We start from the raw sequence: 114,077 nt of genomic DNA, 5'->3' as shown, positions 1-114,077 counted from the left end.
CCTGATGACCGCCTACTCCGGCCATCTGCAGCAGTGGCTCGACGCCGGCGACCTCGACCTGACCCTGCTCTACAACCTCGACAGCACCCCCTCCCTCAACGCCCACCCACTGGTGCGGGAGCACCTGTGTGCCGTCGCTCCGGCCTCCGCCGGCCTCCGCCCCGACCACCCCGTGCCGTTCACGGAAGCGGCCCGGCACCCTCTCGTCATGCCCGCCTCGGGCCACGCCCTGCGCCGCCTGATCGACGCGGCGGCGGTGCGCGCCGGAGCCGCCATGGACGTCGTCGTCCAGACCAACTCCATGCGCGTACAGAAACAGCTCGTCCAGGCAGGGCACGGATGGACTGTCCTACCCGGCGTGGGCATCGCCGAGGACGTGGCGCGGGGCGCGCTGAGCGCCGCCCCGCTGAGCGAACCCGACGTGTGGCGCTCGATCGTCCTCGGCACACCGAGGCACGGGCGCACGCCGCCTGCCGTGGAGGTCGTCGCGCGCGAGCTGGTCCGACAGGTCAACTCAGCCGTTCGGCAGGGCAGATGGCCTTCCGCCCAGGTCCACGGGTCCGACACCGAGAACACGTGACTCACGCGCCGGCTCAGCTCGTTTTCCCGGGCGCCCGGCATGCGTACTTCGAGGACTGCCGCTCCGAGGCCGGCGCCCTCGTCTCGGCGTTCCTCACCCAAGGGCCGTAGCGGCGCGCAGTCGCACGGCCACAGCCGCTCGCTATGCGAGCGGCTCATACAGGCATCACGGCTTTCTATTGTTCAGACATACCCATCAGGTCCCACGATGAGCGGCATGAACGAGACACCCGCTCCCGCACCACCCTCCTGGCAGGAGGACGTCTTCGCCACGCTGAAGAAGCGCGGCATTCAGCAGATCGCCTACGTCCCCGACGCCGGCCACTCCCACACCATCGTCGAGGCGCAACGCGACCCCGCGATCCACGACGTGGTGCTGACCACCGAGGAGGAGGGCGTCGGTGTGGTCGCCGGTGCCTGGCTGGGTGGTCAGCGCGCGGCTCTGCTGATGCAGAGCAGCGGGGTCGGCAACTGCGTCAACATGTTCTCCCTGCTCGAGATGTGCCGGTTCCCCTTCCTGACGCTGGTGACGATGCGGGGCGAGTACGCCGAGTTCAACCCCTGGCAGAGCCCCATGGGCCGCACCACCCGGCAGGCCCTGGAACTCATGGGCATCACCGTGCTCCGGGCCGATGAGCCCGAGGACGTCGAGGAGACCGTCGAGGCCGCCCTGGACTCGGTGTTCGAGGCCGGCGAGCGCGTCGCCGTGCTTCTCGGACAGAAGCTGATCGGCCGCAAGAAGTGGGAGCGCAACTGATGACCGCCGTCGACACCCCGGCCCGCCTCGACCGCCGCCGTTTCGTCGCCGACCTGGTCTCCCGGCTCCCGGAGGACGCGCTCGTCGTCACCGGCCTCGGCTCTCCCAGCTACGACGTGTTCGCCGCCGGCGACCGCCCTGGCAACTTCTACCTCTGGGGCGCGATGGGCGCCGCCGCACCCCTCGCCCTGGGCCTCGCCCTCGCCCAGCCGGACCATCCGGTCGTCGCGATCACCGGCGACGGCGAACACCTCATGGGCATCGGCACCTTGGCCACCGTCGGAGCCCAACTCCCGCCCAACCTCACGATCGTCGTCCTCGACAACGCCCACTTCGGCGAGACCGGTATGCAGCCCAGCCACACCGGTCTGGGCACCGATCTCATCGCGGTCGCCCAGGGTTTCGGCATCCGCGACGCCGAACGGATCACCGACCTCGCCCAGGTCGAAGGCCTCGCCACGCGCATCACGGCGCGCACAGCGACCACGTACGCCCAGGTACTCATCGACACCACCGAGCCCCCGCGCGCCCTGCCGTCCCGCGACGGCGTCGCCAACAAGAACACCTTCCGCGCCTCCCTCGGCCTCGGCACCTTCTAGCGGGCGGGATTTCCGAATGCAGCGCTACGAGATGTTCATCGACGGGGAGAGCCGCAAGGCAACCGGCGGTGAGTGGTTCCCCACCGACATCCCCTACCTGGGCGCGCCCTGGGCCGAGATCGCCCAGGGCACTGAGCAGGACGTGGACGACGCGGTGCGAGCCGCCCACCGCGCCCTGCACACCGGGCCCCTGGGCCGAGCTGACCGCCAGTGCGCGGGGCGCTCTGCTGCGGTGGCTCGGCGACACCATCGCCGCGAACGCCCGCCGGCTCGCCGAGACCGAAGCGGCGGCCACGAGACCGTCTTCTTCTGGTACGTCACCGCGTGCATCGGCCTGACCTTCCTGGCCACGCTCGTCGTACGCGAATCGTCCCGCACATCCCTGCTGGAAAACCCGACGCCCGCCCCACAGGCCACCGCCACGCAGGCCACCACCCCGCTGACCTGACTCCGTCTACGAGGAACAAGCCCATGCCCACCTCCCTCGCCTCCCACGTGGAGTCATGGCGTCCCGAACCGGTCACCGACGAGGACGCCCTGCCGCCCGCTCCGGCGGCGGCGCTGTCGGCACTGCTGGACCTCCCTGCCCCCGCGGCCGAGTCCGGCGACCGGCTGCCGCCGCTGTGGCAGTGGCTCTACTTCTTGCACTGGGCACCCCAGCAGGCCCTCGGCCCCGACGGCCACCTGCGCGACGCCCGCTTCCTGCCGCCCATCCCCGACCGCAGGCGCATGTTCGCCGGCGGACGCTGCGAGATCACCGAACCCCTGCGCCTCAATCAACCGGCCGAACGCACCGTCAGCCTGGCCGCCATCACCCCCAAGCAGGGCCGCAGCGGCGAGCTGCTGTTCGTCACCGAACGCCAGGAGTTCCGGCAGGACGGCCGCCTGTGTCTGGTGGAAGAGCAGGACATCGTCTACCGATCGGGCGACGGCGCCACTCCAAGCCACCCGGCCGCACTCGACGCATCCACCGAACCGGAGCCCGAGGGACCGTGGCAGCTGCGCCTGCACCCGACCGAGACCCTGCTCTTCCGGTTCAGCGCGCTCACCGCGAACGCCCACCGCATCCACTACGACAGCCCGTACTGCCGCGATACGGAGGGCTACCCCGGCCTCGTCGTCCACGGCCCGCTGCTGGCCCTGCTCATGCTGGAACTGGTCCGCGGGAACGCCCCGGAGCGGCAGGTGCGCTCGCTGTCCTACCGGCTGCACCGCCCGGCGTTCGTGGGCGAGCACCTCCTCGCCCACGGCACACCCACCGACGACCACGCCCAGCTGCACATCGCCACCCACCGCGAGGCACGGCACGCCACCGCCGAGGTGACCTTCGCATGACCTCTAGCCACCCGGACACCGACCGCATCGCCGCCGCACGAACCCTGCTCTTCGTCCCCGGCCACCGGCCCGACCGCTTCGACAAGGCCGCCGCCTCGGGCAGCGACTTCGTCATCATCGACCTCGAAGACGCCGTCGCCGCCGACGACAAGGACCGCGCCCGCGACAACGCCGACAACTGGCTCGGCCTCGGCAACACAGCCGTCGTACGCGTCAATCCGCCCGGCACCCCGTGGTTCGAGGCGGACCTGGCACCAGCAGCCGACCACGGCTGCCCGATCATCATCCCCAAGGCCGAGGACCCGTACGTCCTCGCGGAGATCTCAGCCCGCACAGCCGGACGCTGTCCGCTGATCCCGCTGGTCGAGACCGCCCTCGGCATCGAACGGGCCCACGACGTGTGCGCCGTGGGCGGCGTCGTGCGCGCCGCCTTCGGCAACGTCGACCTGGCCGCCGAGCTCGGCGTCGCCCACGACGACCACCTCGCCCTCACCCACGCCCGCTCCCGACTGGTCCTCGCCTCTGCCGCGGCAGGCGCCCACCCGCCCCTCGACGGCGTCACCACCGCCGTACGGGATCCCGACGCGCTCGACGCCGACGTCGCGCACGCCCGGCGCCTGGGGTTCACCGGTAAGTTCTGCGTCCATCCGGCGCAGGTCCGGCCCGCCGCCGACGGGTTCGCTCCCACCGCCGGCGAACTGCGCTGGGCGCGCGGCGTTCTCAACGCCGGTGACCCGGTCACGACGGTCGACGGGCAGATGGTCGACCGGCCGGTGCTCGAACGCGCACGGGGTGTCCTGGCCCGGGCCGGTGAGTCACGGGGACGTGCCTAGTCAGTCTCCTGCCGGTCCGTCGCCGCGTGCCGCAGGAACTCCTCCACCAGCGGCTCGTGCGTGCCGTCCCGGGAGACGAGGGACAGTTCCACGATTTCCGCGGAGCCAGTGTCGGGCTCACTGTCTCCCTCACCGGCGAGGGAGAACCACGGCCTCTTCCCGCCGGGACGGACCTCACGGCCTACCGGATCGTGCAGGAGGCACTCGCGGATCGTGCAGGAGGCACTCACCGACGTCACCAAGCACGCCACGACCGGCACGGCCGAGGTACGGCTCACCCACGGCCACGATCTGCTGTCCATCACCGCACCAACAGTGCAAGCACTGCGCCGGCCGACCGGGCCTTCCCCCACAGTGGCCACGGGCTCATCGGCATGCACGAACGCGCCCACGCGGCCGGGGGCCGTCTGCGCGCGGGCCATCGGCCCCGGGGCGGATTCGAAGTCGTCGCGGAACTGCCGTTGTGCCCGCTCCCCCTCGAAGAGCCCTCGGTGAAGGAGTACACGGCGCCATGAACCCGGTACGTCAGAGGCCCGCACGCCCACGAACGATCACATCCGTTCCCCCAGGCCGTAGCCTTGCCGCCATGGGCAGAACGATCCGGCAGGCAGCGCGGGCCACGCTCCATCTGCTCGTGGCCGCAGCGCTGGCCTTCGGCCTGTACCTGTTCATCACCGTGCTGCTGATCACGGCCGTCGGCACGGTTGTCGTGGTCGGGGCGTGGATGCTGCCCGAGACGGTGCTGCTGATCCGCCGGATCGCCGGCGCGAAACGCGCTCTGACGGCCGCCTGGACGGGCCGGCACATCCCGGAGGCTTACCGGCCGATCACCGGCACCCTGCGCGAGCGCCTGCGCATCGCCGTCCATGACCCGGGCACCTTCCTCGACCTGCGCTGGATGGCTGCCTCATACGTCTATGGCGCCCTGCTGTGCGTGGCGCTGCCGCTGTGGCCGCTGGGCCTGGTCGTGGACGGGGTGTGGTGCGGGCTCGGGCGTCGCGGGGCGGTCGTCCTGCCTTTGATCACCCGCCTCGCCGACCTGGAGGCCCGCTGGTCGCAGGCCCTGCTCAAGCCCTCGCCCCGGGCGCTGCTGGCCGCGCGGGTCGAGGAGCTGGCCGCCACCCGGGCGGACGCGATCGCCGCACACGGCGCCGAGCTGCGCCGCATCGAGCGGGACCTGCACGACGGGGCACAGGCCCGCTTGGTCGCCCTGTCCATGCGGATCGGGCTCGCGAAACGCGCCTATGGCCACGATCCCGAGGCGGCCCGCAAACTCCTCGACGACGCCCAGGAGCAGGCCGAGGAGGCGCTGACCGAGCTGCGGCAGGTAGTACGCGGCATTCACCCGCCGATCCTCACCGACCGCGGTCTCGTCGGCGCCGTACGGGCGCTGGCGGCCGGCAGTGGGCTGGAGGTGACCGTGCGGGTGGACGGCGGGCTGGAGGAGGGGCCGCGGGCTCCGGCGGCGGTGGAGGCGGCGGCGTATTTTGCGGTGGCCGAGGCGCTGACGAACGCCGCCAAGCACAGCGGTTCGCGGCGCGCGACCGTTCAGCTGGAGCGCGTCCCCCGCGGATTGCGGGCCGTCATCCGGGACGAGGGCCTGGGCGGAGCCGACGAGAACAGCGGCACCGGACTGCTCGGCGTCCGGCGGCGCGTCGCCGCTATGGACGGTGAGGTGACCGTGACCAGTCCCAAGGGGGGACCGACGATGATTGCCGTGGAGCTGCCGTGCGTGTGGTGACCGAGCCGGCGGGGACGAGACCGACGTGGAAAAGGACGGGCCTGCCGTGCGTGTGGTGATCGCCGAGGACAACGCCTTGCTCAGGGAAGGGCTCGTGCTGCTGCTGACCTCGGCCGGGCACGAGGTCGTGGCCGTGGCCGGCAGCGGGCCGGAGATCATGCCCGCGCTGCTGCATCACCGCCCGGACGCGGCCGTGCTGGACGTACGGATGCCGCCCTGCTTCCGCGACGAAGGCCTGCGGGCGGCTCTGGACGCCCGGCAGCAGATCCCGGGGCTGCCGGTGCTGGTCCTGTCCCAGTACGTCGAGGAGTCGTACGCCGCCGAGTTGCTGGCCGACGGGGCAAGCGGCGTCGGTTACCTGCTCAAGGACCGGGTGGGCCGGGTCGACGAGTTCCTGGAGGCCCTGGAGCGGGTCGCCTCCGGCGGTACGGCGCTGGATCCGGAGGTGGTGACCGAGTTGCTGACGCGCCGCCGGGACTCACCGCTGGACTCCCTCACCCCGCGCGAGCGCGAGGTGCTGAAGCTGATGGCCGAAGGGCACGCAAACGCCACCATCGCCAGCACGCTGGTCATTACCGAGCGGTCGGTCAGCAAGCACATCGGCAACGTCTTCCTCAAGCTGCACCTGCCGCCCAGCGACAGCGGGCACCGCCGGGTCCTCGCCGTGCTGGCCTACCTCAACGACCCTTACAGGAAAGGAACCTGACCGCTCATCCGAGGACATCTCACCTGAGTGCGTCCAGCACGGCGTCCGCCATACCGCGTTCGCCTCGCTCGTTGGGGTGGACGGCCGCGGCCGGGCTGCTGGGGACAAGGGGTTCGATCCAGCGGGTGGCCGCGTCCGAGCAGGCGTCGCGCCCCTCGGACGGACGGTACGTGTCGACGTACACCGCTCCGGATGCCCGAGCCCGCTCCCGCAGCTCGCTGTTGAGCTGCTGCTCCTTTTCCCGCAGGTAGCTCATGTCGCCGGGCGCGAGGGGCAGTTCGCCGCCGCAGTCGGCGCCGTCTGCGGGCAGGATCGCCGGATAGCCGACGACGTAGACCCGGGCCTGGGGCGCGCGGCGGTTGATCTCCGTCAGCGCGCCGGCCAGCCGTTCGCCTGCGGCGTCGATCATCCGCTCCAGCTCGTCGGTGCGACGGTGGACGTAGTGCCCCCTGCAAAGGGTGTCCTCGGGGATGTACTTGCCGCTGCCGAGGGCCTGGTACGCCAGCCCCATCGTGCCGCACCGCTTGATCATCGAGCCGAAACCGATGTCGTTGCCGCCGATGCCGAGGGTGACCAGCCGGGTCTTCGGTGAAAGCGCCGAGAGTTGGGGCGCGTTGGTGCCCTGATCTGTGGTCTGTGGCTGGGTGAGGTCGGCGATGGGGGCGCCGCTGCAGCTGACATCACGGAAGTCGGTGTCTGCCACGCCGAGCCGGGAGGCCACCTGTGACGGGTAGTTGCGGTCGGAGCGGTCGCAGCCGGCCGGGGCGCCGGTCTGGCCGGGGATCTTCGGGCCGGCTGTGTAGGAGTCGCCGAGGGCGACGTACGGGCCTTTGGCAGCGGGGGCGGCCTGGGCCTGGTCGTGCTCGCTGTGGGCGACGCCGACCACGGTGGCCAGTGTGCCGCAGGTGACGAGGACGCCTACCAGTACGGTCCGGAGATGGGTCGTCTTCAAAGGGTCCTGCTTTCCGGTTGGGTCGCTCCCGCGAGGCCCGGGTATGTAAGGCGGCCGCTTGCCGGGGACCGCGGGGCCGGAGCGGTGTGGGCGGGGCCATGAGTGACGTGGGCTCGGGCGCCGTCCGCCGCGGCTGACGCGGCGTCCGGCGCCGCGGGCGGCGAGCGGGACGGCGGCTGTGATGGTCAGCGCGCCGAGGCACTGGACAAGGGTGAGCGGGCCGTACTTGAGGGCGGCGACGTGCAGCGCCGCGCCCGTGGCATTGGCGGCGTTCGACGCCCACCAGGCGGGGCCGGCCAACAGGCGTCGCAGCCCCATGCCCGTCGGTGGAGGCGACGCGGTGCTGCGTCGCGGCCGCGGCGGCGTAGGCGGCGATGGAGGCGAGCGCCAATACCACGGCGACCGTGATGTTCATCGCGGGGGCTCCAGTCGGGGGGTGTAGCGGCCCGTGAAGTCCGGCCTGCTCAGCGGGGCTTGCGGAGCGTCTTGCTGTGTCGTCCACGATTCCTTGGGCCAGCGGCCGGGACGAGGGAGCGCCCTCCCGAGGTGGGGGTGTAGCGGGCTACACCCCGTGCCCCCGGCCAAGTCCGCGGTCCCGGCGGCCGGAGCTGGGGTAAAGCTCCGGCCGCCGGGCCCTGGATCGCGCCGCCCCTGTCCCCACGGGCGCGGCGCGTCGGGGCTGCCGCCGCTTCGGCGGCCCCGGTCGAGGGCGACCGCCCTCAGAGGCGGCCGCGCGGTTGCGGCTAGCGGATGGGGACGGGCTCTGCCAGCGGCCGCTCGTCGGGGTCGGCGGCGGAACCCGTCGGTGCGGGAACCTTGCGGCTGAGCTTCTCGCCCTCGACGTCGACGTCGGGCAGCAGCCGGTCCAGCCAGCGGGGCAGGTACCAGGCTTTGTCACCGAGGAGGGACAGGACGGCGGGGACGATCGCCATGCGGACGACGAAGGCGTCGAACAGGACCGCGATGGCCAGCCCGAACCCGATCATCTTGATCATCGACTCGCCGGCCCCGACGAAGCCGGAGAAGACCGCCATCATGATCAGCGCGGCGGCCCCGACCACCCGGGCGCTGTGCTTGAACCCGGAGACGATCGCCGTCCTGGCCGCGTCCCCGTGAACGTGGGACTCGCGCACCCGCGAGACCAGGAACACCTCGTAGTCCATGGCGAGACCGAAGACGATGCCCACCAGGAAGATCGGCATCATGCTCATGATCGGCCCGGTGGACTCCACGCCCAGCAGGTCGGCGCCGTGACCCTGCTGGAATACCAGCACCACCGAACCCAGCGCCGCGAGGACGGACAGCAGGAACCCGAACGCGGCCTTCACCGGCACCAGCAGGGACCTGAACACGACCAGCAGCAGGACGATGGCGAGTCCCACCACGACCGCCAGATAGGGCATCAGGGAGGCCTGCACCTTTTCGGCGACGTCGATGTCCAGCGCGGTCTTTCCGGTGACCTCGAAGGAGGCGCCGGCGTTGGACTCGATGCCGGGGCGTTCGTCACGGATGGCGGTGACGAGATCCTTGGTCTTCTCGTCCGTGGGAGCGGTGGACGGGACGGCGGAGAACACCGCGGTATCACCCGCGGAGTTGAAGCGGGCCGGCGAGACGGAGACGACCCCGTCCGTGGCCTGAACATCCTTCGCGATCGTTGCCACAGCCGCCTTCGGGTCCGCGGAGCCCTGGGCGTCCACAACGATCGTCAAGGGCCCGTTGAAGCCGGGACCGAAGCCCTCGGCCAGAGCGTCGTACGCGCGGCGCTCGGTGGTGGAGGTGGGCTTGGCCTCGTCGCCGGGCATGCCGAGCTGGAGGTCAAGGACGGGTGCGGCAACGGCACCCAGCCCCACGACGCCGAGCAGCAGGACGGGCAGCGGGTGGCGTACGACGATGCGCGCCCAGCGAGATCCGCCGTTGTCCTCCTTGCGCTGCTTCCTGCGGTAGCGCCGGGAGTTGCGGCGGGCGCCGCGCGCGAGAACGGCGTTCGGCCAGAAGCCGAGGACGGCCGGGACCAGCGTCAGACACACCAGCACCGCCACCAGGACCGCGGCAGCGGCGGCGAGTCCCATCCTGGTGAGCAGCGGAATGCCTACGACGGACAGCCCGGCCAGTGCGATGACGACCGTGAGACCGGCGAAGACGACCGCTGCACCGGCCGTAGCGACGGCGAGACCTGCTGCCTCCCTCGGCGTGCGCCCCTTCGCGCGCTCCTCCCGATACCGGGAGACGACGAACAGGGCGTAGTCGATGCCGCAGGCCAGACCGAGCATGGTGGCCAGCGTGCCGGTGCTCTCGGACAGGCCGAACGCCTCCGACACGGCCGTGATCCCGGCCATGCTGAGGCCGACACCGAGGATCGCGGTCAGCAGCGGCAGCCCGGCGGCGGCCATCGACCCGAAAGTGATCAGCAGGACGAGGGCGGCCACCGCGATGCCGATCACCTCGGCCGCGCCGCCCGCAGAGGGCTGGGCGGCCAGCGCGTCGCCGCCGACCTCGACGGTCAGGCCCGCGTCCCGGGCCCCGTCGATGACGCGCTCCAGGTGCTCCTTGCTCCCGTCGGTCAGATCGGCGGCGCCGGTTTTGAAGCTGACGGTCGCGTACGCCGTCGTACCGTCCCTGCTCACCGCCTTCGCCTGGAAGGGGTCGACGGCGCCGGCGACCTGGGAGCCTTCGGCGGCCTCGTCGACGAGGTGTTGGACGGCCCTTCTGTTCTCGGTGGCGGTGACCTTCTCACCGCTCGGTGCCACGAACACGATCCGGGCGCTCGCCGCGTCGGCTGCCGAGCCGGGGAAGCGCTGCTCCAGCAGGTCGAACGCTTTCTGCGACTCGATGCCGGGCATGGTGAAGCCCTCGTCCGCGGCGGCGGGCGCCTTCGACGCGGCGAAACCGACGGCGCCCAGCACCGCCACCCACAACAAGGTCACGAACCAGCGCCACCGAAAGGCCGCGCGACCCAGGTGATAGAGAACAGTTGCCATGGCGGGATACGCCTCCACATCAGCGGTTCAGGAACGGCGAAAAGTCGAAGAACCGCCTCTGTGGGATGTACGCCCCTGTTCAAAGGGGAGCTGGGAGGGGTCCTTCTGCCGCCCTCCACGATTCCGTCGGCAGCGTGACGCCACGAGGGAGCGCCCTCCCGAACCGGGGGTGTAGCCCACTACACCTGCCGAGGTGGACCTGGTTCACAACCGAGCCCGGGCACCTCACAGCCAGGCGGTGGAGCGCCGCACCCGGGACAGGGCGCGGACAACGCGGCGCGCCACCGCGTCGCCGATCCGGTTCTGCCAGGAGCGGGCCGGCGCGGCGGCGAGGCGGCGCTTCCCGGCGTCCTGGAGTCGCCGCCGCTGCTTACGCGGCTCCTGCTTCATCGCCGCCTTCGACTTCGACTTCCGGGGGCGCGTCCAGCGCCTTTGCCAGGAGCTCCAAGAGGGGCCTTGACCCAAGGCCCCGGCACCGGCTGGGCAGATAAGCGCTACTGCCCTGTCGGCTTCCGGTTGATCTCAATGACCGGCAGCAGGGTGGCCTGAGCGGGGATGCCGATCTGTCGGGGATCGGCCCGGCCGGAGTGGGGACGTCGGTGAGTCGCTCCAGTAGCTGCGCGCGGACGTTGTGCCACTACCGGCTTCAGACGGCGAGGGGTTCGAGATGGTGGGCGATGTGTGGTGGTCAGAGCGCGAGTTGAGTGCGGGGCCCTCCGCACTCAACTGTAGTAGGCGATCTTGTCGTCCAGGACTTTCATGGCCCGGGACAGCGCCACCACTCGCTGCTCCAGGGTGGCACGATGCTCGCGGAGGAAGGCGACCCGGTCCTGCGCGGAATGCTCGGCGCGCAGGATGGCGACGAATTCCCGCAGGTCCGCGATGCCGAGGCCGGCGTCACGAAAGCACGTGACCATGCCGATCCAGAAGACGTCGTCCTCGGTGTACTCCCTGCGCCCGCCGGGGGAACGCCGGATCGGTCCGATCAGCCCTTCGCGCTCGTAGTAGCGCAGTGTGTCGAGGGAGACACCGGTACGATCGGCCGCCGCTGCCGGAGTGAGGAGGGTGACCACGGGGCTCCTTGTCTGATCGCTGCTACCGCGCTTCGGCGAAGCGGGCCAGGTGCTCGTCGCCGAGCCGCACACGGCGTGCCGCGAGTGCCTCTTCGATCTGCTCCACCCCGCTCACGCCGACGATGGGGTCGATCCCCCGGCGCATCAGCCATGCGAGGACGACTTGGTTCCTCGTGGCCGCCAGCTCGCCGGCCACGTCGTCCAGGACCGAGAGCACCCGGGTGGTACCGGGATGATCATAAGTCTGCGGAAGCGGCTTGTCTGCGCGCACGTAGGAACCCCACATCAGCGAGCTGTACGACCACATGGTGAGCCCCTCCGACTGCGCGAAGTCCAGATCCTCGTCGGCGAGCAGGCGATGGCCGTCCTCCGCGAGGGGGGTGAGTGGGCGCGGCTGAACGAGTGAGTGGCGCAGTTGCAGGGCCGTCCACGGTTCCACGCCCTGCTGCCGGGCGAGCGACCGGGCGCGCTCGACGCGCCAGGCAGCGTGATTCGCCGCCCCGACCCGCAGAGCCGTTCCCTTCGTGACCAGTTCGCCGAACGCACCGACGGTCTCCTCCAGCGGCACGGTGCGGTCCTCGGCGTGAGCCCAGAGGAGATCGACGTGATCGACTCCGAGACGCCCCAGGCTCTCCTCGACACCCATTCGTACGGCGGGGGCGGAAAGTCCTTCGGCGCTCTGTGGCCAGGAGTGCGGGACGAGCGGATTCTGCCGGACCTTCGTCGCGATCCGCACCGCGTCGCGCGCGCCGGGGCGGGCTCGGAGCCACGCGCCGATGACGCGCTCGCTGGCACCGCCGACGCCACTCGAATCGACCCAGAAGGAGTAGCAGTTCGCGGTGTCGAGCCAGACACCGCCTTCGCCGACGAAGGAATCGAGGATCGCGAAAGCTTCGTCCGGGCCGACGCGGGTGCCGAAGTCCATCGTCCCGAGGACGATCTGGCGGTCAGTGATGTCGATATCCATGCCCCCCATCCTCGGATCTGGAGCGCGCTCCAGGTCAAGTGTGCTTGGGGAGACGATTCGAGACCCGGCCTCCGGCGGCCGGCACCGCGTGCGGCGGGCGCGTGCACGAAGCCTGCTGGACGGCGATCCTTGGCGAGCGGCCAGCCGGACAGGTCAACACTGGGGTGCCGGCCGCCGTGCAACTCAGATAGCCGATGGTGGCAACAGCAACGCCCCACGCGTTGCTGGTGACATGGCGTACGGATCTGGTGTCATGCGGACTCAGCTTGATCTTTAACCTCGCCGCTGTTTCAGGCGGATATGTTCGGTGAGGGTTTCGGCTCGTTTCACGGTCTTCGCGGGCTCGTGGCGTCCGGGCTGGCCTGCGGTTTCTGCGGCCGAAAGCCAGGCGCCTGGCGGAGCGCGGGTGGCTCCTTCTGGAGGCGTCGGGGGCATTCAGCGCCGGCCGGCGGCCCGTGGCCGTGCCAGACGCCGGCTCATCCGCGTGACCATCGACCACTGGATCATCGCCTCGCCGGCGGCGGGCAGGGTCTCGTAATCACGGGCCGGACGGCGGGAGTTCATCGGCCATGCAAACGTGCGCTCTGCCACCCACCGCCTCGGCAGCACCACGAACCCTGTCATGTCGTCGGTGCGCTTGATGATCTCCAAGGTCGGATCCGACCACCGACAAGATCACTCCGATGTACGGCCTCATCGCGGTCGCCCTGTCCCACCGGTCGCTGGTTCAGCGTGGCTTTCCCGTCTCGGGGGCGATGGCGCTCTGGCTGGCGCGGCGCATGGCCTCGTACAGCGCAGCGTCTTCCGGCGGGTCCGGCAGCGGGCCGCGGGTCGGAGCCTGGAAGGACTGGATCATCCAGGCGACCGGGCGGCGCCAGGCGTCCGGGGCGGCATCGGCAGTGGCGCTGAGGACTCCGGCGTTGGCCATCAGCAGCAGCACGAGATCGCGGCTGGTGAAGTCCTCGCGCAGTTGCCCGCTGTTTTTGGCGCGGCCGATGAGTTCGAGGAAGCCCTCGTACGCCTGAGCGTGGTATCTCTCCAGCTCCGGAACGCCCGGGAAGTTCATGGTCAGGATGTCGGCAAAGCCGCGGTCGGCGGCCTGCATCGCGCAGACGGTCTCGATGTAGCCGGTGAAGCCGTGCCACGGGTTCGGATCGGCCAGGGCTGCGTCGGTGGCCTGCGCGTATGCCTTCATACGGTCGGCGAAGACCGCGGCGAGCAGGTCCTCCTTGCGGGGGAAGTGGCGGAAGAGGGTGGCGATCCCGACCCCGGTCTCCCGTGCGACTGAGGCCATCGACGCGTTCAGCCCGTCGCGCCCGAAGACCGTGCGCGCGGCGGCGATGATCCGCCCCCGGTTGCGCTCCGCGTCGCTGCGCCTGGGCTGACCTGCGAAATCAGTCGCGCCGACGCTGGCTTCGGTGTGCGGGTCTCGGGGGCTCATGACGTCAGACTAACAAACCGGAGTGCCTTATCCGATTCCCGTGTTACGGTGGCAGCGAACCGGATAGGGCTTTCCGGAAATGAAACGGATAGCCCTATCCGACGCCCCTTCAGTGAAAGGTTCTCTCATGCCCACCATCGCCATCGTCGGTGCCGGCCCTCAGCTCGGTCTCGCCATCGCCCGCACCTACGGCAGTTACGGCTACGACGTCGCACTGATCGCCCGCAACCGGGCCAAGCTTGAAGTCCTTGTCGGCGAGCTGGCCGCCGAGGGGATCACCGCTGCCGCCTTCCCCGCCGACGTCCTCGACCGCCCCGCCCTCACCCAGGCACTCAAGGACGCAGCTACGCACTTCGGCGGCATCGACGTCCTGGAGTACTCCCCGGTCGGCGGCCTGCAGACCGTCATGACCACCCCCGGCGCCACCGAGCCCGCCGACGTGCAGCACGAGATGGAGTTCCAGCTCTACGGAGCGATCGACGCCACCCGTGCGGTGCTGCCCGCCATGCGGGAGGCCGGTGCGGGCACCCTGCTGTTCACCACCGGCGCCGGCTCCGTCGACCCCGTGCCGCAGGTCGCCAACGTCAACGCCGCCGCCGCGGCGCTGCGCAACTGGGTGATCAACCTGCACAAGGAGCTGGACGGCACCGGTGTCCAGGCGGCGCACGTCGCCGTCAACGTGTCGATCGGCACGCCGGCGATCCCCGGATTCCCGACCGCCCAGCCCGAGGAGATCTCCCCGGTCTACTGGGAGCTGCACACCACCAAGCGCGACCAGGCAGAACTCGTCTTCAGTCTCTGACACCCATCAGCCACCCGTCCTCCTGGCCCCCCGGTATCTACGCGCACTTCGTCATCAACACCTGGCCCGGCGGGCGGCCCCGAAAGCATTCCCTCGGGGCCGCCCCCGAGCAGGTCGCGCACCTTTCCCCCGACCCGCCTGAGGTGCGCGAGCCGATGTCGCAGCTGTCGGCATTCAAGCGCCTGGGCGAGCCGGAGGAGGTCGCCGACGTGGTGGTTTTCCTGGCCTACCAACCGGGCGCGGTGGATCACCGGAGCCTCCCTCGACGCCACCGGCGGCACGCTTGCTCAGCGTGTGTGGACTTGACACAGACGTCCCCGTCGTACGCCCGCGTACAGGGGAAAGACGCGCCGGTCCGTTTTTGATCGAGCCCGCCCCGCCCCGCGAGGGGCCCGCGGTGAGAGGATCACCGCCGGTCGCGACGGGGGAGTTGGTCCGCACCGACTTCCCCCGGACTCCCACCGCTGAGCTGATGCTCCTGCCGACACGGGTACCCGTGGAAGGAAGCCCGACGGCGCCCGGCGCAGGAGCCGGAGGCTGTGAGCTATGAAGTATGACCGCTGGTCAGAGGACGTGCGGCCGGGCGTCGAAGGCGGTGATGTCTTCCAGCCTCGGTAGATGATCACGATGTTTAGAGTGCGCCGTTGACGGCAGGGAGGCCGATCATCGGCAGCGGGTCGGTCTCGGATGCCCTGGGGATCCGGTGCTCCCGGTGCAGCTCGCCCAGGAGCTTCCGTTCCTCATCCGTCGGGCCGGGAGCCCCCTCGCCGGCCCATGCGGAAGCCAGAACCTGCCGATAGCGACGGATGTCAGCCGGACGTCGACCACGCCCACGGCCGTGTGCCTCGCCGCATACCGGCCACAGCTCGTCCGTCGGCCACAGCATAGGACCGCCCACGGAACTGGCTGAAAGGTCTGGTCTGCCCGTCCGGTTCCACATGCTGACGTTGGCTCAGGCCGTGGATGGAGCCGAGTTGTCGTGCCCCGAAAGGCGGCCAGTTTTGGGAGGAGTGCCTCGACATCGAGAGGGCGCGCGGGCGTGGTCCTCGTCATGGACGCGACCTTAGACGCCTGAAAGCTCCGGTCACCGAGCACCCCCGGCAGCCTCACCCCAGCACGGGCGCTGTCAGAGCCCGTCCTCGTGAAGCAGAGCCAATCAGGCGGCTGCGTCACCGCTCATAGGCGGGTGGTGAACTGGCCGTCGGGTATTTTCCGCAGCCAGTCGCGGTCAGTCAGTCTGACCAGCTTCCCCCGCAGCGGTTGATCCTCCCGTTCCAACGGTCCCGAGGATCGCCGCAACCACCGGACCGCCCGACCTCAGCACGTCCACCACGAAACGTCCTCGCCCGACCCCGAGCCTGCGCAGTGCCCGCCCGTGGTCGGCGGCTACGACCACAACCGCGCCGAGGAGCATCACCCGCCAGCCCGCCAGCAGGGGTCGCCGGGCTGCGCGCGGCAGCTCCACGACGGACACGCGCAGCCGCGCGCAGTGGAACGGGACATGCCTCTCCTCGTCTGCCAGGATGCGGCCCGCGACCTCCGACGTCAGCGGATCGTCAGTCCCGTCACGCAGCGCCCGGTAGTAGCGCAAGGCCACCACCTCCGCGACCATCAGGAGCAGCAGCTCCGTCTGCAACCCCGGCACGCGACGCAGTCGCGCGAAGGCCGTGTCGCTCCAGTGTCCGGCCTGCGTCGTCGCCCCGCCCGCCCGGAGCAGCAGAGCGAGGAGCCTCGCGTGGTTCTGCTCCTCGGCGACGAACAGCCTCAGCGCTGCCGCGTACTCCGGATCGCCCGCCGCGTCCGCCTTGGCGAACAGGGCCGAGCTGTCGCCGTCCTCGCCGGCTTGGAATCGCTGGACGCTCGCCCGCACCGCCGGGGGCAGTGAGGCACCCGCCTCCCACGATCCTCGTCATTCTCTACATCGGCGTGGTGGTCAACGTCTTCGCCCGCATCCGAGCGGTAGCAGCTTCTGGCGAGCCGGCGGGGCGGTTCCCGTCGTTGAAGCACGCGCCGAGGACTGGGTGCAACCAGGTCACCGTGCTGCTGCGTGCTTGGTCCGTGGCGGGTCGGGAGCCAACTTCCGCCCGCCACGCACTCGTCGGTCAGTCAGGACTGCTCGCGCCCGCGCCGCGCGGTGCCGTACAGGCCAGGTCAGGTCAGGTCAGGCCCATGAACTGCAGGGCCAGCGGTTGCATGCCGCTCTGCGGCAGGTTGTGGCCGACTCCCTGGACGCTGATCGCTTCGACGGGGGCGGTGGTGCCGGTGACGCCGTACCGGGTACGGGTCCAGGCCGGCTTGGGGTGATCGGTGAGGACGGGCGTCTGGTTCACGCCGAGAACGTTGGTCCACTGTTTGATCTCTTCACCGAAGTCGACGTAACTCAGTGTGGTGTCCTGTGTGCCGTGCCACACCTGCATGCGCGGGCGGGTTCCGGCGTAACCGGGATAGGCGGTGCGTACGAGGTTGCCCCACTGCTGGGGCGTCTTGGTGATCCTCCCGCCGGAGCAGTCGCTGTTCCACTCCGAGCCGTTCGTGGTGGCGAAGCAGCCGAACGGCACGCCGGAGAATGCCGCGCCGGCCTTGAACACGTCGGGGTAGTCCCCGAGCAGGACGTTCGTCATCATCGCTCCGGAGGAGAAGCCGGTGGCGTAGACGCGGTTCGGGTCCGCGCCCCGGTGCTGCTGCTCCCACCGCACCATCGACACGATGCCCGCCGGGTCACTGCTGCCGTTGTGGGTCAGCGCGCGCGGTGACGACACGTCGAAGCACTTGCTGCTGCGGGTGACCGACGGGTAGACGACGATGAACCCGTGCTGGTTGGCCAGCGAGGCGAACTCGCTGCCCGAGTACATGGCCGGTCCGGATCCGCCGCAGTAGTGGTTGGCGACCAGGATCGCCGGGTGGGCACCGGCGTTCTGCGGCACGTACTCGTACATCCTCAGGTTGGACGGGTTGTAGCCGAAGCCGGTGACTTCGGTCAGTGTGGCCGCTGCCGGCGTCGCCGCGGCGGCCGCTGCCGGTGCGGTGCCGGTGAGCACGCCGACGCTGAGCGCGGCGGCCGCACCGGTCGCCAGCAGCGCGCGCTGAACGTGGCGTAACCGTGACTGGAGGGACATGAACGAGCTCCTTGGATGGTGGGGTCTGTCTCACCCGGTACGAGGGGATGAGGTGCCTCAGAACTGTGTGAAGAACTTCCAGACTTCGGCCGGCGCCCAGGTCCTGGAGCCGCTGTCGCCGCCGGCGCCGTCCTGTGGTGCGGCGATGTGGCCCTCGTCGAACGCGGCCCACTCCACGGGATGTCCGGCGGAGCATCCGGCGTAGGTGGTGATGCCGTGGGTCCGGCTGCCCTGTGCGGGATCGGGCGGGTTCTGGGCGGCGCAGCCGTTGTTGCGGACGAACCGGTCGCGCAGGCCGCGTCCGCCGGAGACGCCCAGAACCTTGTCGCGGATACCGTGGATGCCGAGGTAGGCGAGGGGCTGGGAGCCGCCGCCGCAGCCGCTCAGCTGTCCCCCGGACTGGAGTGGTTGCCGTGACTGGTCGTACACCCAGGTGATGACGCAGCTCGTGCCCGCGCGGAAGGGGGTGCGCGGCACGAACGGGCGTCTGCGTGCGGAGACTGGAGACATGCCGAACTCCAAGGCTGGTCAACGGCCTTGCCAGCACGTCAGGAGACACCGGTCGTGCTCGCCGGCGGGGAAGCAAGGGCCTTACCGGTACGGACCGTACGGGTGCGGTGGGGGAGCCGTCGCTTGCGTTGCCGCGCGAGAGCCGGAGCGGTGGGTGCCCCGGACTCTTACCGCACGTTCGATATTCCGAGCCCAGGTCGTCAATTCGACTCTCTGGATGATAGACATCCCATCGCAGTCGTCAATGCCTGCCGCGCTATTCCCGTGCGATCACGGCCACCGACACCCGCAAGGCGGCGATGCCATCGCCTCCCACCAGTGCATGCGCCACAAGCGCAGAGGCTCCAACTCGGGCCTGGAGAGCCGATCCGGCCCTTCGCACACCACACCTGTGCGCCCGGCGACATCCGGGTCCGCCTCAAGAGGTGTGATGACTTACCGCCACGCAACTGCATCAACCCGCCATACGCGCCCGGGTGCCGGTAGCCGCAGCGGCGCTCCGTCGGTGACTGCAGCTCCTCCCCCGTATAGGTGCGTGTCTCGTACCGAACGACGAACAACTCCGCGCTCGTCGAACCGCTGGCGACGGCGGCCCCGCGGGCGTGACATCCCACGGGGCTGCGTCCATGAACTGCCCGCTACGAGGCGAGCTCCTTGGTGATGCGGTCGAGCATGAACGCCGAGGACTCCTTGGCGCGTTCCTCCCAGGCGAAGACGCAGGCCGTGGCGACACCGTCGAAGTCCAGCTCGCGCAGGGTGCCGAAGAAGGCGTCCCAGTCGACTTCGCCCTGGCCGATGTCCAGGTGCTGGTGGATGCGGGCGGTCGTGCCGGGCGGGTTGAGGATGTAGCGGAGCCCGCTGGAGCCCTTGTGGTTGAAGGAGTCGGCGATGTGGACGTGCTGGAGCTTGTCGCCCGCGTACCGCATCATCGCCGCGATGTCCGCCGTCGGATCCGCCCCGGAGAGGTGGAAGGCGTGCGGGGCGCAGTACAGGTAGTTGACCCAGGGCTTGTCGATCGCGCGGACCAGGTCGACGGCGGGGGCGTTCTCCTCGCAGAAGTCGTCCGGGTGCGCCTCCAGGTTCAGAGCGATGCCCTGCCGCTCGAAGACGGGGAGCAACTCCTCCAGGGAGCGCCAGAACGCCGCCTCGCTCTCGGCGGCACGCTCGGGGCGGCCGTTGAACTCCGAGTTCATCAGCGGGCATTCGAGGTCGGCGGTGATCTCGATCATCCGCTTCCAGTAGCGGACCGCGGCCTGCCGTTCCGTCTCGTCCGGCGAGGACCACTTGTACAGGGGCAGCACGGAAGCCAGCTGGACGCCGTGCCTACGCAGGGCGGCCTTCAGCTCGGCGATGCGCCCGTGGTCCGCCCGCGGATGCAGGAAGAACGGCATGAAGTCGTCGCGCGGCGACAACTCGATGTACTCGTAGCCGAGTTCGGCGACCGTTCGCACCATCTCGTCGATCGGCAGCGCGCGGAACATGTACGGGTCGAGGGCGATCTTCATGCGGTGCCTCCGTAGAGGGTCGGGCGGGGCTTGAGGTCGGTGGCGACGACGCGGCCCGTCTCCAGGGCCTCGACGGTCGAGGCGGTGATGACGGTGGCGGCGTAGCCGTCCCACGCTGACGGGCCGGTGGGCTCCGCGCCGGCGGCGACGCCCGCGATCCACTCGCGGAACTCGGTGTCGAAGGCGTCCGCGAAACGGCCCACCCAGTCCGTCAGCACCTCCGTGCTGTGCCGGGCCGCCGTGCGCACCCCCACCGCGGCCGGGTCGGGCAGCCTAACCAGGCCCTCCTCACCGACGGCCTCGCACTGGATGTCGTAGCCGTACCGGCAGTTGACGAAGACCTCAAGATCGATGCGGACGCCCTTGGACGTCTCGAAGAGCATGATCTGCGGGTCCTTGAGGTGCGCGAACCGCTTGCTGGTGGGACGCGGGGTCACCACCTGCGTGGAGACGATCTCGTCGTCCAGCAGCCAGCGCAGCACGTCCACCTCGTGCACCGCCGTGTCCAGGGCGGCCATCGCGGAGGTGTACGACTCCGGAACCGTCGGATTGCGGTGCGCGCAGTGCACGATCAGCGGTTCGCCGATGCGGCCGGAGTCGATGACCTGCTTCATCTGGCGGTAGCCGGCGTCGTAGCGGCGCATGAAGCCGACCTGGACCAGGCGGCGCCCGTGCGCCGTCTCCGCCTCGATGATCTTCAGGCAGTCCTCGGAGGTGGTGGCAAGCGGCTTCTCGCAGAAGACCGGCTTGCCGGCGGCGATCGCGTTCAGGACGTGCTCGGCGTGCGTGGGCCCCCACGACGTCACGAGAACGGCGTCCACGTCGTCCGCCGCGATCACCGCGGCGCCGTCGGGCAGGACCCGCGCGCCGACCGGCGTGGCCGCCTCCTCGGCGCGGGCGACGTCGATGTCGGTGACGGCGGTGACGCGGGCGCCGGTGACGGTGTGGGTGAGGCGGCGGATGTGCTCGTGGCCGATCCAGCCGGCGCCGATGACCCCTATGCGTACAGTCATTGGTCATTCCTTCAGGGGAGAACTAGGAGAGGCACGCCCGGAGTTCGGCTTCGGGGTTTCCAGGGAGCGGCCCTTCGTCCCGGGGACGTAGAGCCTGACGAAGGTGAGCCGTGGGCGCGGGGGTGCCGTCCCTGACATCCATGGCTGCCTCCTACCGGCGGGCGCCGGGGCGCCGGGTCCCGGCCAGACCACAGCCGGCCAGGTGCTCACGGGTGTTCACCGCGATGGGCAGCGGCACCTCGGGCGCGCACGGGTACAGGTCCTGCTCGACGATGACGAACAACTCGGCGTCCAGCTTGGCCAGTTCGGTCACCACATCGGCGGGCCTGGGCACCCCGGCGGGCGGCGACACGCACACCCCGCGCTTGACGGCCTCCCCGAACGACAGCTTCTCCTGCGCCACTTGGGCGAGGATCTCGGGGTCCATCTGCTTGATGTGGACGTAGCCGACGCGCTCGCCGAAGCGGCGGATCAGGTCGAGGTTGTCGCCGCCGCCGTAGGCCACGTGCCCGGTGTCCAGGCACAGGTTGGTCCAGCGGGAGTCGGACTCGTTGAGCAGCCGCTCGATCTCCGGCTGGGTCTGGATGTGGCTGTCCGCGTGCGGGTGGACGACCAGACGGATGTCGTACTCGTCGAGCAGCAGCCGGCCGAGCCGGTCCGCGGCCCTGCCGAAGCCCTCCCACTGCGCCGCGGTCAGCTCGGGCGACTCGGTGAAGTCACCGGTCTTCTCGTCCCGGTACATGGGCGGGATGAGGACCAGGTGGTGCGCGCCGGCCGCCGCGGTCAGCTCGGCGACCTGCCGGACGTGGGCGAGCATCTCGTCCCACGCCTCCGGCCGGTGCAGCGCGCCGAACGCGGTGCCGCCGGAGACCTTCAGGCCGCGCGCGTCGAGTTCCTCCTTCAGGCGCTGCGGGTCGGTCGGGAGGTAGCCGTACGGGCCCAGCTCCAGCCACTGGTAGCCGGCCTGCGCGAGTTCGTCGAGGAACCGGGTGTACGGCACCTGGTGCTCGTCCTCGGGGAACCAGACGCCCCAGGAGTCGGGGGCGGAGCCCAGGCAGAGGTTGCCCGCGACGGTGCGGAGGGGGGATGGCGCCGTTGCCATGGCGTGTCCTTAGGGGAGACGGGACGAGGGTGTCAGTCGGAAGTGGGGAAGGTGAATCCGGCGGCGACGTGGTGGTTCTGCCGGGGCCAGCGAGAGGTGACGACCTTGGGGCGGGTGTAGAAGCGGATGCCCTCGGGGCCGTGGATCGGCGAGTCGCCGATGAGGGAGTCCTTCCAGCCGCCGAAGGAGTAGTACGACATCGGCACCGGCACGGGGACGTTGACGCCGATCATCCCGACCTTGACGGATCGCTGGAACCGGCGCGCGGCCTCACCGGAGGCGGTGAAGACGGCGGTGCCGTTGCCGTAGGGGTTGGCGTTGATGACGTCGATGGCCTGGTCGAGGGTGTCGACGCGGACGACCGCCAGTACCGGGCCGAACAGCTCCTGCCGGTACGCCTCCATCTCGGTGGTGACGTGGTCGAGCAGGGACGGGCCGGTGAAGAAGCCGTCCTCGTGGCCGGCGACCTTCAGACCGCGGCCGTCGACGACGACGGCGGCGCCCTGCGCGGCGGCGGCGCCGACGGCGTTCTCCACCCGCTCCTGGGCGACCCTGGTGACCAGCGGGCCCATCTCCGTGCCGGGGACGTCGCCGGGACCGACCTTGACCTCGCGGGCCTTGCGTTCCAGCACCTCCACCAGAGCGTCGGCCGCCTCGCCGACCGCGACGGCGACGGAGAGGGCCATGCAGCGTTCGCCCGCGGACCCGTAGGCGCCGGCGGTGATGTGGTTGGCGGCGAACTCCAGGTCGGCGTCGGGCAGGACGACGGCGTGGTTCTTCGCGCCGCCCAGCGCCTGGACCCGCTTGCCGGTGGCGGTGGCCCGCTCGTGGACGTACCGGGCGACGGGGGTGGAGCCGACGAAGGAGACGGCCTCGACGTCGGGGTGGGCGAGGAGGGCGTCGACCGCGTCCTTGCCGCCGTGGACGACGTTGAAGACGCCGTCGGGCAGGCCCGCCTTCCTGTACAGCTCGGCGACGAAGTTGGCGGCGGACGGGTCGCGCTCGGACGGCTTGAGGACGAAGGTGTTGCCGGTGGCGATCGCGATGGGGTGCATCCAGAGCGGAACCATCGCGGGGAAGTTGAACGGCGTGATGCCGGCGACGACGCCCAGCGGCTGGCGGAAGCTGTGCACGTCCACGCCGCGGGAGACCTGGTCGGAGAAGTCGCCCTTGAGGACGTCGCCGAGCCCGCAGGCGAACTCGACGACCTCACGGCCGCGGGTGATCTCGCCGCGGGCGTCGTCGACGGTCTTGCCGTGCTCGGCGGAGATGATCCGGCCCAGTTCCTCCTCGTGCTCCACGAGCAGCTGGCGGAAGGCGAACATCACCTGTGTGCGCGTGGTGAGGGAGGACTCCGACCAGGTCTCGAAGGCAGCGGAGGCGGCCTGCACTGCGGCGTCCACGTCCGCGCCGCCGCCCAGGACGACACGCGCCCGCTCGGCGCCGGTGGCCGGGTTGTACACCGGCTGGGTGACGGTGGCGGAGCCCTCGGTCGGGGAGCCGTTGATCCAGTGGGGAATGGTGTTCACGACAGCGGTGTCCTTAGAGGTAGTGGCGCTGGTGGTGCTTGTGGGCGGCGTACGTGGCATAGGCGGCCCGGGTGGACTCCAGGGCGGAGACCTCGCTCACGGGCACGTCCCACCAGCCGTGGCCGGGCGGGTTGGGGCCGTACAGGTCGGTCTCGACGTGGACGACGGTGGTGCGGGTGGCGGACTTCGCCTTCTCCATCGCCGAGCGGAACTCGTCGACGGTGGTGGCGTGCAGCACCTCCGCGCCGAGGCTGGCGGCGTTGGCGGCGAGGTCGACCGGCAGGACGTCGCCGTCCAGGAGGCCCGAATCGCCGTCTCGATAGCGGTACTTGGTGCCGAAGCGCTGCGAACCCAGTGACTCCGACAGGGCGCCGATGGAGGCGAAGCCATGGTTCTGGACGAGGACGACGACGACCTTCAGTCCCTCGGAGACCATGGTGGCGATCTCCTGGGCCATCATCAGGTACGAGCCGTCGCCCACGAGCACGACGACCTCGCGGGACGGGTCGGCCATCTTCACGCCGACGCCGGCGGCGACCTCGTAGCCCATGCAGGAGTAGGCGTACTCCACGTGGTAGGCCTTCGGGTCCCGGGCCCGCCACAGCTGCTGCAGGTCGCCCGGCATCGAACCGGCCGCGTTGATGACCACCGCGCGGTCGTCCAGGACGTCGTTGAGGGCGCCGAGGATCTCGGTCTGGGCCGGCAGCGGACCGTGGCCGGCGGTGAAGCACCGCTCCTCGATCTCCCTTGTGCGGGCGATGAGTTCGCGGGTCCTCACCCGGTACGACGGGTCCGCCTCCCAGCCGTCCAGGGCCTCGGCGAGGGCCTGGACGCCCAGGCGGGCGTCGGCCACCAGCGGCTCGGCGGAGTGCTTGACGGCGTCCAGGCGGGCGACGTTGAGGTTGACGAAGGCGACGTCCGGGTTGCCGAAGACGGTGTGGCTGGCGGTGGTGAAGTCGGAGTAGCGGGTGCCGATGCCCAGCACCACGTCCGCCTCCCTCGCCAGTTCGTCGGCCGCGTAGGAGCCGGTCGAGCCGATGCCGCCGACCGCGCAGGGGTGGTCCCACGGCACCGCGCCCTTGCCGGCGTGGGTGTCGGCGACGGGGATGCCGGTGGACTCGGCGAACGCCCGCAGCGCGGTCTCCGCACCGGAATAGACGGCGCCGCCGCCCGCCACGATCAGCGGCTTCCGCGCGCCCCGCAGCAGCCGGGCCGCGCGTGCGACGGCGGCCGGCTCCGGCACCGGGCGGCCCACGTGCCACACCCGCCGCCGGAAGAAGTCCACCGGCCAGTCGTGGGCCTCGGCCTGCACGTCCTGCGGCAGCGCGAGGGTGACGGCGCCGGTCTCGACCGGGTCGGTCAGCACCCGCATCGCGGCCAGCGCGGCCGGGATCAGCTGCTCGGGACGGGAGACGCGGTCGAAGTACTTCGACACGGCGCGGAAGGCGTCGTTGACGGTGACGTCCCCTCCGCGGGTGTCCTCCAGCTGCTGGAGGACCGGGTCGGCGGCGCGGGTGGCGAACATGTCCGAGGGGAGGAGGAGCACCGGCAGCCGGTTGGTCGTCGCCAGCGCGGCGCCAGTGATCATGTTGGTGGAGCCGGGGCCGGTCGAGGCGGTGCAGGCGAACGCGGCGAGCCGGTCGCGCATCTTGGCGTAGGCGACGGAGGCGTGCACCATGCCCTGCTCGTTGCGGGCCAGGTAGTACGGCAGGTCGGCCTCGCCGGTGGTGGCGGCCTGGAGCAGTGCCTGCCCGAGGCCGGCCACGTTGCCGTGTCCGAAGATGCCCCACACGCCGGGGATCAGACGGTGTTCCTGGCCGTCGCGCTCGCTGTACTGGTTGGCCAGGAAGCGCACCAGGGCCTGCGCGGTGGTGAGGCGGACGGTGTTCATCGGTTCTCTCCGAAGGGCAGCCGGTCGTCGATGTCCTGGGCGTCCCACGTCGAACGCACCCAGCCGTGCGCGGGGTCGTCACAGATCAGCCAGGCGCGGTCCTGCCCGGGACCGGCCATGACGTTGAGGTAGTAGAGGTCGTAGCCGGGAGCCGCGACGGACGGGCCGTGCCACCCGTGCGGGACCAGCACGGTGTCGCCGGAGCGGATCTCCGCCAGCACGTCGATGGGGCGCTCGGGGGTGCCGTAGACGCGCTGGTAGCCGAAGCCGTTCTCGCCGCCGGAGACCTCTAAGTAGTAGATCTCCTCCAGCTCCGACTCCTCGCCCGGCCGGGCCTCGTCGTGCTTGTGCGGAGGATAGGACGACCAGTTGCCGCCCGGGGTCAGCACCTCGCACACGAGCAATTGCTCGGCGTCGAAGGCACCCGGCAGGCAGTAGTTGTTGACCTGCCGGGAGCAGGCTCCCGCACCCCGCAGTTCGACGGGGACGTCCTCCTTGCGCCCGTACCGGGCAGGGAGGCCCCCGCGCTCGGTACGGGCGCTGGGCAGCGCGTACGTCCCGCCGAACGCACTGCTGAGGGTGGCCTCCGACGCACGGGGGAGGTACGCGAAGTCGGTGACCGAGGCGAACACGCCTGTGCGGCCTTCGAGTGCGAAGACACCGCCGTCCGTGGTGACGGTGCACGAGCCCGTCAGCGGCAGCACCAGGAACTCGGACTCTCCGGTGGACAGGGTGTGCGCCTCGCCCGGCCCCAGGGTCAGGATGCTGAGGCCGGAGTGTGCCCAGCCCGCCGATTCCGGCGTGACCTGCACGTCGTAGGGGCCGTGGGCGGCACTGCCCCTCGGCAGGTGGTACTGGTTCGTGGAGATCACAGCAGGCTCACCGCCTTGTCGACGGCACCGGCCACGTCCCCGCTCGACGGGTACAGCAGGGACCGTCCGACGACCAGCCCTTGAGCGGTGGGCTGCTTCAGGGCCCTCCCCCAGGAGGCGAACGCGGCGTCGGCGTCCTTGACCTCGCCGCCCAGCAGCAGCGCGGGGAGCGTGGAGGAAACCAGGACCCGCTCCATGTTCTCGACCACCGGCAGCTTCAGCCAGGTGTAGGCGGTGCGGCGGCCCAGACCCGAGGCGATCGTGATGGACTTGACGACCGCGTCCGTGGACAGGTCGTTGCGGATCCTCCCGTCCCGCCACTCGGACAGGAACGGCTCGACCATCGCGATCAGGCCGCGGTCGTTGAGCTCGTCGACCGCCCGGGCGGTGTTCTCCAGGGCCGAGGGTGTCGCCGCGTCGCCGAGGGCGACCCGGGTGAGCATCTTGCCGCCGTCGAAGCCCATCGCCGCGATGGTGGCGGCGTCGTAGCCGGTGAACCGGTCGTCGATCTCGAACACCGACCCGGCCAGGCCCGCCCGGTTCATGGACCCGAAGACGCTCTTGCCGTCCAGCACGCCGAGCAGGAGGAGGTCTTCGAGGATGTCGGCGGTGCCCAGCACCCCGGTCACGCCGGGGCGCTCCAGCGCGGTGCACAGCCGGTCGAGCAGTTCGGAGCGGTCGGCCATGGCGTTGGGGTCGCCGCCGACGCCGTTGGCGCCGCGCGCGGGGTGGTCGGCGGCGATGATCATCGCCTTGCCGTGCTCGCCCAGCGGCGAGGCGGCCCGGACGCGGCGGGCGGCGGCGGCCGCGATGGCGCCGGGGTCGCTCACCCGGGCGGACACGATCCGACTCAGCTTCTCAGACACTGGTCACCTCATCGAGCTTGGTGTGGACTTCGTCCTCGGTCGGCATGGCGTCCGAACAGGACAGGCGGCCGGCGACGAGGGCGCCGGCGGCGTTGGCGAAGGACACGGTGCGGCGCAGGTCCCAGCCCGACAGCAGTCCGTGGCAGAGGGCTCCCCCGAAGGCGTCGCCCGCCCCGAGCCCGTTGACCACGTCCACCGGCACAGGCGCGATCTCGGCGACCTCACCGCCGCGGTGCACGGCCAGCACACCCTTGGGGCCCTGTTTGACCACTGCCAGTTCCACACCTGCCTCGAGCAGTGCGTCGGCCGCGGCGTGGGGGTCGCGCTCGCCGGTGGCGACCTCGCACTCGTCGAGGTTGCCGACCGCGACCGTGGTGTGCCGCAGCGCCTCGGCGTAGGAGACGCGGGCCCGGGCGGGGTCGGCCCAGAACATCGGCCGCCAGTCCAGGTCGAACACCGTGACGCCCGCCCTGGCCCGGTGCCGCAGCGCGGCCAAGGTGGCCGAACGGCTGGGCTCCTCGCTCAGTCCCGTGCCCGTCATCCAGAACACGGCCGCCTCGCGGACCGCGTCCAGGTCCAGTTCGGCGGCGGCGATGTCCAGGTCGGGCGCCTTGGGCAGGCGGTAGAACCAGAGCGGGAAGTCGTCCGGCGGGAAGATCTCGCAGAACGTCACCGGGGTGGGTGCGATGTCCGACGTACCGACGTAACGGCTGTCGACGCCGTAGCCCTCCAGAGCGGCGCGCACGAAGTCGCCGAACGGGTCCCGGCCGGTCTTGGTGACCACCGCGGCCGTACGGCCGTACCGGGCCGCCGCCACGGCGACGTTGGTCGGGCTGCCGCCCAGGTACTTGCCGAACGAGGTGACCTCGGCCAGCCCGACACCGGTCTGGAGCGGATAGACGTCCACTCCCACACGGCCCATGGTCAGCACTTCGAACGGCATAACGCTGGTGTCCCTTCGTTCCGGAAGGCTCGCGGGGAGGCCCCGGGGATGTCTCGGAAGAGTTTCCTGTCGCGCTCTACTAGTGCGCTCTAGTCCGAGTACGATGACCCCAGTCCAAATGTCATGTCAATAGTCTGTTGCCGGAAGATTTCAAGATCGCCGCCCAGGTGGGCGTCGTCGGAAGGTGGGGTACGGGTGGATGGACCAGGCAGGCAGCGGCCCACGATGGCGGACGTCGCCGAGAAGGCGGGTGTGTCGCGGGCGCTGGTCTCGATCGTGTTCCGCAACCAGCCGGGTGCGAGCGAGGAGACGCGGCAGCGGGTGCTGCGGGTCGCCGACGAGATCGGCTACCACCCCGACAGCGCGGCCCGACTGCTGGCCCGGGGCCGCAGCCGCACCCTCGGCGTGATGTTCACCGTCCAGCAGGCCTTCCACACCAACCTCATCGAGGGCGTCTACCCGGAGGCGGAGCGCCTTGGTTACGAGGTGTTGTTGTCCGCCGCCACGCAGGGCCGCAGCGAGGAGAAGGCAGTCGAGGCGCTGCTCAGCCATCGCTGTGAGGCGCTGATCCTACTGGGCTCCTTTGCCGAGCCGGCCTTCCTGGAGGAGTTGGGGCGTCGCACGGTCGCCGTGTCCGTCAGCCGGCGGGTCACGCACGCGCACGTGGACTTCGTGCACTCGGCCGAGGGCAAGGGCATACGGCAGGCGATGGACCATCTCGTCGAGCTGGGCCATCGCAGGATCGTGCACCTCGACGGCGGCAAGGGCCCCGGCTCGGCCGAGCGGCGGCGCGCCTACCGGGCGGCGATGCGGCGCCACGGGCTGGAAGCGCAGGATCGGGTGATCCCGGGGGATCACACGGAGCGGTCCGGCATCGAGGCCGGCCGTCTGCTGCTGGCGGAACGCGACGAAGGGCGGCCGCTGCCGACAGCGGTGCTCGCCGGCAACGACCGCAGCGCCATGGGCCTGCTGATGGCCCTGACCCGGGCCGGCGTCGAGGTCCCGCGCGACATGTCCGTCGTCGGCTACGACGACAGCCACCTCTCCCACCTCATGCCGATCGGCCTGACCACCGTGCGCCAGGACGCGGGCCTCATGGCCGAGCACGCCGTCAGGTTCGCGGTGGAGCGGTTGGAAGACTCCCGACGCGAGCCGCGGGAGGCCGTGGTGGAACCGAAGCTGGTGGTACGGGGGACCAGCGGGCCGCCGCCGGAACGCTGATGCCCGCGGACCGTCACGCGGTGGGCGGGCCCGTGACCTCTCCGGGGAAGGAGATGCCGCACAGCCGGCGGATCTCGTCCATCACCCGCAGGGTGGCCACGGAGTCGGGCAGGGGTCTGAGCGGGGTCTGGAGCCGTCCGGCCTCGATGCGCCGGGCGACCTCCGCCGCCTCCAAGTGCGGGGAGATCGGCGTGGGTCGCGTCGTGCGAGGCGACGACGACGGCGTCGACCTCCGCGTCCGCGATCAGGGCGTACGGGTCCCCCGTGGCGCGGGCGTCGGGGACGGAGCGTGCGACCGTCGCCCCGCCAGCTCCACATCGATGTCGGCGACCATCGTGACGTGGGCGCCGGACACAAGGCGATGCAGGGTGTTCACATGATCGGCCCCATGACGCCGGTGCCGATCACTCCGACGCGAACCGTGCTCACGCCAAAGCCTCCCTCGGTGCTCGGGGATGACGCCGGTGGGCGTCGCGGACGCCCACCGGCAGGTGGGGACGGTCGGTGTTCGCGCCGCCCGTCAGGACGCGGCCGCGCCGCCCTTGGCCGACACGGGTGCGGTGAGGTCGGACTCCTCGGGCAGCTCGTCGACGTCGACGCCACGCACCTGGGACAACTCGTGCTTGAGAGCCGCGAGTTCGGCGCCGCCGGCCATGTGGTTGGTGAGCTCTTCGAGGCTGACCCGGTCACGGGAGGCGGTGAGCTCCATGGTGCCGAGGCGCAGGACGCTGAAGTGGTCGCCGACCATGTAGGCGTGGTGCGGGTTGTGGGTGATGAAGATGACGCCGAGGCCGCGGTCGCGGGCGGCGGCGATGTACTTCAGGACCACGCCGGACTGCTTGACGCCGAGGGCGGCGGTGGGCTCGTCCAGGATCAGCACCCGGGCGCCGAAGTAGACGGCGCGGGCGATGGCGACGCACTGACGCTGGCCGCCGGAGAGCGTGCCGATGGGCTGTTCGAGGTCGTCCAGGACGATGCCCATGTTGCGCAGTTCGCGGTCGGCGGTCCTCTTCATGGCGTCGATGTCGAGACGGCGCACGGGCCAGGGGCCCTTGGTCATCTCGGAGCCGAGGAAGAAGTTGCGCCAGACCGGCATCAGGGGGACGGTGGCGAGGTCCTGGTAGACGGTGGCGATACCGCGGTCGAGGGCCTCGCGGGGCGTCGTGAAGCGCACCGGCCGGCCGTCGACGAGGAACTCGCCCTCGGTGTGCTGGTGCAGCCCGGAGACGATCTTGATGAGGGTGGACTTGCCGGCCCCGTTGTCGCCGAGCACACAGGTCACCCGCCCGGGATGGACGGCGAGGCTCACGCCGTGCAGGGCACGGATGTTGCCGTAGGACTTGCCCGCGCCGCGCAGTTCGACGATCGGGCCGTCCCCGGTCTCGGGCGGGGTGGCGGGGCTGGTGGCCCCCTTAGTTCCGGATGTGTTCGTCGTCATCGGGTCACCTCCGGGTCGCCGAGCGCTGGATGTACTGGTTGATCAGGACGGCGCCGAGCAGCATGACGCCGAGGAAGGCCTTGAACCAGTCGGGGTTCCAGCCGGCGTAGACGATGCCCTGCTGCACCATGCCGAACATGAAAGCGCCGAACACCGGGCCGATCGCCGAGCCCGCACCGCCGGTCAGCAGACAGCCGCCGATCACCGCCGCGGCGATGAAGATCAGCTCCTGGCCCACACCCTCGCCGGACTGCACAGTGTTGAAGGTGAAGAGCTGGTGCATGCCGACGAACCAGGCGCCGAGGCCGACCAGCATGAACAGCGAGATCTTGGTGAAGTTCACGGGCACGCCGACCGCCCGTGAGGACTCCTTGTCGCCGCCGACCGCGAAAATCCAGTTGCCGTACCTGGTGCGCAGCAGCATCCAGGTGGCCAGGGCGGCGAAGACGAGCCAGTACACCACGGTGATCTTGACCTGCACCCCGCCGATGTCGAAGGTCGACGCGAAGATCTTCTTCGCCTGGGCGAAGCCGTCCATGTCGCTGATGTCGTCGGTGGCGACGTTGCCGGTGACCAGCTTGGTCACCGCGAGGTTGACGCCCTGGAGGCCCAGGAAGCTGCCGAGGGTGATCAGGAAGCTGGGCAGGCCGGTCCTGACGACCAGCCAGCCGTTGAGGAAGCCGATCGCGAGGGACACGACGAGCGCCAGGACCGCGCCGACCCACACGTTCACACTGAGCTGGTAGCTCAGCATGCTCGCGGTCAGCGCCGAGGTGATCACGGCGACACCGGCCGACAGGTCGAACTCCCCGCCGATCATCAGCAGGGCCACCGGAATCGCCATGATGCCGATGGTCGACGACTGGTACAGCACGTTCGCCATCGAGCCGCCGTCGCGCACGGGCGGCGCGGCGACGAGGAAGAACACGTACACCGCTGCGGCGCCGAGGAGAACGCCCACCTCGGGACGGGCGAGCAGCCGGAGGGCCAGGGGCCGCCGGGCGGTGCGCCCGTCGGCCGCCTCGGGGCCGGAGGCCGGCGGTGCGGTCACCGCCGGCTCGGCATGCTGGGTCACACTCATCACCGCGTTCCCTTGGCGGCGAACCCGGCGACGGCGTCGACGTTCTCCTTGGTGATGAACGCGGGGCCGGTCAGGACCGGGGCCGTGCCGCCGCCGCTGAAGTTGCCGTTCGTCTTGTAGAGCCACAGCGAGTCGACCGCCAGGTAGCCCTGGAGGTACGGCTGCTGGTCGACAGCGAACTCGACCTGACCGTCCTGGACGGCCTTGACGAGGTCCTTGTTGAGGTCGAAGGTGGCGACCTTCGCCTTGCTGCCGGCGTCGGAGAGGGACTGGACGGCGGTGAGCGCGATGGGGGCGCCGAGGGTGACGACCTGGTCGATCGAGGAGTCCTGCTTGAGCTTCGCGGTGATCGTCGACTTCACCGACGGCATGTCGGTGCCGTTGACGTACAGGACGTCCGTCTTGCCCTTGAAGCCCTGCTTCACACCGGCACAGCGCGCCTCCAGCGCCACCTGCCCCTGCTCCTGGATGACGCACAGGGCGTGCTTGGCGCCGAGGTCGTTCAGCCGCCCGCCGAACGCCTGGCCGGCGATGTTCTCGTCCTGGCCGAAGTACTCCAGCATTCCGAGCTTCTTCCAGTCGTCGACACCGGAGTTGAAGCCGACGACCGGGATGCCTGCAGTCTTGGCCTTGGCCACGACCTCCTTCAACGCGTCCGGCTTGGCGGCGGTCAGGGCGATGCCGTCGACCTTCTGGTCGATCGCGTTCTGCACCAGGTTGGCCTGGTTGCCCGCGCTCGGGTCGGAGGAGTACACGAGCTTGACGTTGTCCTTGGCGGCCGCGGCCTGGGCGCCCTTGCGGACCAGGTCCCAGAAGGTGTCGCCGGGGGAGGCGTGGGTGACCATGGCCACGGTCATGCGCGGGGTCGTCGCCTTGCCCGCGGAGGCCGCCTCGCCGCCGTCCTCGGCCTTCTTGCCGCCGCTGCTGCTGGAGCAGGCGGCGAGCGTCAGGGTGCCGGCGAGGACTGCGGCGGTCAGGGCGGCGGCTCGGTGGTTTCTGTGCATGTCCCTTGCACCTCACTGTGCTGATCAGGGTGGGAAATGGGCTGACGGCCTCGAAGGAGAGCCCGGTCCGGCGTGCCGACCGGGCGTGTGGTCAGGGGCGCCGTGCGCGGCGGGAGATCCCGTCGTCGTCGGCGGCAGCGGCGGGTGTGCGCTGCCTGCTCTCGGCCATCTAGAGCGCGTTACTAGCGCGCTCTAGAGCACGTACTATGAAACGCCCTCGGAGTGATGTCAATAGCTTTGTCAGGACGTATCGACAAGGTTTCAGGGTGATGACGACACGGTGGAGGCCCTGCTCGTCCCATGGACGGCGACGGGGGCCGGACGCTACGCAAGGAAGATTTCCGGCCGTGGCCCCCGGACGGCCACGCCGCCGCGGGCGACTCCGGCACCGCTCCTTGTCGGGGCCGTGACGCGGGTCGAGCATCACCGCCCGGCGCGAGGGCCGTCCCACCTATGCGGTCGGACGGCCCGGAAGGAAGAGGCGCGGTCGCCCGGGACGTCGTGAAGGGCCGGTACGGCCGGGGGCGGCGATGATCGGCCAGGTCCGGCACTCGTCGCCTTCGAGGGTTCGCGGTGTTCGGTCACAGCAGGTCGAACTCGGCCCAGATCGCCTTTCCTGCCGCGGTCTGGCGGGAGCCCCAGCGCCGGGACATCTGAGCGACGAGCAGCAGTCCGCGGCCGCCTTCGTCGAAGACGCGGGCCCGGCGCAGATGCGGGGCGGTGGTGCTGGCGTCGGAGACCTCGCAGAGGAGGGCCTGGTCGTGGATGAGCCGTAGCTCGATGGGCGCATGTCCGTAGCGGATGGCGTTGGTGACCAGTTCGCTGACGACGAGTTCAGTGGTGAAGGCGGCATCATCGAGCCCCCATGCGGCGACGCGGGCGGCGGCCTGCTTGCGGGCCTGGGAGACGGCGGCGGGGTCGGCGGGCAGCTCCCAGGTGCCACGTGGTCGGCGCCGAGGGCACGGGTGCGGGCGATCAGCAGGGCGACGTCGTCGGCCGGGCGCTCGCGTCAGCACGGTTCCAGGAGTCGGCATGGACGACGGAACGGAACGCGTTCCTCCACCTCGACGAAGGCTGCGCTCGGCCGCCGGAATTCCCGCCTACGTCCTACGACGTCGGAGGCCGGGTACCCGAGAAGCCGCTCGGCGCCGCGGCTCCACTCCGTGACGGTGCCGGGCTCATCCGTAACAGCCGTGACGAGGGAGGTCGAGGACGAGGCGTACCCGCTCCCGACCGGCGGGGAGCCGGCTGAGCGAGCATCCCAGCTGCCCATGATCACTCGATCGTATCGAGGTACTTACGCCCATTTTATGGCTTGCGAACGCGCGCACCGGCACACCCAAGCCCCTCATCCATGCCGTCGGCGGCGGTGCCTCCATGTCTTTCGTCAACCCTGTCGTACCGCGTTCACAGGCGCCGTGGTCGCGCCCGGCGCGTCGGCTCCGTCTATCGTGCGCAGGAGTCGGTACAGATCCCCGTCGGATCTCGCGTAGTGGCCCACCACCGGGATGTGTTCGCTGAACTCCGGGTCGGCGTAAGCCTCCTGGACGTGTTCGACGCCGTCCCACTGGACGTACTCCAGCACCCCGCCGTCCTGGTCGAGGTGGATGGCCGACCCCGCGAAGCCGGGCAGGTGTCTGGTCACTCGTTCGGTCTCGGCGACCGTGTACTCGGTGACCCAGCCCTGATTCCCCGGAACCGTGTCGCGCCGCACCACCTGGGTGATCACATCCGGTGAGATCCTCAGCGCCGCCGCCCGGTCCCCCGCCACCCGGCCCCCCGCCGTTACGACCGTACGCACCTCGTAGCCCCGCCACCACACCTGTGCGGCGACCTCGTCCACCTTGGCCATGTGCCCGGACAGCGTGGAATCGGCGAGGAACGCCTGGAAGGAGGCCTTGTCCCGCCACTGGATGTACTCCGCTATCCGGCGACAGCCCACCGGAGCGGTCTGCGCCTCCAGATCACCACCGATCCCGTGGGACAGCCGCTCGAACCAGCTGCCCGCCAGGAAGCCGGGCACGTACCGGATCTGCTCTTCGACGCGTCGCCCGACCAGGTCGAGAATCGCGTCGCAGTCCTTCTCGGGCAGGTCGAGGACCACGACCACTGTGAAAGCGCCGGGGTTCTCCGTGATGGTCGCCATAAGGCCGATCTCCTTGACTGGATGGTCGTTCGTCACCTCTGTGCGCGGGGAGCAGGCGGCCCGCGCGAGCGCGCGTGCCGCCTGCTCCGAGAGGTCAGTTGGCCGAGATGAACTCGTGCACGACGCGGTTGAACTCCTCGGGGTGTTCCATCTGCGCCCAGTGACCGCAGTTGTTGATGACGTACAGCCGGGCGGACGGAATCATCGCCAGCAGCCGCAGCGAGTTCTCCAGGGGGACGGCACGGTCGTCCCGCCCGTGCACCAGCAGCGTGGGCACGGTGAGCCCGCCCAGCAACCGCGGCACGGCCTGGTACAGCTGCGGAGGACCGTTCAGCTCCCCACGGGGCGCCGACAGCTTCCAGTTCTCCAGATGGTCGGGACGGGCGAGCGCCGCCTCCGAACGCCGCTGGGCGAGGTCGGCGTCCTCGGCGAGGGCCGGGTCGTTCGCGAGCGCGCCGACCATCGCCTGGAAGTTCGCCGGCGACGGGTCGAAGTAGGCGCGGCCGATGGCGCGGATCCCCTCCGACCTGTGGTTGGGCGGGCCGAACATGTTGGTGCCGGGGGCGTTGGCTCCCATCGGGACGAGGTGACTGACGCGCTCGGGATGCTCCGCGGTGAACCGGAGTGTCGTCGCACCGCCCATCGAGTTGCCGATGAGGGCGACCCGGTCGAGGCCGAGTGCGTCCAGCGCCAGTCCGAGGGCCTCCACATGGTCACGGTCGCCCGGCTCGGCCGTGTCGCTCTTGCCCCAGCCGGGCATGTCGATGGCGAACACCCTGTAGTGGCGCGCGAAGAAGTCGATGTTCTCGGAGTAGTTGCTCCACCCGCTCGCACCGGGGCCTCCCCCGTGCAGCAGGACCAGCGGGTGACCGTCGCCCGCCTCGTTGTAGTGCAGCTTCCACTTGGCCGTCTGCAGGTACTTGCTGGTGGCCGATTCGGTCAGGGCCTTGGGTGTGGACACAGCTGTCCTTCCTCTCCGGGGTCAGGCGCGAGGGCCGACGAACTTGTGGCCCCAGTTGCTCGTCGAGTCGTAGTGGGCGACCTGCCAGGTGGCGTCGTCGATGACGATGCCCTCGCAGCCGTACTCGATCTGGAAGCCCGACGGCGTGTCCACGTAGAACGACGTCACCTGGTCGTTCGAGTGCTCGCCCAGGGTGATGGCGATGTGGTCGGGATCGTCGTCGATGTTGCTCATGACGCGGCCGACGGTGGAGAAGTCGGGGACTTCGAGCATGATGTGGATGAGGCCCGGGGGCGGCCCGGGGATGCGGGCGACGGCGACCGAGTGGTGGCGCGGGTTGCAGTGCAGGAAGTAGGCGTCGTCGTCCGATCCCAGCTTCGCCATGGAGATCGTGTCGGTCAGCTTGAAGTCCAGCTCCTGCCGGTAGAACTCCGCCAGCTCGCTCGAACTGCCCGAGCTGGACAGGAAGACGTGCCCGGCCCCCAGCTCGCCGGTGACGAACCGGACCCCCAGCGGGGACTCGAAGGGGGTGTCGGCGAGCGGCAGGCCGTGGACGGCCTCGATGGTCTGGCCGTCGGAGTCGGCGAAGACCCGCAACCCCTCGACACCGCGGCGGGCCCGCAGTTCCTCGTCCTCGCCGACCTTGATGCCCCGGGACGTGAGGCGGTCTTCCAGTGCGGCGAGCGCGGTCGCGTCCTGGACGGTGAAGCCCAGGGCCGCCAGGGACCGGGGGCCGGCGGGCGCACCGTCCTCGACGACGATGCGGTACGCGTGCTCGTCGAGCCGCAGGCCCAGATCGCCTCCGGCGTGCCGGACGGGCTGCGCGCCGATGGTCTCGGCGGCGAAGCGGGTCCATTCGTCGAGAGGGCCCCGAACCACTACGTAGCCCAGCGAAGTGAAGACGCTCATGTGCTTTCTCCTCAGGTGGTGAAGGGGGGTGGTCAGCGCGTTGCGGTGGCGAGGGGCTTTCCGGCGGCCTCGTGGTGCCGGGGCGCGGGGATCCCGAGCGTGCGGGCGACCGCGTCGAGCAGGGCGTCCGGATCGACGCCGGAGCGGGCCCGCCAGGCGATGTGGCCGTCGGGGCGGACGAGCAGGCAGCCGTCGTCGTCGATGCCGCGCACGGCGGCCCACTCCCCCAGCGGGTCCCGGTAGCCGTGCTCCGACCCGATCGCGCGGACGACGATGGGCAGTCCGTACAGCGCCGACGCGCGGTCCGCCGCCTGAGTCCACGCCTCGCCGCCCCGACCGGTGATCAGCGTGAACTGGCCCTTTCCGACCAGGTCCACCGTGGACATACGACGGCGGTTGAACTCCACCCAGGCGTGCGGCAGGTGCTCCCCCGGCGCGGTGGAGGGCCGGTACTCCGTCTCGTCGACGGTGCCGCAGTCGTCGCCCGTGTCGTCGTCTCCCGCCGGGACGGCGTAGCGGTAGCCAAGCTCCAGGCCGAGGGCGTTCAGCTGGAGGTCCATGAGCCTCTCCAGCGTCCTGGCGAGCGCGGCGCGCTTGCCGGACGCCTCCTCCGTGTCGTCGTGGAGCGCCCGGACCGTGGCCCACTTCTCGGGGGTCGTCATGTCCGGCCTGAGCCCGATCGTGGGACCGACGGTGAAGACCTCGCGCACGGAGGCGAAGGAGCGGTCCACGACCTGGCGTCCGACCGGGACGCGTTCGCTCGAGAACGTCTCGAGCAGCGAGGCGTCGGCCACTCCGGTCAGCACCAGACGCAGTTTCCAGGCGAGGTTGTAGCCGTCGGCGATCGAGGTGTTGCTGCCGAGCCCGTTGGCCGGCGGATGCCTGTGGACGGCGTCGCCCATGCAGAAGACCCGGCCCGCGGAGTACTGGTCCGCCGCGGCGTTGCTGATCGTCCATCTGTCGATCGACTTGATCTCGACGGGCAGGTGCGGATCGCCTGCGAAGTGCCGGATCCTGGCCACGATCTCGTCGCGGTCGGGCACGAAGTCGTCCGGCACCGGCCAGCCGACCACCCATTCGTCGAAGCTGTTGATCATGATCCAGGTCGCGTAGTCCGGATCGGTGGCCCAGAACAGCACGCCAGGGCGGTGGGCGACGTAGCGGCTCATGTCCGCCTTGATCCACACGTTCACCTGCGGGTTCAGGCCCAGTTCGCCGCGCACCGACAGGCCGATCTCGCTGAGCACCCGACTGCTCGCCCCGTCGGCGCCGACCAGGTAGTCCGCCCGGACGGTGTACTCGTGCCCCGACCGCCGTTCGACGATCGTGGCGTCGACGCCGTCGTCGTCCTGGGTGAGGCTGCGGAACTCGTGGCCGAAACGGAGGTCGACCAGTCCCGTGGCGATCGCCGCCTGGGCCAGGACCGGCTCCAGCTCGTGCTGGAAGAGGTTCAGCGGCAGGTGCCGGCTCGCCCGCCGGTAGCGGGCCTGGTCCCTCAGGCCCGCGCCCCACGCCGTGGTACGGGCGACCTCCGGGCCCTCCATCGACAGGACGAACACGTTGAACGGCAGCTCTTCGAGCAGCCGTCCCTTGGCGCGCGCCTCCTCCTCGACACCGAGGTCGGCGAGGATCTCCAGCGTGCGCTGGTTGGTGATGTGGGCACGCGGTGTGTGCGCGAGCCCCAGATGACGGGTGAGGACGATGCTGGGCACGCCCATGCGGGCCAGCGCGAGTGCGGTGGTGAGGCCCGCGGGCCCGGACCCCACGATCAGCACGGGCGTCCGTTCCGTGGATGTGGCTGGGGAGGGAAAGGCATCGGTGGCCATCGCGGCTCCTCCTCGTTGATCGGGCGCCGTTCGGGGCGCCGGCTGAGCTCGTGGCGTCTGCGACGGTATGGCGCGGCACCGAGCGGGCAAAGCGCGTGTTCCGGGAACCGGAACAGCCGCTCCGTGGCAGGTCCGGCGGCGATCTACGCTCGGCCCGCCAGCTCATCCGTCGCGGAGAGGACCACGCCATGAACCGAACCGGCTGGATCGATGTCCACACCCATTTCGCGCTGCCCGGAGACGGTACGCAGTGGGATCCCCAGCCGGGCCTGGACCACATGGCGCGGCTGGGCATCGAGATGCAGTTGCTGTCCGACTTCTCGGTCTCCGACCCCGCCGCGGTCCGTGCCTCCAACGAGTACGGCGCGTCGGTCGTCCGGCGGTATCCGTCGCGGTTCGGCCTTCTGGCGGGCCTTCCGATGTCCGACGTGGACGCCGCGCTGGCGGAGATCGAGCACGCGCACGGGCACCTGGGCGCCGACGGGTTCGCGTTGCTCGCCGCCTACGACGGCGACTACCTCGGCGCGGAACGGTTCCGCGCGGTGTGGCGGGCCCTCGACGCGATCGGCGCCGGGGTCCTCGTGCACCCCTCGCCGTTCGCGGCACCGGCCCTGGATCTGCCGCCGGCGCTGTTCGAGGTCGCCTTCGACACCGCGCGGACCGCGGTGGACATGGTGTGGCGCGGTGTCTTCCGGTCCGCTCCCGGCGTCCGCGTAGTCCTCGCTCACGCGGGCGGCGCGCTGCCCGCGCTGGCCGGGCGGATAGCGCTGCTGTCCGACGCCGACTGGGTGCCCCACGACGGGGTCACGCCCGAGACGGTGCGCGAGGCCTTCGCCGGTCTCTACTACGACACCGCGATGTCGGCGACGCCGACCGCGCTCGGCCCCGCGCTCGCGGTCACGTCCCCCGGCCACATCGTGTACGGCTCGGACTTCGGCGCGCCGTGCGCGAGCGAACCGGTGCTGCGGCAGACGATGACCTCGCTGCTGACCGGGGGCGCGCTCACCCCGGAGGTCGCGGCCGGTGTGGGACGGCACGCGCACGCGGTGTTCCCGCGGGCGGCCGCCCGGCTGGCTGCGGGCGGGAAGGCGGTCTCATGACACCGCGGACGCACCGGCCTGCACGCGCAGCCGTACCTCGTGGGCGACCCGGGAGCGGCGGTCCGGCACATCGAGGACGAAGATGCCGACGAGCCAGCCCGTCAGGGACTGGGCCATCGTCTGCGCCGATTCCCGTGTGACATCCCCGTCATGGTGCCGGAGCGTCACCAACATCTGTTCCGTGCCGCCCGCCAGCAGTCGGTTGCGGAACGGCTCGACGATCTTCCTGACCTCCGGCTGCGTGGTGCGCTCCAGCAGGACGAAGGCCAGCAGCCGGTGGAAGACCGCGTTGTCGTCCACCGCCTTGGCCACCGCGTCGAAGTACACGTACGCCTGGTCCGACGGCGGGACGGGACGGCTGACGGCCTCGTCGACCGCGGCATCGACCCGGCTGATGCCCCGTTCGAGGACGGCGACCAGCAGACCGGTCTTGGAACCGAAGTGGTGGTAGAGGGAACCCATGGGCCAGCCGGAGAGCTTGCACAGCGCCGACACCGACGTCGCGTGGAAGCCGTGCGCGCCCATCAGCCGCTCCGCGGCGTCCATGAGCGCTTCACGCGCGGAGGAGCCCCGCCCGGCGGTCTCCCCCTTCACGCCGCGACACCGGGCAGTGCCCTGACGATCGACGACACCGTCCGCCGCAGAGGCGGCACGAACAGCTCACTGGACCCCTGTGCGGCGGGGAAACCGATCGACACCGCCGCCACCGCCGTACCGCCGACGACGATGGGCATGGCCACGCACGACCGTCCCGGCACCGCCTCCTCGACGTCCGTGGCCACCCCACGCTGCCGGACGCGCCGCAGCTCACGGCGGAGCAGCTCGGGGTCCAGGACGGAGCGCTCGGTGAGGGCGCGCAGCCGGCCCGCTCCGGCCGCCGCCGTCATGTCGGGATCCGAGTAGGCCAGCAGTACTTTGCCCACGCTCGTGCAGTGCGCGGGCAGGGCCATGCCCACCTCCGTGGGGAACAGCCGCGACCGCGGTGTGTGCAGTTTCTCCACGTAGACGACGTCCGGGCCGCGCAGGACGCACAGATGGATGGTGTGCCCGACGGCCCGGTGCAGATCCAGCAGGTAGGGCAGCGCGGTGTGGCGGACCGCGCCTTCGGGCGACGCCGCGCCGAGAGCCATCATCCGCAGCGCGACCCGGTAACCGGTGCCCTCGTGTTCCACGGCCCCCACTCGGACCAGCATCCCGAGGATGCGATAGGCCGTCGACTTCGGCAGGTCGGCGCGGCGCGCCACCTCGCTCAGCGTCAGCACGCGGCCGTAGCGGAACGCTTCCAGCAGGTCGAAGGCCTTCTGCATGACCGACGACGCAGCGGGCGGCTCGTGCACCCCGGCTTCACTGCCCATGGCCAGTCCTCTCGGGAGTACCGTTAGAGCGAATACTCTAGAGCGTATGCTCTAACGGCAGGCCGGGCAAGGTTCGTGACCGCCCGCACGGTCACGACCGGGCTCTCGTCAGGACACGGTCTCCTCCCGCGCGGCCAGGTCCAGGGCGATGTCGGTGATCATGTCTTCCTGGCCGCCGACCATGCCCCGCCGCCCGACCTCGACCAGGATGCTGCGGGTGTCCAGGCCGTGGCGGGTGGCGGCGGTCTCGGCGTGGCGCAGGAAGCTGGAGTACACGCCGGCGTAGCCGAGGCTGAGGGTCTCGCGGTCCACCCGCACCTCGCGGTCCTGCAGCGGCCGTACGAGATCGTCGGCCGCGTCCATCAGCGGGAACAGGTCGCAGGCGTGCTCCCAGCCCATCAGGTCTGCGACGGCGATGAACGCCTCCAGGGGGCAGTTGCCCGCGCCCGCACCCTGCCCGGCGAGGGACGCGTCGACCCGTACCGCACCGCTCTCGACGGCGACGACGGTGTTGGCCACCCCCAGGGCCAGGTTGTGATGAGCATGGACACCCAGCTCGGTGCCGGGGTCGAGAACGTCTCGGTAGGCGCGGAAGCGGTCGCGGACGCCGTCCATGGTGAGCCGGCCGCCGGAATCGGTGACGTACACGCACTGGGCGCCGTAGGACTCCATCAGCTTGGCCTGGCGGGCGAGTTCGGCCGGCTCGGCCATGTGGGACATCATCAGGAACCCGGCGACGTCCATGCCCAGCTCCCGCGCGGCGGCGATGTGCTGGGCGGAGATGTCCGCCTCGGTGCAGTGCGTGGCGACGCGTACCGAGCGGATGCCCAGGGAGTGGGCCTGCTCGAGGTCGTGGATCGTGCCGATGCCGGGCAGCAGGAGCGTGGTGGGGACGGCGTGGTGCACCGCGCCGACTACCGCCTCGATCCACTCCCAGTCGGTGTGGGCTCCGACGCCGTAGTTGATGCTGGAGCCGGCCAGACCGTCGCCGTGCGCGATCTCGATCGCGGCCACGCCGGCGGCGTCCAGGGCTGCGGCGATCGTGCGGGCCTGGTCGACGGTGTAGCGGTGTCGGACGGCGTGCATGCCGTCCCGCAGGGTCACGTCCTGGACGTACAGACGGGTCATCGGAAAGCCACCTCCGTGGCGATGGGGGTCCCCCCGCTCGGGTGGAGCCGAGAGTGGGGGCGGGCGGCCATGCGTTCCGCGGTGCGCAGCGCGGCCGAGGTCATGATGTCGAGGTTCCCGGCGTAGGCCGGGAGGTAGTGGGCGGCGCCCTCGACCTCCAGGAACACGGACATCTTCAGCACGTCGCCGGGGGCGAGGGTGCGCAGCGGGTCGTCGGCGGCCACCTTCTCGAACTGCACCTTCTGCTTGAGGCGGTAGCCGGGCACGTACGCCTGGACGCGTGCCGCCATCTCCTCGACCGACGCGGTCACGGCCTCGGTGGCGCAGTCGGCGACCAGGCAGTGCACGGTGTCCCGCATGATCAGCGGGGGCTCGGCCGGGTTGAGGACGATGATCGCCTTCCCCTTCGCGGCCCCGCCGACCTTCTCGATCGCGGCCGACGTGGTCTCGGTGAACTCGTCGATGTTCGCGCGGGTGCCGGGACCGGCCGACCGGGAGGCGATGGAGGCGATGATCTCGCCGTAGTGCACCGGCGTGACCGCGCCCACCGCGGCGACGACGGGGATCGTGGCCTGGCCGCCGCAGGTGACCATGTTGACGTTCGGCGCGTCGAGGTGGGCGTCGCCGTTGACCGGCGGCACGACGTAGGGGCCGAGGGCGGCGGGGGTGAGGTCGACCAGGGTGCGGCCGAGCGGGCGCAGCACGGCATCGTGGTAGCGGTGGGCGCCGGCCGAGGTCGCGTCGAACACGATCTGGACGTCGGCGAACTCGTCCAGCGCCACCAGGCCCTCCACCCCCTCGTGAGTGGTGGCGACCTTCAGCCGGCGGGCCCGGGCCAGGCCGTCGGAGGCCGGGTCGATCCCCGCCATCGCGGCGATCTCCAGGGTCTCGGACAGGCGCAGAACCTTGATCATGAGGTCGGTGCCGATGTTGCCCGAGCCGATGATGGCGACCTTGGTGCTCACAGCTCACTTCCTTCCGTCGCGAAACCGACCCGCACAGAACCCAGGCCGGAGATACCGGCTTCGAACACGTCGCCCGGTCCGGCGGGGACCATCGGGCCCAGGGCGCCGGTCAGCACCAGGTCGCCCGCGCGCAGCGGGTCGCCGCGCTCGGCGAGTGCCGAGGCCAGCCAGACGGCGGCGTTGAGGGGGTTGCCGAGACAGTCGGCGCCGGTGCCCTGCGACACGGTCTCGCCGCCCCGGGTCATGGTCATGGTCACGGCACGCAGGTCGACAGTGGTGAGCGGTACCGGCGTCGCGCCGAGGACGTACAGGCCGCAGGAGGCGTTGTCGGCGACGGTGTCGACGAGGGAGATGTCCCACCCCGCGATGCGACTGTCGACGATCTCCAGCGCGGGCACCGCGAAGTCGACCGCCCTCAGCACGTCCACGACCGTGCACTCCCGGTGCGGCAGGTCCCGGCCGATCACCAGCGCGACCTCGGCCTCCACCTTGGGCTGGAGCAGCCGCCCCACGGCCACCTCGTCACCGTCCGGTACGGCCATGTCGGCGAACAGCGCACCGAAGTCGGGCCGGTCCACACCGAGTTGGCGCTGCACGGCCACGGAGGTCAGGCCGATCTTGCGGCCCACGATCCGGCGTCCGGCGTCCAGCCCGCGTCGGACGTTCAGCTGCTGCACGGCGTACGCGGTCTCCAGATCACCGCCGCCGTCGAACAGCTCCCGCACCGGCGGACAGACAACACCGCCACGAGTCGCCTCCGCCAACCGGTCAGCGGCCTTCAACACGGTCGGTGGGGCGCTGTGCGCGCGGACATCGTCGAGCATGGTCGACACGGGGTACCTCCACGGGGAGCAGGAAAACGGGGTGGGATACCGGTTTAGACACCATTGCCGCCGGGGGCCACTCTTTGTTCCGGGACACGGAACACCGTCAGGGGCTGGACCCTTGCCGGGCGGAGATCGCCGCCCGGCAAGGCCCGGCATCCGCCTCGGACCGACGGCGCCGGGCAGAGCGTGTTTCACAGGCGCAGCACGCGGTCGGCGTCGCCGTGGGCGATGCGTGCGAGGCCGGCCGGGGCGAGCCGCGCGTTCGCATCGGCGAGTCCGGCCGTCTCGCCGGAGCGGCCAAGGCCGCATGAGCTGAGCGCGTCCGGTCATGCGGACGGCAAGGTGCCCCGGCACCCGAAGCGCCCGCTGCGTGCCCGGCGTCCGACGCCGCGCACGCGGTCAGGGCTCCCGATACCGCCCACGTCTCGGTCGCCCGCACGCCCGCCGGCTCACCCGCGCTCGCCGACTTCCCGGCCCCGGTGACTGCGCCCGGTCTTCACGCCGAAACAGACCCGCCCGGTCGCGTCGGCACTCGCCAGCGGATCGCCCTCCACCGCGATCACGTCCGCCAGCAGTCCCTCCCGCAGCCGTCGAGGGCCCGTGCGGACCGGAGGTCTGTCACGCGCAGGGCCGCGTCGAGCGGACGCTGCTGTACGTCCACGGCGACCCGCGCCTCGGTGGCACTCCGTACGACGCGCTGCCGAGCGCCCGCGAACTCGCCCGCACCACCGGCTACCTGGTGCGACTCCCTGGGGTTCGCGGCCCGTGCCCGCACGGTCGGGAGTCACAGTGGACCTGCGGGTGTGAGGACGTCTCGGCCCAGGGTCGCGCCGGCTGTCCGCGGCGGCGACCTTTCTACGCAGCCACGGCCCGGTACATCCGTCCCCGCTGCCGCTCGACGGCGCCTGCTGAGGCAGGGCCCTGCGCCGACGTGCCGCTCTCACCGGCTTCACTCACCCGGCTCACGCCGGATCAGGACCCTTTCCGCCGAGCGCCTCGAACGCGCCGCCGACAGGCAGACCCGCCAGGAGGGCACGCCGGCTGGCCCTGACATGCTCACGCATGACGCGCTCGGCGCTGTCGCCGTCCTTCTCCAGGATCAGCTCCAGGACGAGATGGTGCTCACGGTCGGACTGAATGGCGCGACCCGGCTGGCTGAGCGAGGTGTTCACCAGCCGTGGGTAGGCGAGCTGGTTCATCAGCGTCCGGTAGTGGGCCTGCAGCTTGTTGTTGTCGGAACCGACTATGAGCAGGTCGTGGAACTCCTGGACCAGGAGCGCATACCGCTCCCGGTCGTCCTCCTCCACCGCCGCATCGGCCTCGCGCAGGTTCCTCTCGAGGGAGTCGATCTCCGGAACACGGCCGCGCTGGGCGAGGAGACGCGCGGCCGCGCCCTCCATGAGCTCCTTCATCTCGAAGAGTTCCGTGATCTCACGGCGGGAGGGGACGGTGACGAACGTCCCGACGCGGGGCCGGATCTCGACGAGTCCTTCGGTCTGCAGCTGTTTGAGGGCCTCGCGCACCGGTGTCCGGCTCACACCGAACTCGTCCGCGAGGGCAGCCTCGGAGAGCGAGGCACCGGGTTCGACGTAACCCTTGATGATGCGCCTGCGCATTTCGGCGATCACCGTGGCCTGCATCGACCCGTTCTTCGGTTCACTCTTCGCGCGGTTCACCGAATCTTCCTCCCTCTCCCCGTACCACTCGCTGGATCATCCCAGAGACGTGAGTGCTCCGCCGTCGAAGAACCTGCCGGCGCTGTAGACCATGGGCTGGAGCTCGGTGACCGCGGCGTGCACCACTCGGCAGATGAAGACGGTGTGGGTACTGGCCCGGAGCCGCTCGCGAATGCGCACCTCCATCTGCGCACTGCTGCGGGCGATCAGCGGGCTGCCGAACGGGCCGCTCTCCCAGTCCAGGTCCTCGAACTTGTCCGTGGCCTTGCTCGCGAACGTGCCCACGACGTCGAGCTGGTCGGTGGACAGGATGTTGATCGCGAGGTGTTCCGCGCGGAACAGACAGTCATGCGTGGACGAGGTGTGCTGGACGCACACCATCACGGTGGGCGGGTCGAGCGAGATGCTCGAGAACGCGTTGACGGCCAGCCCCTTGGGGGTCTCTCCATCCATCGCGGTCACGACCGTGACACCGGTGACGAACTGCCGGTTCACCTGCTTCATCACGTCGATGTCCGGGGTGGAGGCAAGCGCGGACATGAGGGTGCTCCTTGTCATCTTGGTCGTCAGTCCTGTCCCACGCTGATGATGCCCAGCGCCGTGAGCAGAGCTCGGGGATCCCACGTCACGTGCTCCTCGACGATCCGGTCCCCCTCGAAGCGGGCGAAGGTGGCGCCACTGATGTCGACGCGCCGCTTGGTGGGCGGAACCCCGAAGAAGGAATTGTCATGCGTTCCACTGCTGTGCCAGCGGATCGCGGCTCTGTCGCCTTCGATCACGATGTCGTCTATGACGGTGGTCAGGTCCGGGAACGCCCCGCGCGTGGAGACGATCGCCGCCTTGAAGGCGTCCAGGTTCTGCGGGTGCGGGTCGATCCCGTGGCGCAGGTAGTTTGGGCTCAGCAGCGCGTCGAGTGCGTCGACGTCACCTCGGCCCCAGGCCTCGGCCCACGTCTTCTCGATCTGTTCCTTGCGGGCGTCGGTGTGCGTCATCTCTTCCCCTTCCACGGTGACGGCTTTGTGGAGTATGCGGTCCGTCCGCCGGCACGAACGGGAGTGCCCATGTCCTGCCGACCGCGGCAAGCGGGTCGGGGGACGAAAAAGCTCGCACATGAACGGCCATTGATCTCCGGGTCTCCTTCAGCTGAACCTCGACCCTCGCTGGCATACAAGAAGCAGTAATGCATGCCACACCGAGACCGTCAAGGGCCCGGCCGCGCCGGATTGCCTCTCTGCCCCCATGATCCCGCGAACGTGCAGTTCAAATGCGCTTGACCAGCTCCCGCAAGGGGACTGAATCGCGTGCCGAAGTCATTCGCGTCGGACCTCTTGACCGGTCTTAACGGGTGTGCCTATCGTCCTGTGCCATGCAAGACAGTCCGGAACACATCAACGAGAACATCGGTCTCCGCAAGCTCGTTCTCTACCGTGACGCCGTCCTGACCGAGGCGGGCGCCGAGCCCGCGCGACCCGCGTGGCGAGCCAGCGTCGCCGCGGTCATACGGAATCCATGGGTGGGCTCCGGTCCCTGGACAGACCTGTCCGCGGAGCAGATCCGTGTCGCCCCGGTCCTCGCCAAGCTGCTGACCGACCGCCTCATCGGCTGCCTCGGCGGCGTGGACGAGATCGAGTCCTTCGGCAAGGCCGCCATCGTCGGCACGGCAGGCGAGATCGAGCACGCCGGGGCACTCATCCACACCCCGTACTTCGGCAACCTGGTGAGGGAGTTCCTTCGGGGCGATTCCATCATCTGTTTCGCCGACGCCCGCGCCGAGGCCGGAGAGTCACTGACCATCCCGCTCTGGCACAAGATCCATGCCTCGACGCGCAGTCATTACCAGACCATCAGCGCCCGTGTCTCCGACGGGCCGCGAGCTGACGAGATCGTCGTCATCGCCGCGGCGTCGACGGGGCCACGTCCCCACCCCCGGATCGGCGACCGCATGACCGACCCTGTCGTCACCACCGAAACAATGGAGGTTGTTCCCTCATGAGCGTCCGCAGGATCGTGACCGTCGTCGAGGAGATCCACGCCGAGGGCGGCCGAAAGCTCGACCGTCCGGCCCGGGTCGCCGTCGTCGCGGCGGTGATCGAGAACCCCTGGGCCGGCCAGGGCTTCGTCGAGGATCTGGGCCCCGGCATCGCGGCGAACGCCTCCGACCTGGGCGCGCTGCTGGCTCCCGCGGTACTCGACGCCCTCGGTGCACCCGCCGAGGCCTACGGCAAGGCCGCCATCGTCGGTCTGGACGGCGAGATCGAGCACGGCTCGGCCCTGATCCACACCCTCCAGTTCGGCGACCACTTCCGCAAGGCGGCGAGTGCCACCACCCTGCTGCCCGCGGTCGAGAAGCGCGGCCCGGCCGGCGTGGTCTTCGACATCCCGCTGAAGCACATCACGGACGCCACGATCCGCTCGCACCACCAGAGCTTGGAGGTCCGCGTCAGCGACGCCCCGCACCCGAACGAGATCGTCATCGCCCTCGCCGCCGCCGCTCAGGGGCGCCCCCAGCAGCGCCTGGCACCGCTCTCGACCGAACAGTAGGTGCTCCATGAGCAAGCCGACCGTGGTCCTGCTGCACGGCGTCGGACTCGACCACACGATGTGGGAGCCGACCGTCGCGCTCCTGGCCGACCGATTCACCGTGATCACCCCGGACCTGCCGGGCCACGGCGCCCGCCCGCCGGTGAGCGACGCGGTGACGCTCGCGGACCTGGCGGACGTGGTGGCCGGTGAGATCCCGTCCGGCGCGCACCTGGTCGGATTCTCACTGGGCGCGCTGGTCGCCCAGCACCTGGCTCTGCACCGGACCGAGCTGGTGGCCACCCTGACCTCGGTCAGCTCGGTGTGCCGGCGCACGAGCGAGGAGCGGGCGTCGGTCCTCGACCGGCTGCGCACGGCGGAGGCGGACTTCGGCGCGAGCACGGCCGCATCCCTCAAGCGGTGGTACGACGGCACGGACGTCGATGCCGACCGCGTGGCCCGGACCGAGGTCACTCTGCTCGCCAACGACCTCGACTCCTTCCTCGGCTGCTATCGGGTGTTCGCCACGGCGGACGCGGAACTCTCACCGCACCTCGACGCCATCGCCGTACCCGCACTGGCCGTGACCGGGGAGAACGACCCCGGATCCACCCCCGAGATGACTCGTAGGCTCGCCGCGGCACTGCCCGACTGCCGGGCGGTGATCGTCCCGGAGGCACGTCACATGCTGCCCGTCGAACGTCCCCGGGCACTCGCGGACGCCCTCACCACCTTCCTCGGAGAGTGTGCTCATGTCTGACCTCACCACGTTGCAGCACTTCATCGGCGGAGAGCGGGTGGAGCCCGCGTCCGGGGAGTACTTCGAGAGCACCAACCCGGCCACCCGAGAGGTCCTCTACCAGGCCGCGCGCGGCGATTCCGCCGACATCGACCGGGCCGTCGCCGCCGCGAAGGACGCCTTCGAGGACCCGCGCTGGCGCGACCTCAGCCAGACCCGGCGCGGGCGCCTGCTGCGCCGCCTCGGCGAGCTGATCGCCGAGAACGCCGAGGAACTCGCCCGGATGGAGACGCTGGACAACGGCAAGCTGCTGCGCGAGATGCGGGGACAGCTGACCACCCTGCCGGAGTACTACCACTACTACGCGGGCCTCGCCGACAAGATCCAGGGCGACTTCATCCCGACCTCCGACCGCCAGGTGCTGAACTACACGACCCGGGAGCCACTGGGCGTCGTAGGGGCGATCACGCCCTGGAACTCCCCGCTGACGCTGACCAGCAGCAAGCTGGCCCCGGCCCTCTGCGCCGGCAACACCGTCGTGATCAAGCCCTCGGAGTACACCTCGGCGACCGTCGTCAGGCTCGCCGAGCTGGCTCTGGAGGCGGGTTTCCCGCCGGGCGCGGTCAACGTCGTCACCGGGTTCGGGGCCGAAGCGGGACAGGCCCTGGTCGACCACCGCGACCTCGCGAAGATCTCCTTCACCGGCAGCACCGCCACCGGGGCGCGTATCGCGGCGGCGACCGCCGGCCGGTTCATCGGCTCGACGCTCGAACTCGGCGGCAAGTCACCCAACATCGTCTTCGAGGACGCGAACATCGCGAACGCGGCGATGGGTGTCGTGGCCGGCATCTTCGCCGCCGCCGGTCAGACCTGCATCGCGGGCAGCCGCGTCTTCGCCCATCGGTCGGTCTACGACGAGCTGCTCGAGCGGGTCACCGAACGCGCCAGGACCATCCGCATCGGCGACCCCCTGGACGCGCAGACCGAGCTCGGCCCGCTGGCCTTCGGCGACCAGCGCGACAAGGTGGCGGGATACGTCGATCTCGGACGCAGCGAGGGCGCCCGGGTGCTGACCGGCGGCCGGCCCACCGACGGCGGGCTCGGCGGCTACTTCTACGAGCCCACCGTTCTCGTGGACGTCGACAACAGCATGCGCGTCGTCCGCGAGGAGATCTTCGGCCCGGTGCTGGCCGTCATGCCGTTCGACACCGAGGAGGAGGTCGTCCGGCTGGCCAACGACACCGACTACGGACTCGCGGCCGGTGTCTGGACGACGAACCTCGCCCGGGCGCACCGGATGGCGGCGCGGCTCGACGCCGGGACGGTCTGGGTCAACACCTACCGGGCCATGTCCCCCATGTCGCCGCGGCAGGGCTTCAAGACCAGCGGCGTCGGCGTCGAGCACGGCACCGAGACCATCAAGGAGTACACGCGCCTCAAGAGCGTGTGGATCAACACCAGTGAAGAGCCCGTGGCCGACCCGTTCACCATGCGGAGCTGACATGCCACAGGTCGCCATCACCCTCGCCGAGGGCCGTACGCCGGAACAGATCCGGGCTCTGCTGCACGAAGTGCACGCGGCGGTCCTCCGCACCACGAACACCCGCCCCGAGTACATCCGTGTCGTCGTCCACGAGGTGCCCCGGTCCCACTGGGCGACCGGCGACATCACCCTCACCGAGATGGACGCGGCCGGCCCGCAAGACGAGGAGCAGTCATGAGGTTTTCGTTGTTCGTCCACATGGAGCGCTGGGACGAGGAGGTCAGCCACCGCGAACTCTTCGAAAATCTCACCGAGTTGACCCTGATGGCCGAGGCCGGCGGGTTCGGCACGGTGTGGATCGGCGAGCACCATTCGATGGAGTACACCATCTCGCCGAGCCCGATCCCGCTCCTCGCCCACCTGGCCGCACAGACCACGACCATCCGCCTCGGCGCCGGAACCATCGTCGCCCCGTTCTGGAACCCGATTCGCGCCGCCGGTGAGTGCGCGCTGCTCGACGTCATCAGCAACGGCCGGATGGAAGTGGGCCTCGCCCGGGGCGCCTACCAGTTCGAGTTCGACCGGCTGGCGGGCGGTCTGTCGGCCCGCGACGGCGGCAAGCACCTGCGCGAGCTCGTGCCCGCCGTGCGGGCGCTCTGGCAGGGCGACTACGCGCACGACGGCGAGATCTGGCAGTTCCCGACGTCGACCAGCGTGCCCAAGCCGGTGCAGCAGCCCACGCCGCCCATGTGGATCGCCGCCCGCGACCCGGACTCCCACGACTTCGCCGTCGCCCAGGGCTGCAATGTCATGGTCACCCCCCTGATGAAGGGGGACGAGGAAGTCGTCGACCTGAAGCGGAAGTTCGACACCGCGGTGGCCGACCACCCCGAGGTGTCGCGTCCGGAGCTGATGGTGCTGCGGCACACCCACGTCCACTCTCCCGAGGAGCCCGACGGTTGGCGCCCGGCCGCGGAGGCCATCAACAGGTTCTACCGGACCTTCGACGCCTGGTTCGGCAACCAGACCACGCCGCGCAACGGGTTCCTCGACCCCAGCCCGGAGTCGAAGTTCGAAGGCCGTCCCGAGTTCGCGCCGGAGGCGCTGCACAGGACGGCGATGATCGGCACCCCCGCCGAAGTGATCGAACGGCTGCGCGCCTACCAGGAACTCGGCGTCGACGAGTACAGCTTCTGGATCGACACCGGCCTGTCCCACGAGGAGAAGCGCAAGTCGCTGGAGCTGTTCATCAAGGAGGTCGTGCCGGCTTTCCAGTAGGCCGACACCGTCCGCCGGAGACGTCGCCCAGAAGGCCGACCGACCGCGCAGAGCCCGCCCCACGTCTTTCGGGCCGCCTCCCCGTACCTCCACCTCCCCCGCGCGCATGACCTCGGCCCGCTGGTGTCCAGCGGCAGAGGGTTCGACCTCTCACGGATGGCCCCCCGCCACAGTGAGACTCCACAGCCCCCACCCCCACTGAGACAGCTTCTTTCCCCGCCCCCAGGAGCAGCCATGTCCCACGATGCCTCGGCGCCGGTGTACGGCAGCGCGGTCACCAAGGTCGAGCCCTTCGGCGTCGACCACATCCCCGACAACGAGCGGCACGGAAAACCCAGTTCGCAGTTCTTCGTGTGGTTCGCCGCAGGGCTCAACTTCCCGATCATCCTGCTCGGCTTCAGCGCCGCCTGGTTCGGACTGAGCTTCTCCGCAGCCGTGGCGGCCATCGTGATCGGCGCGGCCGTCGGCTCGCTGCTGATGGCCGTGATGTCCAAGATGGGCGTACGGCTCGGGGTGCCGCAGCAGATCCAGGCCCGCGGCCCGCTCGGCTTCTTCGGCAACTTCCTGCCCGTGGCCTACATCAACGTCTTCGCGGGCGTCGGCTGGGCGGCCGTCACCGTCATCCTCGGTGGCAAGGCCTTCGCCGAGCTGACACACCTGCCCTACTGGCTCTGCGGGGCCGTGCTCACCGCCATCGAGCTGGTGGTGTCGATCTACGGCTACAACATGATCAACTACCTCCAGAAGGTGTTGACCTACATCCTGACCCCGCTGTTCCTGATGATCACGGTGGTCGCGGTGGTGCGCGGCGGCAGCTTCTTCCACGCCGACGCGCACGCGGACGGCTACATCGGCTCCACGGGCGGATGGATCACCTTCGGCGGCTGGTTCCTGTCCTTCCTCGTCGCCTGGGCGCCCTTCGCCTCCGACTACTCCCGCTACCTCCCCGACACCCCCGAGGTCGTCGGCCGCACCGCCTGGTACACCGGCCTCGGCAACTTCGTCACCATCGCCTGGCTGGGCATCCTCGGCGTGGTCGTCGGCGGCAGCGCCAGCAGCTCCGACTCCATCACCGCCCTGCACGAACTGGCCGGCCCCTTCGCGATCCCCGCACTGCTCGCCGTCGGCCTGTCCGCCCTGGCCCAGAACTTCCTCAACGTCTACGGCGGCGCGATCTCCGTCCAGACCCTGAAGATCCCGGTCACACGCGCCCAGGCGGTCACCGTGATCTGTCTGCTGGCCTACGTCATCAGCCTGTGGGGCGAGTCCGGCACGGAAGCAAAGTTCAAGGTGTTCCTGAACCTCACGGCCTACTTCATCGCCCCCTTCGCCGCCGTGCTGCTGCTCGACTTCTACCTCGGCGGCCGCTCCGACGCGTCCCGCATCGAGGAGCTCTACGACCGCCGCCGGGTGCTGGACTGGGGCTTCGTCGCCTGGGTGGGCGGGGTCGCCGCGTCGGTGCCGTTCTGGCAGTCCAGCTTCTACACCGGCCCCTTCTCCACCGCCTACCCCGGCGCCGGCGACCTCAGCATGTTCGTCGCGGCAGGTGCGGGAGCCGTCCTGTACCTCTTCACGTACCGGCTGAAGCCCCTGTGGTTCAGTGAGGGCGCGGCCGCGCCCGAGGCGCCCGCCCCGCACCCGACAGCCGTCACCGGATCCTGACACGCCTCGTCGGTCGGGCGGCACCGCACAGCGGTGCCGCCCGACCGACGTCCGTCGTCCGAGGCCAACCGCTCCTCGCCCGCACCCGGCTGTCTTCTGCGGCTTGTCGCAGGCGGTGGGCGAACGCCGGCTCACAGGGCTCGGTTCTGCTCCTCCCCCAGTCCCAGCAGCCGGGTTCCGGTCGAGCTCTTGATCGCGGTGATCTGCTCCGGGGAAAGGCCCGGGCAGCGCTCCACGAAGCCCACCGGGTCCGGGTCGCCGACCGGGTAGTCGCTCCCCAGGACGATCCGGTCGACCCCGACACGGCCGACGAGCGCCTTGAGCGTCTCGGGGTCGTAGACGCAGGTGTCGAAATACAGGTCGCGCAGGTACTCGCTCGGCAGGCGGGTGATGTTCCGGGCGCTGTGGGGCATGTTGTGGACGTTGCGGTCGAGGCGGCCGCAGTAGTGGGGCAGGTAGCCGCCGCCGTGCGAGATGACGATCTTCAGGGTCGGCAGGTGGTCGAGCAAGCCCTCGTAGATCATCGAGGAGATGGCGCGGGCCTCCTCCACCGTCTGACCGACGGAGTTCCACAGCCCGTAGTCGAGGTACCAGGGGTCCTTGACTCCGTGGGGATGCATGAAGACGACCAGATCGCGCTCCGCGACGGCCTCCCACACCGGCCACAGCGACGGGTGACCGACGTACGTGCCCTTGACGTTGGCAGGCATGTTGACCACGCGCAGGCCGAGTTCCTCGTTGGCCCGCAGGAGCTCGCGCACGGCGAGATCGGGCGCCTGCAACGGCAGGGTGATGCTTCCGAGGACGCTACCTGAGTACCTCTGCTGAGCCGCCGCGTTGGCGTCGTTGAGGCGCTGGTTGAGCGCGAGGTCCGTGCGTGGATCGGCCCATTCGCAGCCGGCGAACACCGTGCTGCTGGAGACGACCTCCACGTCGATGCCCCGCTTGTCCATGTCGACGATGTGCTCGGCCGGGTCGAGCATCTTGGCTTTGAAGCCCGCGATCTGCGGGGGCGGGGTGATGGCGCCGAACCCGGACATCACGTTGTGGTCCCATGCCTGGTCGGCCACTTCCGCCTCGAGGACGTGGGAATGGAAGTCGATGACGGGTGCCATCCGGTGTCTCCTCAGAACTGTGTCTGCTGCTGGTATCGAGTGGCGGGCGACTGTCGGGCGCCGTCGTCCATCAGTGCGCTCTCCGCGTTCGACAGCGCCTTCAGTGCGGCGTCCTGGTCCTCCAGTCCCGGGACGCAGACGGTCTCGCCCAGGCGCAGGCCGGCCAGACCGGCCGAGGCCACGTCCTCCGGGGACATCGCGGAGGGGATGGTGCGGCCGAAGCCACCGTTCCAGTCCGTGGCCACGAGACCGGGGCACACCACCTGCGCGCGTACCCCGGTGTCCGCCAGTTCGCCCGCCAGCGTGCGGGTGAAGGCGACGGTGGCGGCCTTGGCGGCCGCGTACAGAGTGCGGCGCGGCATGTGGGGGTTGTCCCGGCCCCCGCTGAATGCCAGGAGTGATGCGACGGTGACGACTGTGCCCTCTCCGGCGGCGAGCATGCCCGGCAGGGCGGCGCGTGCCAACTGGATCGGCGCGACGGCGTTGAGGGTGAGCAGTCGGTCGATCTCGTCCGGAGCGACATCGGTGAGCGGGGCGTAGCCGCCGAATCCGGCGTTGCTGATCAGGAGCCGGACGTCGCCGGCGGCCAGGCGGCCGGTCACCGCGGCGAGTCCCTCGTGGGAGGAGAGATCGGCGGCCAGGACCTCCACCGCGGCACCGAACCCGCGGAGCCGGTCGGCCAGGTCGTTGAGCCTGTCGGCGCGCCGGGCCACCAGGACGAGGTCATGGTCGGGCGCGAGGAGGTGGGCGTAGGCGGCGCCGATTCCGGAGGAGGCGCCCGTGACGAGTGCGAGAGTTCGGGACATGCGTCCACTTTTCACCACCGTTTGCTAGATGTCAAACGCTTGATAGTAGTGAAACGGTGTACTCTCACTCCATGGCAGCCATGGAGGAGGAACCGGTGTCCGCCGACGCGCTGGAGCGGGTCGTCTGGGCGCTACGACGGGCAGAGGTGTCGGTGCAGGCACTCAAGGAGCAGAGGTTGCGCTCCCTGGGGATGGCCGTGTCCCACTACCAGTTGTTGATGCTTGTCCACGACGAGCCCGGCCTGACCGGAGCGGAGCTGGCCCGCCGTCTGACGGTCACGCCCCAGGCGGTGGCGTCCCTGGTCGCCCGCCTCGAGAGCAAGGGCCAGGTGGAGCGCCATGCCCACCCACGCCATCGTCACGTCCAGGAACTGCACCTCACCGACGCGGGCCGCGACGCCCTCCGGGCGGCCGACACCGTGATCACCGAGATCGAGCGGAAGGTCACGGACGTCCTGGGCGCGGACGACGCCGTCCAGTTGAAGGCGCTGCTCGACCGGGTGACGGAGGCGACTCGTGAACTACGCCGGTGACTCCGTCGCCGAAGGCGCCACTGCTGCCGGCGGCGACAACACGGCCGACGGTCCGCCACTCGGCACGACTGGCGTCGGCCGAGCTCGACTGATGCGATGGTCGTATGCGATTCGAGCATGTGCCGTCTGCCAGCGTAAAACCCGCAAATACGGGCACGGCGGGACACCGTTGTGCCCGTGGTGCGCCGCGCCGGTGCTGAAGCAGCGGGGTCCGCACGTGCGCCAGCTCAGCGCCCGCCCATAACCCGCGTCCGACCGCCGGGAAGGGCGTGCTTGGACCATGTCCATGTGGGGCTCAGTCGTTGAAGTTAGGTAGGGCGGTGCTACCGGGTGCTTTGGGTTTCTCCCCCTGTCGATTGGCCACAAGACCGTGTCTTTTAAAGCGGGTCTCCGTATCGCTTGATGTCACGGGCCGCGCGCTTACGACGGGTACGCGGGGTGGATGAGAAGATTTGGCCAGGATGAATCTCGCCATCTTCGATCAGCCGTTGAGTCATGGCGACTTTGTCCCGGGCCGGGCGGCCGACTTGGTCATAGCGATCTCGAGCACGTTGGATGTACTCATTCACTGACCCGAGAGACAGATTCAGTTTTCGTGCAACCATGGCCTTGGTCATTCCACCTGTACACCAGGCAAGAAGTACCCTGATCTCCTGCGCGGTCAGGTTGGGTTTGGTAGATGCAGAGTCGGCCACGATCAGACCCGCGTGCCTCGGGGCAGTGTACTTATGTCCTTTCGCTGCAGCCTGGATGGCGCCGATCAGGTGGTTCTCGCCCTCAGCCTTTGTGACGTAGGACTTGATGCCGAGTTGACTGCATTCAAGGATCACCTCGGCCGACTCCTCTCCGGAGAACACCACGACGTTGCGGCCTTGATCGACCAGCTTGCGCAGGTGGAAGAGCTCGTGCACGTCTTCCTGCTGCAAACCCAGGTCGAAGACGACCACGTCGGCCTTCGCCCCTTCCCCGGTCCACACACGGGTGAGTTGGTTGCCGGCGGAGATGACGTGGATGGGGGGTTCGGCGCGGGAGCACAAGTCGCGGACTCCGCGGATCACGACATGGTGGTTTTCACAGATCACAACGGTGATGGGCTGGTCTGCCACTGAGCCTCCGTACTGAAGGTGGTGTCGTCTGTGTCCAGGAAGTTCTCGGTCTCGATCGCAGTATGGGCGCAGGGCGGAATGTCGATGTCCCCGCAATCGCCCACTGCTTGCACGGAAATGAAGTTCGGTGTGAAGACAACGGTGATCTGGGCCCAGCTTCTGCTTTGCGCCAGGACATGGAGGGAATTACTGCTCAGCACTTCACGGATGTCGTCTGGTGGGTCGGTGGGATGGCCGTAGGTGGCGATCTCGGCTTTGACGTTGCGTCGACCCGCCGTGTCCACGAACTGCCTGAGGTCGTGGATGAGTTGATTGGGTACGTCGTCGTTCTCTGAGAAGAGCCGGCGCATTCGAGCTGCCTCGATCCAACAGGCACGTTGGACGTTGAGGTCGTTGCCGTCGAGGCTCCCGTCGGCCAGGCCCCTGAGGAGCGGGGCGGCCGTGTGGGCGAGGTCTGCATAGCTGTTGTTGAGTTCCTGCGCAGTCTGTGCGGCGACGTGCTCGGCGTGCCGGATGTTCTCAGCCTGGGCCCGGGCGACTTCTGCCCGGCGTGCCGTCTGCCGTAGCGCGGTGGCTGCCATCCCGCAGGCCAGGGGGAATCCGATGGCGCCGATGGAGCCGCTGACGAAGTTCAGGACGCTGTCTTCATCGGCGGGTCCCTTGAGAAGGAGGTTGGTGAACGTGATGAGTTGGTGGGCGGCGAGGAAGGCGGCCAGCTGGGTCATCGGCCGGTCCAGGAGAAGTATCACGCCGATCCATCCGACGGTGCCGAACGCCCAGTCCGCGGCGGTGCCCGGTGCTCCGGTGGGCAGGGAGAGGCAGGACAGGATCGACGCAGTGAAGGCGAGAGCCACTCCGCTCCACCGGGCGCTGCCCCAGATGGTGTGACGCCATGTGAGTACGCCCTCGGTAGCCGTGACGGTCACGAGGATGCTCCATGCGAGAACTTGCATCCACAGTGGCCGGTAGAGGCCGGTGTTGCGCAGCCAGCTCATCGAGAACAGGACGGTCGTAGCGATGGCGAGCACGGCGATACGCAGGTGTCGCAGGAATTCCGCCGTGGTGGGATCGTCGTCGGCTCGGTGGAAGGGTTTCATCGTCGCCACTCCAAACAAACGGTGGTTCCTCGGCCTGGCCGGGAGGAAATCTCGGCAAGGCCGCCGACCTCTTTGATGCGCTGGTGAATGGACTCCCTCACGCCGTGGCGGATACGTGGGACGCCTTCGGTGTGGAAGCCGCGACCCTGGTCAGTGATGGAGATGCGCACAGTGTCTCCCTCGGCTTGCACGGTGACTCGGCAGTGATCGACACCAGCGTGGTTGGCGACGTTAGCGAGTGCCTCGCTCGTTGCACCGGTCAGCGCCACAGCGATCCGCCGGGGCAGCCGTAGAGTCTGAGGGTGACTGAAGTCGACTTTGATCATCGTCAGGTCGACGATGCGCTGCAGTTGAGGGATGAGGTCGCTGTCCTCGGCTCCGGCGTCCTCGAATGACAGCAGCTTCTCCAAGTCCCTGCCGGCCTGCTCGGCCAAGAGCTCTGCAGGGATTTTGTTCGAGCCGGTACCGACCCACAAAAGAGTGGTAGCCGCAGTGTCGTGGAGGGTCCGGTTGTGTTCGCGCTTGGCGGCCCGGACTGCTGTCTCGGTCGCCTGTTTCGCTCGAGCTGACTCTGCGTCTGTTGCGGCGTCGTCGGCGAGTTTCGCACCGCGCTGCATCAGAGTCCACAGCATGCGGGCGAGACCGGCGACGATGACCGACCATCCTGCGGTCACCAGGCTGTCGAGTGATCCGTGTTCAGGCAGCGCGGTGGCGGTTCCCGCTATGGCGCCGCTCAGCACCAGCGTGGCCGCGATTGCGCCCAGGCGCCAGCCAGCCGAGTACTGGTAGCCCACACATGCGAACGCGAGAAAGGGCAAGAGCCACGATCTGCCGTGCTCCAGCCACTGCTGCGGAACCGTCCAGGGGGTGCTGGCGGCCAATGCCGCCAGCACCAGGGCGTCGGCCATCGTGGCCCAGGCTCCCGGCTGGCGGCGCATGGCCCGTACGTATACAAGGCTCCAGGTCGTCGTCACTGCCAGCAGCGTGCAGGTCATCTGGGGGGACGGCGCCGTCCGCGCAGCCAGCGTGGCTACGGTCAGTGTCGGAAGCCCGGTGGCTATCCGCATGGCACCGTCATAGCGCCGGCCCAGCTCGCGTAAGTGTGTGACCGCGCTACCGACGTCGGCCATCGAAGATCCTCCCCCGCATGCGGATCATCCCGCCGGCCGGACGGTCGCGGCGCGCTCTGCACCACATCATTGTGGCGGCGTTCGCCGGGGTCATGCTGTCGGTCGTTCGTCCGACACCGGGTGAGGCATGTCGTCGATAGCGTTGCCAATAACAGCGGCTCGCTGCGGGCCTGCTGGTCTTTGTCGGACAACGAGAAGGGCACCATGTCCAGCACCGCTTTCCGCCGCCGGGCGACGGGCTTCGCCACCGCCGTCCTGTGTGGCTTCGGCCTGCTCACGGCCCAGGCGTCCCCGGCCTCGGCCTCCACCGCCCCCGGCGTGAACGCAACGCCGTTCAACGAGGGTGACGAGTACTGGGACACCGACGGCTGTACGGGCGTCAAGGATTCCAGCTCCTACTTCGACTTCCACCACGCCTGCAAGCACCACGACGGCTGCTACAAATTCCACTGGTCCGACCGCGCGACGTGTGACCAGTGGTTCCGCAATGACATGGAAGCCTCCTGCAGCGCATTGCATGCCAACCAGGCCTGCTACGCCGTCGCACGGCTGTACTACTTTGGCGTGCGCGCCTTCGGTGAAGTCCCCTGGAGCATGCACAACATCGAGGTGTCCATGGGGCAGTTCATCACCGACCTGCAGGACTTGCAGAACCCCCGCTAGCCAGTACAGCGCCCCGCCGTGCCCGGGAACCGGTGCGGCGGCGCACTGCACTATCGAGCCAGAGGAGCTGTGGTGAGTTCATCCTCCGACCCGAGTCCGCCCGGGCCGTTCCTTCCGCTACACACCGCTGTCGTGCTGCTCATTGGCGTGCTGATCGGGCTCGTCGCCGGCGGCCTCGCCTTCCTCGCAGACAGCCCACTGCCTCTGTGCACTCTCACCGGCCTTGGCGCCACCGGCAGCAGCGTCCCCATGCTGCGCTCCCTCATCAGCCGCAACGAGTAGATGTCCACAAGGACATACTCCACGCAGTGCCGATTTGATCGTTAGTACACGTCGTTGGAGCGGCGCGCGACCGCACCACGGGGGTGCGCGCCGCCGACATGTCAGGCCGGGAGCGATCGCCCCCTGGCCCCCAGCGACAATTCGGCGTCCGCATACGGGAGCCGAGCGACGTCGAGAGCGCCCTGGCGGAGAAGGAGGAGCAGCTCGAGGGACGCAGGCGCCCAGTAATGCAACGGTCTTCGTGGTCATCGGTCCATGACGTGGGCAGATACAAGCGGCGGTCGATCAACGTGCGGCCGCGGGCACCGGCATAGGCGAGGAAGACACCGACCTGACAGTTCTCCGTCCGCCCCGCCGTTCCCGATCCGGCTGGGGATGATGCTCAGCGACGCGAAACAAGGATGATCCCAGAACTCCTGACTCCCTCACGACGCGGACCGGTTCGGCTCGTTCGGCGCGGCCGGCCAGGACCCGCAGCTGCGGAGATTCCGGCGCGGTGGCGATAAAGGGCCTCCGCGCCTCTAACCTGATGTCGACGCGACGGTTTACCGAGAGGCGGTCGAGGGTGGAGCCTGCGGCTCTGGGGATGGCGGCGCGGGTCGCCTCGACACTGATCAAGCCGCTCGTGGCGAAGCTGTTCGTGCGGGAGGAGAGTGGCGCCGACCTCGTCAGCAAGCCAATCCGTGTCTCCCAACTGGTCAGCTGGCGTGGCCAGAAGCGCACCTTGGACGAGCGAGACGTGCGCAAGATCAGCGAGAAACTGATCAGCCGGACCCTGGCCGCGAACCCGTACGAGCCGGCGGTGCACGACGGCGACCGCATAGCCGTGGTCGACGCGCTGACCAAAACCCTGCTCTCGCTCGGCGACCTGGAGATGGAGGACGTCCAGGCGGTCCACCTCGGGCACGTCGAGCTGGCGCGCAAGCTCTCGGCCGCGGCGGACGACTCGACGCGGAACATCAGCGCCGACGCGACGAACCTCTACCGTTCCCTGCTCGACGTCTGCTGCCTGCACATCCTTCAGTTCTTCACGCAGCGCTCGGCGTTCATCCCGGCCACGCTGATCACGCAGACCCGCATGATCGACGAGACCATGCGCCGCATGGAGGTGCTGACGGCGCGGCTTCCCCCGCCGCGCAGCCAGGACGCCGATTTCGAGCAGCGCTACCTGGAACACCTCGGGCTCAAGTACGGCAAGCTCGCCATCTTCGGGCTCGACCTCAGCACTCCCGGTCAGGCCCGCTGGCCGCTCGACACAGCCTATTTGAGCCTGGAACTCTCGGCGCAGAGCCGCGACGGGGGTGTCTCGGCCACCCACCGGCTCCGGGTTGAAGGGGCCCTGACCGGGAAGCACCGTGTGGTGCTGCGGGGCCCCGCCGGTTCGGGCAAGACGACACTGGCCCAGTGGCTCGCCGTCAGCGCCGCGCAGAACGATTTCGACGACGAGCTCGGCTTTCTCCGCGGCCGTGTCCCGTTCATTCTCCCGCTCCGCAGCCTGGCGCAGGAATCCACACTCCCCACCGCACACAAGTTCCTCACCATGGCCGGCAGCATGCTGGAGGGCGCGCAACCGAAGGGTTGGGCTGACCGGGTCCTGCACAGCGGGCGCGGCATCGTCCTCGTCGACGGCATCGACGAGATCTCGGAGTCGAAGAGGCTGCTGACCAAGCGGTGGCTCGCAGAACTGACCGAGATCTACCCGCGCACGTTCTTCCTCGTGACCACGCGTCCCTCCGCGGTCCCGATCGGCTGGGCGGCGGACCTCGGGTTCGTCGAGTTCGACCTGCTGCCCCTCAACCAGCGCGACATCGACAAGTTCGTCAACCGCTGGCACGATGCGGCCCTGTCGACTCTCGGAGACGCCGAGGAGCGCACCGAGGTGGAGCAGTATCGGGCCGCCCTGCACGTCACCCTGCGCCGCAAGCCCGACCTGTACCAGCTCGCCACCAATCCCCTGATGTGCTCGGTTATCTGCGCTTTGCACCGCGATCGGCATTCGCAGCTGCCCGAGGGGCGCATGGACCTGTACGCGGCCGCGCTGCGGATGCTCCTGGTCCGCCGCGACAAGGAGCGGGAGGTCATCGCGCCGGAGGGCTTGCAGCTGACCGAGGAACAGCAGGTCCAACTCCTCCAGCGGCTCGCGTACTGGCTCATCCGCAACGGGCGCTCCGAGGCCACCCAGGCGCTGGCCGTACGCATCATCCGGGAACGGCTGCCCTCCATGCCGCACGTCGTCGCGCTGGACGGCGCGCACCAGGTGTTCCGTCATCTGCTGCTGCGCAGCGGGCTGTTACGGGAACCCACGCCGGACACGGTCGACTTCATCCACCGGACCTTTCAGGATTACCTTGGCGCAAAGGCGGCCGTCGAGGCTTCCGACCTGGATCTGCTCGCCAAGAACGCTGGCGACGACCAGTGGGAGGACGTCATCCGCATGGCCGTCGGTCACGCCCGCGAACGCGAGCGCGCCGAACTGCTCCGCAAACTGGTGATCATCGGCGACCAGCGTCCCTCCCAGCGGCGCCGCTATCACCTCCTGGCCGCGGCGAGCCTGGAGAACGCCACGACGCTCGACCCGGCGATCAGGGCGGAGGTGATCAGCCGCGCCGCCTTCCTCATCCCTCCGGCCAGCCGCGAGGAGGCGGAGAATCTGGCTCAGGCGGGTGCAGTGGTCCTCGACGTGCTGTCGGGGCCCGCCGACATGACGGAGGAGCAAGCCGTCGCGAGCGTGCGCACGATCGGGCTGATCGGGGGGCCGGCCGCACTGCAGCGGATGCGGGCGTACAAGGACGCGCCCCAACGCGGTGTTCGCCAGGAGGTCGTCAACGCGTGGCCGCGGTTCGACACGGTCGAGTTCACCGAGTCCATACTGGCCGACTGCCGCTGCGATGACATCGAGATCCCGGTGACGAACGTGGAGCAGGTGGCGTGTTTGCGCCAGCTCCCCGAGGTGCCGAACCTGTCGCTCCCCCAGCCGTCGCTGATCCACGAGCTCTCCGCCGTCCTCGACCGGGCCTCCACGGTGTCCCTCGCGCTCGGCACGGCCGATCACCGCACATCGGAGCTTCCCGCCCTCGGCGGTCTGACCGGGCTGAGGCGCCTGCACGTACGCAATCCGACGTCCACGCTGTCCCTGAGACCACTCGCCGACAGCGGCATCCGGGAACTCGTGTTCGACTACGTGCCGGTCGGCCTGGACCTCTCAGCGCTCCAGGCCGTTCCGCTGCTGACCGCGCTGAGCCTTAGCTTCGCCGACCGCATCGCCCTCCCGGAGGTCGGGCTGCCCTCGATCACGTCCCTGCGACTCAAGGGGGTGGCGGACACGGCATGGTTGCCCGACTTCGCCGCTCTCTTTCCTGGCCTTACCCGGCTGCACCTGAATCTGCACCGCAGGCCGCGCCGGGCGCCCCTCGACCTGTCCCGGGTGCGGGGCATCAACTGCGTCACCGTCCGTGTCCGGAACACGACGAAGGTCATCGGCTTCGACGGGCTCGACCCGGGGCGGGTGTCGGTCATCGTGGAGGGTCGCCGCACAGGCGGTCTCCTCACATCGTTCCGCGACCAGCGCCCCTGACCCGGGCGGCCGCTGGGAAGGAACGCACCGCGCACACTGCGGTCCGCCCGTCCAGTGGCCCTCAGGAAGCGCCCGGAAAACCTGTGCGCGCGGTCGTGCCAGATCATGGCGGCATGTCCGCGAACCTGTGCGACGCGCTGCAGATCCGGCTCAAGAGTTTCCCTGCGTCGATGCCCTGACGTGCGGCGAGCACGCTGGTGGAGGTTTTCACGCTCTGCGCGTCGATCACGCAGGCCCGCGGCTCGACCTCCCGACCTTCTTTCTGCCGTAAGAGCTGCCTGAGCAGGCCATTGAGCCGGGCGAACACTGGACAGGGGCGTCCGCGGCCGCAACCGCCATCACCGTCCAGTCGCTCACCTGGGACACCGGGGCCCGTACCGCCACCGTGAAGCTCACCTCGGACATCGGCTCGACAACCCGGGAGCCTCCACCAACGCCGGCACGGCCCTGGACCAGTGGCAGGACACCAACGCCGGCAACCAGTGGTGGAAGCTCGTACCGGCTGCCACCAGCGGCTACTACCACCTCGTCAACGTCAGGAGCGGTCTGCACGCGGACGTGCAGAACGGATCGGCCGCCGACGGCGCCAAGGTCGTCCAGTGGCCCGGCGGCAGCGGCGGCGGCCAGGAATGGCGGCCCGTCGGAGTCTGACGCCCCTGCGACGAGCGTCTGCGACGACCGGGGCGACGGCTCCGGCGCACTGCATACGCCGGAGCCGACCGTTCGGGGGTGAAGCCGGTCAGCCGTGGAAGGGTCAGGGGGCCGCCACGACCACGTTGAACCAGGGGGTGCTGAGCGAGCGCAGCGGCGAGTCGAGCTTCTGCATGTTCAGCCGGTAGGTCCCGGCCGGGAGAACTCCGCCGCCGGGCAGCGGGGCCAGCGGCAGGTACCGGCCGTTGAAGACACCGCTGCGGTCGTACGTCCACAGACCCGCGCTGGTACGCAGGATGGTGTAGGGGCCGCGGGCGAGCGAGGGGTTGACCGCGGACTTCTGCGCACGGTTGAGGACGAAGGACGCGCCCGCGTACGACGGCACGCGGGCCGGCCGGGTGAGGGTGAAGCTGAAATAGCGGTTGGCGTAGCCGGCGCCGGAGGTCAGGGGCGGGCAGTTCACGGCGACCACGGTCCGGCCCGTCACATTGCCCAGGGCGAGAGGGTTGCTGTACGAGCCCGCCCCCGCGAGCCGACGGCAGTCGTACCGATAGGTGGCGGCGGAGGCGGACGGGGCGAGCGCCAGTGTCATGGCGGCGGCCGCCGTGGTGGCCGTGACGACGGCGGCGACCTTGCGCAGCGGGCGGGGCAGGACGGTGCTGTGACGCTTCATCTGGTGGTTTCAACCCCCTTCGTGAGGCCCGGAGTTCGGGCCGTTCGGAAACCTAGCCCAGCCGGGGCGCGGCGGGTGGCGGGTGATCGGTAAGGGAGAGAAACAGATCGCGGATGACGCCGGGCGGACTGCCCCTCTTCGTCAGCAGGATGGATGAGGTCCATCGGACCGCGTCCGGTCATGTCCTGTCCTCCTGGTCCGTGTGCCTGGTGGCGGCCCGGCTGGGGGCCGTGCAGGGTGATGACCGAAGAGGTGCTCGCGTCCCTCTTGACGACGAACAGCTGCGGCTGGTCGGCCGTGCCGGCCACCTGCCAGTCACGGAGGGCGCCGCAGTCGGGGATCGTGAGCGTGATGCGGTCCCGCGCTCCGCCGTGGGCCGGGCGGCCGGCCTCGGGCTGCGGCGCGAAGGTCCATGTCCCGGTGCCTGAGCACGAGTCCCACGGTCCGGTGTTCTCGTCGACCAACGGCATGTTGTCGCCCTCGGCCACGCCGTTCTCGCCCAGCCGCAGCCGGTAGGCGCCGCCGCCGCCGATCCAGTCCCCGACGTACCTGCCCCGCTCGAGCCGGGGCGGCTCGTACGCGTGCCAGCGGGTCCACTCCAGGAGGAACCCGCCGACCACGGCGAGGAGCAGGGCCACTGCGGTGGCAGCGCCGATCCGGGCCGCCATCGCACCCCATCCCAGCGACCGGCGGTGTTCGTACCAGGCTGCTGTCACCGGGAGCAGCCCGGTGCCCGCGATCCAGGCCACGGTCCACCCGACCGGGACGTCCCACACCGAGACGGCCCACGCCGTGTGGGCCGCGGTGACCGCAGCGGCCCCGAGCGCCGCTCGCAGCGCAGCCCGCGGCGCAGCCGCCAGGAGCCGGGCCAGTGCCATGGCGGGCAGGGTGAACAGCAGCCAGTGCAGGTACCCGGCGAGGACCACGAGGAAGAGCACCCGGGGGGCCCAGGCGAGGGCGCCACCCGCGAAACCGATTCCGTGGTCGTCGCGCATGCCGGCCGTGGCGAGGAAGACCGCTCCCGCGACGACGAGCTGCGCCATGAAGGCCAGCTCCGCCCCGGTCGCCAGGTGCGACCACCTCCCGCCGGGCGCTTGACCGCCCGGCTGCGGAGCCGACTGCGGACTCGGCCGCAGAGCCACTGCCGGCACCCCCGTTCCTGGTCATCGGCCTGGTCGTCAGGCCGACGGTCACCCTGCCGCAGAGCCCGTCCTCCGAGCCGTTGGCCGATTGCGGGCTTCACCGGAGAGCTTCCCAGACGGCCGCCCTCGGCCGCCTCGGGGGAACTACGCATGCGCGCACGTATGTCGGGCGGCTCGGCGGGGGTCCCGACCGAGAACCAACTCGGCGCGCTGGACCGCGTCCGGCTGGATCGCGTCGGGGCTGTCAGGGTCCGCCGAACCGTTCGACGGCCGAGGTTCGGACGGCTTCCTGCGCGAGGTGTGCACCTTGCTCGAGGAGGTCCTGCCACGAGCCCGGGGCGAGGTCCCGCGCGATCATTCGTTCGCGGTGCGGCGAGGGAACGGAGTCCGCGAGACGTGCCAGCGTGTGCGCTTGCACGGTCTTCCGGTGTTGCAGGTGGACCGGCTCCTCTGCCTGCGCGGCACGCGCCGTGGCTCTGCGTGTGTCGCCCACCTGCGCCAGGGACACCGCCGGTTCGGTGAGGGGGTGACAGTCGCGAACGGTGCGGCAGTCCGCCGATGAGCGTCTCGGCCAGGATCGCCAGTGCGGCCCTCTTGGTCATGGCGGCCGGCCACCCAGCGCCGGCCACCCGCAGCCACGGGCCGGTGTCGACCAGGCCATGTGGCCGCGGCGGCCGCGGAGCTGGAGCGAGCGGAGGGGCGGCAGGACGGAGGGCTGGTGCGGTGGCACCGGCCCTCGTACAGCTCGTCGGTTACAGGGCGATGACCTGCCATTCCTGGTTGGTGCCGCCGGTGTCGCGCCACTGGATGATTGCGGCGCCGTCCGCGGTGGAGGCGTCCTTGACGTCGGCGCACCAGCCGTTGCCGACGTTGACGAGCCGGTAGTAGCCGCTGGTCGCGGGGACCAGTTTCCACCACTGGTTGCCGGCGTCGGTGTCGGTCCACTGGTCCAGGGCGGCGCCCTCGGCGGAGCCGCCGGGGCTGTCCAGGACCTTGCCGCTGCGGACGTTGGACAGCCGGTAGGAGCCGTCGGTGTTGGGCAGCAGCTTCCACTGCTGGTTGGTGCCGCCGGTCCATGGCCACTGGATGACGGCCGCGCCGTCGGCGCTGGAGGCCGCGTTGACGTCCAGTACCTTGCCGCTCTTGCGGTTGACCACCCTGAACGTGCCCAGGTCGGCGGCGAAGGGACGGTCGTACACCTCCAGACTGCGGATGGACGCCCAGGTTCCGGAAGGCAGGCCCGTGACGGTCACCCTCACGTACCGGGCGGAGGCGCTGAACACGGCGACCTGGACCTGGCTGGTGCTGGTGGTGCCAGTGCGGTCGGCCAGCATGGTCCAGTTGGTGTTGTCGGTGGAGCCCTCGATCCTGTACCGGTAGTTGGTGGCGTCCAGCTCCCAGGCGATCCGGGCGCCGGTGACCGACTTGGCCGCCCCCAGATCCACCTTCAGCCAGTGACCGGTGTTGCCGTTGCTCGCGCACCAGCGGGTCGCGGTGGAGCCGTCGACCGCCTTGGCCGCCGTGTTGCCCTTGGAGCTCTCCTCGCTGCTCGCTGTGGCGGTCCTGCCGGCGGCGATGTCGGCGGGCTGGACCGTCCGGTCCAGGGTGACGCCGACGACGCTGTCCTCGGGGATGCGGGTGCGGTTGATGCCGGTGACGGTCACCTCGCCGCTGCCAGCCACGCTGAACGGCAGGTCGGTCCCCGATGCCACGTCGAAGACCCGGGTGACCGTCGCGTCGCCGATCTGCGGGGTGGTGAAGGAGGTGCCGCTGTAGCCGGGCAGCAGGTGGATGTAGAAGGTCTTGTCCTTGTACGTGAAACCGTACTTGCCGTCGACCGGGTTCCACGGGCCGCCGCAGGTGCTGTACACGGCCTCCCCGCACGTGGTCAGGAAGGAACCGATCCGCCGTACCAGGGTCTGCTGGTCGGTGGGGACCGCGCCGGTGCGGTCGGGGCCGACGTTGACCAGGCAGGTCATGTTGCGCACCCAGGCGTTGACCAGGATGTTCATGGCGGTGCCGAAGCTCATCACGCCGGAGCCGGCCCGGTAGCCCCAGGCGCCGCCGATGGTGAAGGTCTTCTCCGCCACCTTGCCGGTGCGGATGGCGCCGGTCGGTACGGAGGGGCCCTCCTCGCTGGCGAAGTCGCCGATCCAGCCGGCGCGCAGAGTGGTGACGGCGTCGGGCTGGTGCTTGCGGACCAGGCCGGTCAGGCCCAGAGGCTTGCCGGTGGCGGGGTCGGTGTCGCCGTAGGCGGCGTCCACCGGCCACTCGTTCGAGGTGTCGCGGAACTTGCCGGGCTCCCAGAAGAAGGCGGCGTCGGCGTCGGAGCCCTGCTGGCCCAGCCAGCCGCCGTCCCACCAGATGTCGTCGATCTTTCCGTACTGGGTGACCAGCTCCTTGACCTGCTGGTACACCTCGTTCTTCATGATCCGCGCGTTCTCCTTGTGCGTCGGATCGGTGGTGTAACCCCAGGCGTTGGGAAGGCAGTTGGTGCCCCGAACGTCGTAGTAGCCGGGGTAGCGCCAGTTCAGCGGGGAGAAGTAGAGGCCCACCTTCAGTCCGGCATTGCGTACGGCAGTGATGTACTGACCGACGAAGTCCTTCTGCAGCGGCGCCTGACCTGCGTGCCAGGCGTTCGGGTGGGTGGACGGCCACAGCGCGAAACCGTCGTGGTGGCGAGTGGTGAGCACGGTGTACCTGGCGCCCATGTCCTTCGCCAGCTGGGCCCAGTCGGCCGGGTTGTACGCGCTGCCGGTGAACTGCTCGCCGGTGGCGTCGGTGACGTACTTCCTGTAGTTCTCCGGCGTGATGGCGGCGTTCTCCATGTACCACTCGCCCTTGGCTGGGCCGGAGTAGGGACCCCAGTGGATGAACATGCCGATCTTGGCGTCCGTCAGCCACTGCACCTTCTCGTCGGGCTGCTGCTCGAGCCCCTGGTCGAGCTTGGGGATGCGCAGCGGCGGGAGTGGCAGGGGGCGGGTGGAAGCGGCATGTGCAGGGCCCGCCAGGGCGGGCGTGACGACGGCGGCGACCGTCATGGCCGCCATGCCCATCAGCACTCTTCGTCGTGTGAGCGGTTCTGACAAGGGAGATCTCTCCTGACTGTCCATGAGGACAGCACGGACCGTGCTGTGACTCAGCATGCGGGCCGAACAGATCGGATGGGTCACCCAGGGACGGTGGGATGCAGCGGAGCCGCACGGAGGCGTACATCTCACCGGGATGACACTGAATTATTAGTAATCATGACGTCAACCACTGTCCAGAGCGGGGACGAAAAACATTGCCCAGCACCCACGGGCGACCGAGGAAGCGAGGGCCCGATCCGGGAAACATCGGATGTTAAGGCTCTTGACGCACTGCTACACCCCCTCTAGCGTCCGGCAACGGAGTCGCACACACATCAACAATTCCAAAACTGTTGGTTGAGGTATCCATGCTCAGACGCACCCTCACGCTCGTGCTGGTCGCCACGGTGAGCGCGCTCACCGTGCTGGTGACCGGATCGTCAGCCCAGGCCGCCCAGGTCACGGTGACCAACGCGACCCAGTTCACCGACACGGACGGCGATGTCGTCCAGGCCCACGGCGGTGGAGTGATCAAGGTCGGCTCCTTCTACTACTGGTTCGGTGAGAACCGCAACGCCGACAACACCTTCAGGGCCGTCTCGGCCTACCGCTCGACGGACCTGAAGACCTGGGAGTTCAGGAACAACGTCCTGACCCAGGCCGGCGCCCCCGAGCTGGCGGCCGCCAACATCGAGCGGCCCAAGGTCGTCTTCAACTCCACCACCGGCAAGTTCGTGATGTGGATGCACAAGGAGAACGGCACCGACTACAACCAGGCCCGCGCCGCCGTCGCCGTTTCCGACACCGTCGACGGCGACTACACCTGGAAGGGCAGCTTCCGGCCGCCGTCAGGCACCACGTCCCGCGACATGACGCTGTTCAAGGACGACGACGGCACCGCCTACCAGATCACCTCCGCGGCCGGCAACGCCGACCTGCAGATCTGGAAGCTCACCGCCGACTACACCGGCTACGACAGCCTGGCCGCCAACCCGTGGGCCGGCACCTTCCGCGAGGCGCCTGCGCTGTTCAAGCGGGACGGCGTCTACTTCATGCTCACCTCCGCCAACAGCGGCTGGAAGCCCAACCAGCAGAGGTACGCGACCGCGACCAGCGTCACCGGCCCGTGGACCGCGATGGCCGACATCGGGGACGACACCGGCTACGGCTCCCAGACCACGTTCGTCCTGCCCGTCCAGGGCACCTCGGGCACCTCGTATCTGTACATGGGCGACCGCTGGGGCAACGCCACGGGCGGCACGGTCAACGACTCCCAGTACGTGTGGCTGCCGCTGACCTTCCCCACCCGGACCACCATGAACATGCCCTGGTACCCGCAGATCGCCATCGACACCGCCGCCGGCACGGTCACCGGCGTGGGCGGCGGCCCGTACTACAACCTGGTCGCCCGACACAGCTCCAAGTGCCTCGACATCTCGGACAGTTCGGCCGCCGACAGCGCGGTCGCCCTCCAGTACACCTGCAGCGGCGGCCTCAACCAGCAGTGGCGTCTCCAGGACGCGGGTGGCGGCTACGTCCGGGTCCTCGCCCAGCACAGTGGAAAGTGTCTGGACGTCTCGGGCGCCTCCACCGCCGACGGCGCCTTCGTGAACCAGTACCGCTGCGCCACCGGCACCAACCAGCAGTGGCAGTTCCAGGACCAGGGCAACGGCCACTACCGGCTGGTTGCCCGGCACAGCGGCAAGTGCCTGGACGTGAAGGACGCTTCCACTGCCAACGGCGCCCGGCTCATCCAGTGGACCTGCGGCACCGGCACCAACCAGCAGTTCCAGCGCCGCACCGCCTGACGACGCGCACCGAGGCCCGGCGGGCGGCATCCCCGCCGGGCGCAGGGCCGGGCACGGCGGCCGCAGCCGCCGGAGTGGACGGTCGAGCTCGGCATCGGCGCGGGCCGCCCGCCCGCGCAGGTGCATGCCGGGGACTTCTACGCGGAGAGCAAGTGCCGCCGCGCCATCGCCTAGGTGGGTCAGGACGACGACTCCCGCCGTCTCGACGTACAGGGTCGGCCGGGCCGGCTTCGCGTCGATGTACTCGTTGAATCCGAACAGGACCGCGGTGAGGCTCAGACGAGCCTCGCGGCCGCTCTGTCAGTAGGCACTGCCCGATGAGGTGTTGTTGTCGGAAGGTGCCGGGGCCCCGCCGACGTTGATCTCCGTCTTCATACCGAGGTCCTTGTGCCCGTCGACCGGGCAGTAGACCTCGTACGAGCCGGACTTCAGCGTCACGCTGAGGGTCGTGGACTGCCCTGGATCCACCGTCTTGCTGCGGTTCTCGCCGCCGGGGCCTTCGATCTCCAGGGCGTGTACGTGGGAGCCCGTGTTGTTCGCGGTGAAGGTGTACTGGCCGGGCTGGAACTTCTCCGTCGAGAGCTTGATGTGGAAGTCGGACAGCTCTGCCGTGACCTGGGCGCCGTGGCTGGTGCTGGTGCTGGTGTCGTTGCTGTTGCTGCTGCCGTTGCCACCGCCTCCGCACGCGGCGAGCAGGGCGGTCAGGCCGCCGGCGGCCACGCCGAGGAGAATGCGGCGGTGGATGTGCGGGGTGGTCATGTGTCGGTCCTCCGGGTCGTCCCCCCGCAAGAGGTACGACGCCGCCGGGCCGAAGGATTGCGGCCCGCAGGATCGCGCGGGCGGAGAATGGACGTAAGGCAATCCCTTCCGGGCGGCGGAACGTATCCCTGGTATGCGGCGTATGGGTCTCTTTCTCGGGCGGGTCCCCGACGAGGCACTGCTCACCGGTCTGACGACGGGCGATCCGGAGCTCGCCGTCGCGTTCGTACGCCGTTTCCAGCGCACGGTCTTCGGCGTGGCTCTCGCCGTCCTGGGTGACCCCCAGCTCGCCGAGGACGTCGCCCAGCAGACCTTCGAGCGGGCTTGGCGGCACGCACAGGTGTACGACCCCCGTCGTGGATCCGTGCGGTCCTGGCTGACGGCGATCGCGCACAACCTCGCGATCGACACGGTACGGGCCCGGCGGGCGAGCCCGGTCGACCCGGAGGACCTGGCCGCGCTGCTCGGCATCGTGACCGAGACACCCGAGCGGCGGGCGCTCGCCGACGACAGCGCGGAGCGGGTCCGGCGGGCGGTGGCGGAGCTGCCCCGGGAGCAGGCGCGGGCCCTGGTGATGGCCGGGATCTACGGGATGACGGCGCGGGAGGTCGCGGACGCGGAGGACATCCCGCTGGGCACGGCGAAGACCCGGATCCGGACCGGGACGCTCAAGGTACAGGCCCTCCTCGAAGCGGCGGAGAAGCGGTGAGCGGCATGGAGTGCGAGCAGCTGCGCGAGCTGAACGCCGAGATGGCGCTCGGGGTCCTGCCTGCCCGCGAGCGCGCCGAGGCGGTCGCCCATCTGGACCGCTGTCCGAACTGTCGGGAGCACGTCGAGCGGCTGACGGTGGTCGGCGACGGTCTGCTCGCGCTGCTGCCGGGCGCCGAGCCGCCGGTCGGTTTCGAGAGCCGCGTCGTCCGGGCCCTGGGCGCCGCGCCCGCACCGAAGCGGCGCAGGCACCGGCTAGGGCCGGCGGCGGCCGCCGCGGCCCTGGCCTGCGGATTCGGCGGATGGGCGATCGGCACGGTGGTCGAGGCCGCGCCACCGCCGATCTCTCAGCGGGCGGACAGCGGCCTACGGGCGGCGGCCCTGGTCTCCGGCGGCCACGAGGTGGGCCGCATCTACGCCCACGCCGGTGACGAGGGCTGGGTGTACATGTCCGTCGATCTGGACGGGAACGGCCGGGGCCCGGTGCGCTGTCTGCTCGTACACGCCGACGGATCGACGGTCCCGGTGGGTTCCTTCCCCCTCAAGGACGGCTACGGATACTGGGGCGCACCGGCCGCGACCGACCCGACGACACTGACCGGCGTCCGCCTGATGGCCCCGGACGGAAGCGTCTTGGCCACGGCGAGCCTCCCGAAGGGCTAGCCAGGCAAGTCACATGTCGCGTATCAGCTTGTCGAGCTGCACAGACCCTCATGCTCCAGGACATCCTGTGTTCGGGCCGGCGCGGACGTAGAACTCCGGGGATCATGCCGACGACCTGGAGTTCCTGCTTGTCGGCGGTCGGCTTCGCGGGCAGGCCCACGATCTTGGGTAGTCGCGGACGCCGATCAGCACGGTGCCGCCGTCCTGCGATGCGAAGGCGGCGATGGTCTTCAGCATCTTCTTCAGCGAGTCGCCCTCCGCGGCTTCGTTCACCTCAAGGGACAGCGTTTCTCGTGCCCGGCGGTACGTGTGGTGAGGTCCTCGTCCGTGATGGGGCGGACCACCCGGCAAGGGGTTCCGACCGCGACAGTCATGGGGGGAACGCTGTGGCTGACGACACTGCCGGCACCGATGACCGACCCGTATCCGATGCGAACGCCCGGCAGGACTACCGCGTTGCTACCGATCCACACCTTGTCCTCGATCACGATCGGTTCCGAGAACCGTCCGAAGTCAGCGCGTCGCGAGGGATGCACCGGGTGTCCCGTCGTGGTCAGTGTCACGCTGGGCGCGATCATGACACCGTTGCCTATGCGGATGTCCACGTCGTCGACGAACGTGAGGTTCACGTTCCCGAAGAAGTCGTCGCCGACGTGGACGTTGCTGCCGAACCCGGCGTGGAACGGCGGCAGCAGCACAGTGCGTTCACCGACCGAACCGAAGATCGCGACGAGCAGCGATCGGCGCTTCTCCGTTTCGCTCGGTGGTGTGTGGTTGTACTCGAAGATCCGCTCGGTGCGGCGCCGAGGGCCCTGGAAGGCGGCTTCGGACTCGGTGTACACAAGCCCCTTGGCGATCCGGGCCAGGACCTCTTCCTCGTGATCACGTGTCACTGCGGAACGCTCCCCTCGTCCAACCCCTCGGGCTCACTCCCGGCGCGCCCTAGATCGACCGCGCGCATCCAGAGCGTACGTGCCCCGCGAAGAGAACATGATTCCTTTCGAAACCGTGGATCGTGGTCGCCATGCGCCCGCAGGGACCCTCCCGCAGGTTCTCGTAAACGGCCGACGTGACCGACGCCGCGTTTCCCACCGCCGGATATCCGGCCTGGCCGTTTTCGCAGATCGTGGCAGGTCGGCTGGAGAGGGCGCTGCGCGCGGAACGCACCCCGACGGCACGGGCGGCTGGCCATCGTGGTCCGTCCGGGATCATCTGGATCTGATGGACCGCAACGGCATCGCGACCACGATGCTCTCCCTGTCCTCCCCCGGCGTGCATTTCGGTGACGACAAGGCGGCCCGCCTCCTGACCCGGCGCGGGCGTGAGGCCACTGGTGTGGTGACTTGTGCTGCGACCACGAAGGTTCACCGTGTCGCGGCGGCCGGCACTGCGCCTCGGCGCGTTGTAGGACCACCGAGGTACGTCCCCGGTAGTGGCCGTGGCCCTCCGCCCTGCGATGCACCCCACGGGCCGCCGGCCGGGCGGCCGGGCGGCCGCCTTACGGTTGGTGACCTTCGCGCCCCGGTCCGGGCTCACACGTGCAGCCCCGCCCTCTGGGCCTGGCGTTTAATCGGATGTGCGGGCGGCGCGGAGTTGTTAGGTTCGCCGTGTGCCGAAGCTGAATCAGATCATCGCAGTCGAAAAGGGCGTCAAGTCCAAGGCTCTCCAGGAGCTCACCCAGGCTCACCAGGACGTGCAGAAGCCCGCCCTGCTGGCCGGCATCTCCCGGACCTACCAGCCCAAGGACGAAGAGGGCGAGCAACTGCCGCCCGAGTCCACGCGGGTGCAGATCAAGGCCGAGGACGCTCTGCGGGCGACCGCCGGGACGCTGACGCGGCTCTTCGACGTGACCGCGACGAAGGACTGGGCGAACCGGTCCGCGGTCGCGGACGTGGTGGTCGACGGTACGGTGCTGTTGCCCCAGGTGCCCGTCCCGTACCTGTTGTTCCTGGAGAAGCAACTCACCGACCTGCACACCTTCGTGCGCAAGCTGCCGGTGCTCGACGCCTCCGAGTCGTGGAACCTGGACCCCTCGACGGACTCGTGGAAGACGGACCCGGTGCGGACCATCCGCACGAAGAAGGTTCCGCGCAACCACGTGAAGGCCGAGGCCACGGAGAAGCACCCGGCACAGGTCGAGGTGTACTACGAGGACGTCCCGGTCGGTTACTGGACTACGGTGAAGTTCTCCGGCGCGCTGCCCGCCCGGCGGGTCAACGAGCTCCTCGACCGTGTCGAGAAGCTCCAGCAGTCCGTCAAGTTCGCCCGCGAGGAGGCGAACAACACCGAGGTCACCGACCAGCGGGTCGGCGACGCGGTATTCGGCTACCTCTTCCGGTAGCCCCCACATACGCCCTCCGTCGCGAGCGGAGGGTGCGCGATGAGCGCAAGCTGAAACTGATGTTGAAGCTGATGAAGGGGTGTCAGTTGGGGGTTCGAATCCCTCTCCCCGCACCACGTGCGGGGGTGGCCCAAGCCTGGCAGAGGCGGCCCCATGAAACTCAGATTCTCGCTCCAGTCTCAGTATTCGCCGCCGAACACCGGATCGACCGAGCGTGGGCGAACATCGACGGATGGGGGTTCAAGTCCCCTCGGCGCCTCTCTCGTGGCGCTGTAGTTCAAAGGCAGAACACGTCGATCTCAACATGACCCGCGGTTCTTAAACGCCGCCGGTGTGCGCAAATGGGCGGCAAGCTGGAGCCCGGGAGCTGGACATGCTCCCGGGCTCCGTCACGTTCCGGCTGCGGCTTGTGCTGTGTCCGGGGCCCCGTCCCCGGCCCGCTCGGTGATGGTCCAGCAGTTCTTGCGCGGCAGGTCCGACAACAGGTCGAGTACCGGCTTCCGGGCCCGGCGTCGCGGTTCGAACCGTGTGAAGCGTCCCGCTATCCGGCTCATCAGGCCCTCGAACGCCTCCTGCCGGCAGCCAGGGTCTACGCTGTGACCTGCGGCCACCGCATGATCGTTTGTCTTCACACACCGATGATCAACGGTGGCCGCACCCGTCTCCACACCGCGTCCGGTCGCGCAGCGTCTGCCTGCCGTCCTGTGTATCGGAGGGCTTGTGCAACGTGGCGAAGTCTGGTGGGTCCAGTTCGACGAGCGGAGGTTGGTCGTACTGCTGTCAGGAGACGACGCGACCGGGTTCCAGGTGATGCAGGTCGTCGCTCCGGCGGGCCTCGACATCAGCGGTCTGGGCATCGAAGTGACGGTCGGCGCCGGTGAAGGGCTGCCGCTCGAAGGTGTGCTGCGGCTCGCGTTCCGGCGTCCAGGCTTCACCCCGTGCACGTGGCTGACCACCGTGTCCCGGGACGACCTGATAGAGCGGGCGGCCGTCCTGTCCTCCAGGAAGCTCGGCGAGATCGACGACGCCCTCCGACTCGCTGAACAAGCACAGGGGCGGAACCCGGCAACGACCGCGAGGCTCAGCGAGATGAGGGACGCCTTCCGTCGCGGTGAACTCGGGTAGACGGAGAAGGAGCCGACGCCCGCGACGGCATGGGCGATCTCAGGCGAGATGATCCACGCTGGACACCGCCCTCCGGCATCGTCACCGCTCGCCGCGGACACCGGCGAGGCCCGGCGCAGGACTGACGGAGCGTCATCCTCCGCAGCCGGACGGGAGGGTACGGGGTCTCACGGAAAATACGAGCCCTTGCCGTCGAAGACCGGGGTGACGCTCCGCGACCACTCCCCACGATCTGTGCCTGAGCCGAACAATGATGGCACCCTCAGGTGAACGGCGCACCATCCCCGGATGATCATGTGGTTGTGCAGGCACAGGAGCGTGATTACGGTTCTGGTCGGCTCAGCAGGACGAGCTGTGGAGACGCTGGGGCGAGGGGCAGCGGGCGGCGCGAGCTCCCCTGCGCCACATCCGACGCACCGGACCGACCATCCTGCGGCGTCACCACAACGATGATCGATAGGACCCGGACGCGGTTCCGGAGTCGAGGGAACACATGGGGGGACGATGTCCGTGCGGGTGTCCGCCGGCGGCGAGGAATCGAGCACGCTGGAGTTCGCGGTGCTGGGACCACTGCGCGTCACAGGCGGTGAACGGGCCATCGGGCCCGGATCACCGCAACAGCAGGCGGTACTGGCCCAGTTACTCATGCGTGCGGGGCTGGGTGTCCCGATGTGGGACCTGGTCACCGGGGTCTGGGGGGAAGAGCCCCCGGACGGGGCGGTCGCCAACCTCCGGACGTACGCGTGGCGGCTGCGGCGCCTCCTGGAGCCCGACCCCTCCGCTCCGCGGATCCTGGTCTCGGTCGGCGACGGCTACCGGCTCGATGTCCCGGGCTGCTCCGTGGACGCCCTGGAGGCCGCGGAGCTGGCCGAACGGTCGGCCGCGGCACGTGACGCGGGGCGCCTCGCGGAGGCCGCAGCACTGGTCGCCGCCGCCCTGGGGCTGTGGCGCGGAGAGCCCCTGGCGAAAGTGCCGGGCCCCTTCGCCGACCAGCAGCGTGAGCGGTGGGGCGAACTACGCACCGCCCTGCTGGAGGAGCAGTACGACCTGGAACTGGCACAGGGGCGCTACCGGGCCGTCATACCCGACCTGACCGCCCTCGCGGCCGAACACCCGGGCCGGGAGCGGCTCCACGGCCTGCTGATGCGGGCCCTGCACGCCACCGGACGGCGCACCGAGGCGCTGGCCCTGTTCCAGCGGGTGCGCCACACCCTCATCGAGGAGCAGGGCATGGAGCCCGGCCGCGAACTGGCGGCCGTGCACCGCCAGATACTGGAGGAGGTCCCGGAAAGGACGCCGCGGGCGACCCCGGCGCCGGTCCCGCGGACCACCCCGGCAACGGCCCGCGCGACGTCCCCGGCGACCCGGACCCCGTCGGCGGCGGTCTTACCGGAGCCCCGCCCCGCAGCCGGCACCGGCCGACCCGCCACGGCCGCCGTCACTGCCGTGGCGGCCGGCCCGGACGACGGCCCGCCACCGACGCCCGCCCCCGGGACCGCCCCGGGCGGCGGGCGCGGCAGCGCCTTCCCCCGGACCGCACCCGCCCAACTGCTGCGTTCCGTACCCGATTTCGTGGGCCGCACCGCCGAGATCGCCACCCTGCACGCCCTGCTCACCGCACCGGACCGCCGCAGCCTGCCGCTCGCCGCAGTCTCCGGCATGGGCGGCATCGGCAAGACCTCCTTGGTCCTGCACGTCGCGCACCTGGTCCGCGGGCACTACCCGGACGGGCAGCTGTACGCCGACCTGCGCGGCATGGACCCCGACCCCGAGGACCCCGCGATCGTGCTGGGCGCCTTCCTGGACGGACTCGGCTGCCCGCTCCACCTGCTGCCCGACACCGTCGGCGCCAGGGCCCGGCTGCTGCGCACCGTCCTCGACGGTCGGCGCGTGCTCCTCGTCCTGGACAACGCGGCCGACGCCGCCCAGGTGCGCCATCTGGTCCCCGGCGCCCCCGGCTGCGCGGTCCTCGTCACCAGCCGCACCCAACTGCCCAGCCTCGAAGGAGCGGTACAACTCGGTCTGGGCCGGCTGCTGCCCGAGGACGCCGTCACCCTGGTCGGCCGGATCATCGGCGCCGGCCGGCTCGACGCCGAACGTGCGGACGTCCACGCCCTGGTGGGCGCATGCGGCCAGCTGCCGCTCGCCACCCGCATCGTGTCGGCCCGTCTCGCCGCCCGGCCCGGCTGGCCCGTCGCCGCCCTGACGGCCCGGCTCACCGACGAGGCCCGTCGGGTGAACGAGATGCGGGTGGGCGACCTGGCCGTCGAAGCGGCCTTCGACCTCAGCTATCACCAGCTGTCATCCGAGCAGGCCCGGGCTTTTCGCCTCATCGCCGTGGCCACCGCCGCCGACGTGGGCCCGCAGGCCGCCGGCGCGATCCTGCAGAGCGCCGAGGCGGAGACCGAGGAGGCACTGGAGGCACTCGTCAGCGCCTCCATGATGGAGTCCCCGGCGCCGGGCCGGTACCGCATCCACGACCTGCTGCGGGCCTTCGGCCGGGCGCGTGCCCGCGCCCACGACGCGGCCGAGGCCGACCGCGCCTACGAGAACCTGCTCGGCCACCTGCTCGCCACCGCGTGCCAGGCCTTCGCCCAGCTGGTCCCCGGGGACTCGGTGGTCGGCTCCCTGGTGTCACTCGGAGCCGAAGCCGCCCCGTTCCCCGACCCGCAGGCCGCACGGGCCTGGGCCGCCGAGCACTTCGAGGCGGCCGTCCTCGCGGTACAGTCCTGCGCCGACCACGCCGAAGCCGAGCCGCACCGCAGGCTGCTGCCCGCCGCCACCGATCTGCTGGTGGCGCTGAGCCCCTTCGTCGGGGATCTGCGCCACGAACAGCTCGCCCCCGCCGCACTGCGCGTCGCCGAAGCCGCCAGGCGCCGGGGCGACCAGCGGTCCTTCGGTCGCGCCCAGTGGCTGAGCTGCTCCTTCGCCCTGAGGGCGGGCCGGCTTGCGGCGGCCCGCACCCATGCCGGGCTGGCGGTGCGCGCCTGCCGCGCGGCGGAGGACGTGGTGATCCTGCGGCAAGCCCTCAACGACCTGGGCCTGATCGCCGTCACCCTGGGCGAGAGCGCCGAGGCCATCACCCACTACGAGGAGGCCCTCGCCCTGGCCCGCCGGCTCGGCCACCGCTCCGGCGAGATCGCCACCCTCTTGAACTGCGCCCTCGCCCACGTGCGGCTCGGCGCCACGGGCGTCGCCCTGGACACCGCCCGGGAGGTGCTGGAAGCCGTGGCGGAGCTGGACGACGAGTCCGCAGCCGCGTACGCGCTCTACGTCAAGGGCGTGGCCCTGGGAGCCGCAGGCCACCACGAGGACGCGCTGCGCGCCCTCACCGAGGCCCTGGAGGCCTGTGACCGGGCCGGCGACGACGGGCGCGAGGTCCACGTCCGCTACCGGCTCGCCGACACCCTGCGGATGCTGCGCCGCTTCCCGGCCGCCGAATCGATGGCTCGTCAGGCGGTCGCAATGGCCCGCCGGCGCGGCGACGAACGGGCCGAGGCGCAGGCCCTGCTGGTCTGCGGCCGCGTGCTCGCCGACCGCGCCGACCCGGACGGCGCCCAGGTGTACCTGGAGCAGTCCCTGCACATCTTCGAGGGCATGGGGCTGCCCGAACAGCAGGATGTCGCGGACCTTCTGGGGGAGCTAGGCCGCACGGCGTAGGTCCCCGCCGCGATCCGCGGGCCCGCAGCACGCAAGGGAGGGCGCCACCTCGTACAGGTGGCGCCCTCCCCATTTCCCGCGCGCGGACGGATCAGATGACGGGCGGGTGCGGCGGCACGGCGGAACCGGTGTTGTTCCAGGCAGGAACGATGCTCCCGGCGGTCGGGGCCTGATGCTGCGCGGACTGGTCCGTCAGCGTGCCCGCGCCAGCGGTGAGTGCGGCCACCGCGCAGAGCAGGACCAGTGCGGACGCGGCCTTCGGCAGGCGGGCGGACGTGAGTCGGTGGTTCATGAGGGGCCTTCCGTCCCAGGTGCGGGGAGAACGCGACGACTCTGCCACGCGGCGCTCCGGCCCCGATCTACAAACGATCTACGACCGATCGGCGGGCGCGGACCACGGCGTCGACCGGGCGTCCATCGACGCGCTCCTAGTGTCATCGGTGTTCGGAGGCAACCGCCCCTGAACACCGCCCAACACCTCCTCGAAAGGGGATCTCACATGAACCGCAACCACGCCGTCGGTATGCGTCCGCGTCTCGACAAGGTCGTCAAGAAGGGCTGACGCCCCGGCTGACCGGACGGCCGCCGGAGCCAGTCGGCTTCGGCGGCCGTCCGGCCCCACCCGGCGGCGCAGCCCACCGCCCCCTGTTCTCCCGCCCAGTACCCGTCTCGCCGGCCGGAAGGTGGCCCATGACCCTCGGTACCGCTGTGCCGATGTCCCTGATCCCCGTGATCGACGACCGGCTCAGGACCACCAGCCTGTGCCTGGCCGTCGCGTCCGGCTCCCGTGACGACCCGGCCGACCGGGGTGGTTGCGCCCACCTGCTCGAACACCTCGTGATGTCCGTGCCCATGGACGGCGGCGGCTCCTTCAGCGAACGCGTCGAGCGGCTCGGCGGCCGTACCAACGCGGAGACCGGCCTGGAGCAGATGCTCTACTACGCCCAGGTCCACGCGGACGACGCGGACGAGGTCGCAGCCCTGCTGCTGAGGGCCTACACCGCACCCGACTTCGACCGCAGCGCGCTCGACGACGAGCGCGAGGTGGTCTTCCAGGAACTGGCCGCAGCCGCAGCCGATCCCGCCGACACCGTCCAGGACGCCGTACTGGCCGCGCTCTTCCCCGGGCACCCGCTGGGCCGCCCCGTCGGAGGTGACGAACGCCAGCTGCGGGCCGTCACGCTCGACGACATCCGCACCGCGCACACCGCCCTGGTGAACGCGCCGAGCGCGCTGGTCGTCGTCGGCCCGCGCATCCCGGCCGTCCTCGGGGACCTGCCCAGGGGCACCCGCCCCGCGGCCCGGGACACACTGCCCCTCACCGCAGCGCAGCCGGGTGACCGGGCCGTGGCCGCCTGGCCGCTGGACGCCGACTTCTGCTGGGTGTGCCTCGGCGCACGCTCTCCCGCAGCCGGCTCCGCACTGCGCCCGGTCTACACCCTCCTGGCCCAACTCCTCGGCTCCAGCCCGTCCTCCCTGCTGTATCGCGCCCTGCGCGGAGAGCAGCAGCTGTCCTACACCTTCCAGGCCTGGGACCGCGGCTACCGCGAAGCCGGGGCCTGGCGCGTCCTGGTCGGCACCTCGCCCGCACAGGCCGACCAGGTCGTCGACGTCGTACGGGCCCTGCTCGCGCGGCTCGCCGACCGGGGGCCGGACCCCGAAGACCTGGCGGCCGCCCGCCGCCAGGCCGAGATGAGCCTGCTCCTGGACAGCGAAGAACCCCTGGAACACGCACGGCTCACCGCCGACCGCACCGCAGCGGGGACCCGGCCGTGGTCGCTCGAGACCGACACCGCGGCACTGCGCGCCGTCACCGCCGAGCAGATACGCGCCGCGGCCGCCGACGTGGCCGGCCGGCTCCTGGTGACCGTACGGCCGGAGGCGGTCCGATGACGGCCGCACCGGCGGCGGTGCCCGCCGAGCAGCTGCCTGCGCCCGACCCCGCGCCCGGCTACTGGACCGAGGCGGACGCCGCGGGCCTGACCGTACGCCGTGGCGGCCACCGCCTCGTCGTCGGATCCTGCACCGACGCGCTCAGCACGGAGCCCGGCCTCTTCGTCGAGTACGCCGACCCCGGCGCCTTCACCGACGGAACGCTGGAAGCCGTACTGGCCGACCTGGCCGGCCGGCACCCCGGCAGCGCGGTGTTCCAGGTCCGCACGCCAGCCGGCACCCGCCTGCCCCCGCCCTGGCGCCGCTCCCTGACGTACGTCCGACTCACCCGGCCGCTCACCGGACGGCCCCGCCCCGACGGCCTGCGCATCGTCGCGGCCACCGAGGAGCACCAGGGGCCGGTCCGCGTCTGGACGGCCCGGGCGATCCGCCAAGGCGCCGACGAACAGGGCCGCCAGGCCGCCGAGGACGATATCGCGGCGGCTGCCGCCGAGGTGCTCGACGCCCGACCCACCGTCCTGGTCGCCGTGCTCGACGGCGCGCCCGTGGGCCACGCGGTGTTGCTCGACGAGCAGGCCGACGCGGTCACCGCCGCCGCCCACACCGAGCTGTGGGACGTCCTCGTCGAGCCGGACGCCCCCCACGCCGGGGCGTGCCGCGACGCCCTGGTGGCCGCGGCGGCCGCCCACGCCGCCGGACGCGGCCTGCCGCTCCTCGGGCACGTGGTGCACCGGTCCGACGAGAGCCGGTCCGCCGCCCTGACCGCCCTCCAGGCCCGGGGCTGGAGCACCGACCACATCTACTGGACCACCAGCCCTGCCGAACTCGCCGCCGTCCTGCCCCCGACCAGCATCGGAACCCCGCGATGACCACCTCCGCCACCCCGCCCGTCCCCCTGGACCTGACCCTGCTGCACACACTGCTCGCAGTCCCGGACCACGAGGACGGACGCGAACTGGTCTCGGTGGCCCGCGAGGTCTCCGCGACCCTGCCACAGCTGGTGATCTCCGTTGCCGCCCGCGAAGGCGTCCCGCTCGGCAGCGGCAGCACCGACGAACTCGCCCGCGCCCGCACCCGGGCCGCCCGATACGAGCAGTGGCGTGCCGCAGTCGCCGAGGCCGCCCCGCACGGCCGCGTCGTCAAAGGCCCCTCCCTGGCGGCCCGCTACCCGCAGGACGTCGTCCGCCCCGTCGGCGATCTGGACCTGGTCCTGCCCGACGAGGCCGAACTGTGGGCGGCGGCCCGCACGCTGACCGCCGGCCACGATGCCGAACCGTACGAACTGACCCTCGTCACCGACCCGCAGGGCGCGCTGCACGTGCTGCTGACCGTGGCCTGGCCCTCGCCCGACCCGCTCCTCGAACAGGAGCTGCGGGTGGAGCTCAGCACCGCCGCTTTCTACGGGGACCTCGGCGCGCTCCCGCTGCGCCCGGCACTGCCCGCCCGCCAGGGCCTCGCCGACCTGCTGTCGGTCGTGGAGGAGCGCGTCCAGCGGCCCTTCCACGCCAAGGACGCCGTCGACGTGCTGATGCTCCTGCACACCGGGGAACTCGCGGACACCGGCGCCGTCACCGACACCCTCGACGCCTTCCGTCTGACCCCCGAGGCACACGAACTGCTCACCCTCGTCCACGCCGCGGCCCCCCACCCCACGCTGGAGGCCCTGGTCTCCCGGACCGGCCCGCTCGCCGAAGACGAGAACCGGCGACGCGCGGCAACGGGCGCCCGGCCGGAGCCGGCCGGCGTACCCGAACGCCTCGCCTCCGGCTTCCCCGTGTGGGGCATGCTCCTGGACACCGGCACCGGACGCTGCCCCACAGACCGGCTGCGCCTGGACCCGGGCCCGTCCGGCACCCTCGCCCACACCCCCGTGGGCTCCTTCCTCCTGGTCGCCGGCGAACTCGTCGACCCCGCCGAGCACGCGGCGGCCGCGGCCTCCCTCGCCTCCCTCGACGCCGGGACGCACGCATGAGCGCCGCCCCCGCCATCGACGTACGCGGCCTGACCCGCTCCTACCGCCCCCGGCGCGGCGGCCCGCACACCACGGTCACCGCACTGAACGGCATCGACCTCGCCGTCGAGGAGGGCGAGGTGCGCGGGCTGCTCGGCCCCAACGGAGCCGGCAAGACCACCCTCTGCAAGATCCTCTCCACCGTCCTCACCCCCACGGGCGGCACCGCACGCGTACTCGGCCACGACGTCGCCGCCGACCCCCGCGCCGTCAAACCGCTGGTCGGCATCGTCTTCGGCGGCGACCGGGGCCTGTACGGACGGCTCGGAGCCCGCCAGAACCTCCAGTTGTGGGGCGCCCTCTACGGCCTCCACGGCGCCCCGCTGCGCCACCGCATCACCGACCTCCTGCGCCGGGTCGGGCTGGCCGACCGCGCCGACGACCGCGTCGACGGCTTCTCCCGGGGCATGAAGCAGCGGCTGCACCTCGCCCGCGGACTGATCAGCGACCCGCGGGTGCTCCTCCTCGACGAACCCACCACCGGCATGGACCCGGCCGCCGCCCTCGACTTCCGGGACCTGATCGGCGAACTGCGCGCCGAACGCCGCAGCATCCTCCTCACCACCCACGACATGGCCGAGGCCGAAAGCGTCTGCGACCGGGTCACCCTCATGGACCACGGCGAGGTGATCGCCACCGACGAGCCGGCCGCCCTCGCCGCCCGGATCAGCGCCCACGAGCGGATCGAGGCCAGGAACGTACCCGCGGACGTCCTCGACGGCCTGCACCTGCTGCCCGACGTCACCGGCGTCACCCGGGACGGGGACCTCACCCGGATCGACGTCCTGGGCGACGCCGCCGTCACCGCTGTCCTGGACGCCCTCGTCCGGGCCCGGGTCACCGAACTGGGCACCGTACGGCCGGGCCTGGCCGAGGTGTACCTGAGCCTGATCGGCGACGGCCGCGGCATGCAGGTGACCCGATGAGGACGCTGTGGACCGTCTTCCGCCTCCAGGCGCTCATGACCCTGCGCACCCCCGACATCGCCCACGTCTTCGTCACCACCCCGCTGTACACCCTGGTCTTCCTCTCCATCCAGGTCCACGCCGGCCGCCCGGACCTCGCCGGCTACGCCGTCCTCGCCCCCGCGCTGATGGCCCTGTGGTCGATGGCCCTGCAGACCGCCGGCGAACTCGTCAGCGAGGAACGCGACCGCGGCACCATGGAGGCGGTGGTGGCCGCGCCCGCCTCCTATCCGGCCGTCGTCAACGTCCGCATCGCCGCCGTGACCCTGTTCGGCGCACTCTCCTTCGCCGAGGCCTGGCTGGTCGCCTACGGGGTCTTCGGCCTCACCGTCCGCATCGAGCACCCCGGCCTGTTCCTCGCCGCAGTCCTCGTCTCGGCCTTCGCGATGGCAGGCACCGCGAGCTGCGTCTGCGCCCTGTTCGTCCTGGCGCCCTCGGCCCGCGTCCTGCAGAACGCCCTCAGCTTCCCCTTCTACCTGCTCGGCGGCGTACTCGTCCCCGTGTCCCATCTCCCCGACTGGCTGCGCCCGTTGTCGGAGGCGGTGTTCCTGTCCTGGAGCGCCCGGCTGCTGCGGGCCGCCCTGGACCCCGCCGCGCCGGTGCGGCCCGCGGGCGCCCTCGGCGCCGTCGCGCTCCTGGGTCTGGCCGGCGCCCTCGCCGGAACCCTCCTGATCGGTCGCATGCTCCGCCGGGTCACGACCACCGGCACGCTCGCCCAGACATGAGGACAGCGATGCACCCACTCCTGCGGACCCTGCGCGTCATCGGATACAGCGCCACCAACGCCTACGCCGACTTCCGCGCCTCCTACACCTGGACCAGCTGGACCTTCGGCTGGCTCACCCGGATGCTCAGCCAGGTCTGTTTCTTCGGACTCGTCGGGCAGATGCTCGGCTCCGCCGCCCAGACCCGCTACCTCGTCCTCGGCAACGGCGTGATGGCCTGCGTGATCGAGGCGATGACCGTGGTGGTGTCCACCAGCTGGGAGCGCGGCCACGGCACACTGCCCCTGCTGGCCGCCGCCCCCGGAGACCTCGGCTGGGTCATGCTCGGCCGCAGCCTGCAGTGGCCCCTCAGCGGATCGGCGACCGCGATGGTGTCGCTGCTGGCGGTGGGCCCGGCCTTCGGAGTCCACTGGCCCCTCGCCAGCATCCCCGCCCTGCTCGGCCTCGTGCTGCTCACCGCCGTCTCGACCTACAGCCTCGGCCTGTTCGTCGGCGCGTTCGTCCTGGCCGCGCCCGACGCCCGCAACATCGTCTTCAACACGTCGTTCCTGCTGCTCATGGCCGTCTGCGGAGCCGAGGTCCCGGTCACCTTCTGGCCAGGCTGGATCCAGGCCGCCGCCACCGCCCTGCCCCCGACCCACGGGCTGGCCGCCGTACGAGCGCTCGCCGACGGCGCACCCGGCACTGCCGTCGCCGTCCCGGCGCTGTGGGCGCTGCTCACCGGCGCCGGCTGGCTGGCCGCAGCCCTCGGTGCCTTCCGGGTGTTCACCGCCCGGGCCCGCGGCACCCACGCCTTCGGCTTCGCCGCCTGACCGGCGCCCGCCCACCCAACGAGGAATCACTCCATGCGCCACGACCACACCCCGGACCACGGGAGCGACAGCGCCCCGCTCAGCGTCCTGCTGCTCAAGCCGGACGGATACCTCCTGCCCGGCCTGCGCGCCCACGTCGACCGGCTGATCGCACGGCACGAGCTGAGCGTCGTGACCCGCTACACCCTCACCCTCGGAGCCCGCGACGTCGAGGACGTGTGGCCCAAACTCGCCGTGGGCGCCTACCCGGTGGCACACCAGCTGACCCTGCACTACATGACCAGCGGCGTGTGCGAGGCACTCGTCGTCAGCGGCCGCGACGTGGTCGCCCGCTGCACCGCCATCCGTACCGAGGTGCGCCGCGACTTCGGCGACACCGTCTTCGCCAACCGGCTGCACACCCCGACCGAACCTGGGGAGGTCGGGCCCTGCGTGCAGAAGTTCCTGCACAGCATCCCGCACGGAGCGCCCCACACCCGCCACCACGACCCCGGCAGCGCCCCCGGCGCCTTCGGCCGCCTCGCGGCCCTGCCCTCCACGGAAGTCCATGCCGCCGCCCTGGACATCTGGCGCCGCCGCCACCGCGACGGCTGGCAGTCCTTCCGGCTGGACGTCCCGCACGGCGCACACGCCACGTACCTGCTGCCCGGCGACTCGCACTCCGTCGACTACGGGATGTCCGTCCTCGCCGAGCTCCTGCCCGACCTCTCGCTGCGCCAGATCATCACCGCCTACATCGAGATGGACGTCCGCGGGGAGAGCTGCCTGCGCAGCGGCACGGCCGAGGAGACCGCGCTCCTGGCCGACCGGATCACCGCAGCCGGGCTCTTCGCCCAGGCCCGCACCACCCGGCCCACCGCCGGCCGCACGGCATGAGGAGGCCGACCGTCATGCACCACCGGGACCACCCGACCCGTCAGGAGGACGCGCGCACGGACCACCCGTGCCTGGTGCTCGACGCCCTCGACGCCGACCACCCCGCACCGGCCCTGGACCTCCTGGCGCGCGGCCCCGCCACCGTCGACTGCCCCGGCCTCGGGAGCGGGCGCCTCGTCCTGACCCGGCACGCCCAGGTCCGCCGGGTCCTGCGGGACGACGCCTTCGGCTGCGCCCCCTCCGCCGGCCACTTCCTCGCGGATCTGCCCGCCGCCCTGCGGCCGGCGATGGCCCCGGTCTCCTCCTGGGCCCTCTACACCGACGGCGCCGACCACCGCAGGCTGCGGACCCTGCTCGCCCAGGCCTTCACCCCGCGCCGCGTCGCCGCTCTGGAGGACCGGATCACCGCCACCGCCGACACCCTGCTCGAGCGCCTCGCCTCGGCAGGCGGCGGCGACGCCGTACGCGAACTGGCCTTCCCCCTGCCGGTGCTGACCATCTGCGCCCTCCTCGGACTGCCCGCCGCCGACCAGGACCGCCTCAAGCGCTGGTCCGACGACCTGATCCGGATCGTGGAGCCCGCACCCGGGCCCGAGGACGTCGACCGCATCGGCCGGGCCTGGACCGCCCTGTGGGACTACTTCACCGGCGTGGTCGCCGAGCGCCGCACCCGGCCCGGCGACGACGTGGTCACCGCCCTGGTACGGGCCGAGACGGACGGAGGCCGCCTCACCGCCGAGGAGATCGTCTCCAACTGCGTGTCCCTGTTGCTGGGCGGCCACGAGACCACCACCAACCTGATCACCGCCCTGCTCCAGGCGGCGGCCGCCCACCCCGGCCCCGCGCGCACCGCCGCCCACGACCCGCGCGCGGCCGCCGCCTTCGTCGAAGAGGTCCTGCGCACCGACGGACCCTCGAAGATCACCGCGCGGACCGCCCTCACCGACACCGAGATCGACGGCGTTCCCGTCGAGCGCGGCCGCCGGATCGTCCTCCTGCTGGCCTCCGCCAACCGCGACCCGCTGGTCTTCCCCCGCTCCGGCACCTTCGACCCCACCCGTACCCCCAACCCGCACCTGGCCTTCGGACACGGCCCGCACGCCTGCTTCGGCGCCGCCCTGGCCCGCCTGCAGGCGCGGATCCTGCTGGAGCGGTACGCCGGCCACCCGGCCCGGTTCACCGCCCTCGCCGAGCGGACCCGCTGGAAGCCCTCGCGCGTGCTGCGCTCGGTCGCCTCCCTGCCGGTGGCCACCGGACACCGGAGCGCCGCATGATCCTCACCGGACCGCGCATCGAGGAGGAGCGGGAGGCCGGACGCATCGTCATCTCCCCCTACCGCGCCGATGCGGTCAACCCCAACAGCTACAACTACCGGCTGGGCAGCACCGTCAAGAGCTTCGAGGAGTCGACCCGCACGTGGCTCGCCTTCGAACTCCCGGAGGAGGGTTACGTCCTGGCCCCCCGCCGGATGTATCTGGGCCACACCGAGGAGGTCATCGGCAGCGACACGTACGCCATGTCGCTGATCGGCCGCAGCTCCATGGGCCGCCTCGGCCTGTTCCTCCAGGTCTCCGCCGACCTCGGCCACACCACCTCCTGCCACCGCTGGACTCTCGAGATGGTCGCCACCCGGCCGCTGCGGATCTACCCCGGCATGACCATCGGCCAGGTCTCCTTCTGGCAGAACCGGGGACGGGTCCGCCCGACGCCTGCCCTGTACGCCCGCTTCAACGAACCCCACGAGTCCGCGATCGGAGACCGGCAGTGATCCTCACCGGCGACGAGGTGGAACGGCAGGTCGACCGGGGACGCATCGTCCTCTCCCCGTTCGACCCGGCCCGCTGCACCACCAACTCCTACGACCTCGCGCTCGGCCGGCGCGTCCTCGTCTACACCGAGGAGGTGCTCGACCCGCGCCGCCCGGCGGCCCACGAACTCCGCGAGATACCCGACGAGGGCCTGGATCTCGCGCCGGGGGAGTTCGTCCTGGCCGAGACGGCCGAGACGATCGGCAGCAACCACTACGTGCCGATGATCCACGCCAAGTCCGGCACCGCTCGCATGGGCCTGTTCGTGCACGTCACCGCCGACCTCATCGACATCGGCTTCGTCGGGCACTCCACCCTCCAGCTCTACGCCACCCTCCCGGTCCGCGTCTTCCCCGGCATGCTCATCGCCCAGGTCACCTTCTGGCAGCCGGTCGGCGCGATCCGGTTGTACGAGGGCAAGTACCAGCTCGCCGACGGCCCCCAGCCCTCCCGCACCTACCTCGACCACCAGGTGTCGAGCCATGCCTGAGCCGCTCACCGCCGCCCCCGCCTCGCCCGAGACCCGGGCTGCGTCCGGCTGCCCGGTCGCGGCCGGAGCTCCCGCCGGGCCCGACGGGCAGGACTCGGCCGCCCGCTTCCGCACGGTGCAGGACCGCGCCGAATGCTCCTTCGCCCGTCACTCCCGCCTCACCGGCATGCGCGCCCACCACGGGCCCGACGCCCACGCGGCCGGCCGCGCCGCCGCGCCGGCCCTGCGGGCGTTCACGGCCTGCGCCGAAGCCGACCGCCTCGACGGCTTCGTCATCGAGCTGACCGCCCCGGCCCACGGAGCAACCCTGGCCGCGGTCGCCGCGACCACCCGCGCCGTCCTCGCGGGCATCCTCGCCGCCGACGGGGACGAGGACCTGCGCGGCCTGGAGGGCGCCGCGGACGAGCACTGGTGGCTGCGCGCCTGCGGCACCCGCTGGTTCGCGCTCGTCTTCGCACCGGCCTACCGGGCCGACTCGCCCCGCCACACCTACGGCTCGACCTCCACCTTCGTCCTGCTCCAGCCCGTCGAGGCCTTCGACCGGCGCTCCAGCCCGCGCGGCACAGCCATCGCCCAGGCGGTGCGCGAGGACATCCGCGCACGCTACGCCGCAGGTGGAAGACCCTACGACGCCGAACTCGCCGCCCAGGACGTCGAGGCACTGAAGGTCGTCTGGCCGCACCGCCCCGGCGACACCCCGGTGCGCTGGTGGGAAGGAGCCCGGCCGGCTTCCCCCTCCCCCGCCGCGGCAGCCCCCGCCGCCCTGGCCGGCACGGCGGCGGCTGCGGCCCTCGAACACGCCGCCTCGCCCCCCGCCGTCTGGGACGCGGTGGGCGCCCTCCTGCGGGCCGCGGCCGCCCTCGGCACGGCCGAGCCGGCCGTCGACCGCGAGACCCTCCGGTCGCTGCTCGCCGGCCTCGCCGCCCTGGGCCTCGCCGGACCCCACCGCCGCGTCCGGTTGCACAGCGCGCGCCCCGAGACCGCCCTGCCTGACGGGCTGCGGCCCGCGCACCGCGAAGGCGCCCCCGAGGAGGACGTGTTCCGCCTCGCCCTCGCCGCCGCCTGCCCCGGCGACCCCTGGCCTGCCGGACCCGTCGACAACGCCGTGCTCGCCGACGCCGTACGCCGCCTCGGGGGCCGCCTCGGTGCCCGGGTACCCGCCCTCGCCGCGGTCGCCGCCCTCCATCTGCTGGAGCACTTCGCCGGCCAGGGCCCCGCCGAACGCCGTTGGACCCTGCGCCGCCTGACCTGGCTGACCGACCCCCGGGCAGCCGACGCCCCGGAACTGATGAGGCTGCTCACCGGCCCCGAGGACCTCCTCGTCCGGCTCCCGGCCACGTCCGGCGCCCCGTCGGGCACGGACGACGACGAGGAGCCGCTGCCCCTGGCCGACTGGCACCGCCCGCCCGGCAACCCCGGCGAGGAACGCCGTCTGGGCGGCCGTGTCCAGGCCGTGCGCCGGCACCGCGAGTGGACCTTCGCGGACCTGTCCTGGGCCGACCGGACCGTCCAGCTCGCCTTCGACGCCGGCCACCCGCTGCGACCCCGCCCCGGCGACCTGCTCGCCGTCCGCGGCCACGCCGGGCACTCCCGCACCGGCGCCCCCGTCCTCTTCGTCGACGAGGTGCTGCGCCACCGGCCGACGCGTTCCGTGGGAGCCGCCCGCCGCACCCGGCCCCTCACGGACACGGGCGGCGGAGCGGCCGTCGCCGACGCCCTGCGGCCGGAGCTGGGCGCACTCGGCTTCGCGGAGATGGCCTCACCGGTGCTGACGGCCGCCTTCTACGGAGGCGCCAGCCGCCCCTTCACCACCCGGCACGCTTCCCGCAACCGGCCCCTGTACCTGCGCGTCACGACCGAACTGGACCTGCTGCGCCGCCTGGCGGAGGGCCGCACCCGGGTCTACGAGATCGGCGCCAGCTTCCGCAACGAACCCCTGCGCGGCGACGCCGTCAAGGAGTTCACGATGCTCGAGGCCTACGCCGCCGACCTGCGACTGGAGGAAATGACGGTCCTGGTCGCCGGACTCGTCGCGCGGGTGCTCGGCGACGACCGCCCGCCGCGGTGGACCACCTTCGACGAAGCGTTCACCGAGACCTCCGGCGTCCACCCCGACGACGAGGCCGCAGTGCGCCGCCTGGCCGCCGGACAGGGCACCCCCGATCCGGCCGGCGCCATCGACCCGCAGGTCCTCGTCCGGCGGCTGTGGCGCTCGACCTTTCGGCACCGGCTGCCCGGAGTGGCGCTCGTCCACCGAATACCCGGTCCCGCCTCCCCGTTCATCGCGGGGGACGGCCGCGACGCGCGCCGCGTCTGGCTCAGCGTCGACGGTGTCGAGCTCGCCGAGACCAGCGCGAACGAACGGGACCCGGACCGGCTCGCGCGCCGCCTGGCCCGCCAGTTCCGCGACGACCCCCACCCCGTCCACCGGGACTACCGCGACGTGCTGGAGACCTTCGCCGACGGAGTACCCCCGTGCGTCGGCGTCGGACTCGGCCTGACCCGCCTGGCCGGGCTGCACGCAACCCGCAGGCGCCCCGACACCACCGAGGAGCACCGGCAGCGATGACCACCACGACCGAGACCGAGAACGCGATCACGACCGGGCCCACGACCGGCACCGCGAGCCGGACCGCAGGAGACAGCGGAACCTGGCTGGCCGCCAACGCCGCGCTCTGGGACGCCCGCGTGCCCCTGCACACCGACAGCGACTGGTACGACCTGCGAGGCTTCCGCGACGGCGCCCTCGCCCTGGACGACATCGAACGCGCCGGAGTCGGCGACCCGGCCGGCCGCAGCCTGCTGCACCTCCAGTGCCACTTCGGCCTGGGCACCCTCTCCTGGGCCCGCCTCGGCGCCGACGCCGTCGGCGTCGACTTCTCGGCCGCCGCCGTCGCACGCGCCCGAGCCCTGGCCGCCGAGTCCGCCCTGCCCGCCCGCTTCGAACAGGCCGAGGTCTCCACCCTCGACCTCGGGCGCACCTTCGACATCTGCTTCACCTCCTGGGGCGTGCTGATGTGGCTCCCCGACCTCGACGCCTGGGCCCGCACCGTCGCCCGCCACCTCACCCCCGGCGGCACGTTCTTCCTCGCAGAAGGCCATCCCCACCTGTTCATCTGGGACGACGAGCCGGGCAAGGACGGTTACCGCCCCCGGCACCCGTACTTCCGGCACACCGCACCCGTCGTCGACGACGAAGCCGGCACCTATGTGGACACCTCGCTGCGCCTGGGCCTGCCCCAGTACCGGTGGAACCACCCTCTGTCCGAAGTGGTCTCCGCCCTGGCCGGGGCAGGCCTGCGGATCACCGCCATGGCCGAGCACCCCGTACTGCCCTGGCAGCCGCTGCCGTGGATGACGCCCTCCGAGCGGGGCTGGTGGCGGATCCCCGGCGATCCGTTCCCGCTGAGCTTCACCGTGACCGCCACCAAGGACTGACCCCGCCCGAAGACCCGGACCACCCCGAACGCCCGCCCCGCTCGCCGCACTCGCCGCACTCGCCGCACTCGAAACGGAGCCCCGTCATGACCACCGCCACCACCTCGCGATCCCACCCCGCGGCCTGGCCTCTCACCCGGATCCCGCAGACCGCGGAGGACGTCCACGCCGCGAGCTACACCGACTTCGTCGCCATGGTCAACCAGACCAATGTGCCGCCCGGCTCCCACGTCACTCTCAACGAGTGGGCCGTCTTCGGCCGTGTCGACGCCTCCTCGTCCGTCCTCGAGGTCGCCTGCACCACCGGTTTCTCCTCCCGGGAACTCGCCCGCCTGACCGGCTGCTCCGCCGTGGGCTTCGACCTCTCCGAGGACTCGGTCCGGATGGCCCGCCACAACCACCTCAACACCGACCCCTCCCTGCGCCTGGACTACTTCACCGCCGACGGCGCGACCACCACCACCCCGCCGGGCGGACCCTTCACCCACGTCGTGGTCGGCGCCGCCCTCGGCTTCTTCCCGCAACCCGCTGCCATGGCCCACCGGCTCAGCGGATTCCTCACCGACGGCGGTCACCTGCTGGCCTCCCCCTTCTGGGCGGAGCAGCCCCTGCCGGCCGAGGCGGAGGCCGTACGTCGTGAGGTCTTCGGCATCACCAGCCCCATGGAGACCTACAAGGAGGCCATGGCCCTCTACCGGGGCTTCGACGTGATGTACGCGTCCGCCCGCAAGCCCGTCCTGGAGACCGAGGAAGAGATCGCGCACTACTGCACCTCCACCGTGGACCGCGCCTGCGCCCAGTCCGGGGTCACCGACGCACCCGTACGGCGCGCGATGATCGAGCGCCTCACCCGGGTGCGCCGCGCCTCCAACCTTCTGCGCCGGCACCTGAGCTACTCCGTGCTGGTACTGCGCCACGACAAGGCGGCCTACCCGGCGCGCTACGTCGAACTCTTCTGACCGCCCCGCGACACCACCCGGGCGGCCGTCGCCCGCCCGGAGATCGGAACACGACGCCATGGCCACCGCCCACGACGCCTCCCGGGTCCGCGCCCGCGACCTCATCGGCCTGGAAAAGTCCGAGATCACCGGGGTGCACCGGCTCCTGGACTACCTCCGCTACGACGACCAGGGCCGCCTGCGCGTGTACGGACACGATGCGCAGGAACTGCTGGACCAGGCCGGCGCGCCACTGATCTGGTACTTCGGCGACCGGGTACGGGAGAACTACCGGAGCATCGACGACGCCTACCGCGCGCACTTCCCCGGCCACCGCACCTTCGCCGCGATCAAGAGCTGCTACCTGAAGGAATGCCTGACCGTCCTGCACCGGGCCGGCGCGGGCGCCGAAGTGATGAGCGCCCTCGAACTCCAGATCGCCCAACAGATCGGTTTCGCGCCGGCCGACATCGTCAGCAACGGCGTGGGCCGCAGCGAGGAGTACGCCGACGCCACCGTCGCCGCCGGAGTCGGCCTCACCGTGGTCGACTGCCTGGACGACCTCCGTACGGTGGCCGCCGCCTGCCGGCGCCACGGCAGCCGCGCCCGGATCGGACTGCGCGTGACGCCGCCCGTCGACCACGACGGCATCTACATCACCCCCTCCTCCAAACTCGGCGTGGACTGGGAGGGCGGGGAGTTCCTGCGGCTGGCGCGCGCGGCCCTCGACACGCCCGAGGTGCAGGTGGTCGCCCTCCACGCGCACCAGGTCACCCACTGTTCCCAGCCCGCCAAGTACCGGGCGACCCTCGCGGGCGTCGCCGCGGTGGCCCGCGAGACGGAACGGGAACTGGGCCTGCGCTTCGAGGTCATCGACATCGGCGGCGGCCTGGAGACCCGCTTCCTGCTGCACCGCTCAGGGCTGGGGCCCGAGGACTTCGCGGCCATCGCGAAGGAGGAACTCGACTCGATCGGCTATCCGTTCCGGCTGCACATCGAGCCCGGGCGCTACCTCACGGCGGACGCAGCCGTCGGTCTCACCGCGGTCACCACCGAAAAACACAACGGCGACCGCACGTACCTCGTCACCGAGATCGGCTCCAACGTGCTGATCGACATGGCGGAAGTCACCTACCACCCCCTGCCGACCCGGCTGCCCGATCCCGGCACACCGTGGACCGCGTACGACGTCGGCGACAGCACCTGCGCCCCCGCCCTGGTCTGCCGCACCGCCACCCTGCCCCACGGCCCGCAGAACCGCTCCCTCCTCCTGCTGAACTGCGGTGCCTATTCCACCGTCTTCACCCAACTGTGGGCCTTCCGCCTGCCCCGCTACCTCTTCAGCGACTCCTTGGACGGCCGCCGCATCCGGACGGTCTTCGACGACGACGCCCAGAGCGCGATGTACCGGGCCCTCTACGGCTACGAGATCCTGCTGTGAGCGGCGGCGCCCCCGTCGTCTGGATCAACGGACCGTACGGCTGCGGAAAGAGCACCGTCAGCCGTCACGTGGCCGAACTGCTCCCGGACGCCCTGGTCGTGGATCCGGAGGACGTCGGGCACATGCTGTGGCGCCAACTCCCGGACCACCTGCGCGAGGAGGAGTTCGAACTGGAGCCGGCGTGGGCACCGCTGACCCGGGTGCTCGTCGAGCAGTGCGCCCGCACCTACGGCCGCCCCCTGGTGGTACCGATGACGATCGTCCGGATGCCGGTCTTCGAACGGATCGTCGGCGCGCTGCGCCGGGACGGCACCGACGTACGCCATTTCACGCTGCTGGCCGACGCCTCCACGATCCGCGCACGCCTGCGCAGGCGTATGGCCGAACGCCGGGAGTCGGCTGACGCGTGGGGAGAGCTCAGCTGGGAAGGCCGTCAGCTCGACCGCTGCCTGGACGCCCTGGCGGGCCCGGCCTTCGGCACCCATCTGTGGACCGCCGACAAGGCTCCGCGGGAGGTGGCCCGCGAACTGCTGGCCCACCTATGACGCGGCCGGCTCCGGACGAGTCACCGGCCCGCCTTCGCGGGAGCAATCGTCAGGACCTGTGGATGAGTTGGCGTTCGTGGTCCGGCGCGGAGAACCGGCTGCAGGGCAGTGGTCGCCGGAGCCGCTCTCCGATAACGTACCGACCAGGCGGTACGCATGATGGTGTCCGATACGCCGTCATGTGCTCGATGAACATCAACGATTCATCCGCCCCGGGACGGAGAGCCGCTCATGACGCAGAACGTGAACCGCGACAGCCTCGCCCTCGCGCGCGAGACCTGGAGAACCCTCGAGCCCTACCACGGGGCCGTCTACTTCTCGCCCGAAGCCGCAGGCCGGTACGACGAGTTGGGCGTGGACGCCACGACGGGGTACTTCGCGTCCCGTTCGGCCGCGCTCGGCCCGGCTTCGGCGGATGTGGTCATCGCCACGTTCTACAACTTCAACCCACAACTGGTGCGCCGGGTCATACCTGCGGCGTGGGAGGCCGCTACGCCACAGCAGTTCGCCGCTGCCCGGCTCGCAGGGATCGATGCCACGCTTCACCGCATCCTCGGCGCGGAGCTCTCCTCGCCGACCATGGCCCGCGCGGCGGAACTGGCCCGTGCCGCAGCTGAAGTGACTGTTGATCACCCACAGGGCCGTCCACTGTTTGCCGCGCACGCCGCACTGCCGTGGCCGAGCGAGCCCCACCTCGTGCTCTGGCATGCGCAAACCCTGCTGAGGGAGTTCCGGGGCGACGGCCATGTGGGGGCACTGCTGACCGCAGGACTGAGCGGGATCGAAGCACTCGTCACGCATGGCGCCGCGGGCGACGTCGACGCAGGGGTCCTGCGCGACTCACGGGCATGGACGCCGCAGCAGTGGGGCCAGGCCGTCCAGAGCCTGCGCGAGCGTGGATGGCTCGAGGACGGGCCGGACCTGGCCCTGACCGAGGAGGGTGCGCGGCGCAGGGCGGAGATCGAGCACACCACCGACAGGCTGGCCGCCCTCCCGTATCTCACGCTCGGCCCTACGGCCTGCGTCGAACTGTGCTCGCTCGTGAGGCCGTTCAGCCTTGCGGTGGCGAAGGAGCTCCTGCCGTGGGCAGTCGGTCGCCTGAGCCGAGGGAGCGCATGAGGCGGGCGTGAAGGCTGCGCACCTCAGCTCACCGCGTTCCTCACCGACAGCGACACCGCGCCGGTCCTTCGCCGCCTTCACACCCTTCCGGTCGGGCACCGCTGGGACCGGAAGCCCGGGATCACCCTGCTCGCCGATGCCGCCCGGACACCGACGGACTTCGATATGGCACCCGTTTCGGCGAGGTGACGGGCTACGACGGCGCGCCGCTGCCCGCGCCGGAGCTGCCGCCCGGGCCGCCGCTGAAGCCACGTGGCAGGATGCGCTGACCTGACAGAACGCCGGGTCCTGACGCACAAGACCCGGCCGCGCCTCCGTCCTGCCGGCAGCCACGGCGATCGACGGCGGGTACTCCCCATGGGATCACGGCCTGAACTCCCCCATCGGGCAGCGGAGTGCACAGCACCGTCAAAGCAGGGTGTAGACGCTGTCGCTCACCCGGCTCCGGCGCGGTGGCCGGGTGTTCTTGAACCACGCCACCCAGGACCGCGGGAGGGCTTCGCGGTCCAGAACGAAGTCGTCGAGCACCAGGCAGTCGATGTCCGACCTCAGGAAGCAGAGCAGGGCGTCGACGGGGGTGTGGACGATCGGCTCTCCTCGGAGGTTGAACGAGGTGTTCAGGAGCAGCGGGCAGCCCGTTCGGTCGGCGAACGTCCGGATGAGGCGGTAGAAGCGCCCGTTCGTTGCCTCGGTGACCGTCTGGACGCGGGCCGACTTGTCCACGTGGGTGATGGCTGGCAGCGACAGCGGGGACACGACCTCGCAGGTCTCCAGCATGAACGGCGACTCGTGGTCGAGCCTGAAGTGCTCGTGCGCGTGCTCGGCCAGCACGGCGGGGGCGAACGGCCGGAACGCCTCGCGCATCTTGACCGAGGCGTTGATCCGGTCCCGCGTGTCGTCGCCCCGTGGGTCGGCCAGGATCGACCGTCCGCCGAGGGAACGGGGCCCGAACTCCTCCCGGCCGTGGTACCAGCCGATCACCTTGCCGTCGGCCAGTCGCCCCGCGACGGCGTCGAGCAGACCTGCCTCGTCCCCGCGGAAGTCCGCGAAGGGCCGGCCGGCGCGCGCGCCGAGCAGCCGCGCGACACCGTCGGAGTCCGTGCCGGAGCCGAGGAGCACCGAGGTCAGCCGGTCCTGGTGGGGCCGCTGTCCGGTCAGGCGCTGGTGGGCCACCGCCGCGCACCCGAGGCTGCCGCCCGCGTCGCCGGCGGCCGGCTGCACGAACACCCTGGCGAATGGGCCCTCCTCGACGATGCGGCGCACGGCGACGACGTTGAGGGCCACGCCTCCGGCCATGCACAGGTTCTCGCTGCCCGACATGCGGTGGGCCTTGTCGACCATGCGCAGCAGGGTCTCCTCGGTCACCACCTGGATGCTGCGCGCGAGGTCGTGGTGGACCTTCTCGATCTCCGACTCCGGCACCCGCGGCGGTACGCGGATCAGGGACGTGAAGCGCTCACCGAGCATGCCGTCCGGGTTGGTGAAGTCGAAGTAGTCCAGGTCGAGCCGGAACGACCCGTCCTCGGTGACATGGATCAGCCGGCCGATCTCGTCCCGGAACCGCGGTTCGCCGTAGGGGGCGAGCCCCATCACCTTGTACTCGCCCTCGTTCACCTCGAAGCCGAGGTAGCCGGTGACCGCGCTGTAGAGGAGGCCCAGGGAGTGCGGGAACTCGACCTGCTCGGTCAGTTCGAGCGACGCGCCCCGGCCTGTCCCCCAGCTGGTGGTGGCCCACTCGCCGACTGCGTCGACCGTCAGCACGGCGCTGTCGTCGAAACCGGAGAAGTAGTAGGCGCTCGCGGCGTGGGAGAGGTGGTGGTCGACGAACTCGACGCGGCCCTCCCAGCCGAGCAGGTCCCGGATCTCCCGGAGCGGCCGGTCGGCGTCGAGGCGGTAGAGGGCGCTCGCGCTGCTGTCCGGGAAGGCCGGCAGCCCGGTCCACAGCTGGCGGTGGAGTTTCTTCGCCGGGTCCTCGTAGTAGGCCACGCAGTCCACGTCGGTGATGCGCAGACCGGCCTGGTCCAGGCAGTCGCGCACAGCGGCGAGCGGCAGGTCGGGATCCTGCTTGCGCCGGGTGTAGCGCTCCTCGTGGGACGCGGCGACGAGCCGGCCGTCGACCAGCAGCGCCGCCGCCGAGTCGTGGAAGTGGGCCGAGATCCCGAGGACCACGGGTCCGGCGGGTGCCGGGGTACGCGTGTTCTGCACCGTCATCGCGGCTCTCCCTGTCCGGCGGTGTGCGGCTCCGCCATCGCGACCGCGATCTTCCGGTCGCCGGTGAAGGACTCCCGGCCGTGGCTGGACAGCATGTTGTCCACCACGAGGATGTCGTCCTGCTGCCAGTCGAAGCGGACCCGGCACTGCGCGTAGCGGCTGCGCAGGTGGTCCATCACGTCGTCGGGAATGCGTCCGCCGTCGCCGTAGTACGTGTTCGTGGGGAGGCCGTCCTCGCCGAACAGCGCGAGCAGGCCCTCCTGGACGTCCTCCGGGAGCGTGGTCACGTGGAAGAAGGTGATGTGGTTGAACCACACCTCCTCACCGGTGCGCGGGTGGCGGTGCATCGCGTCCCGCACCACGCGGGTGCGCAGCCCGTCCTCGCCGGTCCACTCGGGGACCAGCCCGTGCTCCTTGCAGTAGGCCTCCACCTCGGCCCGGCTGTCGGTCCCGAACACCTTGGGCCACGGGACGCCGAAGTGCGGGTGGTAGTTGCGCACCAGACTCCAGCGCCGGCGCGCGAACTCCTCCCGTACGGCAGGGTCGATCGCCGCGTACAGCCGCCGGGTGTCGGCCAGCGGTGTCGATCCCAGCGTCTGCGGTGCCCGCAGGCAGTAGAAGTACAGCGTCATCGGCCAGGTGTCCTGGTAGGAGCACTCGTTGTGGAGGAAGATCTCCTCCTCGGCCGGGTGGTCGGTGGACGTGTACACATTGCCCTGGATCGAGGTGCGCGGTGAAGACGCCTCGGTGTAGGTGAGCGTCTGACCGGACAGCGCGTTGACGGTCGACTGCAGTCCCTCGACGCCGTCGATGTCGAAGCCCCGGAAGAGGAGCGCTCCATGGGTGTCGAGGGCCGAGCGGAGCTCGTCACGATCGTGCTCGATGAGGTCTACGAGGTCGGTGGTGGAACCTGCTTCCACCACCGCCGGCAGCACTGCCGGCTCGGACATGCGGTCTCCTGACGTAACGGTGTTGCGGACGGGCGGAGGGGTCAGACGGGCCGGCGCGGGACACCCGGGGCGGGCGCCGTCACCCCGGTGGGCCCCGGGGCCTGTCCGCCGGCCCGGCCCTCGGGACGGGCCTCGGCCGTCTGGTCCAGGAAGGGCGCGTCCGACGGCGACAGTGGCCGCAGGTCCGTCACCCAGGTCGCCTGCGGGTCGAACCGCGCGAAGAACGGCCGCCCGACCACCTCCGGGTCCCTGGCCTGCAGATAGCGCAGTGCGAGCGCGGACTGTCCCGCGACCTCCGTCACGCCGTCGACGACCACCTTGCCGCGGGTGGCGGACATGGACGGGCCGCGCACCGTGCGGGCAAGACCGGTCACGGACGATAGCGCCTCCCGGTAGATCTGCCAGGCGCGGACGAGCGGAACCTCGAAGTACTGGCGCGGGCCCGTGTCCCGCTCCACGAACATGTAGTAGGGCACGGCGTCGAGGGCGACGGCGCGCGTCCACATCTCCCGCCAGACGCCCGCGTCGTCGTTGATCGACCTGACCAGGGGCGCCTGGGTGCGGATCACGGCGCCCGTCGACCGGATCCGCTCGACCGCGCGCCGCACGGGCTCCGGTCGGAGCTCGCGGGGATGCGTCACATGGGCCATCACCGCGAGGTGCCGACCGCGGGCGCGGACCTCCTCGAACAGGCGCAGGAGGTCGTCGGCGTCCTCGTCGTCGGTGAACCGGTACGGCCAGTAGGTCAGGGCCTTGGTGCCGATCCGGATGTTCCTGATGTGCTCCATCCCCGGGGCGAGGAAGGGCTCCAGCGCGCGCCGCAGGTTGTCGGTGCGCATGATCAGCGGATCGCCGCCGGTCACCAGGATGTCGGTGATCTCCGTGTGGTGCCGCAGGTAGGCGGCGAGCGCGTCGGCGTCGTCCTTCTCCGCGGCCATCTTCAGCTCGGGTACCCCGACGAACTGCGCCCAGCGGAAGCAGTAGGTGCAGTACGCATGGCAGGTCTGGCCCTGACGCGGGAAATAGAGCAGCGTCTCCTCGTACTTGTGCTGTACGCCCGAGAGTCGCTGCCCCTGCCAGGCGGGGACGTTCCGGTCCGTCTGGCCCGCCGGATGCGCGTTCAGCCCCGCGCGGATCTCCCGCACGGCGGGCGCGAGACGGGCGGGGCCCGCCTCCTCGCGCAGCAGGTCCGTCATGGTCTTCAGCTCGTCCGCGGCCAGCATGTCGGCCTGGGGAAAGACCAGCCGGAAGACGGGGTCGTCGTGCACGTCGTCCCAGTCGATCAGTTCGTCGACCACGTACTGGTTGGTCCGGAACGGCAGGACCGCGGCCACGGCCCGTAGCTGGAGCTTCGTCTCGGAGTCCGCCCCGCACCGGTCCAGCAGCGCGTCCAGATCGCGTGCCGAGTACGCCCGGAAGCGGGGCGCCGTCACGTCGCTCATCCGTGCCCCTCGTCCTGGCCGGCGGTGCCCGGCACGACCGCGCGGGCGATCTCCCCGGCCGTGGCGGCGGCATGGGACCGCTGCACCAGGGTGAAGTGGTCGGCGCCGGCCACGGTCCGGGTTTCCACCGGCGTGCCCAGTGCCTCCTCCCAGCCAAGGGCCGGGGACGTCCCCTCCGGACGCGTCTGGTCACCGGCGAGCACCAGGGTGAGCCGGGTGTCCCTGAGGCGGGCGCGCCGCATCCGGTAGTCCACGAGCGCGGTGGCGTTGGCGTCGAAGACCGCGAATCTGCGGCGCAGCGCCTCCTGCTCCTCGCCGGCCGCCGGCCGCTCACCGGTGAGCAGCGCGGTGTCGGCCCGCTCGCCGGTCATACGCTCCAGGTCACGAGTGAAGGACGCCACCCGGTCGGCGTCGGGTCCTGCGAAGTGCTCGAAGGCCTTCGAACCCGGCGCGTAGCTGTCCAGGAGCACCAGGGACGCGGTGCGCACCCCCTCGAAGGACAGCTGGCGTGCCATCTCGTAGGCGACGGCGCCACCCATGGACCAGCCGGCGAAGTGGTACGGCCCCTCGGGCTGCACCTTGAGCACCTCGTGGAGGTAGGCGGCCGCCATCTCCTGGACCGAGGTGAAGGCGGTGCCGCCGTCCAGGCCGGGAGAGCGGACCCCGATCACCGTGAACTCGGGGGGCAGTGCCGACGCAACCTCCCGGAAGCACAGCACGTCGCCACCGATCGGGTGCACGAGGAACAACCGCGGTCCACCCGGCATTCCCTGACGCAGCGTCAGCAACAGGTCGCTCGCCTGGTCGTCGGTCTCCTTGCGCAACTCGCGTACCGACGCGGCCAGACGGTCGACGCGCGGCCCCTCGAGGAGCTTGCGCAGCGACAGCGACAGACCGGTCTTCTTGCGGATCCGGGTGAGCAGGATGGTGGCGAGCAGCGAGTGTCCGCCGACCGCGAAGAAGTCGTCGGTGACGCCGAAGTCCTCGTGACCGAGGAGCTCGGACCACATGGAGGAGATCAGGGACTCGGTGTCGTCCCGGGGCGCGACACGCTCCTGGGTGGCCGGGTACGAGGTGCCCCGGAGAGAGGAGCGGTCCAGCTTGCCGTTGGCCAGCAGGGCGAACCGGTCGACGAAGAGGAACAGCGAGGGGACGACGGCCAGCGGCAGCCGCTCGCGCGCGTGCCGGCGGAGTTCCTCCGTGGTCAGGCCGGAGCCCGCGGAGCGCACGACGTAGGCGACGAGCGAGCCGTCCCCCTCCTTGTCCGCCTCCACGTGGACCTGGCGCACCTGTGGATGGGTCGTCAGCTCGGCCGCGACCTCCGCGGGGTGCACCCGGACACCGCGCACCTTGAGCAGGTCGTCGCTGCGCCCCTCGACGTGGATCTCGCCGAAGGCGCCGACCACGGCGAGGTCTCCCGTGTGGTAGACGAGGTCGTCCGGGTCGTCCGACAGCGGGTTGGGGCGGAAGTTCGACGCCGCGCGGGCGTCGTCGAGGTAGCCCAGGGTCCGGTACGGCGTCCGGATGACGATCTCACCGCGTTCGCCGGGGCCGCGGACCGAGCCGTCCGCGCCGAGGACGACCGCCTGGGCGCCGGGCAGCGGGCGGCCGACGGGCACCGGTCCCGCGTCCTGCTCGGCCGTCACCCGGTGGAACGTCTTGATCATGGTCGTCTCGGTGGGCCCGTAGAAGTTGACGACCTCGGTGCCCGGGCCCAGCAGTCGCTCACGCAGTTCCTGGACGAGGCGGCCGGTGAGGGGCTCGCCCGCCAGGCAGAGCAGCCGCAGGTCGGTGAGGGGCGCGGTGGCCCGGTCGGTGTCCCGCAGCCACGACGCCACCACACTGGGTGTCGTGTGGACGACCGTGACGCGCTCGCGCGCCAGCCAGTCCGTCATCCGCGCCGTGTCGTCCAGGGCGCTCGCCGGCGGCAGACACAGAGTGGCTCCCTGGGTGAGCGGTACGAAGACGTCGCGCAGGACCGCGTCGAAGGAGAGCGTGGTGAGCTGCGCCACGCGGTCCCCGGCGTGCACGCCGAACTCCGCCGCCTCCCAGTCGATGAAGTGGTCGAGTCCGCGGTGCGACCCGACGACCGCCTTGGCCTCGCCGGTCGTGCCCGAGGTGAAGAAGACGTACGCCGGTTCCAGGGGCCGTGCCGGGACGGGGCCGAGCGCGTCGTCCGCGCTCTTGGCGAGTTCCTCGAAGGAGAGGCGTCGCACGGTGGCGTCGCCCGGCACCTCCGTCGCGGTCGACGGCTCGGTGAGCAGAACCCGCCGGACGCCGGCCCTGGCCACCATGGAAGCGCGCCGCGGTCCCGGCAGACCGTCGTCCAGGAGTACGGCGGTGGCGCCGGCGCCGAGCGCGGCGACGAGGGCGGCCACGGTGGCGGGGGACTTGCCGCCCAGCACACCGACGCGCTCCCCCGCCCGAAGTTCCTGCGTGGCGCCCGCCACCGCGGCGGCGAGCTGCCCATAGGTCACCTCGCCCTCCGCCCAGGAGACCGCTACGGCGTCCGGGGTGGCCGCGGCCCGGCGCCGGAACCGCTCGGCGACGGGGACGAGGTCCCGGGCGGGGAGCGGCTCGGAGAACGGGTGGCCGGCGCGGCTGCCGGCCAGCGGGCTCGTCGGCTGCTCGGCGGCGAAGCGGAGCAGCCGCGTGAGCCGCTCGCCGAGCGCGGCCACGAACTCGGCCTGGACCGTGTCGGCGTCGTACTCGAAGTCCAGGACGGTGCCGGCCTCCCCGGGGCGCACCACCACGGTGAGGTCGAACTTGGCCGTCGGCGCGGTGCCGGAGCCGTCACCGGCGTCGGCGACCACATCGACGGGACGCAGGAGGGCGGCCTCGCGCGGCATTTCCTCGCGCGGCGGCATCCGCAGCATCACGGAGAACAGTGGGCTGCGGTCCCCGTCCCGGGCCTCGGCGACGGCCTCGACGACCTGCGCGTAGGAGACGTCCCGGTGCCCCGACGCCTCGACGATCGTCGACCTGACCCGGCCGAGTGCCTCCTCGAACGTCGGGTCGCCCGCCATGTCGAAGCGATAGGCGTGGGTCCGGACGAAGAACCCGATGACGTCCTCGAACTCCTCGCGGTCCCGGCCCACGCTGTCGCTGCCGATGACGACCCGGTCCTGTGCCGACGCCCGGGACAGGGCGTGGGCGAGGACGGTCATCATGGCCATGTACTCGGTGGCCCCGGACTTCGCGCACAGCTCGGCGAGGCGGTCCGTCACCTCGCGGGCGACCGGCACCCGCAGCACCCGTGCCTGGTGCGGCCGTTCGCCGGGCGTGGGACGTCCCCACGGCACGTCGGGGCGGGGGGTGTCGGCGAGCAGGTCGCGCCAGTAGGCGAGGTCGGCCTCGGCGCGCTCGCCGGTCGTCCGGCGGGCACGCCAGGCGACGTAGTCGCCGAACTGGAGCCGGGACGTGTCGCCCTCCGGGTACGTGTGCCGGTCGGTGCCGGCGAGCAGCTCGTCGACCTGCTGCGCGACGAGGCTCCACGACACACCGTCACAGCACAGGTGATGGACGGTCAGCCCGACGAGGAGCTCGTCGTCCCCGACCCGGACCGTCCGGACCCGCACCAGGGGCCCGGCGACCAGGTCGAAGGCGGCGGCCGCCGCCTCGGACAGTGCGGCCAGGCCCGACGGCCGGTCGGTGACGGCCGGCAGGGCGGTGAAGTCGACGGCGGCCTCACCCACGTACTGCACGGGGTGCCCGTCGGCCTCGCGGAAGCGCAGCCGCAACGCCTCGTGACGGCGGCACACCGTGAGGAAGGCCGTGCGTACGGCCTGCTCGTCGATGCCGGTGGGCAGCCGGAACACGCCGGCCATGTTGTAGGCGGAGCTGTCCGGGTCCAGCTGCTGGAGGTACCACAGGCCCTCCTGCTCGGGGGAGAGCGGTTGGTCGGCCTCGCGCGCGACGGGCACGGGCGCCGGTTCGTCCCCGGCCCGGGCGCCCTCCTCGAGCGCGCCGTCCACGGCCCGAGCGAGCGTGGCGATCGTCGCCGACCGGAAGAGGGTCGGCAGATTCAGGTCGACCTCGAACGTCCGCCGGATCCGGGCGAGGAGCCGGGCCAGCATCAGCGAGTGGCCGCCGAGATCGAAGAAGTTGGCGTGCCGGGAGGTGATCTCCTTCTTGAACGCCTCGGACCACAGCTCGGCGACGCGCCGCTCCGTCTCGGTCCACTCGCCCTCGTCCGCCGCCTCCTCCGGCTGCGGCTCCACCGTGTCGTCGGGGTCGGGCAGCACGGACCGGTCCAGCTTGCCGTGGCCGGTGAGCGGCAGCCGCTCCAGGAGGACCACGTGGGCCGGGACCATCGCGTTGGAGCCGGCCGCGGCCACGTGCCGCCGTACGGCGGAGGCGTCCACGCCCGCGCCCCGGGTCGGCACGACATAGGCGACGAGGGCGGGACCGCCTTCCCCGGCGCGGACCACGACGGCCGCGTCCTCGACCTCAGGCATGCGGGTGATCACCGCGCCGACCTCGGCCGGGTGGACGCGGACACCGAGGACCTTGACCTGGTCGTCCACCCGGCCGTGGATGTCCAGGTCGCCCTGGGGGCCGATGCGGCCAAGGTCACCGGTGCGCTGTACGAGGTCGGTGGGGTCGTCGGGGTTGAGCGGGTTCACCTCGAAGGGCGGGGCCTCTCCCGCAGCCGGGCGCCAGCTGCCCCGGGTGAGGTGCGGGGTGCGGATCAGCACGTGACCGGGCTCACCGACGCCGCACCGCCGGCCCCGGTTGTTCACCACGAGAAGTTCGGCGCCGTCGATGGCCTTGCCCACGGGCAGGATGCCCGCCGGTACCTCGCCGTCCGGAACGGGGTACCACGATTTGAGGATGGTGGCTTCGGTCGTCCCGTAGAGGTTGACGAACCGCGTGCCCGCGTCGCCGGTCGCGTTCCGCCAGCGGTTGACGAGGCTGCCCGCAAGCGGCTCGCCGGAGAGGCAGACCAGACGCAGCGCCGGGAAGCCCGCACCGCCCGGCTGTTCGGCCAGCAGCGTGGACAACACGCTCGGCACCGTCTGGAGGACGGTCACCTCGTCCTCGCGCAGCCATTCGAGCACTCGTGCCACATCGACGAAGGGACGGTCGGTCGGCGGGAGGCACACGGTGGCGCCTCCGATGAGCGCCGGGAACAGGTCCTTGAAGACCGCGTCGAAGGTCAGCGCGGCCATCTGGGCGACCCGGTCGCCCGCGCCGATGGCAAGGGCCTCCTGTTCCCAGGCGCAGAAGTGGGCGAGCGCCCCGTGCCAGCCCAGGACACCGCGCGGCTCGCCGGTGGTGCCCGACGTGAAGCACACGTACGCGTCCGCGGCGGCGCCCACGACGGGCAGCTCCACGTCCCTCGCCGCCGACTGCTCCAACTCGGCGAGCCGGACCACCGGCGTGGTGCCATGGCCCGGGTCCCACGTCCGGTCGGTGGTGTCGACCAGCAGCGACGGGCGCGCCCGTTCCAGCACGTCACTCACCCGGCCCTCCGGCTGGGTGACGTCGATCATCACCAGGACCGCACCGGCCCGCAGGACACCGAGCATGGCCACGACCGTCTCCGGCGACCGGCCACCACGGACCGCCACCACGTCCCCGGGGAGCACCTCCCGTGCCCGCAACGCCCGAGCCGTCGCGGAGAACCGCCCCACGAGTTCCTCGTACGTGTGGGACCGGGTGCCTCGGACCAGTGCGACGGCGTGCGGGAAGCGGGAGGCCGTGGCCTCGATCAGGGCAGGGACGGTGGTGTTCTCGGCCAGGTGCCGTGACGGCGTCGTCGACGCGGTGGGGTGGTCGTCGGCGTACGTCATCTCAGTGTCAGTCCAATCGTGTGGTCAGGATTGCCCTGCGGGCAGATCAGAGGGCTATCTCGTCGACGTACGCGTCGGGCTTGTCCACCGCGGCCTCGACGAAGGAGGCGAGCTGGCGGGCCATGAGCGCGGCGCGCTCGGCCGAGATACGGCCCCGGGCGTACACGAGGCGGGCCTCGTAGTCCTGGGTGAGCGGGAAGACCTCGAACTTGAGGTCGTAGTGCGTGTGCCGGGGTGGGAACTGGTGGACCCGCACGGTGACGCCGTCGGCCTGCCGTTGCCACGCCGGCATGTTCTGGAAGACGAACAGGTTCTGGAAGACGGGCAGCCGGTCGGCGCCCCGGGCCGATCCGACCTCGGAGACGATGCGCTCGATGGGCACCACCGAATGCCGCTGGCCCGCCACGACGGCGGTCCGGGCGCGGTCCAGCACCTGGGCGACCGTCGCGTCCTCGTCGATCTCCAGACTCTGCGGGACGGTCGTGACGAAGTAGCCGGCCAGGTCGGCGACCCAGGGCGGCGTCCGGTTCGCCATGGGCGTGCCGACGACCACGGTCTCCTGGGCGGAGAGCCGGGCCAGCCATGCCGTGTAGCAGGCGAGCAGGGCCATGAACTCGGTGATGCCGTGCTCGCGGCACAGGCTCTTCAGCCGGGCGGGGAGGTCCGGCGACCAACGCAGCGCGACGCTGTCGGAGGGCACGCTGAGGGAGGGGCCGCGCGGCTCGTCGACCGGCAGGTCGAGCCCGTCCGGCGCGTTCGCCAGCACGGTGCGCCAGTGCCGCAGCGACTCCTGGACGGCGGCCCGGTGCTCCGGGCGGGCCTCCTGCGTACGCTGCCAGGCCGCGTGGTCGACGATCTGCAACCGTGCGTCCGCGGGCCCGGCGTCCGGTTCGGTCAGCAGCCGGCTCAGCTGCTCGGTCAGCAGCGACCAGGTCCAGCCGTCCGCGATGATCTGGTGGGTGACCATCACGAGCAGGTGGTCGGAGGGGCCGAAGGTGACCCCGTGGGCCCGCAGCGGGGGTCCGGCGGCGAGGTCGAACGGCTCGTACGCCGTCTCCTCCACGAGTCGGCGCACGGCCTCGGGATCCGCGGACAGGGCTGTCCCGTCCGTCCACTCCAGGGCCGGGGGTTCCGCGCCCACGACGGCCCGCGGCTCACCGTCCGCGGAGCGGAACGTCGTCCGCAGCACCTCGTGCCGCCGCACCAGAGCGGCGAACGCCTCCGACACCCGCTCGCCGCTCACCCCGGTGATCCGAAACGCGGTGGGGGCGCTCATCGCGGTGCTTTCGGGCTCCAACTCCTGTAGGAACCACAGGCGTTCCTGGTAGCGATTGAGCGACAGCCCACCATCGCGCGGCACGCGCGACGGCACCTTCGTCGTCACGCTGCCTGCGGCGGCGACCAGGGCGCGCAGCCGGTCAAGGGTCGGTTCCGCGAAGAAGTCGGACAGGGCGAGGGTGCCGCCGAACTCGTCGGCGACGTCGGCGAGCAGCCGCACGGCGTGCAGCGACGTGCCGCCCGCGCGCAGGAAGTGCGGCTCGGTGGTGCCGAGCACCCTGGCCCAGAGGCGTTCCAGCGGGTCGGCGCCGGCGGCGGCCTGCCCGCCCGGGTCGGACCGCTCCGCCAGGATCGCGCGCAGCGCAGCGACGTCGGCCTTGCCGTGCGCGGTCTTCGGCAGGGAGTCCACGGGTGTGAGGCCGGCCGGAACCGAGCCGGCCGGCAGGATGCCCAGCAGGTCGTCACGCCATCCGGACCACGGCACGCCGGGGACCAGGACGGCGGCGGCGTCCAGGCGTACGACGCCGGCCCCGTCGACGCGCGTCACCACGACGCACTCGTCCACACAGGGCAGCGACTGCAGGGCGGCTTCCACCTCGCCCAGCTCGATACGGACGCCGCCGATCTTCACCTGGCGGTCGTTGCGGCCGTGGTAGAGGTACGCCCCGTCCGGACGCCGACTGGCCAGGTCGCCCGTGCGGTACATGCGGCGGGTCGGGTCGGCCGGGTGCGGCACGAAGCGCTCGGCCGTGGCCTCGGGCAGGTTGAGGTAGCCACGGGCGATGCCCACGCCGGCGATGCACAGCTCACCGACCTCGCCCGTCGGCACCTGGGTGCCGTCCTCGCCGACGACGAGCAACTCGATGCCGGTGATGGGGTGGCCGATGGGGACCGGCGCCGTGGGCGAGGCGTTGGCGGCGCACTGCCAGTGGGTGACGTCGACGGCGGCCTCGGTGGGGCCGTAGAGGTTGTGGAGTTCGGTGTGGGGCAGCCGCTCGAAGAACCGCCGGGCCAGGGACGGGCCGAGCGCCTCGCCGCTCACCATGACCGAGCGCAGCCGCGGGCAGTCCCCGGGCCGCACCTGACGCAGGAACTCCGTGAGCATGCTCGGCACGAAGTGCGTGACGGTCACCTGGCGCTCCGTCAGGAACCGTGCCAGGTAGCCGGGGTCCCGGTGCCCGTCGGGCGCGGCGAAGGCCAGTTCCGCTCCGGTCATCAGGGGCCAGACGAACTCCCACACCGAGACGTCGAAGGTGTACGGCGTCTTCTGTGCGACCACGTCCCCGGGGCCGATGCCGAAGCGGTCCTGCATCCACCGCAGGCGGTTGACGATCGCGGCGTGCTCGATCATCACGCCCTTGGGGCGGCCCGTGGAGCCGGACGTGTAGATGACATAGGCCAGGTGGTGGGGCGCGGCGGAGTCGATCGGCGGCGCCTGGCCGGGCGCCCGGTGACCGCGGGGCGTCAGGCGCGGCACGCCGCCGTCGGCGAGGGACCACAGCCGGGACGATTCCTCGGTCACGACGGCCGCGGGCGCGGCGTCCCGCAGCAGGCCGAGGATCCGCCGGTCCGGGTCGGTGGTGGACAGCGGCAGCCATGCCCCGCCCGCCCGCACGACCCCGACGATCGCCACGGCCAGGTCGACGGAGCGCTCCAGTTGGAGCGCCACGACCCGATCGGGCCCTGCTCCCGCCGCCACGAGCGCCTCGGCCAGGGCGGCCGAGCGGGCGTCGAGTTCGCGGTACGTCAAAACCTGTCTGTCGTCGGAGACCGCGCGCGCGTCGGGTGTCCGTCGGAACTGCTCGACCAGCACCGAACCCAACGACTGCGGACCGGTACGACACACGGTGCTGTCCCCTTCGTGAATACCCTGCCGGCGCGCGGACCAAGATCGCCCCGGCGATGCACGACACGGAACTGTGGCACGTCAGACGCCATTTAGGAAGATCTTTATTTGGTCAAGGAATCTTTCCTTGCGTTGATCAACTGGTGATGTAATCTGCCTCAGTCCCGCCCGGCGGCAACCTGCCGCGCCAGGGCGGATGTTGACGTGTCGGCGTAGAGCTGTACCGACTCTGGAAAGGGTGTTGACGGTGTGTGGACTCGCGGGCTTCGTCGGGCCACGACCCGATTCCCGGGGGGCGCGCGAGACGCTCGACGCCATGAGCGCGGCCATCGGACACCGGGGACCGGACTCCACCGGATTCCACGTCGACGAGACCGTGGCGTTCGCGTTCACCCGGCTGGCGATCAACGACCTCGGGGCCGGCGACCAGCCGATGTACGACGAGAGCCGGCAGATCGTCGCCATGACCACCGGCGAGATCTACAACTACCGCGAACTGCGTGACCTCCTCGTCGACCGGGGCCACACGTTGCGCACGCGCTGCGACACCGAGGTGATCCCGCACCTCTACGAGGAGTTCGGCCGCGACTTCGTCAGCCGACTCGACGGGCAGTTCGCGGTCGTTCTGTACGACCACCGCGAGCAGCTCTTCATCGGCGCCCGCGACCACTTCGGCGTCACGCCGCTGTTCTACGCCCACCAGGGCGGCCAGTTGATCTTCGGCTCCGAGATCAAGGCCATGCTGAAGCATCCCGCGGTGCCGCGCCGCGTCGACCTCGTCGGCCTGGACCAGGTGTTCACCCTGCCCGGTCTGGTGAGCCCGCGGACGATGTTCGAGGGCGTCCACAGCGTGCCGCCGGGCACCGCCGTCGAGTTCCGCCCCGGCGACCGGCCCAAGCTCTGGACTTACTGGGACCTCGCATACCCGCGCGCCGACGCCGACTTCGAACACCACGACGAGTCGTACTACGTCCGCCGGGTCGAGGACCTGCTGGTCCGTTCGGTCGAGAAGCGTCTGCAGTCCGACGTGGAGGTCGGCCTCTACCTGAGCGGCGGCCTGGACTCCTCCCTGGTCGGCGCGATCATGCGGCATCTGATGCCGGACGCCGAGATCCAGTCGTTCGCGGCGGCCTTCCCCGAGCGGGAACTCTCCGAGAGCGACTACCAGCGGCTGATGAGCGGGGTCCTCGACACGCGCCACACCGAGCGCTTCGTGCACGGCGAGGAGATCGCCTCCCGGCTGCGCGCGGTCGTACGGCACACCGAGTGCCCGCTGAAGGAGTCGTTCAACTCGGCCGCCCACGCGCTGTCCGAGGCCGTGCACGGCGCCGGGGTCAAGGTGGTGCTCACCGGACAGGGCGCGGACGAGCTGTTCGGCGGCTACATCGGCTACCGCTTCGACCAGGTCCGGCGCACCCAGGCCGCGGGCGGCGTCACCGACCTGCGGGAGGCCAAGCTTCGCGAAGGCCTTTGGGGGGACGAGAACTTCTTCTACGAACGCAACGACGCCGGATTCCGGGCCACGAAGGCCGGGCTCTACTCGGCGTCGGTGCGCGAGCGGCAGGACGAGATCGACTGCCTCGGCCACCCGTTGATCGACCGTGAGCGCCTGACCGGCCTGCACGATCTGCACCGCCGTTCCTACCTCGACCTCAAACTCCGGCTGGCGGACCATCTGCTCGGCGACCACGGCGACCGCATGGTATTCGCCAACTCGGTGGAGTCCCGCCATCCGTTCCTCGACCGGGAGCTCGTCGAGTTCCTCGCGACCGTGCCACCAGAGCTGAAGCTGAAGGGCCTTGAGGAGAAGTACCTCCTCAAGCAGGTCGCCCGGGACTGGATTCCGCGCCGGATCGTGGACCGTGAGAAGTTCGGCTTCACCGCGCCGGGCAGCCCGCACCTGATCCGGCAGGACGACCCCGCCATCGAGGCCCTGCTGTCCCGCGAACGCATCGAGGCAGACGGCTACTTCGATCCGGACCGCGTGGAGCGGCTCGTCCGTGAGTACGGCACGCCCGGGTTCCGCATCAACGTTCCCTTCGAGACCGACCTGTTGATGACCGTACTCACCTTCAACCTGCTCCTCGACCTCTACGATCTGCCCGCATACTCCGCCTGACGGCAACTCAGGCGGGTGCCGGGCAGCCCTGTCCGAACCACATTGCCAGGGGGACAACGGATGCCGCCGACCGATCCGACTCACAGCATCACCGAGCGACTCAGCCGCTCCCTGTCCGGGCCGGAGGGAACCCTCGCCCTGGCCCGGATGCAGGTGCTGGGACGGCCCGTCGAGCGCTCGACGGAGCTGACCGCGCCCACACCGTCGGGAACCGAGGTGGCCGTGTGGCGGCTGACGGACGGGCAGTTGCGCCGGGACACCGGCCGCCAGAACGAATGGCGCTACTGGGCCGACCGGCCGGAGATACCCCTGCGCCTCGGACACCGCCGTATCGCGGTGCTCGGGGAGTCCGCGACCCGCGGCTACTTCTTCGACCCGGCGTACTCGCTGGCCGGCCTCGTCGACACCGCCCTCGACGGCACCGGCGTGGACATCCTCGACCTCGCCCGCACCAACTGCTCCCTGACGGAACTCCTCAGGACCGCCGCCGAAGCCCTCGCTCTCGGCGCCGATGCCCTCGTGGTGCACGCGGGGAACAACTGGAACAACGTCGACCCGACGCCCATCGAGCGCCACGAACTGGCTCTGCTGCTCGAAGAGGGCGGCTTCCCGGTGGCCGCGGCGTCCTTCCGGGATCTCGTCACCGAGGTCGCCGCGAGCGCGCTGGACCTGCTGCGCGAACTCGCGGGGGACGTCCTGGTCGTCCTGGTCGTCCCGGAGTTCAACCTGGGCGACTGGACGGACGAGCCGATCCTCGACTGCCCCGCCCTGCCCGCCGGACGGATGCGGCGCTGGCTCCGTGCCCGGGACGAGGCCGAGCGGGCTCTGCGGGACGGCGACCTCGCCGGCGCCCGTACGCTCATCGCCGAGATGACCGGGCTCGACGGCGGCTCCAGCCCTGTCTCCCACCGCCTGGCCGCACACTGCGCGGCCTCGCCCGACGAGGCGCTCACCGCGCTGCGGGCGGCCAAGGACGCGGTGGTCAGCCCCTTCGCCATCCACTCCCCGCGCACCCTGGCTTCGGTGCAGGAGGTGATGC

General features: G+C 70.8%; 97 protein-coding genes and 9 pseudogenes (2 of these 106 only partly in view). 49 read left to right on the top strand and 57 right to left on the bottom strand.

Features of this window, described 5'->3' with window-relative positions:
- The 6 genes from C6376_RS25125 to C6376_RS25100 all read left to right on the top strand — a co-directional run.
- A protein-coding gene (locus C6376_RS25125) for a LysR family transcriptional regulator (RefSeq protein WP_107445507.1) crosses the window boundary here: on the top strand, window positions 1-580 show its 3' portion. It extends 368 nt beyond the left edge of the window; 580 of the gene's 948 nt are visible here — the last part of the coding sequence; the start codon falls outside the window, past its left edge; its stop codon occupies window positions 578-580.
- A gap of 216 nt (window positions 581-796) precedes the next feature.
- Window positions 797-1,336 (top strand): thiamine pyrophosphate-binding protein, encoded by a 540-nt coding sequence (locus C6376_RS25120; protein ID WP_107445506.1) that lies wholly within the window; start codon window positions 797-799, stop codon window positions 1,334-1,336.
- Window positions 1,336-1,935: a thiamine pyrophosphate-dependent enzyme gene (locus C6376_RS25115; RefSeq protein WP_107445505.1), complete on the top strand. Its 600-nt coding sequence runs from the start codon at window positions 1,336-1,338 to the stop codon at window positions 1,933-1,935. Before C6376_RS25120 ends, C6376_RS25115 begins: the two co-directional genes overlap by 1 nt.
- A gap of 16 nt (window positions 1,936-1,951) precedes the next feature.
- Window positions 1,952-2,383, top strand: coding sequence for a hypothetical protein (locus tag C6376_RS44750; protein ID WP_107445504.1), 432 nt, complete (start codon window positions 1,952-1,954; stop codon window positions 2,381-2,383).
- A gap of 23 nt (window positions 2,384-2,406) precedes the next feature.
- Entirely contained in the window at window positions 2,407-3,270 is an 864-nt protein-coding gene (locus tag C6376_RS25105; RefSeq protein WP_107445503.1) for a hypothetical protein, read from the top strand.
- Entirely contained in the window at window positions 3,267-4,103 is an 837-nt protein-coding gene (locus C6376_RS25100) for a CoA ester lyase (protein ID WP_107445502.1), read from the top strand. The genes C6376_RS25105 and C6376_RS25100 overlap by 4 nt, the downstream gene beginning before the upstream one ends.
- On the opposite strand, the gene C6376_RS46460 is transcribed toward C6376_RS25100, so the two are convergent.
- Window positions 4,100-4,381 carry a hypothetical protein gene (locus C6376_RS46460; protein ID WP_159083254.1) on the bottom strand — a complete coding sequence of 94 codons (282 nt, stop codon included), beginning with the start codon at window positions 4,379-4,381 and terminating at the stop codon, window positions 4,100-4,102. The two genes, C6376_RS25100 and C6376_RS46460, sit on opposite strands and share 4 nt — an antisense overlap.
- 308 nt (window positions 4,382-4,689) lie before the next feature.
- Between C6376_RS46460 and C6376_RS25090 the strand changes: the two genes are divergently transcribed.
- Together C6376_RS25090 and C6376_RS25085 are read left to right on the top strand one after the other, a co-directional pair.
- Window positions 4,690-5,844: a histidine kinase gene (locus C6376_RS25090; RefSeq protein WP_107445500.1), complete on the top strand. Its 1,155-nt coding sequence runs from the start codon at window positions 4,690-4,692 to the stop codon at window positions 5,842-5,844.
- A 46-nt stretch (window positions 5,845-5,890) separates the two neighbouring features.
- The gene (locus C6376_RS25085) at window positions 5,891-6,550 is read left to right on the top strand and encodes a response regulator transcription factor (protein ID WP_107445499.1); all 660 of its coding nucleotides are present in this window, start codon (window positions 5,891-5,893) and stop codon (window positions 6,548-6,550) included.
- Window positions 6,551-6,569: 19 nt separating this feature from the next.
- Here C6376_RS25085 and C6376_RS25080 read toward each other — a convergent pair whose 3' ends face one another.
- The 7 genes and pseudogenes from C6376_RS25080 to C6376_RS25050 form a co-directional block, all read right to left on the bottom strand.
- A complete protein-coding gene (locus tag C6376_RS25080) occupies window positions 6,570-7,502 on the bottom strand; it encodes an SGNH/GDSL hydrolase family protein (protein WP_159083253.1) in 933 nt (310 codons plus the stop codon).
- A 743-nt stretch (window positions 7,503-8,245) separates the two neighbouring features.
- Window positions 8,246-10,480 carry an efflux RND transporter permease subunit gene (locus C6376_RS25075; RefSeq protein WP_107449166.1) on the bottom strand — a complete coding sequence of 745 codons (2,235 nt, stop codon included), beginning with the start codon at window positions 10,478-10,480 and terminating at the stop codon, window positions 8,246-8,248.
- 225 nt (window positions 10,481-10,705) lie between these two features.
- Complete coding sequence (locus tag C6376_RS25070; RefSeq protein WP_254076035.1) at window positions 10,706-10,870, bottom strand: hypothetical protein; 165 nt, start codon at window positions 10,868-10,870, stop codon at window positions 10,706-10,708.
- Between the two features lie 332 nt (window positions 10,871-11,202).
- On the bottom strand, window positions 11,203-11,553 hold the full coding sequence (locus C6376_RS25065; protein ID WP_107445497.1) for a MerR family transcriptional regulator: 351 nt from the start codon (window positions 11,551-11,553) through the stop codon (window positions 11,203-11,205).
- Between the two features lie 22 nt (window positions 11,554-11,575).
- On the bottom strand, window positions 11,576-12,529 hold the full coding sequence (locus C6376_RS25060) for an aldo/keto reductase (protein WP_173985722.1): 954 nt from the start codon (window positions 12,527-12,529) through the stop codon (window positions 11,576-11,578).
- Window positions 12,530-12,955: 426 nt separating this feature from the next.
- Window positions 12,956-13,138 (bottom strand): annotated as a pseudogene (locus tag C6376_RS25055) (IS5/IS1182 family transposase); the annotation flags it as partial.
- A gap of 109 nt (window positions 13,139-13,247) precedes the next feature.
- The gene (locus C6376_RS25050) at window positions 13,248-13,961 is read right to left on the bottom strand and encodes a TetR/AcrR family transcriptional regulator (RefSeq protein WP_107445496.1); all 714 of its coding nucleotides are present in this window, start codon (window positions 13,959-13,961) and stop codon (window positions 13,248-13,250) included.
- Between the two features lie 127 nt (window positions 13,962-14,088).
- Here C6376_RS25050 and C6376_RS25045 point away from each other — a divergent pair, with 127 nt between their 5' ends.
- Window positions 14,089-14,763 (top strand): SDR family oxidoreductase, encoded by a 675-nt coding sequence (locus C6376_RS25045; protein WP_107445495.1) that lies wholly within the window; start codon window positions 14,089-14,091, stop codon window positions 14,761-14,763.
- 1,228 nt (window positions 14,764-15,991) lie between these two features.
- On the opposite strand, the gene C6376_RS25030 is transcribed toward C6376_RS25045, so the two are convergent.
- The 11 genes and pseudogenes from C6376_RS25030 to iolC all read right to left on the bottom strand — a co-directional run bounded on the left by C6376_RS25030 (window position 15,992) and on the right by iolC (window position 28,110).
- Window positions 15,992-16,645: a ferritin-like domain-containing protein gene (locus C6376_RS25030; RefSeq protein ID WP_107445493.1), complete on the bottom strand. Its 654-nt coding sequence runs from the start codon at window positions 16,643-16,645 to the stop codon at window positions 15,992-15,994.
- A gap of 310 nt (window positions 16,646-16,955) precedes the next feature.
- A pseudogene (locus tag C6376_RS25025) lies at window positions 16,956-17,879 on the bottom strand (PHB depolymerase family esterase); the annotation flags it as partial.
- Window positions 17,880-17,936: 57 nt separating this feature from the next.
- A pseudogene (locus C6376_RS25020) lies at window positions 17,937-18,284 on the bottom strand (hypothetical protein); the annotation flags it as partial.
- A gap of 743 nt (window positions 18,285-19,027) precedes the next feature.
- Window positions 19,028-19,894, bottom strand: a complete 867-nt coding sequence (locus C6376_RS25015; RefSeq protein ID WP_107445491.1) for a sugar phosphate isomerase/epimerase — start codon at window positions 19,892-19,894, stop codon at window positions 19,028-19,030.
- Entirely contained in the window at window positions 19,891-20,907 is a 1,017-nt protein-coding gene (locus C6376_RS25010) for a Gfo/Idh/MocA family protein (protein ID WP_107445490.1), read from the bottom strand. The genes C6376_RS25015 and C6376_RS25010 overlap by 4 nt, the downstream gene beginning before the upstream one ends.
- 151 nt (window positions 20,908-21,058) lie before the next feature.
- Window positions 21,059-22,009 (bottom strand): TIM barrel protein, encoded by a 951-nt coding sequence (locus tag C6376_RS25005; protein WP_107445489.1) that lies wholly within the window; start codon window positions 22,007-22,009, stop codon window positions 21,059-21,061.
- A 32-nt stretch (window positions 22,010-22,041) separates the two neighbouring features.
- Complete coding sequence (locus tag C6376_RS25000; protein WP_107445488.1) at window positions 22,042-23,538, bottom strand: CoA-acylating methylmalonate-semialdehyde dehydrogenase; 1,497 nt, start codon at window positions 23,536-23,538, stop codon at window positions 22,042-22,044.
- A 13-nt stretch (window positions 23,539-23,551) separates the two neighbouring features.
- Window positions 23,552-25,429, bottom strand: a complete 1,878-nt coding sequence (gene iolD / locus C6376_RS24995) for a 3D-(3,5/4)-trihydroxycyclohexane-1,2-dione acylhydrolase (decyclizing) (protein ID WP_107445487.1) — start codon at window positions 25,427-25,429, stop codon at window positions 23,552-23,554.
- Entirely contained in the window at window positions 25,426-26,301 is an 876-nt protein-coding gene (gene iolB / locus C6376_RS24990; RefSeq protein ID WP_107445486.1) for a 5-deoxy-glucuronate isomerase, read from the bottom strand. The genes iolD and iolB overlap by 4 nt, the downstream gene beginning before the upstream one ends.
- On the bottom strand, window positions 26,298-27,167 hold the full coding sequence (locus tag C6376_RS24985) for an aldolase (protein ID WP_107445485.1): 870 nt from the start codon (window positions 27,165-27,167) through the stop codon (window positions 26,298-26,300). Before C6376_RS24985 ends, iolB begins: the two co-directional genes overlap by 4 nt.
- On the bottom strand, window positions 27,160-28,110 hold the full coding sequence (iolC, locus tag C6376_RS24980; RefSeq protein WP_107445484.1) for a 5-dehydro-2-deoxygluconokinase: 951 nt from the start codon (window positions 28,108-28,110) through the stop codon (window positions 27,160-27,162). Before iolC ends, C6376_RS24985 begins: the two co-directional genes overlap by 8 nt.
- 225 nt (window positions 28,111-28,335) lie before the next feature.
- Here iolC and C6376_RS24975 point away from each other — a divergent pair, with 225 nt between their 5' ends.
- A complete protein-coding gene (locus C6376_RS24975) occupies window positions 28,336-29,331 on the top strand; it encodes a LacI family DNA-binding transcriptional regulator (RefSeq protein WP_107445483.1) in 996 nt (331 codons plus the stop codon).
- Between the two features lie 13 nt (window positions 29,332-29,344).
- On the opposite strand, the gene C6376_RS24970 is transcribed toward C6376_RS24975, so the two are convergent.
- The 10 genes and pseudogenes from C6376_RS24970 to C6376_RS24920 form a co-directional block, all read right to left on the bottom strand.
- Window positions 29,345-29,506, bottom strand: coding sequence for a hypothetical protein (locus C6376_RS24970; protein WP_254076034.1), 162 nt, complete (start codon window positions 29,504-29,506; stop codon window positions 29,345-29,347).
- A gap of 345 nt (window positions 29,507-29,851) precedes the next feature.
- Window positions 29,852-30,769: an ATP-binding cassette domain-containing protein gene (locus C6376_RS24960; protein ID WP_107445482.1), complete on the bottom strand. Its 918-nt coding sequence runs from the start codon at window positions 30,767-30,769 to the stop codon at window positions 29,852-29,854.
- Between the two features lie 4 nt (window positions 30,770-30,773).
- The gene (locus C6376_RS24955; RefSeq protein WP_107445481.1) at window positions 30,774-31,850 is read right to left on the bottom strand and encodes an ABC transporter permease; all 1,077 of its coding nucleotides are present in this window, start codon (window positions 31,848-31,850) and stop codon (window positions 30,774-30,776) included.
- The gene (locus tag C6376_RS24950) at window positions 31,850-32,854 is read right to left on the bottom strand and encodes a sugar ABC transporter substrate-binding protein (RefSeq protein WP_107445480.1); all 1,005 of its coding nucleotides are present in this window, start codon (window positions 32,852-32,854) and stop codon (window positions 31,850-31,852) included. Before C6376_RS24950 ends, C6376_RS24955 begins: the two co-directional genes overlap by 1 nt.
- Before the next feature lie 581 nt (window positions 32,855-33,435).
- Window positions 33,436-33,857, bottom strand: a pseudogene (locus C6376_RS24945) (ATP-binding protein); the annotation flags it as partial.
- 6 nt (window positions 33,858-33,863) lie between these two features.
- Window positions 33,864-34,127, bottom strand: coding sequence for a PAS domain S-box protein (locus C6376_RS46455; RefSeq protein ID WP_107449164.1), 264 nt, complete (start codon window positions 34,125-34,127; stop codon window positions 33,864-33,866).
- Between the two features lie 114 nt (window positions 34,128-34,241).
- On the bottom strand, window positions 34,242-35,000 hold the full coding sequence (locus tag C6376_RS24935) for a hypothetical protein (protein ID WP_107445479.1): 759 nt from the start codon (window positions 34,998-35,000) through the stop codon (window positions 34,242-34,244).
- Window positions 35,001-35,094: 94 nt separating this feature from the next.
- The gene (locus tag C6376_RS24930; protein WP_107445478.1) at window positions 35,095-35,961 is read right to left on the bottom strand and encodes an alpha/beta fold hydrolase; all 867 of its coding nucleotides are present in this window, start codon (window positions 35,959-35,961) and stop codon (window positions 35,095-35,097) included.
- 21 nt (window positions 35,962-35,982) lie between these two features.
- Window positions 35,983-36,870 (bottom strand): VOC family protein, encoded by an 888-nt coding sequence (locus C6376_RS24925; RefSeq protein WP_107445477.1) that lies wholly within the window; start codon window positions 36,868-36,870, stop codon window positions 35,983-35,985.
- A 32-nt stretch (window positions 36,871-36,902) separates the two neighbouring features.
- Entirely contained in the window at window positions 36,903-38,696 is a 1,794-nt protein-coding gene (locus C6376_RS24920; protein WP_107445476.1) for an FAD-dependent monooxygenase, read from the bottom strand.
- Window positions 38,697-38,884: 188 nt separating this feature from the next.
- Here C6376_RS24920 and C6376_RS24915 point away from each other — a divergent pair, with 188 nt between their 5' ends.
- Window positions 38,885-39,796 (top strand): amidohydrolase family protein, encoded by a 912-nt coding sequence (locus tag C6376_RS24915; protein ID WP_159083252.1) that lies wholly within the window; start codon window positions 38,885-38,887, stop codon window positions 39,794-39,796.
- Here C6376_RS24915 and C6376_RS24910 read toward each other — a convergent pair.
- The 8 genes from C6376_RS24910 to C6376_RS24875 all read right to left on the bottom strand — a co-directional run bounded on the left by C6376_RS24910 (window position 39,791) and on the right by C6376_RS24875 (window position 46,739).
- A complete protein-coding gene (locus tag C6376_RS24910; protein ID WP_159083251.1) occupies window positions 39,791-40,390 on the bottom strand; it encodes a TetR/AcrR family transcriptional regulator in 600 nt (199 codons plus the stop codon). The two genes, C6376_RS24915 and C6376_RS24910, sit on opposite strands and share 6 nt — an antisense overlap.
- Window positions 40,387-41,151 (bottom strand): IclR family transcriptional regulator, encoded by a 765-nt coding sequence (locus C6376_RS24905; RefSeq protein WP_107445473.1) that lies wholly within the window; start codon window positions 41,149-41,151, stop codon window positions 40,387-40,389. The genes C6376_RS24910 and C6376_RS24905 overlap by 4 nt, the downstream gene beginning before the upstream one ends.
- Before the next feature lie 108 nt (window positions 41,152-41,259).
- Complete coding sequence (gene dmpG, locus C6376_RS24900) at window positions 41,260-42,279, bottom strand: 4-hydroxy-2-oxovalerate aldolase (protein WP_107445472.1); 1,020 nt, start codon at window positions 42,277-42,279, stop codon at window positions 41,260-41,262.
- Window positions 42,276-43,244: an acetaldehyde dehydrogenase (acetylating) gene (locus C6376_RS24895; RefSeq protein ID WP_301554704.1), complete on the bottom strand. Its 969-nt coding sequence runs from the start codon at window positions 43,242-43,244 to the stop codon at window positions 42,276-42,278. Before C6376_RS24895 ends, dmpG begins: the two co-directional genes overlap by 4 nt.
- Window positions 43,241-44,068 (bottom strand): 2-keto-4-pentenoate hydratase, encoded by an 828-nt coding sequence (locus C6376_RS24890; protein WP_107449162.1) that lies wholly within the window; start codon window positions 44,066-44,068, stop codon window positions 43,241-43,243. The genes C6376_RS24895 and C6376_RS24890 overlap by 4 nt, the downstream gene beginning before the upstream one ends.
- Before the next feature lie 965 nt (window positions 44,069-45,033).
- Window positions 45,034-45,711 (bottom strand): GntR family transcriptional regulator, encoded by a 678-nt coding sequence (locus C6376_RS24885; RefSeq protein WP_107449161.1) that lies wholly within the window; start codon window positions 45,709-45,711, stop codon window positions 45,034-45,036.
- A 72-nt stretch (window positions 45,712-45,783) separates the two neighbouring features.
- Window positions 45,784-46,287, bottom strand: a complete 504-nt coding sequence (locus C6376_RS24880) for a flavin reductase family protein (protein ID WP_107445471.1) — start codon at window positions 46,285-46,287, stop codon at window positions 45,784-45,786.
- Window positions 46,288-46,313: 26 nt separating this feature from the next.
- Window positions 46,314-46,739, bottom strand: a complete 426-nt coding sequence (locus C6376_RS24875) for an ester cyclase (RefSeq protein WP_107445470.1) — start codon at window positions 46,737-46,739, stop codon at window positions 46,314-46,316.
- A 374-nt stretch (window positions 46,740-47,113) separates the two neighbouring features.
- Between C6376_RS24875 and C6376_RS24870 the strand changes: the two genes are divergently transcribed.
- The 7 genes from C6376_RS24870 to C6376_RS24840 all read left to right on the top strand — a co-directional run bounded on the left by C6376_RS24870 (window position 47,114) and on the right by C6376_RS24840 (window position 53,429).
- The gene (locus tag C6376_RS24870; RefSeq protein ID WP_107445469.1) at window positions 47,114-47,740 is read left to right on the top strand and encodes an amino acid synthesis family protein; all 627 of its coding nucleotides are present in this window, start codon (window positions 47,114-47,116) and stop codon (window positions 47,738-47,740) included.
- Window positions 47,737-48,288, top strand: coding sequence for an amino acid synthesis family protein (locus C6376_RS24865; protein ID WP_107445468.1), 552 nt, complete (start codon window positions 47,737-47,739; stop codon window positions 48,286-48,288). Before C6376_RS24870 ends, C6376_RS24865 begins: the two co-directional genes overlap by 4 nt.
- A gap of 7 nt (window positions 48,289-48,295) precedes the next feature.
- Window positions 48,296-49,027, top strand: coding sequence for an alpha/beta fold hydrolase (locus C6376_RS24860; protein WP_107445467.1), 732 nt, complete (start codon window positions 48,296-48,298; stop codon window positions 49,025-49,027).
- Entirely contained in the window at window positions 49,020-50,507 is a 1,488-nt protein-coding gene (locus C6376_RS24855) for an aldehyde dehydrogenase (RefSeq protein WP_107445466.1), read from the top strand. Before C6376_RS24860 ends, C6376_RS24855 begins: the two co-directional genes overlap by 8 nt.
- Before the next feature lies 1 nt (window position 50,508).
- A complete protein-coding gene (locus C6376_RS24850) occupies window positions 50,509-50,727 on the top strand; it encodes a tautomerase family protein (protein WP_107445465.1) in 219 nt (72 codons plus the stop codon).
- Window positions 50,724-51,767 (top strand): LLM class flavin-dependent oxidoreductase, encoded by a 1,044-nt coding sequence (locus tag C6376_RS24845; RefSeq protein WP_107445464.1) that lies wholly within the window; start codon window positions 50,724-50,726, stop codon window positions 51,765-51,767. Before C6376_RS24850 ends, C6376_RS24845 begins: the two co-directional genes overlap by 4 nt.
- Before the next feature lie 234 nt (window positions 51,768-52,001).
- Window positions 52,002-53,429: a cytosine permease gene (locus tag C6376_RS24840; RefSeq protein ID WP_107445463.1), complete on the top strand. Its 1,428-nt coding sequence runs from the start codon at window positions 52,002-52,004 to the stop codon at window positions 53,427-53,429.
- 131 nt (window positions 53,430-53,560) lie between these two features.
- Here C6376_RS24840 and C6376_RS24835 read toward each other — a convergent pair whose 3' ends face one another.
- Together C6376_RS24835 and C6376_RS24830 are read right to left on the bottom strand one after the other, a co-directional pair.
- Window positions 53,561-54,544: an amidohydrolase family protein gene (locus tag C6376_RS24835; RefSeq protein WP_107445462.1), complete on the bottom strand. Its 984-nt coding sequence runs from the start codon at window positions 54,542-54,544 to the stop codon at window positions 53,561-53,563.
- Between the two features lie 11 nt (window positions 54,545-54,555).
- Complete coding sequence (locus C6376_RS24830) at window positions 54,556-55,350, bottom strand: SDR family oxidoreductase (RefSeq protein ID WP_107445461.1); 795 nt, start codon at window positions 55,348-55,350, stop codon at window positions 54,556-54,558.
- 71 nt (window positions 55,351-55,421) lie between these two features.
- On the opposite strand from C6376_RS24830, the gene C6376_RS24825 reads away from it, so the two are divergent.
- Window positions 55,422-55,883 (top strand): MarR family winged helix-turn-helix transcriptional regulator, encoded by a 462-nt coding sequence (locus C6376_RS24825; protein WP_107445460.1) that lies wholly within the window; start codon window positions 55,422-55,424, stop codon window positions 55,881-55,883.
- A gap of 377 nt (window positions 55,884-56,260) precedes the next feature.
- On the opposite strand, the gene C6376_RS24820 is transcribed toward C6376_RS24825, so the two are convergent.
- The 3 genes from C6376_RS24820 to C6376_RS24815 are packed head-to-tail and all read right to left on the bottom strand — an operon-like array spanning window position 56,261 to window position 59,216.
- Entirely contained in the window at window positions 56,261-56,989 is a 729-nt protein-coding gene (locus C6376_RS24820; RefSeq protein ID WP_159083250.1) for a response regulator transcription factor, read from the bottom strand.
- Window positions 56,962-58,086 (bottom strand): hypothetical protein, encoded by a 1,125-nt coding sequence (locus C6376_RS43910; protein ID WP_159083249.1) that lies wholly within the window; start codon window positions 58,084-58,086, stop codon window positions 56,962-56,964. Before C6376_RS43910 ends, C6376_RS24820 begins: the two co-directional genes overlap by 28 nt.
- Window positions 58,083-59,216: a sensor histidine kinase gene (locus tag C6376_RS24815; RefSeq protein ID WP_107445458.1), complete on the bottom strand. Its 1,134-nt coding sequence runs from the start codon at window positions 59,214-59,216 to the stop codon at window positions 58,083-58,085. Before C6376_RS24815 ends, C6376_RS43910 begins: the two co-directional genes overlap by 4 nt.
- Before the next feature lie 204 nt (window positions 59,217-59,420).
- Between C6376_RS24815 and C6376_RS24810 the strand changes: the two genes are divergently transcribed.
- Both C6376_RS24810 and C6376_RS24805 read left to right on the top strand, forming a co-directional pair.
- Window positions 59,421-59,879, top strand: coding sequence for a phospholipase A2 (locus C6376_RS24810; RefSeq protein ID WP_107445457.1), 459 nt, complete (start codon window positions 59,421-59,423; stop codon window positions 59,877-59,879).
- Window positions 59,880-60,011: 132 nt separating this feature from the next.
- Window positions 60,012-60,161 carry a hypothetical protein gene (locus tag C6376_RS24805; protein WP_254076033.1) on the top strand — a complete coding sequence of 50 codons (150 nt, stop codon included), beginning with the start codon at window positions 60,012-60,014 and terminating at the stop codon, window positions 60,159-60,161.
- A gap of 238 nt (window positions 60,162-60,399) precedes the next feature.
- Here the strand turns inward: C6376_RS24805 and C6376_RS24800 are convergent.
- Window positions 60,400-60,525: pseudogene (locus C6376_RS24800) on the bottom strand (transposase); the annotation flags it as partial.
- A gap of 201 nt (window positions 60,526-60,726) precedes the next feature.
- Here C6376_RS24800 and C6376_RS24795 point away from each other — a divergent pair.
- Window positions 60,727-63,735 (top strand): NACHT domain-containing NTPase, encoded by a 3,009-nt coding sequence (locus C6376_RS24795; protein WP_159083248.1) that lies wholly within the window; start codon window positions 60,727-60,729, stop codon window positions 63,733-63,735.
- A gap of 190 nt (window positions 63,736-63,925) precedes the next feature.
- Here C6376_RS24795 and C6376_RS44745 read toward each other — a convergent pair.
- A pseudogene (locus C6376_RS44745) lies at window positions 63,926-64,042 on the bottom strand (IS5/IS1182 family transposase); the annotation flags it as partial.
- Between C6376_RS44745 and C6376_RS46185 the strand changes: the two are divergent.
- Window positions 64,042-64,386, top strand: coding sequence for an RICIN domain-containing protein (locus C6376_RS46185; protein ID WP_107445454.1), 345 nt, complete (start codon window positions 64,042-64,044; stop codon window positions 64,384-64,386). The pseudogene C6376_RS44745 and the gene C6376_RS46185 overlap by 1 nt on opposite strands.
- A gap of 103 nt (window positions 64,387-64,489) precedes the next feature.
- Here the strand turns inward: C6376_RS46185 and C6376_RS24780 are convergent, their stop codons facing one another.
- From C6376_RS24780 to C6376_RS24765, 3 genes are all read right to left on the bottom strand, one after another.
- Window positions 64,490-65,059 carry a hypothetical protein gene (locus C6376_RS24780; RefSeq protein ID WP_107445453.1) on the bottom strand — a complete coding sequence of 190 codons (570 nt, stop codon included), beginning with the start codon at window positions 65,057-65,059 and terminating at the stop codon, window positions 64,490-64,492.
- A complete protein-coding gene (locus tag C6376_RS24775) occupies window positions 65,056-66,102 on the bottom strand; it encodes a hypothetical protein (RefSeq protein ID WP_107445452.1) in 1,047 nt (348 codons plus the stop codon). Before C6376_RS24775 ends, C6376_RS24780 begins: the two co-directional genes overlap by 4 nt.
- 851 nt (window positions 66,103-66,953) lie before the next feature.
- Window positions 66,954-69,290: an alpha-L-fucosidase gene (locus tag C6376_RS24765; RefSeq protein ID WP_173985721.1), complete on the bottom strand. Its 2,337-nt coding sequence runs from the start codon at window positions 69,288-69,290 to the stop codon at window positions 66,954-66,956.
- Window positions 69,291-69,640: 350 nt separating this feature from the next.
- On the opposite strand from C6376_RS24765, the gene C6376_RS24760 reads away from it, so the two are divergent.
- Window positions 69,641-71,080, top strand: coding sequence for an RICIN domain-containing protein (locus tag C6376_RS24760; RefSeq protein ID WP_107445450.1), 1,440 nt, complete (start codon window positions 69,641-69,643; stop codon window positions 71,078-71,080).
- Between the two features lie 300 nt (window positions 71,081-71,380).
- On the opposite strand, the gene C6376_RS24755 is transcribed toward C6376_RS24760, so the two are convergent.
- Entirely contained in the window at window positions 71,381-71,839 is a 459-nt protein-coding gene (locus C6376_RS24755; protein ID WP_107445449.1) for a copper-binding protein, read from the bottom strand.
- Window positions 71,840-71,972: 133 nt separating this feature from the next.
- Here C6376_RS24755 and C6376_RS24750 point away from each other — a divergent pair, with 133 nt between their 5' ends.
- Window positions 71,973-72,548, top strand: coding sequence for an RNA polymerase sigma factor (locus C6376_RS24750; protein ID WP_107445448.1), 576 nt, complete (start codon window positions 71,973-71,975; stop codon window positions 72,546-72,548).
- 5 nt (window positions 72,549-72,553) lie between these two features.
- Complete coding sequence (locus C6376_RS24745; RefSeq protein WP_107449159.1) at window positions 72,554-73,210, top strand: hypothetical protein; 657 nt, start codon at window positions 72,554-72,556, stop codon at window positions 73,208-73,210.
- A gap of 102 nt (window positions 73,211-73,312) precedes the next feature.
- Here the strand turns inward: C6376_RS24745 and C6376_RS24740 are convergent, their stop codons facing one another.
- Together C6376_RS24740 and C6376_RS24735 are read right to left on the bottom strand one after the other, a co-directional pair.
- Window positions 73,313-73,483: an ATP-binding protein gene (locus tag C6376_RS24740; RefSeq protein WP_254076031.1), complete on the bottom strand. Its 171-nt coding sequence runs from the start codon at window positions 73,481-73,483 to the stop codon at window positions 73,313-73,315.
- Window positions 73,480-74,103: a sugar O-acetyltransferase gene (locus tag C6376_RS24735; RefSeq protein WP_107445447.1), complete on the bottom strand. Its 624-nt coding sequence runs from the start codon at window positions 74,101-74,103 to the stop codon at window positions 73,480-73,482. Before C6376_RS24735 ends, C6376_RS24740 begins: the two co-directional genes overlap by 4 nt.
- A 214-nt stretch (window positions 74,104-74,317) precedes the next feature.
- Between C6376_RS24735 and C6376_RS45410 the strand changes: the two are divergent.
- A pseudogene (locus C6376_RS45410) lies at window positions 74,318-74,524 on the top strand (amidohydrolase); the annotation flags it as partial.
- A gap of 295 nt (window positions 74,525-74,819) precedes the next feature.
- On the top strand, window positions 74,820-75,551 hold the full coding sequence (locus tag C6376_RS24725) for a hypothetical protein (RefSeq protein WP_006376607.1): 732 nt from the start codon (window positions 74,820-74,822) through the stop codon (window positions 75,549-75,551).
- A gap of 416 nt (window positions 75,552-75,967) precedes the next feature.
- Here C6376_RS24725 and C6376_RS24720 read toward each other — a convergent pair.
- Window positions 75,968-76,162, bottom strand: a pseudogene (locus C6376_RS24720) (IS701 family transposase); the annotation flags it as partial.
- Between the two features lie 109 nt (window positions 76,163-76,271).
- Here C6376_RS24720 and C6376_RS24715 point away from each other — a divergent pair.
- Window positions 76,272-76,676, top strand: a complete 405-nt coding sequence (locus tag C6376_RS24715; protein WP_107445446.1) for a type II toxin-antitoxin system PemK/MazF family toxin — start codon at window positions 76,272-76,274, stop codon at window positions 76,674-76,676.
- Between the two features lie 504 nt (window positions 76,677-77,180).
- On the top strand, window positions 77,181-80,336 hold the full coding sequence (locus tag C6376_RS24710; RefSeq protein WP_107445445.1) for a BTAD domain-containing putative transcriptional regulator: 3,156 nt from the start codon (window positions 77,181-77,183) through the stop codon (window positions 80,334-80,336).
- 91 nt (window positions 80,337-80,427) lie between these two features.
- On the opposite strand, the gene C6376_RS24705 is transcribed toward C6376_RS24710, so the two are convergent.
- Window positions 80,428-80,628, bottom strand: coding sequence for a hypothetical protein (locus tag C6376_RS24705; RefSeq protein ID WP_107445444.1), 201 nt, complete (start codon window positions 80,626-80,628; stop codon window positions 80,428-80,430).
- Window positions 80,629-81,026: 398 nt separating this feature from the next.
- Between C6376_RS24705 and C6376_RS24700 the strand changes: the two genes are divergently transcribed.
- The 17 genes and pseudogenes from C6376_RS24700 to C6376_RS45405 form a co-directional block, all read left to right on the top strand.
- Window positions 81,027-82,229 (top strand): pitrilysin family protein, encoded by a 1,203-nt coding sequence (locus C6376_RS24700; protein WP_107445443.1) that lies wholly within the window; start codon window positions 81,027-81,029, stop codon window positions 82,227-82,229.
- On the top strand, window positions 82,226-83,098 hold the full coding sequence (locus C6376_RS24695; protein WP_107445442.1) for a hypothetical protein: 873 nt from the start codon (window positions 82,226-82,228) through the stop codon (window positions 83,096-83,098). The genes C6376_RS24700 and C6376_RS24695 overlap by 4 nt, the downstream gene beginning before the upstream one ends.
- A complete protein-coding gene (locus C6376_RS24690) occupies window positions 83,095-84,201 on the top strand; it encodes a hypothetical protein (protein WP_107445441.1) in 1,107 nt (368 codons plus the stop codon). Before C6376_RS24695 ends, C6376_RS24690 begins: the two co-directional genes overlap by 4 nt.
- Complete coding sequence (locus tag C6376_RS24685; RefSeq protein WP_107445440.1) at window positions 84,198-85,166, top strand: ABC transporter ATP-binding protein; 969 nt, start codon at window positions 84,198-84,200, stop codon at window positions 85,164-85,166. The genes C6376_RS24690 and C6376_RS24685 overlap by 4 nt, the downstream gene beginning before the upstream one ends.
- Complete coding sequence (locus C6376_RS24680) at window positions 85,163-85,930, top strand: ABC transporter permease (RefSeq protein WP_107445439.1); 768 nt, start codon at window positions 85,163-85,165, stop codon at window positions 85,928-85,930. Before C6376_RS24685 ends, C6376_RS24680 begins: the two co-directional genes overlap by 4 nt.
- Window positions 85,931-85,938: 8 nt before the next feature.
- Complete coding sequence (locus C6376_RS24675) at window positions 85,939-86,742, top strand: ABC transporter permease (protein WP_159083247.1); 804 nt, start codon at window positions 85,939-85,941, stop codon at window positions 86,740-86,742.
- A 33-nt stretch (window positions 86,743-86,775) separates the two neighbouring features.
- Window positions 86,776-87,618 carry a hypothetical protein gene (locus tag C6376_RS43905; protein WP_159083246.1) on the top strand — a complete coding sequence of 281 codons (843 nt, stop codon included), beginning with the start codon at window positions 86,776-86,778 and terminating at the stop codon, window positions 87,616-87,618.
- A gap of 14 nt (window positions 87,619-87,632) precedes the next feature.
- The gene (locus C6376_RS24665) at window positions 87,633-88,892 is read left to right on the top strand and encodes a cytochrome P450 (RefSeq protein WP_107445437.1); all 1,260 of its coding nucleotides are present in this window, start codon (window positions 87,633-87,635) and stop codon (window positions 88,890-88,892) included.
- The gene (locus C6376_RS24660) at window positions 88,889-89,386 is read left to right on the top strand and encodes a deoxycytidine deaminase (protein WP_107445436.1); all 498 of its coding nucleotides are present in this window, start codon (window positions 88,889-88,891) and stop codon (window positions 89,384-89,386) included. The genes C6376_RS24665 and C6376_RS24660 overlap by 4 nt, the downstream gene beginning before the upstream one ends.
- On the top strand, window positions 89,383-89,916 hold the full coding sequence (dcd, locus tag C6376_RS24655) for a dCTP deaminase (RefSeq protein ID WP_107445435.1): 534 nt from the start codon (window positions 89,383-89,385) through the stop codon (window positions 89,914-89,916). The genes C6376_RS24660 and dcd overlap by 4 nt, the downstream gene beginning before the upstream one ends.
- On the top strand, window positions 89,909-92,485 hold the full coding sequence (locus C6376_RS24650; protein WP_107445434.1) for an amino acid--tRNA ligase-related protein: 2,577 nt from the start codon (window positions 89,909-89,911) through the stop codon (window positions 92,483-92,485). Before dcd ends, C6376_RS24650 begins: the two co-directional genes overlap by 8 nt.
- A complete protein-coding gene (locus C6376_RS24645) occupies window positions 92,482-93,354 on the top strand; it encodes a bifunctional 2-polyprenyl-6-hydroxyphenol methylase/3-demethylubiquinol 3-O-methyltransferase UbiG (RefSeq protein WP_107445433.1) in 873 nt (290 codons plus the stop codon). The genes C6376_RS24650 and C6376_RS24645 overlap by 4 nt, the downstream gene beginning before the upstream one ends.
- A gap of 86 nt (window positions 93,355-93,440) precedes the next feature.
- Entirely contained in the window at window positions 93,441-94,313 is an 873-nt protein-coding gene (locus tag C6376_RS24640) for a bifunctional 2-polyprenyl-6-hydroxyphenol methylase/3-demethylubiquinol 3-O-methyltransferase UbiG (protein WP_107445432.1), read from the top strand.
- A gap of 58 nt (window positions 94,314-94,371) precedes the next feature.
- Entirely contained in the window at window positions 94,372-95,733 is a 1,362-nt protein-coding gene (locus tag C6376_RS24635; protein ID WP_107445431.1) for an alanine racemase, read from the top strand.
- Window positions 95,730-96,278 (top strand): AAA family ATPase, encoded by a 549-nt coding sequence (locus C6376_RS24630; protein ID WP_159083245.1) that lies wholly within the window; start codon window positions 95,730-95,732, stop codon window positions 96,276-96,278. Before C6376_RS24635 ends, C6376_RS24630 begins: the two co-directional genes overlap by 4 nt.
- A 231-nt stretch (window positions 96,279-96,509) precedes the next feature.
- Window positions 96,510-97,397, top strand: coding sequence for a hypothetical protein (locus C6376_RS24625; protein WP_107445429.1), 888 nt, complete (start codon window positions 96,510-96,512; stop codon window positions 97,395-97,397).
- A 9-nt stretch (window positions 97,398-97,406) separates the two neighbouring features.
- Window positions 97,407-97,541 (top strand): annotated as a pseudogene (locus tag C6376_RS45405) (FAD-dependent monooxygenase); the annotation flags it as partial.
- A 264-nt stretch (window positions 97,542-97,805) separates the two neighbouring features.
- On the opposite strand, the gene C6376_RS24610 reads toward C6376_RS45405, so the two are convergent.
- Genes C6376_RS24610 through C6376_RS24590 form a run of 5 tightly spaced genes read right to left on the bottom strand, consistent with a single transcriptional unit; the run spans window position 97,806 to window position 110,919 of the window.
- On the bottom strand, window positions 97,806-99,608 hold the full coding sequence (locus tag C6376_RS24610; protein WP_107445428.1) for a carbamoyltransferase C-terminal domain-containing protein: 1,803 nt from the start codon (window positions 99,606-99,608) through the stop codon (window positions 97,806-97,808).
- Window positions 99,605-100,558 (bottom strand): TauD/TfdA family dioxygenase, encoded by a 954-nt coding sequence (locus tag C6376_RS24605; protein ID WP_107445427.1) that lies wholly within the window; start codon window positions 100,556-100,558, stop codon window positions 99,605-99,607. The genes C6376_RS24610 and C6376_RS24605 overlap by 4 nt, the downstream gene beginning before the upstream one ends.
- A gap of 41 nt (window positions 100,559-100,599) precedes the next feature.
- The gene (locus C6376_RS24600; protein ID WP_216825606.1) at window positions 100,600-102,000 is read right to left on the bottom strand and encodes a KamA family radical SAM protein; all 1,401 of its coding nucleotides are present in this window, start codon (window positions 101,998-102,000) and stop codon (window positions 100,600-100,602) included.
- On the bottom strand, window positions 101,997-107,795 hold the full coding sequence (locus tag C6376_RS24595) for a non-ribosomal peptide synthetase (RefSeq protein WP_107445426.1): 5,799 nt from the start codon (window positions 107,793-107,795) through the stop codon (window positions 101,997-101,999). The genes C6376_RS24600 and C6376_RS24595 overlap by 4 nt, the downstream gene beginning before the upstream one ends.
- 46 nt (window positions 107,796-107,841) lie before the next feature.
- Complete coding sequence (locus C6376_RS24590; protein ID WP_107445425.1) at window positions 107,842-110,919, bottom strand: non-ribosomal peptide synthetase; 3,078 nt, start codon at window positions 110,917-110,919, stop codon at window positions 107,842-107,844.
- Window positions 110,920-111,115: 196 nt separating this feature from the next.
- Here C6376_RS24590 and asnB point away from each other — a divergent pair, with 196 nt between their 5' ends.
- Window positions 111,116-113,038, top strand: coding sequence for an asparagine synthase (glutamine-hydrolyzing) (gene asnB / locus C6376_RS24585; RefSeq protein ID WP_107445424.1), 1,923 nt, complete (start codon window positions 111,116-111,118; stop codon window positions 113,036-113,038).
- 60 nt (window positions 113,039-113,098) lie between these two features.
- On the top strand, window positions 113,099-114,077 hold the beginning of the coding sequence (locus tag C6376_RS24580; RefSeq protein WP_107445423.1) for a hypothetical protein. 1,037 nt of this gene lie beyond the right edge of the window; only the first 979 of its 2,016 coding nucleotides appear in the window; it begins with the start codon at window positions 113,099-113,101; its stop codon lies beyond the right edge, outside the window.

Origin of the sequence: Streptomyces sp. P3 (genome assembly GCF_003032475.1) — a bacterium.
Classification (GTDB): Bacteria; Actinomycetota; Actinomycetes; order Streptomycetales; family Streptomycetaceae; genus Streptomyces.
The sequence above is the reverse complement of the archived record's forward strand: the minus strand, read 5'-3'. Positions and strand labels throughout refer to the sequence as shown.

What these genes read in the sequence shown, in the direction of transcription:
- C6376_RS24675 (WP_159083247.1), top strand. Translation starts at nt 85,939, where the DNA reads ATGCACCCACTCCTGCGGACCCTGCGCGTCATCGGATACAGCGCCACC.
- C6376_RS24690 (WP_107445441.1), top strand. Translation starts at nt 83,095, where the DNA reads ATGACCACCTCCGCCACCCCGCCCGTCCCCCTGGACCTGACCCTGCTG.
- C6376_RS24625 (WP_107445429.1), top strand. Translation starts at nt 96,510, where the DNA reads ATGACGCAGAACGTGAACCGCGACAGCCTCGCCCTCGCGCGCGAGACC.
- C6376_RS24650 (WP_107445434.1), top strand. Translation starts at nt 89,909, where the DNA reads ATGCCTGAGCCGCTCACCGCCGCCCCCGCCTCGCCCGAGACCCGGGCT.
- C6376_RS25045 (WP_107445495.1), top strand. Translation starts at nt 14,089, where the DNA reads ATGCCCACCATCGCCATCGTCGGTGCCGGCCCTCAGCTCGGTCTCGCC.
- iolC (WP_107445484.1), bottom strand. Translation starts at nt 28,110, where the DNA reads ATGCCGTTCGAAGTGCTGACCATGGGCCGTGTGGGAGTGGACGTCTAT.
- C6376_RS24755 (WP_107445449.1), bottom strand. Translation starts at nt 71,839, where the DNA reads ATGACCACCCCGCACATCCACCGCCGCATTCTCCTCGGCGTGGCCGCC.
- C6376_RS24705 (WP_107445444.1), bottom strand. Translation starts at nt 80,628, where the DNA reads ATGAACCACCGACTCACGTCCGCCCGCCTGCCGAAGGCCGCGTCCGCA.
- C6376_RS24920 (WP_107445476.1), bottom strand. Translation starts at nt 38,696, where the DNA reads ATGGCCACCGATGCCTTTCCCTCCCCAGCCACATCCACGGAACGGACG.
- C6376_RS25015 (WP_107445491.1), bottom strand. Translation starts at nt 19,894, where the DNA reads ATGAAGATCGCCCTCGACCCGTACATGTTCCGCGCGCTGCCGATCGAC.
- C6376_RS24665 (WP_107445437.1), top strand. Translation starts at nt 87,633, where the DNA reads ATGCACCACCGGGACCACCCGACCCGTCAGGAGGACGCGCGCACGGAC.
- C6376_RS24880 (WP_107445471.1), bottom strand. Translation starts at nt 46,287, where the DNA reads ATGTCCGCGCTTGCCTCCACCCCGGACATCGACGTGATGAAGCAGGTG.
- C6376_RS24610 (WP_107445428.1), bottom strand. Translation starts at nt 99,608, where the DNA reads ATGACGGTGCAGAACACGCGTACCCCGGCACCCGCCGGACCCGTGGTC.
- C6376_RS24870 (WP_107445469.1), top strand. Translation starts at nt 47,114, where the DNA reads ATGCAAGACAGTCCGGAACACATCAACGAGAACATCGGTCTCCGCAAG.
- C6376_RS25115 (WP_107445505.1), top strand. Translation starts at nt 1,336, where the DNA reads ATGACCGCCGTCGACACCCCGGCCCGCCTCGACCGCCGCCGTTTCGTC.
- asnB (WP_107445424.1), top strand. Translation starts at nt 111,116, where the DNA reads ATGTTGACGTGTCGGCGTAGAGCTGTACCGACTCTGGAAAGGGTGTTG.
- C6376_RS24840 (WP_107445463.1), top strand. Translation starts at nt 52,002, where the DNA reads ATGTCCCACGATGCCTCGGCGCCGGTGTACGGCAGCGCGGTCACCAAG.
- C6376_RS24640 (WP_107445432.1), top strand. Translation starts at nt 93,441, where the DNA reads ATGACCACCGCCACCACCTCGCGATCCCACCCCGCGGCCTGGCCTCTC.
- C6376_RS24680 (WP_107445439.1), top strand. Translation starts at nt 85,163, where the DNA reads ATGAGGACGCTGTGGACCGTCTTCCGCCTCCAGGCGCTCATGACCCTG.
- C6376_RS24695 (WP_107445442.1), top strand. Translation starts at nt 82,226, where the DNA reads ATGACGGCCGCACCGGCGGCGGTGCCCGCCGAGCAGCTGCCTGCGCCC.
- C6376_RS24860 (WP_107445467.1), top strand. Translation starts at nt 48,296, where the DNA reads ATGAGCAAGCCGACCGTGGTCCTGCTGCACGGCGTCGGACTCGACCAC.
- C6376_RS25010 (WP_107445490.1), bottom strand. Translation starts at nt 20,907, where the DNA reads ATGACTGTACGCATAGGGGTCATCGGCGCCGGCTGGATCGGCCACGAG.
- C6376_RS25070 (WP_254076035.1), bottom strand. Translation starts at nt 10,870, where the DNA reads ATGAAGCAGGAGCCGCGTAAGCAGCGGCGGCGACTCCAGGACGCCGGG.
- C6376_RS24810 (WP_107445457.1), top strand. Translation starts at nt 59,421, where the DNA reads ATGTCCAGCACCGCTTTCCGCCGCCGGGCGACGGGCTTCGCCACCGCC.
- C6376_RS25105 (WP_107445503.1), top strand. Translation starts at nt 2,407, where the DNA reads ATGCCCACCTCCCTCGCCTCCCACGTGGAGTCATGGCGTCCCGAACCG.
- C6376_RS24645 (WP_107445433.1), top strand. Translation starts at nt 92,482, where the DNA reads ATGACCACCACGACCGAGACCGAGAACGCGATCACGACCGGGCCCACG.
- C6376_RS24830 (WP_107445461.1), bottom strand. Translation starts at nt 55,350, where the DNA reads ATGTCCCGAACTCTCGCACTCGTCACGGGCGCCTCCTCCGGAATCGGC.
- C6376_RS24905 (WP_107445473.1), bottom strand. Translation starts at nt 41,151, where the DNA reads ATGGGCAGTGAAGCCGGGGTGCACGAGCCGCCCGCTGCGTCGTCGGTC.
- C6376_RS24685 (WP_107445440.1), top strand. Translation starts at nt 84,198, where the DNA reads ATGAGCGCCGCCCCCGCCATCGACGTACGCGGCCTGACCCGCTCCTAC.
- C6376_RS25075 (WP_107449166.1), bottom strand. Translation starts at nt 10,480, where the DNA reads ATGGCAACTGTTCTCTATCACCTGGGTCGCGCGGCCTTTCGGTGGCGC.
- C6376_RS24605 (WP_107445427.1), bottom strand. Translation starts at nt 100,558, where the DNA reads ATGTCCGAGCCGGCAGTGCTGCCGGCGGTGGTGGAAGCAGGTTCCACC.
- C6376_RS24955 (WP_107445481.1), bottom strand. Translation starts at nt 31,850, where the DNA reads ATGAGTGTGACCCAGCATGCCGAGCCGGCGGTGACCGCACCGCCGGCC.
- C6376_RS44750 (WP_107445504.1), top strand. Translation starts at nt 1,952, where the DNA reads ATGCAGCGCTACGAGATGTTCATCGACGGGGAGAGCCGCAAGGCAACC.
- C6376_RS25050 (WP_107445496.1), bottom strand. Translation starts at nt 13,961, where the DNA reads ATGAGCCCCCGAGACCCGCACACCGAAGCCAGCGTCGGCGCGACTGAT.
- C6376_RS24825 (WP_107445460.1), top strand. Translation starts at nt 55,422, where the DNA reads ATGGCAGCCATGGAGGAGGAACCGGTGTCCGCCGACGCGCTGGAGCGG.
- C6376_RS24745 (WP_107449159.1), top strand. Translation starts at nt 72,554, where the DNA reads ATGGAGTGCGAGCAGCTGCGCGAGCTGAACGCCGAGATGGCGCTCGGG.
- C6376_RS24915 (WP_159083252.1), top strand. Translation starts at nt 38,885, where the DNA reads ATGAACCGAACCGGCTGGATCGATGTCCACACCCATTTCGCGCTGCCC.
- C6376_RS24845 (WP_107445464.1), top strand. Translation starts at nt 50,724, where the DNA reads ATGAGGTTTTCGTTGTTCGTCCACATGGAGCGCTGGGACGAGGAGGTC.
- C6376_RS24750 (WP_107445448.1), top strand. Translation starts at nt 71,973, where the DNA reads ATGCGGCGTATGGGTCTCTTTCTCGGGCGGGTCCCCGACGAGGCACTG.
- C6376_RS25060 (WP_173985722.1), bottom strand. Translation starts at nt 12,529, where the DNA reads ATGGGGGGCATGGATATCGACATCACTGACCGCCAGATCGTCCTCGGG.
- C6376_RS25120 (WP_107445506.1), top strand. Translation starts at nt 797, where the DNA reads ATGAACGAGACACCCGCTCCCGCACCACCCTCCTGGCAGGAGGACGTC.
- C6376_RS24635 (WP_107445431.1), top strand. Translation starts at nt 94,372, where the DNA reads ATGGCCACCGCCCACGACGCCTCCCGGGTCCGCGCCCGCGACCTCATC.
- C6376_RS46455 (WP_107449164.1), bottom strand. Translation starts at nt 34,127, where the DNA reads ATGGGCAGCTGGGATGCTCGCTCAGCCGGCTCCCCGCCGGTCGGGAGC.
- C6376_RS24600 (WP_216825606.1), bottom strand. Translation starts at nt 102,000, where the DNA reads ATGAGCGACGTGACGGCGCCCCGCTTCCGGGCGTACTCGGCACGCGAT.
- C6376_RS24935 (WP_107445479.1), bottom strand. Translation starts at nt 35,000, where the DNA reads ATGGCGACCATCACGGAGAACCCCGGCGCTTTCACAGTGGTCGTGGTC.
- C6376_RS24960 (WP_107445482.1), bottom strand. Translation starts at nt 30,769, where the DNA reads ATGACGACGAACACATCCGGAACTAAGGGGGCCACCAGCCCCGCCACC.
- C6376_RS24780 (WP_107445453.1), bottom strand. Translation starts at nt 65,059, where the DNA reads ATGAAGCGTCACAGCACCGTCCTGCCCCGCCCGCTGCGCAAGGTCGCC.
- C6376_RS25100 (WP_107445502.1), top strand. Translation starts at nt 3,267, where the DNA reads ATGACCTCTAGCCACCCGGACACCGACCGCATCGCCGCCGCACGAACC.
- C6376_RS24855 (WP_107445466.1), top strand. Translation starts at nt 49,020, where the DNA reads ATGTCTGACCTCACCACGTTGCAGCACTTCATCGGCGGAGAGCGGGTG.
- dmpG (WP_107445472.1), bottom strand. Translation starts at nt 42,279, where the DNA reads ATGACCCGTCTGTACGTCCAGGACGTGACCCTGCGGGACGGCATGCAC.
- C6376_RS24950 (WP_107445480.1), bottom strand. Translation starts at nt 32,854, where the DNA reads ATGCACAGAAACCACCGAGCCGCCGCCCTGACCGCCGCAGTCCTCGCC.
- C6376_RS24760 (WP_107445450.1), top strand. Translation starts at nt 69,641, where the DNA reads ATGCTCAGACGCACCCTCACGCTCGTGCTGGTCGCCACGGTGAGCGCG.
- C6376_RS24885 (WP_107449161.1), bottom strand. Translation starts at nt 45,711, where the DNA reads ATGCAGGCCACGGTGATCGCCGAAATGCGCAGGCGCATCATCAAGGGT.
- C6376_RS24925 (WP_107445477.1), bottom strand. Translation starts at nt 36,870, where the DNA reads ATGAGCGTCTTCACTTCGCTGGGCTACGTAGTGGTTCGGGGCCCTCTC.
- C6376_RS24890 (WP_107449162.1), bottom strand. Translation starts at nt 44,068, where the DNA reads ATGCTCGACGATGTCCGCGCGCACAGCGCCCCACCGACCGTGTTGAAG.
- C6376_RS24865 (WP_107445468.1), top strand. Translation starts at nt 47,737, where the DNA reads ATGAGCGTCCGCAGGATCGTGACCGTCGTCGAGGAGATCCACGCCGAG.
- C6376_RS25005 (WP_107445489.1), bottom strand. Translation starts at nt 22,009, where the DNA reads ATGGCAACGGCGCCATCCCCCCTCCGCACCGTCGCGGGCAACCTCTGC.
- C6376_RS24660 (WP_107445436.1), top strand. Translation starts at nt 88,889, where the DNA reads ATGATCCTCACCGGACCGCGCATCGAGGAGGAGCGGGAGGCCGGACGC.
- C6376_RS24700 (WP_107445443.1), top strand. Translation starts at nt 81,027, where the DNA reads ATGACCCTCGGTACCGCTGTGCCGATGTCCCTGATCCCCGTGATCGAC.
- iolD (WP_107445487.1), bottom strand. Translation starts at nt 25,429, where the DNA reads ATGAACACCGTCCGCCTCACCACCGCGCAGGCCCTGGTGCGCTTCCTG.
- C6376_RS24595 (WP_107445426.1), bottom strand. Translation starts at nt 107,795, where the DNA reads ATGACGTACGCCGACGACCACCCCACCGCGTCGACGACGCCGTCACGG.
- C6376_RS24775 (WP_107445452.1), bottom strand. Translation starts at nt 66,102, where the DNA reads ATGGCGCAGCTCGTCGTCGCGGGAGCGGTCTTCCTCGCCACGGCCGGC.
- C6376_RS24975 (WP_107445483.1), top strand. Translation starts at nt 28,336, where the DNA reads ATGGCGGACGTCGCCGAGAAGGCGGGTGTGTCGCGGGCGCTGGTCTCG.
- C6376_RS24850 (WP_107445465.1), top strand. Translation starts at nt 50,509, where the DNA reads ATGCCACAGGTCGCCATCACCCTCGCCGAGGGCCGTACGCCGGAACAG.
- C6376_RS43905 (WP_159083246.1), top strand. Translation starts at nt 86,776, where the DNA reads ATGCGCCACGACCACACCCCGGACCACGGGAGCGACAGCGCCCCGCTC.
- C6376_RS43910 (WP_159083249.1), bottom strand. Translation starts at nt 58,086, where the DNA reads ATGAAACCCTTCCACCGAGCCGACGACGATCCCACCACGGCGGAATTC.
- C6376_RS25090 (WP_107445500.1), top strand. Translation starts at nt 4,690, where the DNA reads ATGGGCAGAACGATCCGGCAGGCAGCGCGGGCCACGCTCCATCTGCTC.
- C6376_RS24710 (WP_107445445.1), top strand. Translation starts at nt 77,181, where the DNA reads ATGTCCGTGCGGGTGTCCGCCGGCGGCGAGGAATCGAGCACGCTGGAG.
- C6376_RS24835 (WP_107445462.1), bottom strand. Translation starts at nt 54,544, where the DNA reads ATGGCACCCGTCATCGACTTCCATTCCCACGTCCTCGAGGCGGAAGTG.
- C6376_RS24875 (WP_107445470.1), bottom strand. Translation starts at nt 46,739, where the DNA reads ATGACGCACACCGACGCCCGCAAGGAACAGATCGAGAAGACGTGGGCC.
- C6376_RS24815 (WP_107445458.1), bottom strand. Translation starts at nt 59,216, where the DNA reads ATGGCCGACGTCGGTAGCGCGGTCACACACTTACGCGAGCTGGGCCGG.